This window comes from Bacillus sp. 7_6_55CFAA_CT2, from assembly GCF_000238655.1.
Classification (GTDB): Bacteria; Bacillota; Bacilli; order Bacillales; family Bacillaceae_G; genus Bacillus_A; species Bacillus_A cereus.
Genome location: NZ_JH414708.1, coordinates 898,000 through 1,009,642 on the forward strand (window position 1 = coordinate 898,000; position 111,643 = coordinate 1,009,642).

Here is a 111,643-nt window from a genome sequence, read left to right on the forward strand (position 1 = left end):
AGGATTCTATACATATGTATATGATCTACTAGGGTGGTACCGCGGGAGACTTTCTCGTCCCTTTTTGGGATGAGAAGGTCTCTTTTTTATTCCGTTTTTTAAGTATTTCTTTTATACATGTAAGGAGGAATTGAGCATGGAGTACAAAAATACATTACTGATGCCAAAAACAGAGTTCCCAATGCGTGGGAATTTACCAAAACGTGAGCCTGCAATGCAAGAAAAATGGGCTGAAATGAATATTTACGAAAAAGTACAAGAACATACAAAAGGTCGTCCTTTATTTGTATTGCATGATGGACCTCCATATGCGAATGGTGACATTCATATGGGACATGCATTAAATAAAGTATTAAAAGACTTTATTGTTCGTTATAAATCAATGACTGGTTTTAGTGCGCCATATGTTCCGGGATGGGATACGCACGGTTTACCAATTGAACAAGCTTTAACAAATAAAGGTGTAAAACGTAAAGAAATGACAGTTGCTGAGTTCCGTAAGTTATGTGCAGAGTATGCATATGAACAAGTAGAACGTCAACGTGAACAATTTAAGCGTCTAGGTGTACGTGCAGATTGGGATAATCCATATATTACTTTAGAGCCAGCTTATGAAGCACAACAAATTAAAGTGTTTGGTGACATGGCGAAAAAAGGTTATATCTATAAAGGGCAAAAACCAGTTTACTGGTCTCCAACGAGTGAATCTGCTTTAGCGGAAGCTGAAATTGAATATCAAGATAAAAAATCAGCATCTATTTACGTAGCATTTCCTGTAAAAGATGGAAAGAACGTATTAGAAGGTGATGAAAAGTACATCATTTGGACAACAACACCTTGGACATTACCTGCAAACTTAGGTATTTCTGTTCATCCAGAGCTTGAATATAGCATTGTAAAAGTAAATGATGAGAAATATATCATTGCTTCTGAGCTGTTTGAGACAGTTGCAAAAACGTTAGAGTGGGAAAATGCTGAAGTTATGAAAACAGTAAAAGGTAGCGAACTTGAGTATACAGTTGCAAAACATCCATTCTACGATCGTGATTCATTAGTTATGCTAGGAGATCACGTAACAACAGATGCAGGTACAGGTTGTGTTCATACAGCACCAGGACACGGGGAAGATGACTTCGTTGTTGGTAAAAAGTATGGATTAGAAGTACTTTGCCCAGTCGATGATAAAGGTGTATTAACAAATGAGGCACCTGGATTTGAAGGCTTATTCTATGATAAAGCTAACAAACCAATTACAGAAAAATTAGAAGAAGTAGGCGCGTTACTGAAACTAACATTCATTACACATTCATACCCACATGATTGGAGAACGAAAAAACCAATTATTTTCCGTGCGACAGCACAGTGGTTTGCATCTATTGAAGCATTCCGTAAAGAATTAATAGAAGCTGTAGCAGAAACAAAATGGGTACCAGCATGGGGAGAAACTCGTCTTCATAATATGGTTCGTGACCGTGGTGACTGGTGTATTTCTCGTCAGCGTGCATGGGGTGTGCCAATTCCGGTATTCTATGCTGAGAATGGTGATCCAATTATTACGGATGAAACAATTAACCATGTAGCAGATTTATTCCGTGAAAACGGTTCTAACGTATGGTTCGAGCGTGAAGCGAAAGATCTATTACCAGAAGGATTTACACATCCAGGTAGCCCAAATGGTGAATTCCGTAAAGAAACAGACATCATGGATGTATGGTTCGATTCAGGTTCTTCTCACCAAGCGGTATTAGAAGAGCGCGAAGATTTACAGCGTCCAGCTGATTTATATTTAGAAGGATCTGACCAGTATCGTGGTTGGTTTAACTCTTCATTATCAACAGCAGTTGCTGTAACAGGTAAAGCTCCATATAAAGGCGTACTAAGCCACGGTTTCGTACTAGATGGTGAAGGACGTAAAATGAGTAAGTCGATTGGAAACATCGTCGTACCGAAGAAAATCATGGATCAATTAGGCGGAGACATTTTACGCTTATGGGTATCTTCTGTTGACTATCAATCTGACGTACGTATTTCAGATGATATTTTAAAACAAGTAGCAGAAGTGTATCGTAAAATCCGTAACACATTCCGTTTCTTATTAGGAAACTTAGACGACTTTAAGCCAAGTGAAAATGCAGTAGCTGTAGCTGAACTTCGTGAAGTAGATCGTTACATGTTAGTAAAATTAAATGACTTGATTACAAAAGTTAAAGAAGCATATGAGACATACGACTTCGCTGCTGTGTATCATGCAATTCATAACTTCTGTACAATTGATTTAAGTTCATTCTACTTAGACTTTGCAAAAGACATTTTATACATTGAAGGTGCAAACCACGAAGATCGTCGTGCAATTCAAACTGTATTATATGATGTTCTTGTTGCGTTAACGAAACTTGTAACACCAATCTTACCGCACACAGCTGATGAAGTATGGCCATATATTCCAGGCGTAACAGAAGAAAGTGTACAATTAACTGATATGCCAGAAGCTGTACAATTAGATGACGCGGAAGCGTTAAAAACAAAATGGGATGCATTTATGACATTACGTGATGACGTGTTAAAAGCACTAGAAGTAGCTCGTAATGAAAAAGTAATCGGTAAGTCATTAAATGCAAGCATTACGCTATATCCAACTGCAGAAATGAAAGCTATGTTAGAGTCTATTAGCGAAGACTTAAAGCAATTATTCATCGTTTCTGAGTATAAACTTGGTGGTATGATGGATGAAGCGCCAGCAGATGCACCGAAGTATGAACATACAGCGGTTGTTGTTGTTCAAGCAACTGGTGAAACATGTGAACGTTGTTGGGTAGTTTCAGAAACAATTGGTAAAGATGCTGAACATGAAACATTATGTGAGCGTTGTGCAACAGTTGTTAAAGAAAACTATGTAAAATAATAAAAAACTGACTGCTATTGATGCGGTCAGTTTTTTTGTTGATGGCATATCAAGATCACTTTCAGACTCTTTCCTGTGAAGGAAAAATGTGTGTGAGGTAAGCAAATAAATTTCGGACACACTAACTGTACATTACAGCTAGGAGGAATGTACACGTGAATGAAATTTACATGGAAATAAAAGAAGAATTGCAATTGATGAGAAAAGAGTTGCAAGAGAGACTAGCTAAAGAAGTAATGCACAAATATGATGTCGAGTTCAGCCAAGAGCTTGGATATGAAATTAAGGAAGAGATAAAGAAAAAATTGCTATTACATGATATAAAAGAGGATTTAAAGGATGTAGAACGCGCATTATTTAAAATGGAAATAGACATGTATGGTATTTGTGAAGAGACGGGGAGATTAATTTCGACAAAGCAAATGAAGACAATGCCGACTGCCCGTACGATTCATGAATTCTTCTACGAAAAGGTAAATGTATGAATACGCACAACGATATTATATTACCTTTTTAAATTTATTTTATTCTTCTATAAAGGTTCATTGTGAAAAGGTAGCAGCTATGCTAAAATTTTGAGGTACACTGTCTTTGTGGGGGAAATGAAAATGATATATTATGTAATAGCGTTATTCGTCATTGCTATCGATCAAATATCGAAGTGGTTAATTGTAAAGAACATGGAATTGGGTACGAGTATTCCGATTATCGACAATGTATTATACATAACATCACATCGAAATAGAGGCGCTGCTTGGGGTATTTTAGAAAATAAAATGTGGTTCTTCTACATTATTACAGTTGTTTTTGTAGTGTTTATTGTATTTTATATGAAAAAGTATGCGAAAACAGACAAGCTTCTAGGTATTTCGTTAAGCCTAATTTTGGGCGGGGCAATTGGTAACTTTATTGATCGTGTATTTAGACAAGAAGTAGTGGATTTCATTCACGTGTATATTTTCTCGTACAACTATCCAGTATTCAATATAGCTGATTCAGCATTATGTATTGGTGTTGTATTAATTATTATTCAAACATTATTAGAAGGCAAGAAAGCGAAGGAGTAATTGAATGAGTGAAGTAGTACAAGTAACAGTTGCAGCAGAGCAAAAAAACGAGCGAATTGATAAATTCGTTGCAGGGATAAATAACGAATGGTCACGTACGCAAGTGCAGCAATGGATTAAAGATGACGTTGTGACAGTAAACGGAAAAGCGGTAAAAGGGAATTATAAAGTAAAAGAAGAAGATGAAATTACAGTAACAATTCCTGAACCAGAAGAGTTAGATATTCAACCAGAGGATTTAAATTTAGAAATTTATTATGAAGATGCAGATGTGCTTGTTGTAAATAAGCCACGTGGTATGGTTGTACATCCAGCACCAGGGCATACAAGTGGTACACTTGTAAACGGCCTTATGCACCATTGTACAGACTTATCAGGCATTAACGGTGTAATGCGTCCAGGTATCGTGCATCGTATCGATAAAGATACATCTGGACTATTAATGGTTGCTAAAAATGATATGGCACATGAATCGCTTGTAAATCAGCTTGTAGCAAAAACAGTAACGAGACGTTACAAAGCGATTGTACACGGTGTGATTCCGCATGATAAGGGAACGATTGATGCTCCGATTGCTCGTGATAAGAAAGAGCGTCAAAGTATGACAGTTGATGAAAATGGTAAGAACGCTGTTACGCACTTCCAAGTGTTAGAACGCTTTAAAGACTTTACGCTTGTAGAATGTCGCTTAGAAACGGGACGTACGCACCAAATTCGTGTTCATATGAAATATATTGGCTATCCACTTGCAGGAGATCCGAAGTATGGTCCGAAGAAAACGTTAGATATGAATGGACAAGCACTTCATGCGGGTATTTTAGGCTTTGATCATCCTCGTACTGGTGAATATATTCAGTTTGAGGCACCGATTCCAGAAGTGTTTGAAGACGTATTAAATATTTTACGAAAATAGTATTGACAAATCATAAGAAAACTGAGATACTGACAACAGTTAAATAATGATCCTTTAACACAGCCCCGTGAGGTTGAGAAGGTAACGGTTTGAAATACTTAGGGTATGTTGTACCCTTTTTTCAAAAGTCCTCTCGCACACGCTGAGAGGACTTTTTTTATACCATTACTCTCACGCAAGAAAAAAGCTTGGAGGTGTAGAGCATGCAAGAGAAAGCTGTCGTTTTAGATGACCAAATGATTCGCCGCGCTTTAACACGAATTAGTCATGAAATCGTGGAACGAAATAAAGGTGTCGATAATTGTGTTCTTGTCGGAATTAAAACTCGTGGAATTTTTATTGCACAACGTTTGGCAGAACGAATTGGTCAAATTGAAGGAAAAGAAATGGAAGTTGGAGAGTTAGACATTACGTTATATCGTGATGATTTAACACTACAATCGAAAAATAAAGAACCACTTGTAAAAGGTTCTGATATCCCTGTAGATATTACGAAGAAGAAAGTTATCCTTGTGGATGACGTATTATATACAGGAAGAACAGTTCGAGCAGCAATGGATGCTCTTATGGATTTAGGTAGACCATCTCAAATCCAATTGGCGGTTCTTGTTGATAGAGGTCATCGCGAATTACCAATTCGCGCTGATTATGTAGGGAAGAACATTCCAACATCAAGTGAAGAGCGTATCGAAGTTGATTTGCAAGAGACAGATCAACAAGATCGAGTAAGCATATACGATAAGTAAAGCCCTTTTAAATGTAGTCCTGTGAGGCTGCCAAAGGGTCTTGGCTTTCATATGTCAAATTTGGCATACGAAAGTGTAGGACTCTTTGTGCACAGGCACAAAGAGTTTTTTTATTGCAAAGATTTAAACTGAAGGAGGATGTAACAATGGAACAAAAGCCAGTGTTAGACGTTAATGAAGTACCGAAACCGGGAAAATGGTTATTTTTAAGTATACAACATTTGTTCGCAATGTTTGGATCAACAGTGCTTGTTCCGTTTTTAACAGGATTGAATCCATCAGTAGCATTAATATCAAGTGGATTAGGAACGTTAGCGTTCCTTCTTATAACGAAAGGTCAAGTACCTGCCTATCTAGGATCATCATTCGCCTTTATCGCACCGATTATAACAGCAAAAACGGCAGGTGGACCGGGAGCAGCAATGCTTGGTGGTTTGCTAGCAGGACTTGTGTACATCTTAATCTCACTAGGAATTAAGAAATCAGGATCAGAGTGGATTATGAAATTACTACCACCAATCGTAGTTGGTCCAGTAGTAATGGTAATCGGTCTAGCTTTAGCACATACAGCAGTTAATATGGCGATGAACGGTGCGGATGGCAAATATAGCTTTACACACTTTTCAGTAGCGTTAGTAACATTAGCAATTACAATTATATGCTCGATATTTGGAAGAGGATTTTTCAGTATCATACCAGTGTTACTTGGCATTATCGGCGGATATATCTTCGCTTACTTCCAAGGGCTAGTAGACTTAAAGCCGGTAGCTGAGGCAAAATGGTTTGTTGTACCAGATTTCACAGTACCATTTGTAACATATACACCAGAGTTTTCATGGAAGATTGTACTCTTGATGGTACCAGTTGCACTAGTAACAATATCAGAACATATCGGACATCAAATTGTTCTTGGAAATGTTATTAAAAGAGATTTAATTGAAAAACCAGGTTTACACCGTTCAATCTTCGGTGACGGAGTAGCAACATTAATTGCGTCACTAATCGGTGGGCCACCGAATACAACGTATGGTGAAAACATCGGTGTGCTAGCAATTACGAGAGCATACAGTGTATACTTATTCATCGGTTCAGCAGTATTCGCAATCATGTTCGGGTTTATCGGTAAGATTTCTGCACTGATTCATTCGATCCCAACACCAGTTATGGGTGGTGTATCAATCTTACTATTCGGTGTAATCGCATCAAGCGGATTACGCATGATGGTAGATGATAAAACAGATTTAAGTGACAAACGAAACTTAATGATTGCATCAGTAATATTAGTAATCGGTATTGGTGGAGCGGTACTTCACGTAGGAGAATCATTCCAAGTAGAAGGAATGGCACTAGCAGCAATTGTAGGTGTACTGTTAAATCTACTACTACCGGAAACGAAACAAATAAAACAATCTAAGCAGATTGCTTCATAATAATAACCTTTTAATTCAGTCCTGTGAGACCGGAAAGGGTGGCTTCTTTCTTGCACCCTAGTCTCACATGACTAGGGTATTTTTATGCAAAGGTTGTTATAAAAATTCAAAAGTGGTAACATAAAAATCAGAAAGATGAGGGATGACGATGAGCCATTTGTTAACGATGAGTGAATTATCGAAAGTAGAAATTTCAGAAATCCTAAAAGATGCAGAAGATTTTGCGAATGGAAAAGAGAGCAAAACGAAAGAGCAAACTTTTGTTGCGAACTTGTTTTTTGAGAATAGTACGAGAACGAGATTTAGCTTTGAAGTTGCTGAGAAGAGATTAGGACTTGATGTTTTAAACTTTTCAGTTGATGCATCTAGCGTACAAAAAGGAGAAACTTTATACGATACGATAAGAACACTAGAATCAATCGGAACAAAAGCAGTGGTCATCCGCCACGAGCAAGATCGCTACTTCGATGAACTAAAAGATCAGGTGAATATTCCAATCTTAAACGCTGGAGATGGATGCGGAAACCACCCAACGCAGTGCCTACTCGATCTTCTTACAATTAAACAAGAGTTTGGAAGATTTGAAGGTTTGAAGATTGCAATAGTAGGAGATGTTCGTCATAGCCGAGTAGCACGTTCTAATGCAGAAGCATTAACGAAGCTTGGTGCAACAATTTACTTTGCAAGTCCAGAAGAGTGGAAAGATGAAGACAACACATTTGGAACATACAAACCATTAGATGAACTTGTTCCAGAAGTTGATGTAATGATGTTACTCCGTGTACAACATGAGCGTCATGATCATTATGAAACAGACATTATGAAAGAATATCATGAGAAACACGGATTAACAGTAGAAAGAGAAAAGCGTATGAAAGAAGGAAGCATTATTATGCATCCAGCTCCTGTAAACCGTGATGTTGAAATTGCAAGTGAACTTGTTGAGTGTGAGCGTTCACGCATATTTAAACAAATGGAAAATGGAGTTTACGTAAGAATGGCTGTACTAAAACGCGCCTTACCAAATGTATTAGGAGGAATGAAACATGAATTATTTGTTTAAAAATGGTCGTTATATGAATGAAGAAGGAAAAATCGTAGCAACGGATCTTCTCGTACAAGACGGTAAAATCGCTAAGGTAGCAGAAAATATTACGGCAGATAATGCTGAAGTAATCGATGTGAACGGAAAGTTAATCGCACCTGGATTAGTAGATGTACACGTACATCTTCGTGAACCAGGTGGTGAACATAAAGAAACAATTGAAACAGGTACACTAGCAGCGGCAAAAGGTGGATTCACTACAATTTGCGCAATGCCAAATACACGTCCGGTACCAGATTGCAGAGAACATATGGAAGACTTGCAAAAACGTATTGAAGAAAAAGCTCATGTTAACGTACTACCATACGGAGCAATTACAGTACGTCAAGCTGGTTCTGAAATGACAGATTTCGAAACATTAAAAGAACTTGGAGCATTTGCTTTCACAGATGACGGCGTAGGCGTACAAGATGCGAGCATGATGTTAGCGGCTATGAAACGTGCAGCAAAATTAGATATGGCAGTAGTTGCGCACTGTGAAGAGAATACGCTTATTAATAAAGGTTGTGTACATGAAGGGAAGTTTTCTGAGAAACACGGATTAAACGGTATCCCATCAGTATGTGAATCTGTACATATTGCAAGGGATATACTGCTTGCTGAAGCAGCAGATTGCCACTATCACGTATGTCATGTAAGTACGAAAGGTTCGGTACGTGTAATCCGTGATGCGAAACGCGCTGGAATTAAAGTAACAGCAGAAGTAACACCGCATCACCTAGTGTTATGTGAAGATGATATCCCATCAGCTGATCCTAACTTTAAAATGAACCCACCGCTTCGTGGAAAAGAAGACCATGCAGCATTAATTGAAGGTTTATTAGATGGAACGATCGATATGATTGCAACTGACCATGCACCGCATACAGCGGAAGAGAAAGCACAAGGAATTGAAAGAGCACCGTTTGGAATTACTGGTTTTGAAACAGCATTCCCACTTCTATACACAAACCTTGTGAAAAAAGGAATTATTACATTAGAACAATTAATTCAATTCTTAACAGAAAAGCCAGCTGATACATTCGGCTTAGAAGCAGGTCGCCTGAAAGAAGGTAGAACAGCTGATATTACAATCATTGATTTAGAACAAGAAGAAGAGATTGACCCAACAACATTCTTATCAAAAGGAAAAAATACACCATTCGCAGGTTGGAAATGCCAAGGATGGCCGGTAATGACAATCGTTGGTGGTAAGATCGCATGGCAAAAGGAGAGTGCATTAGTATGAAAAGACAACTTATCTTAGAAGATGGAACAGTATTAATTGGAACAGGTTTCGGAGGCGAAATCGAAAAGTCAGGTGAGGTTGTATTTACAACAGGAATGACTGGATATCAAGAAACATTATCTGATCCATCATATTGCGGTCAAATCGTAACATTCACGTACCCATTAATCGGAAACTACGGCATTAACCGTGACGATTTTGAATCCATTCACCCATCTGTAAATGGTTTAATCGTAAACGAAATTTGTGATCATCCATCAAACTTCCGTAATGAAATTTCGTTAAATGATTACTTGAAAGAAAGAAATATCCCAGGATTAGCAGGGATTGATACGAGAAAATTAACGAGAAAAATTCGTCAATACGGTACATTACGCGGACGCCTTTGTAATATGGATGCAGATGTAGAGTACATTGTAAGTCAATTAAAAGCGACAGTATTTACAGATCATGTAAAACGCGTATCAACGAAAGATCCATACCCAAGTCCAGGTCGTGGTCACCGAGTTGTACTAGTAGACTTCGGTATGAAACATGGTATTTTACGAGAATTAAATAAGCGTGACTGTGATGTAATTGTAGTTCCTTACAACACAACAGCAGAAGAAATTTTACGCCTTAGCCCAGATGGAATTATGTTAAGTAATGGACCTGGAGATCCGAAAGATGTACCAGAAGCAATTGAAATGTTAAAAGACATTATCGGTAAAGTTCCTTTATTCGGAATTTGCCTAGGACATCAATTGTTCGCTCTAGCATCAGGTGCAAATACAAGTAAGTTGAAATTTGGTCACCGTGGTTTAAACCATCCAGTAAAAAATCTTGCAACTGGAAAAGTAGCAATTACATCTCAAAACCACGGATACGCAGTAGAAGAAGAATCAGTTGAAAATACAAATCTTGAAATTACACATGTTGCTTTAAACGATGGAACGGTAGAAGGTCTTCGTCATAAGAAGTTCCCAGCATTTACAGTACAATACCATCCAGAAGCTTCAGCGGGACCAGAAGATGCAAATGATTTATTCGAAGATTTCTTAACAATGATTGAAAACTTCAAGAAAGAAGGGGAAGAGTTATGCCAAAACGCCTAGACATTAACACAATTTTAGTAATCGGATCAGGACCAATTGTAATTGGGCAAGCAGCGGAGTTTGACTACTCTGGTACACAAGCTTGTCAATCTCTTAAAGAGGAAGGTTACAAAGTAATCCTTGTTAACTCTAACCCAGCAACAATTATGACGGATACTGCAACAGCAGATAAAGTATACATCGAGCCATTAACATTAGAATTCGTAAGCCGTATTATTCGTAAAGAACGTCCTGATGCAATCCTACCAACATTAGGTGGTCAAACAGGTTTAAACATGGCTGTTGAACTTGCAAAATCAGGCGTACTTGACGAGTGCGGAGTTGAAATTTTAGGAACAAAATTATCAGCAATCGAGCAAGCGGAAGATCGTGATTTATTCCGTACATTAATGCAAGATTTAAATGAACCAACACCACCAAGTGAAATTATTCATAACCTTGATGAAGCATATGGATTTGTAAATGAAATTGGTTACCCAGTAATCGTTCGACCAGCGTTCACATTAGGAGGAACGGGCGGCGGAATTTGCCATAACGAAGAAGAGCTAATTGAAATCGTAACAAGTGGTTTAAAACATAGTCCAGTAACACAATGTTTATTAGAGAAAAGTATTGCTGGCTGTAAGGAAATTGAATATGAAGTAATGCGTGATTCAAATGATAACGCGATTGTAGTATGTAACATGGAAAACATCGATCCAGTTGGTGTTCACACAGGTGATTCGATTGTAGTAGCACCGAGCCAAACGCTAAGCGACCGTGAATATCAAATGTTACGTAACACTTCATTACGAATTATTCGTGCACTAGGAATTGAAGGCGGATGTAACGTTCAGCTTGCGCTTGATCCATATAGCTTCCAATACTATGTAATCGAAGTAAATCCACGTGTAAGTCGTTCATCTGCACTAGCATCTAAAGCAACTGGATATCCAATTGCGAAATTAGCAGCAAAAATTGCAGTCGGCTTAACGTTAGATGAAATTGTAAACCCAGTAACACAAAAAACTTACGCTTGTTTCGAGCCAGCGTTAGACTATGTTGTTTCAAAAATTCCACGTTGGCCGTTTGATAAGTTTGAATCAGCGAACAGAACGCTTGGAACACAAATGAAAGCAACTGGTGAAGTTATGTCAATCGGACGTAACTTAGAAGAATCATTACTAAAAGCAGTTCGTTCTTTAGAGCTTGGCATTTATCACTTAGAATTAGACCACTTAAAAGAACTTGATAAAGAAACGATGAAAAAACGTATCATTAAAGCGGATGATGAACGACTGTTTATTGTAGCAGAAGCAATTCGCCAAGGTGTAACGAAAGAAGAAATCAATGAATGGTGTGAAATGGACTTCTTCTTCTTACAAAAAGTTGAAAACATCGTAAATATGGAACGTGAAGTAAAAGCGAACGTAGGAAATATGGAAGTACTACAAACTGCAAAAGAAATGGGCTTCAGCGATCACTACATTGCAGCAGCTTGGAACAAAACGGAGCGCGAAATTTACGATATGCGTAAAGAAAATAATATGATGCCAGTATTCAAAATGGTAGATACTTGTGCGGCAGAGTTTGAATCTGCAACGCCATATTACTACAGCACATATGCGGACGAAAATGAATCGATTGTAACAGATCGTAAGAGTGTAGTAGTTCTAGGATCTGGTCCGATCCGCATTGGTCAAGGTGTTGAGTTTGATTACGCAACAGTTCACTCAGTATGGGCAATTAAAGAAGCTGGATATGAAGCAATTATCATTAACAACAACCCAGAAACAGTTTCAACAGACTTCAGTATTTCTGACAAATTATACTTTGAACCATTAACGATTGAAGATGTAATGCACATTATCGATTTAGAAAAACCAGAAGGTGTTATCGTTCAGTTCGGTGGACAAACGGCAATTAACTTAGCAGCGAAACTAGAAGAACACGGTGTGAAAATTTTAGGAACATCACTTGAAGACTTAGACCGTGCAGAAGATCGTGATAAATTCGAAGCTGCTTTAACAAAACTTGGCATCCCGCAACCAGTTGGTAAAACAGCAACGACTGTAGAACAAGCGGTAGCAATCGCAGAAGAAATTGGTTACCCAGTATTAGTAAGACCATCTTACGTACTAGGTGGACGTGCAATGGAAATCGTATATCGTCAAGAAGAACTGCTGCACTACATGAAAAATGCAGTTAAAGTTCATGCAGATCACCCAGTATTAATCGACCGTTACATGGTTGGTAAAGAAATTGAAGTAGATGCAATTTCGGATGGTGAGAATGTATTCATTCCAGGTATTATGGAACATATTGAACGCGCTGGAGTTCACTCTGGTGACTCAATTGGAGTATATCCACCACAAAGTTTATCTGAAAAACTAAAAGAACAAATCATTGAACATACAATTGCACTTGGAAAAGGATTAAACATTGTTGGATTACTAAATATCCAGTTTGTAGTATTCAAAGATCAAGTGTACGTAATTGAAGTAAATCCACGTGCAAGCCGTACAGTACCGTTCTTAAGTAAAATTACAGGCGTACCGATGGCGAATGTTGCAACGAAAGTTATTTTAGGGCAAGACCTAGTAGAGCAAGGATACGGAACTGGCTATCACCCAGAAGAGAAAGAAGTATATGTAAAGGCTCCGGTATTCTCATTCGCGAAACTACGCTCAGTTGATACAACATTAGGACCTGAAATGAAATCAACAGGGGAAGTAATGGGTAAAGACTTAACGCTTGAAAAAGCATTATATAAAGGATTAGTTGCTTCTGGAATTAACATCCCAACGCACGGCTCAGTAATCATTACTGTAGCGGATAAAGATAAAGAAGAGGCAATGGAAATTGCAAAACGTTTCCACGAAATCGGCTATAACTTATTAGCAACAGCTGGAACAGCACAATCGTTAGCAGAGCAAAATATCCCAGTACAAGTTGTAAACAAAATTGATTCTGAAGACTACAACTTACTAGATATTATCCGTCAAGGAAAAGCACAGTTTGTAATTAACACATTAACAAAAGGTAAACAACCAGCGCGTGATGGTTTCCGCATTCGCCGTGAATCAGTAGAAAATGGTGTGGCTTGCTTAACATCACTTGATACAACGAGAGCAATCTTACGAGTATTAGAATCTATGACATTCTCAGCTCATTCAATGAAAGAAATTACGCAAACAAAGCGTCACGAGGTGGTACATGCATGATGCAAAAGCAAAATATGATCGTCGTTAATCAAAAAGAAATCGCAAAAAATATTTACGAATTAGTGCTTCAAGGAACGTTAGTACAGCAAATGAACGAACCAGGGCAGTTTGTACACATTAAGGTAGCAGAGGGCATTGCGCCCCTTCTGCGCCGCCCAATTAGTATTTGTAATGTAGATCAAGAGAAGAACGAATTTACAATGCTATATCGTGCAGAAGGACAAGGGACAAAAACATTAGCAACTAGAAAACAAGGTGAAATGGTAGACGTACTAGGACCGCTAGGACATGGTTTTCCTGTAGAAGAAGCAGAAGCTGGTCAAACAGCTTTACTAGTAGGCGGGGGAATTGGTGTACCACCACTTTATGAATTATCACAGCGCCTCGTTGCAAAAGGGGTACGCGTAATTCACATCTTAGGTTTTCAAACGAAAGATGTAGTTTTCTATGAAGAAAAATTTGCAGAACTTGGTGATACGTACGTTGCGACAGTAGACGGTACACACGGTACAAAAGGATTTGTCACAGATGTAATTGATAATTACGGAATTGACTTTGATATTCTTTATTCATGTGGTCCGTTAGCGATGCTTCGTGCATTAGAAGGACGTTACAAAGAGAAAAAAGCTTATATTTCTTTAGAAGAACGTATGGGCTGTGGTATTGGAGCTTGTTTCGCATGTGTATGCCACTTACAAGAAGATCCAAGTGGACATTCTTACAAGAAGGTGTGTAGCGACGGACCAGTATTTCCAATCGGGGAGGTTGTACTATGAACAGATTGCAAGTTGAATTACCAGGATTATCATTAAAAAATCCAATTATACCGGCATCTGGATGCTTTGGGTTTGGTCGTGAATATGCACAGTTTTACGATTTAAGTGTACTAGGATCAATCATGATTAAAGCGACGACAGAACAACCACGTTATGGAAATCCAACGCCTCGTGTTGCTGAAACACCGGGCGGTATGTTAAATGCAATCGGACTTCAAAACCCGGGATTAGACAAAGTAATGAATTCTGAATTACCATGGTTAGAACAATTTGACCTTCCAATTATTGCGAACGTTGCAGGCTCACAAGCTGAGGATTACGTAGCGGTTGCGAAGGAAATTTCTAAAGCGCCTAATGTCCATGCACTAGAATTAAATATTTCTTGTCCGAACGTAAAAACAGGTGGTATCGCCTTTGGTACAAATCCTGAAATTGCTGCTGATTTAACGAAGCGAGTAAAAGAGGTTTCTGAAGTACCTGTATACGTGAAGTTGTCACCGAATGTGGCAAACATTGTGGAAATTGCAAAAGCGATTGAAAATGCAGGTGCAGATGGTTTAACGATGATTAATACATTGCTTGGTATGCGTCTAGATTTAAAAACAGCTAAACCAATTTTAGCAAACCGTACAGGTGGATTATCAGGTCCTGCGATTAAGCCAGTAGCAATTCGTATGGTACATGAAGTAAGCCAAGCGGTAAACATTCCGATTATCGGAATGGGTGGTATTGAGACAGCGGAAGATGTAATTGAATTCTTCTATGCTGGCGCAAGCGCAGTTGCAGTAGGTACAGCGAACTTTATTGATCCGTTCGTATGTCCGACAATTATTGAAGAGTTACCAGCATTACTAAATGAATTAGGATTTGATCACATTTCGGAATGTCAAGGAAGGAGCTGGAAGCAAACATGTCACAGTCGTTAATCGTTGCATTAGATTTTCCAGGGAAACAAGATGTAGAACAATTCTTGCGCCACTTTGAAGGGGAAAGGTTATTTGTCAAAGTTGGTATGGAGTTATTTTACAAAGAAGGCCCTGCGATTATTACGTACTTAAAAGAAAAAGGACATAAGATTTTTCTAGATTTAAAACTTCATGATATTCCGAATACAGTAAAAAGCGCTATGCGTAGCCTAGCTAGTCTAGATGTTGATATGGTAAATGTTCATGCTGCTGGGGGAAGCAGTATGATGAAAGCTGCGATTGAGGGATTAGAGGAAGGTAAGCAAGAAGGAAAAGAGAGACCGATTTGTATTGCAGTTACACAACTAACAAGCACTTCGGAAGCTATGATGAAAAAAGAGATCGGCATTGAGAAAACGTTAGAAGAAGCGGTTGCTCATTATGCAAAACTAACGAAAGAAAGTGGACTTGATGGCGTTGTTTGTTCAACACTTGAAGTTCCAAAATTACGTGAAGTATGCGGAAATGAATTTGTAACAGTAACACCGGGGATTCGTCTTGCAAGTGATGATGTAAATGACCAGGTGCGCGTAGCAACACCGAAACGTGCGAGGGAACTTGGCTCAAGCTACATCGTAGTTGGACGTAGTATTACAAAAGCAGAAAATCCGCTTGAAGCGTATAAAACAGTAAAACAACAGTGGGAAGGTGTAACAGTATGAAAAAAGAAATCGCATCGCATTTATTAGAAATTGGAGCAGTATTTTTACAACCGAATGATCCATTCACATGGTCTTCAGGTATGAAATCACCAATTTATTGTGATAACCGTTTAACTTTATCTTATCCAAAAGTACGTCAAGCGATTGCAGCTGGATTAGAAGAGTTAATTAAAGAGCACTTCCCAACTGTAGAAGTTATTGCAGGAACAGCAACTGCTGGTATTGCGCACGCTGCATGGGTAAGCGATCGTATGGATTTACCAATGTGCTACGTACGTAGTAAAGCAAAAGGTCACGGTAAAGGGAACCAAATCGAAGGAAAAGCTGAAAAAGGTCAAAAAGTAGTAGTAGTAGAGGACCTAATTTCAACTGGCGGTAGTGCAATTACATGTGTAGAAGCACTTCGCGAAGCTGGCTGTGAAGTATTAGGGATCGTATCAATCTTCACATACGAGCTAGAAGCAGGAAAAGAAAAGTTAGAAGCAGCGAACGTAGCATCATATTCTTTAAGTGATTACAGTGCATTAACTGAAGTTGCAGCAGAAAAAGGTATGATTGGACAAGCTGAAACGAAGAAATTACAAGAGTGGCGTAAAAATCCAGCTAACGAAGCTTGGATCACAGCGTAACACGAAAAAAGACGACCGCGGGGGAACGCGGTCGTTTTTTTATATCATTGTTATAATTTCAAGTAAAGTTCCATTAATATCAAAGAAAATCATATTACAATCTCCTTAACTACTTAGCGCTTTCTGCAAGCTTATATCCTCTTACAAACAATAGAGTCACATAAGAAACAATAAATGAGAAAATGCTATACATGCCGACCCAAAAGAAAAATTTTGGAGTAAAGGCGATAACACCTATTATTAAAAAACTAGCAAACGTTACAATCGGCATTACGTAATACGTTTTCGTCTTGCGCGTTCCAATAACAGAAACGATAAAGATAAGTAACGGACAAATTAATAAGACGAAAATCAATTCATTCATAGTTATGTCCCCTTTTCTAATTGAAGTAATCTGTTTCTCGTAAACGTTTTGAAAAAATTACTCTCCTAATATAATTTCGCTAAGGGATAACGAATCCCTGTTGAAAACCAGTAATTCATGATGAATTTTACAAGAAAAAACGTAAGCAAGAGAACACTTGCTTACGTTATAAAATAAACATCGCAAAGATAGTGGTGACAATTAAACCGATAATAACAGGTAAAAAGTTTCGGCGTGCAAGTTCAAATGGATCTACCTTGCAAATTGCAGCAGCAGGAATAAGCGCCCAAGGAATTAACGTCCCGCCCCCGGTCCATATAGCTGCAATTTGCCCGAGTGCTGTTAATGTAGCTGTTCCATGGCCAAGTGCTGTTCCAAAAAGATTGGCAATGGAACCAGCAAGTGATATACCTGAAAAACCTGATCCATCTAAGCCGGTAATGACACCAACGATGGTTAATGTCCCTGCCGATACATATTGATTTAAAGGAACAGTTTGAGATAAAGCGATGCCTAAGTCGTTAATGATTCCGTGTGAACCTTTCGGTAAATAGTCACCGATAATTTTTACAAATCCACTATCTCCTAAATAAAAGAGTGCAGCGATAGGAATAACTGGTCCGAAAATTTTAAAGCCAAATTGGAGCCCTTCTATGAAATAATCGGTCGTTTTATTCAGTCCATTTCCTTTGTAGGCGATGAGGGAAATGATGATAATCATAATAACAGTCGTTCCGCCGATAAGTGCAGTTGCGTCGCTTCCTTGTAATTTAAATTGAATCATGCAAAGGATATCAATGATATATATGATAGGGATACAAATAGCGAGCCATTTTTTTATGCGAGGAGATAATGAAGTGAGCGTTTTAGAAAACTCAGTTGATGGAATAGCTTCTTGTATAGATAAGCCTGTATGAAACTCTTTTCGTAAGAAGAAAAAAGCGACAGAAGTTGTCACAATGCCCATAACGATAACGAGTGGAACACTTGCAGATACGACGCTGGAAACAGGGAGACCAGCCGCGTCTGCAGTTAATTTCGGTGCACCTTGAATAACGAAGTCTCCAGATAAGGCGATGCCGTGTCCAAATAAGTTCATAGCAATTGCAACCCCAATTGGAGGAAGGCCGACACGTACAGCAACCGGTAATAAAATAGCTCCCATTAAGGCGACAGCTGGAGAAGGCCAAAAGAAGAAAGAAATGGTCATCATTAAAAGGCCGATAATCCAGTAGGCGAGTGTAGGTGTACGAATCATTTTTGTAAATGGTGAAATCATCGTATCATTTATGCCAGTATGAACGAGTAAATTGCTCATTGATACGATAATGGAGATGATTAATATAGTTGGTAATAGCTCAGTAATGGCGTAAATGAAACTTTGAAAAATTCCGCTAATGGCAAGAGGGATAGAACTTGTTGCAGTTAATGCTAATAAAAAGATAAAAACAATACAGATGATAGTCGTATCTTTTCGGAGAATAAAAAAGGTAATAATAGTGAGTAAACAAATAATGTAGAGAGCGTGTAATAGCGTTAATTCAACTCCCATAACATTCACATCCTTTAGGCATTCGTGTAGTTTATTGTATGAAAGCAATGAAAGTATGTGAGTATAGGAAAAAGAAAAAAGTAAAATTTCATGTACTGTAATGGTAAGAACGATAAATGGATGTTACAATACAAATAATCCTAAAAATGGAATTCGAGGAGGGCTTATGCGCAAAAAAATTGGGTTTTGGGGATTTACTATATCTTGTAGTCTATTAATCACTTTAAATTTGTTTACAAACAATGAATGGATCAGTATCATACCTGTTTTCGGCTTTGTTTTTGTACTGTTATATAACTGGAATGATATGAAACAATATAGTAAGAAAAGTATCGGAATTATGATAGGTGTCATTGTTGTTTGCTCATTTTTTATAGGAGTTATTTTAATAGAAGGACAGAAACGAATGGAAAAAATCTCTATTTTTCAAGAATGGATGTCGTCTGCAAAAGGTCTTTATATTGTAATTGTCGTTGTTATTTTTCTGAAAATTGTTATAAGCATAGCAAGTTACATATTAAAGGAGAAGTAGAATGGGGAGTATGAATGAGAGAGAAAATAGGGTATTATGGTGTGCTCGTTTGTTTACTATTATCAGTTATTTCAGGGCAATTTCTTAAAAGTGAATGGATACCGATTATATTATGTATAGGAGCATTGATTTTTGCACCTATGTATCGCTGGAAGGAATGGAAAGTATATAGTCGAAAGAAGAAAATTGTTTTCAGCATTGAGTTTGTCATTATAATCAGCACAATTCCGTTTTTGCTATTGAAAGGAAATGAGATACTAGATGGAATTGTAATGTTTCAAGGGTGGTTATTTATTGTGAAAATGCTGTATTTAATATGTATATTAATGTCGGTAGTGGTAATCGTTAAAAAAGTAAACGAAAAGTTATTCGTTAATGAATAAAAGAAAATGCCACCTTATTCGGTGGCATTTTCTCATTTTACTGAATGAGATTTTTGCATTTTTTTAATTAAACGAATTTGTCCGCGATGATTGATTTCATCTTCAAAAACGTGAAACCATTTAAAGTAGTTGTTAGCTGGTTTGTCATACCAAAAGTCTGTTGTTTTAAACAGCCATTCATCAGGTAATGATTGAAATGTTGCAATCGTTTTGGAACGTACTTCTTGTAATGTATTGATGTAAAATTTTATAGATTTTCCTTTTATTTTCTCGCGTCCAAGGTTCCCTAACTCAATAGCAGGTAACCAATGTTCTAATTCAGCTTCCGTCGGTTCACGGTCTTCAAAGGTATGAATTTGGTAGTAAAATTCAATAGCAGCCATATGGTACAATAACATACCAATTGAATTTGCGTCCTTATCATATAAATAATCAAGTTCTTCAATTGTTAAACCTTCCACTGCTTGCATTGTTGTATAGCGAGCGTAATTCATCATGGAAACAAGATTTGAAAATTCTCCTTGTAAACCCTCTATTTTCTCAATTATAAAATTCAATTAAAATTCCCCCTCTTTAAATGAATACTCCAGAGAAGGAATTCTATGTGCAAAGAAAAAGTTTTGTTATTAACAAGGGATTACAATTAGTTCCCGATTTGATTTTGTAATAACTTCATAGCCTTCTTTTGTAATGACGATATCGTCTTCAATTCTACAACCGCCCCAGTTCGGTATGTAAATGCCCGGCTCAACTGTAACAACCATACCTTCTTGTAAAGTTACCTTACTTTCTTGGGATAGGCGAAGCGGTTCATGTATTTCTAACCCAAGACCGTGCCCAGTAGAGTGGCCAAAGTATTGACCGTATCCATGTTCTGTAATGTAATCCCTCGTTATATCATCGATACTTTTCGCAGTTTCTCCAGGCTTAATCGCTTCAGTCCCACGTTTTAACGCTTCTCGTACAACATTGTATATTTTTTTGAATTCTTCCGATGGTTCCCCTATTGCTACAGTACGTGTTATATCGGAACAATATCCGTCGTAAAGTGCACCGAAGTCTAATGTAACGATATCCCCTCGTTCGATTATTTTATTTGATGCAACTCCATGGGGAAGTGAAGAACGAACGCCTGAGGCTACAATGATTTGGAATGAAGAAGATGTAGCCCCTTTTTTTCGCATGAAAAATTCTAATTCATCTCGTACAGCATTTTCACTTATTCCTGGTTTTAGAAACGTAAGAATGTGGTGAAATGCTTCGTCCGCGATATTAGCTGCAATTTTCATTGTTTCTATTTCAGGCGTGTCTTTAATGATACGAATATTTTCGATAATTTCGCACACTTGAATCATTTCCGCCTGTACGTATTTTTGCAAGTTTTTATATTGTTGCAATGTCATGTTGTTTTCTTCAATTCCAAGTTTTTGAATGTTTAATTTCGATACTTGATGTGCAATTTCTTTTTCTAAATTTCCTTTATGCATAATAATTTCAGCATCTTTTATTTGTGATTTCGCTTGATCTACATAGCGGAAATCAGTGATAAAAACAGCTTGATCGGCAGAGATTAAGACGACGCCAGCGCTACCTGTAAAGCCTGTTGCATATTGACGGTTTTCTTTCTTTGTAATAAGTAACCCGTCGATTCCGTAATTATGTAGTTGTTTTTGGATGTTAGTTATTCTTATATTCATTTTAATTCCTCCTTTTTATATTAATAAAGCAAGAATTGTGCCAATATATTTATTTAGAATAAAAGAGAAGAGGGTAGCTGTGTGTCAAAAAAACTAGACGGATGTAAAATAAATATATATATAATTTTTACAGTAAGTTTTTATGTGAATGAACAATAATGTAAACTTGCAAACAAAATCTTTTTAATTTAAATATTATATTTTTTGTATAAACAAATTAAAAGATTGTTATAATAAGGGATTGTTACGTTTTTTTGTAGGTAAAGAGATGTAACGAAAAAATTGAGTTAAGGAATGTGAATGTATGAAGAAATTAAGTAAAGTAATGTCATTTTGTTTGGCCGCTAGTATGCTTGTTATAACGGGGTGTGAAACAAGTGAAAACAAAGTTCAAGTGAATAAAATGATTGACCAGCTTGATGAAGCGCCAGAAGTGACAGAAAAAGAAGCAAAAAAGATTGTAAGAAAGAGTGTAGATGGAATAGCAAACGCGTTTAGTGAGATGGAAAAAGAAAATGGATGGAGCCGAAATAATCCTGGGGATTTAGAGACAGTTAAAAAAGGAGTTAAGGGATTAGTTTCAAAAAAGTTTGTAGAGAATCAGCTTCCTGAATTGCTTAATAACTTTAATAGATCGAGAGAGACTGATATGTTACCATTCCCAAATTATTTTCAATCTGAAATAAGATTTTCTTCTTCACAAGATAAAGAAAATTTAACGGTACATACATTAAGTTTAGAAGATGAAATAGGTCATGCGGCCCAAGAATGGGAATTTCATTTGGTGTATAAAGAAGGGGAATGGTTAATGGATAAATGGTCATTCGTTTTTCCTGAAGATTTAAAACTTACAAAAGAAGAAGCAAATAGAATTTTACAAATGCCAGACGATAAGAATGTGTCATTTGTAAGTGAAGAAAATAGTGGCGATAAGAAATATATATTCAAAGATAGTAACGGATTAATTACTGTAAATGCGAAAACATCTCTTATTTCATACAATGTAGATGAAAATAGGTATGAAAAAGTAACGAAAGAAAGAAATATTCAAGAAACAGAACAAGTACAGAGAAAGGATTCCAGTGCGTATACAGGCTCAAAAGACGAGAAACAATCGCAAAAAGAATCTTCTTCAAAGATAGATAGAGCAAATGTTTTAAGCGAATTAGCTGCTATAGATAAACAAGAAAAACATACGAATGCTATGTCAACCAATGATATAGTAAATGAAATAGAAGGAAATTATGAACTGTGGGATAATAAACTAAATGAAATTTACAGTACATTAAAAAGTACGATGTCAGCTGATGCGTTCCAGTCGTTAAAAACGAAACAAATTGCGTGGGTTAAAGAAAAAGAAAGTAAAGTTAAAGCAATTGGTACTGATACAAATAACGGAACGATGAGGCGTATCGAAGCCTCAGAAGAGAAATATAAGATGACAAAAGCAAGGTGTTATGAATTAGTAAATGGGTATATGAATTAGTGTGAACGAATATAAAAAATGTCGTTGTACTTATAGCACGCATTTTTTATTTACGCTTTTAATTTCATTACAATATCAGCATCTGGTGTTACATATACGGTTTGCTGATTGTCGTACGTAACAAAACCAAGTTTTGCACCACTCGGTTTTTTGACATGGCGTATTTTGGTGAAATCAACAGGTACAGAGCTAGACTCTTTCGCTTTACTGTAATAGGCAGCAATTTTGGCAGCTTCTAGTAAAGTTTCTTCAGCAGGTTCTAAAGAACGAATGACAACGTGAGAGCCAGGTATGTCTTTCGTATGTAACCAAATTTCATCACGGCGGGCAAACTTCGTTGTTAAATAATCATTTTGTTTATTGTTTTTACCAACGAAAATCTCTGTGCCATCACTTGCTACATATTTATCTAATACTGGTTTAGTAGGCTTTTTCTTTGCGTTTTTCGTTTTACGATTGCGCACATAACCTTCTTCAGCTAATTCCTCACGAATTTCTTCAATATCTTTTGAAGAAGCAGCTTCCATTTGTTGAAGTAAGCTATCAAAATAAAGAATTTCTTCATTTGTTTTTTCGATTTGTTCTTCTACAACAACAACTGAATTTTTTGCTTTTTGATACTTTTGGAAATAGCGTTGTGCATTTTCAGATGGTGTTTTTAAAGGATCTAATGTAATTTTTACAGTTCCACCATTCTCATCGTAATAATTAACGACCTCAATATCTTTATCGCCCTTTTTTAAAGCGTACATATTGGCTGTAAGTAGCTCTCCAAATAGTTGATATTTATCTGCTTTTCCAGCATCTTGCAGTGTTTTTTGGAGTTTAATGAGTTTTTTCTCGTTTTTATTTTTTTCGTTTTGCATAAAGCGTTCTAAATCATGAGCTTGTTGTTTTACACGATCACGTTCTGCTTTGCCAAAGAAGAAACGATCTAACAATTCGCTTACTGATGAGAATGTTTTTTCTTCTCCTTGCAAGTGTGTAAGAGGGAAAAGATAAAAGAATTCTTTTCCATTTGCAGTAATCATTGTAGGTGTATATGCATGAGATAGTAATGGTGTTTGTATAGAGAAAAATGCTTCTGATAATGCTTTCTCGTTTACCATACCGGCTTTCTTTACTATTTCTTTTGCAAATAATGGGGATATTCCCATGAAAGCACCGACGAGTTGTTTATCCATATTTCCAGATAGAAAGTCTAGCGGTCTAATAAAATCATCTGCGGTTTCAATTTGCAGAGGATTGATTTTATGTTGGGCTGGTGGCGCGACGTACTCAGCACCAGCATATACAGTTCGGTGACGGTTTACGGCTAATGAAACGTGTTTTAAGCTATCTAAAATCACGTTTGTTTTCGTATCTAATAAGATAATGTTACTATGTCGTCCCATTATTTCAATTACTAATGTTTTTAATGATTCGTCTCCGATTTCATTACGACTGCGAACAGTAATTTGAATAATGCGTTCTAAGTCGATTTGTTCAATTTTTTCAATAAATCCACCTTCTAAATGTTTGCGAAGAAGCATACAGAACATCGGCGGTATTGCTGGCGAATCGTAGTTTTGATTCGTTAAGTGCATACGCGCATATGTAGGATGAGATGAAAGAATTAGTTTTTGGTTCTTTCCATTCGCTCGAATATGTAATAAAATCTCGTATTTTGAAGGTTGATATATTTTGGAAATTCTTCCTGTGTAAAGAGAATTTTCAATTTCATGTGTAATCGCTCTTGTAAATAATCCATCGAATGCCATAAATGAACACTCCTTTCTAACTAAATGTTAATTATAGCATTTTTTTGGACGAGGCTGAATAAGCTTTCAATAGAGTATGTCTGGAATCAGGAGGTCGATAGCAGGATGAACTGGTATGGAATGCGAGCACATGAAGTGGAAGAAAGAACGAATACGAATGTAAAGGTTGGACTTACAGAGAAAGAAGCAGAAGGGCGAGTAAAGAAATTTGGTACTAATGAATTAGAAGAAGCAAAAAGGCCTTCTGCACTAATGGTATTTTTAGCACAGTTTAAAGATTTCATGGTACTCGTTTTGTTTGGAGCAACAATTGTTTCTGCGTTTTTAGGTGAATACATTGATTCTATTGCTATTGTTGCCATTGTTATTATCAATGGTATTCTCGGCTTTTTTCAAGAAAGAAAAGCTGAAAAATCATTGGAAGCTTTAAAGGAACTAGCCGCTCCGCAAGTTACTGTAATGCGGAATGGAAAGTGGGTAAAAGCACCATCTAAAGCACTTGTTTTAGGTGATATTATTAAGTTTTCCAGTGGTGATCGTATTGGGGCTGATGTGCGTCTTGTTGAGGCATCAAGTTTATATATTGAAGAGTCTGCTTTGACAGGGGAGTCCGTACCTGTACAAAAGAAGGTAGAAGCATTGCAAGGGCAAGATGTTGCAATTGGGGATCAAAAAAATATGGCTTTTATGGGGACAATGATTACGCGAGGATCTGGTACAGGAGTCGTTGTAGCAACTGGTATGAATACAGCGATGGGGCAAATTGCAAATATGTTGCAAAATGCAGAGCAAATGGAAACGCCACTGCAAAGAAGGTTAGAACAGCTCGGAAAAATATTAATTATTGTAGCTCTTATTTTGACAGCGCTCGTTGTATTGGCTGGTGTGTATCAAGGGAATGAAGTATATCATATGTTTTTAGCTGGCGTATCGCTAGCTGTTGCGGCTATTCCAGAAGGATTGCCAGCAATTGTTACAGTAGCTTTATCACTTGGTGTACAGCGTATGATAAAAAAGAGAGCAATTGTAAGGAAGTTACCGGCCGTAGAAACGTTAGGCTGCGCTTCTGTTATATGCTCTGATAAAACGGGAACAATGACGCAAAACAAAATGATGGTAACACATATGTGGTCAGGCGGAGAATTGTGGAAAGTGACAGGGCAAGGATATGAACCTAATGGCTCTTTTATGAAAGGTGAAAAAGAAGTGAATCCAGCTAAGACAAAATCACTTTATCAGCTACTTACATTTGGTTCACTATGTAACAATGCAAATATTATTCAAAAGAAAAAGGCGTACGTATTAGATGGAGATCCGACAGAGGGAGCGCTTGTAGCTGCAGCAATGAAAGCTGGGATAACACGTGAGGCATTAAAAGGGAAATTTGAAATTATTCGTGAATTCCCCTTTGATTCAACTCGAAAAATGATGAGTGTTATTGTACGAGATCGAGAGGGGAAAAAGTTTATTGTTACGAAAGGAGCACCGGATGTTCTTTTGCAACTGAGTCAAACAATCTTGTGGGGGGATAAGCAGCAGCCGTTAAGTGAGCTATATAGAAAAGAAGTACAGGCGGCTATTCATAGCTTAGGTAGTCAAGCGCTTCGAACAATTGCAGTTGCGTTTAAACCTTTAAAAGTCACGGATTCTATTGAACATGAAAGAGACGTTGAAAAAGATTTTATGTTGGTTGGAATACAAGGTATGATTGACCCGCCAAGGCCAGAAGTGGCGCAGGCGGTAAAAGAGTGTAAAGAAGCTGGTATTCGAACAGTAATGATTACAGGTGATCATAAAGTGACAGCAATGGCGATTGCTGAACAATTAGGAGTTTTACCACCAGATGGACGCGTTGTTGAAGGAGTAGAACTCGCGAATATGGATGTGGAGGAATTAGAAAATGTTGTAGAAGATACGTATGTATTCGCTCGTGTATCACCTGAGCATAAATTGAAAATTGTTAAGGCACTGCAAAATCAAGGACATATAGTAGCGATGACAGGTGATGGAGTGAACGATGCTCCAGCGATAAAAACAGCGGATATTGGGATAGCGATGGGAATTACAGGGACAGATGTTGCGAAAGAAGCCTCTTCACTTGTTTTACTAGACGATAATTTTGCTACAATTAAATCAGCAATTAAAGAAGGAAGAAATATATATGAGAACATACGTAAGTTCATTCGCTACTTATTGGCGTCAAATGTTGGAGAAATTTTAGTTATGTTATTTGCGATGTTACTTGCATTACCACTGCCGATGGTTCCTATTCAAATTTTATGGGTGAACTTAGTTACTGATGGTTTACCAGCGATGGCATTAGGTTTGGATAAGGCTGAAGGAGATGTGATGAAGAGAACACCGCGTCACCCGAAAGAAGGGGTATTCGCTAGAGGGCTTGCGTGGAAAATAATAAGTCGAGGGTTTTTAATTGGAGCAGTGACGTTAGTGGCGTTTATTATTGCGTATAACCAACATCCAAATGAACTGAAATATGCACAAACTGTAGCGTTCGCGACGTTGGTACTTGCCCAGCTTATTCATGTATTTGATTGTCGTAGTGAGCATTCTGTCTTTCACCGTAATCCATTTGGGAACGTGTATTTAGTAGGGGCGGTTATTATTTCGTTACTACTCATGCTAGTGGTTATATATTATCCACCGTTACAACCAATCTTTAGCACAATGCCGATACAAGCAAGGGATTGGTTATTAATTGGAGGTTTATCATCAATTCCGACTTTCTTACTAGTAGGTTCTTTATTAACAGGGAAAAAGACTAAGAAGAAAAAGCCGATATTATATAAGAAGGGATTAAACTTGAAATAGTCAATGTTATGAAAATGTGATATAATTTACAGAAGGTAGTAGAGCCTTGTCTCTATTACCTTTTTCATTGAGTTATTTTATGGCTTGGATGTGATAAAAATGATTTCTAGTATGACAGGGTTTGGAAGATCGAAAGTAGAAAGTGATACTTTTCAAATTACAGTAGAAATGAAATCGGTGAACCACCGTTTTTTAGAGATGAGTATTCGACTTCCTAAGCAAATGATGGTATTTGAGGACAAAATTCGTAAAATAATTGCACAGCAAGTTCGACGTGGACGCATTGAAGTGTCTATTAGTATAGCGGGTGAAGGACTTGTTGAAAGAAAATTAAGTGTGAATTGGTCACTTCTTGAGCAGTACCAATCGATGATGGAAGATATAAAAGGGAAATTTCAATTACAAGATTCTATTACACTTCAGCAATTAATGGCAATGCCAGAAGTAACAGCAATTGAAGAAATAGAAAATGTAAATGAACATTTTGAGAACAGTTTATATGAGGCTGTTCGTCAAGCTGCTCATATGTTGAAAACGATGAGAGATGGCGAAGGAGAACGATTACATAAAGATATAGCGTATCGTTTACAAGAGATTAGCAATTGTGTAAATGCAATTATTCCACATGCACCAATTGTTACACAAAAATATCGTGAACGATTAGAAAATCGCTTAAAAGAATTACATAATCAAGATCTAGATGAACAAAGATTGCTAACAGAAGTCGCAATCTTTGCAGAGCGTTGTGATATTCATGAAGAGTTAGTTCGTTTGCAAAGTCATTTAGAGCAATTTCGTGAAACATTGCAGATTGAAGAGCCTGTTGGAAGGAAAATGGATTTCATCGTGCAAGAGATGCATAGAGAAATTAATACGATTGGTTCTAAGGCAAATGACTTAACAATTTCAAAATATGTTGTAGAAATGAAAAATAACCTTGAAAAAATTCGTGAACAAGTACAAAATATTGAGTAGCTTTCAAAAAATATATAAAGTTATACGTGGTGGAGAAATCGGATAGACTTACTAGGAGGCGCAAACTATGGCCATGCGGTTTTTAAATATTGGATACGGAAATATTGTATCTGCTCATCGAATTATTGCTATTGTAAGTCCGGAGTCAGCTCCTATTAAACGAACAGTACAGGAAGCACGCGAACATAATGCTTTGCTTGATGCTACGTATGGGAGAAAAACAAGGGCGGTTATTGTTATGGATGATGGGCATGTTGTATTAAGTCCAATTCAACCAGAGACGATTGCACATCGTTTGAATAATAAAGAAGATTTAAGTGAGGAAGGGTAGGTTTTACATATTTATGAGAAGTAGAAGAGGATTGCTCATCGTTCTTTCAGGGCCTTCTGGGGTTGGAAAAGGGACGGTTCGTAAAGAGCTGTTTAGCCATGAGGATACACGTTTTCAGTACTCTATTTCAGTAACGACACGTAAGCCGCGTGAAGGTGAAGTAGATGGTGTGGATTATTTCTTTAAAGAAAGAGAAGAATTCGAGGAAATGATTCGTAATGAAAAATTACTTGAGTGGGCTGAGTTCGTAGGTAATTATTACGGAACACCGATTGACTATGTTGAAAAAACATTACAAGAAGGAAAAGATGTATTCTTAGAAATTGAAGTGCAAGGAGCAATTCAAGTTAAGAAAGCTTTCCCAGAAGGTGTATTTATTTTCTTAGCACCTCCAAGTTTATCTGAACTAAAAAGCCGTATTGTCGGACGTGGTACAGAGACTGAAGATGTTATTGAAAATCGTTTAACTGTAGCGAAAGAAGAAATCGAGATGATGGACGCTTACGACTATGTAGTAGAAAACGATCAAGTTGAATTAGCTTGTGATAGAATTAAAGCAATTGTGGTTGGCGAACATTGCCGCCGCGAAAGGGTAGCAAAATATTATAAAGAAATGACGGAGGGTCTATAATTATGTTAAATCCATCAATTGACTCATTACTACAAAAAATCGATTCTAAGTACACATTAGTAACAGTAGCTGCAAAACGCGCGCGTGAAATGCAACTTGCTAATAACTGTGTTGTAGAAAAACCTGTTTCTCATAAATGTGTAGGTAAAGCATTAGAAGAAATCGATGCAGAAGCATTAAGCTACGTACCAAGTGAAGATAAAGTAGCTGAATAAGCCTTTGCCTTCGACAAAATAAAACATAGACTTTATAATTTTCTATGTAACGGTAACAACCTATTTACAAGTAGGTTGTTATTTTTTTACGAAAGGAATGAAATATTGGTACTGACGAGCTGAGAATTCTATTTCAGTATTATAAGTTTGAAAAAGAAAGAGGACGAGTCATATGCTAAAAGGGAAAAAGATACTTCTATGTGTAACAGGAGGCATTGCGGTTTTTAAAGCAGCTGCGTTAACGAGTAAATTGACACAATCTGGCGCGATTGTAAAAGTAATGATGAGTGAGTCGGCAATGAAGTTTGTTACGCCTCTTACATTCCAAGCGCTTTCTCGCCATGATGTATATACGGATACATTTGATGAGAAAGACTCAGCTGTTATTGCTCATATTGATTTAGCAGATTGGGCGGATGTTGTACTTGTCGCACCTGCTACTGCCAATTGTATTGGAAAGTTAGCTGGTGGTATTGCAGATGATATGATTACAACTACTTTGTTAGCTACTACAGCTCCGGTATGGATTGCGCCTGCTATGAATGTGCATATGTATGAAAATAAAATAGTTCAAAAAAATATGATGACATTGAAAACGCTAGGATATACATTTATTGAGCCTGGGGAAGGCTTTTTAGCATGTGGATATGTGGCGAAGGGACGACTAGAAGAACCTGAAGCAATTATTGCACGGTTAGAGGAAGCTTTCTCAGAACACAAACCATTGCAGGGAAAAAGAATATTAATAACTGCTGGCCCAACACGTGAAAAGGTTGATCCAGTTCGTTTTATGACAAATTTTTCTTCTGGAAAAATGGGGTATGCGATTGCGGAAGTGGCAGCGAATTTAGGCGCTGATGTTATACTCGTTTCAGGACCGACAGCATTAAATCCACCGTTACATGTAACGACAGTGCAAGTGGAATCTGCACAAGATATGTTAGAAGCGGTTCTTCAACATTATCAAAACGTAGACGTTGTCATTAAAACAGCAGCAGTTGCAGATTATCGTCCGAAATATGTTCATGAGAATAAAATGAAAAAGCAAAATGGTGATGCTGTCATTGAACTTGAAAGAACGGTGGATATTTTAAAAACGTTAGGTCAGAAAAAGGATAAACAGTTACTTATCGGTTTTGCTGCTGAAACGACAAATGTAGAGGAATATGCAACGAAAAAACTACGTGAGAAAAATGCAGATATGATTGTCGCGAATGATGTAAAAGCGCAAGGAGCTGGATTTGGCACGGATACGAATATTGTAACAATGTATAGAAAAGATGGAAAAGTTATTGAGTTGCCACTTTTAATGAAAAAAGAGGTAGCTCGTGAAATATTGAAGCAAATTGAAATGATGTTAGAAGATGATCGTTTATGAAATTTGCAAGTGTAATTGTTGATGTACCTGCCCGTCAGACAGATCGACCATTTGATTACATTATCCCTAAAAAATGGGAAGATATTGTACAGACAGGAATGCGTGTAGTAGTTCCGTTTGGCCCAAGAAAATTGCAAGGTTTTATTATTGGGATTAAAGATTCGGTGGATGTAGAAAGTAAGAAGTTAAAGACAATCCATGAAATATTAGATGTAACACCGGTTTTAAATGATGAATTATTAAAGCTTGGATATTGGCTTACAAGTGAAACGTTATGCTACATGATTTCAGCTTTTCAAGTGATGCTTCCAACTGCGATAAAAGCAACGTATAAAAAACGTCTACAACTTTGTAAACAGGAAGAAATAGCACCTGAGATACTATATTTATTTCAGGATAAAGAAGCAATTGATTTTGAAGTAATCGAGCAACAGCCACATTTATACCGAACTATTCAACAAGAAATTAAAAATGGTACGGTTGAAGTCGTTTATCAAGTGAAAGATAAAGTACAAAAGAAGAAGCAAAGAGTGGTTCAGCCGGAGTTGCCAGAAGATAAATTGGAATTAGCGGCATTTGAACTGAAAAGTAAAAAACAACAAGATGTACTTTATTATTTTGTGGAAAATTATAAAAGTGCACCGTTGAAAGTAATTACAGAAGAGTTACAAATAACAGATGCTCCAATAAAAGCACTTGTTAAAAAGGGATTCATTTCAGAAAAGTATGTGGAAGTATACCGAACTCCGTATGACGATGATGATTTTGAACAAACAAAACCATTTCCGCTTACGGAGGAACAAAAACAAGTTATTACACCGATTTTATCATCAATTACAAATGAAACTTATAATCCATTTTTACTATATGGTGTTACAGGAAGTGGAAAGACAGAAGTATATTTACAATCTATAGCAGCAGTGCTCAAGAAAGGAAAAGAAGCTATCGTTCTTGTTCCTGAAATTGCACTAACGCCCCAAATGGTGGATCGTTTTAAAGGTAGGTTTGGCTCACAAGTTGCAGTTCTTCATAGTGCGTTGTCTGTTGGAGAAAAGTATGACGAGTGGCGTAAGATTTTAAGAAAAGAAGTGAAAGTTGTAGTTGGTGCGCGTTCAGCTGTTTTTGCGCCTTTTGAGAATTTAGGGATTATTATTATTGATGAAGAGCATGAATCAAGTTACAAACAAGAAGATAATCCGAGGTATCATGCAAGAGATGTAGCTGTCTGGAGAGGACAATATCATAAATGTCCTATCGTTCTTGGTAGTGCGACACCAACACTTGAATCGTTTGCAAGGGCGAAAAAAGGTGTTTATGAACTATTAACAATGGAAAAACGTATGAATGAACAAGCTTTACCAACGGTAGAGATTGTTGACATGCGAGAAGAACTTCGTGACGGGAATCGATCAATGTTTTCTAAGGCGCTGCATGAAAAAATAGCAGATCGATTAGAAAAGAAAGAACAAATGGTACTCTTTTTAAATAGAAGAGGTCATTCTACATTTGTTATGTGCCGTGATTGTGGGTATGTTGTTCAATGTCCGCATTGTGATATTTCATTGACATATCATAAAATGAATCATCGTTTAAAATGTCATTATTGTAGTTACGAAGAGAATATGCCAACTGAGTGTCCAGCTTGTCAAAGTACATACATTCGTTTCTTTGGTACAGGTACACAAAAGGTAGAAGAAGAAATTACAAAACTATTTCCAGAGGCACGAGTCATTCGAATGGATGTAGATACGACAAGTCGAAAAGGAATGCATGAAAAATTATTAAAGGCGTTCGGGGAAGAAAAAGCAGATATATTACTCGGAACACAAATGATTGCTAAAGGATTAGATTTTCCGAAAGTAACGCTCGTTGGGGTTTTAACTGCAGATACGATGCTGCACTTACCTGATTTTCGGGCGAGTGAAAAGACATATCAGCTATTGAAGCAAGTAAGTGGACGAGCGGGTAGACATGAATTGCCAGGGGAAGTTGTGATTCAAACGTATACGCCAGAACATTACAGTATAGAGTTAGCGAAGAACCAACAATATGATGTGTTTTTTGACCAAGAAATGCAAATGAGACGAACAAGACAATATCCCCCATATTACTATGTTGTACTCGTAACGGTATCTCATCCTGAATTATTAAAAGCGGTACAAGTGACGGAAAAAATTGCCTCGTATTTACGAACGCATTGCTCACAGCAAACAATGGTGCTAGGACCAGTTGCTTCAGCGATTCCAAGGATAAAAGATAGATATCGTTATCAATGCATGATAAAATACAAACGGGAACCAAACTTAAAGAACGTGCTCAAAATGGTAAATGAACATTATCAAGCAGAAATGCAAAAAGAGCTACAAATCTCAATTGATTTTAATCCAACAATGTTAATGTAGCGGAGGGAAATATGGCAGTTTTAGAAATAATAAAGCATCCAAATGAAGTGTTAGAAACACCATGCGAAAGAGTAATTAACTTTGATAAAAAGTTAGTGAAATTGTTGAAAGATATGCATGAAACAATGTTAATTGCGGACGGAGTCGGTTTAGCTGCGCCTCAAGTAGGTGTAAGCTTGCAAGTAGCGGTTGTTGATGTCGATGATGATACTGGGAAAATCGAGTTAATCAATCCATCAATATTAGAAAAACGTGGTGAACAAGTAGGTCCCGAAGGCTGTTTAAGCTTCCCGGGACTTTATGGTGAAGTAGAACGTGCCGATTATATTAAAGTAAGAGCGCAAAATCGCCGTGGGAAAGTATTCTTATTAGAAGCGGAAGGATTTTTAGCGCGTGCAATTCAACATGAAATCGATCATTTACACGGTGTTTTATTTACATCGAAAGTGACAAGATATTATGAAGAAAACGAACTAGAATAGGTGTTAAAAGGAGCGGTTTTTAAATGATAAAAGTAGTGTTTATGGGAACACCGGACTTTTCAGTGCCGGTGCTTCGTCGTCTTATTGAAGATGGCTATGAGGTAGTAGGTGTTGTGACGCAACCGGATCGTCCAGTAGGTAGAAAAAAAGTATTAACACCTACACCTGTTAAAGTTGAAGCGGAAAAACATGGTATCCCTGTGTTACAGCCGTTAAAAATTCGTGAAAAAGATGAATATGAAAAAGTATTGGCATTAGAGCCAGATTTAATTGTAACAGCTGCATTTGGGCAGATTGTACCAAATGAAATTTTAGAAGCACCGAAGTATGGATGTATTAATGTTCACGCTTCTTTACTTCCTGAACTTCGTGGTGGTGCACCAATTCATTATGCAATTATGGAAGGTAAAGAAAAAACAGGTATTACAATTATGTATATGGTAGAAAAATTGGATGCTGGTGATATCTTAACGCAAGTGGAAGTTGAAATTGAAGAGCGTGAAACGACAGGCTCATTATTTGATAAATTAAGTGAAGCAGGAGCACACCTTCTATCTAAAACAGTACCTTTATTAATCCAAGGTAAGTTAGAACCGATTAAACAAAACGAAGAAGAAGTAACGTTTGCGTACAATATAAAACGTGAGCAAGAGAAAATTGATTGGACAAAAACAGGTGAAGAAGTATACAATCACATTCGCGGATTGAATCCATGGCCAGTTGCTTATACAACTTTAGCAGGACAAGTTGTTAAAGTATGGTGGGGAGAAAAAGTGCCTGTAACTGAACCGGCTGAAGCAGGTACGATTGTTGCAATCGAAGAAGATGGTTTTGTTGTAGCAACTAGTAATGAAACAGGTGTTAAAATTACTGAATTGCAACCTTCTGGTAAAAAGCGTATGAGTTGTTCACAATTTTTACGTGGAACAAAACCTGAAATTGGAACGAAGTTAGGAGAAAATGCATGAGACAAAATGTTCGTGAATTAGCTCTTGATGGTTTAATTCAAGTGGAAAAAAGTGGTGCATATAGCAACTTACTTTTAAATAATCTAATTGAAAAAAGTACAATTGATAGAAAAGATATTGGTTTATTAACTGAAATTGTATATGGAACGATTCAACGTCGTGACACATTAGATTATTATTTACAGCCTTTTTTAAAAAAGAAGGTTGAGGCGTGGGTAAGAGTATTGCTTCGCTTATCTTTATATCAAATGATTTATTTAGACCGAGTGCCAGAAAGAGCGGCTATTCATGAAGCGGTTGAGATTGCAAAGCGTCGCGGGCATAAAGGAATTGCTGGTATGGTGAACGGTGTATTACGTTCGATTCAGAGAGAAGGTGTACCTTCTGTAGATGAAATCAAGGATCCAGTAGAACGTCTTGCAATTACAACAAGTCATCCAGTTTGGCTTGTCCAAGAGTGGACTTCAGAATACGGTTTAGAAACTGCAGAAAAAATGTGCGAAGTAAACATGTTACCCCCTGTACCAACAGCGCGTGTGAATGTTGATAAGGTAACGGTAGAAGAAGCGATTGAGTTGTTGGCAAGTGAAGGTATAGAAGCAAAAAGTGGTGACTTATCAGATGATGCAATTCAGATTGAAAGAGGAAATGTAGCGCATACAGAAGCGTTTAAAAAAGGATTTCTTTCTATTCAAGATGAAAGTTCTATGCTTGTAGCACGCGCTTTAGAACCGAATACGGGAGATGCAGTTCTTGATAGTTGTGCTGCTCCAGGCGGAAAAACAACGCATATCGCGGAACGATTAAAGGGAACTGGTAAGGTCATGTCCCTTGATTTACATGCACACAAAGTACGTTTAATTAAACAGCAAGCAGAGCGACTTGGTCTAGAAAATGTCGAAACTAAAGCGCTAGATGCTAGAAAAGTGCAAGAGCACTTTGCAAATGAAACGTTTGATAAAATATTGGTAGATGCACCGTGTTCTGGATTTGGTGTAATTAGACGTAAGCCTGATATTAAGTTAGGAAAAGATAAAGGCGATAGTGAAAGATTATCGACGATTCAAATTGCAATACTAGAAAAAATAGCACCATTATTAAAACAAGGCGGTCGTCTTGTTTATAGTACGTGCACAATTGAGAAAATAGAAAATGAACAAGTAATAGAGAAATTTTTACAAGAACATCCTGAATTTGAATGGGATACTACGCTTAAAGAGCGTATGCCAGAAAAATTAATTCCGTATATTGATGAAGGTCAAGTACAAATTTTACCGCATTATTTTGCGACGGATGGCTTTTATATTGCTTGTTTAAGGAAGAAGGTGTAGCATCATGGAAACGACTGTAAGAAAACAAAAGAAAAATTTAGAAACGAAGAAACCATCAATTTACTCTTTACAACTTCATGAAATGCAAGATTGGTTAAAGGAACAAGGAGAACCGAAGTTCCGTGCTGGACAAATTTTTGATTGGTTATATAAAAAACGTGTAAAAAATTATGAGGATATGTCAAACCTTTCTAAAGGATTGCGTGATAAATTGTCGAATTCCTTTGATATTACTACTTTAAACACGTTAGTAAAACAAACGTCTTCGGATGGAACAATTAAATTCTTATTCCAATTATATGACGGATATTCTATTGAAACGGTATTAATGCGACACGAATATGGAAATTCCATTTGTGTAACAACGCAAGTGGGTTGTCGTATTGGGTGTACGTTCTGTGCTTCGACACTTGGTGGATTAAAGCGAAACCTAGAAGCTGGAGAAATCGTAGCGCAAGTAGTAGAAGTTCAGCGTGCGCTTGATGAAACGGAAGAACGTGTAAGTTCTCTTGTTGTTATGGGGATTGGAGAACCATTTGATAACTATGATAATTTAATGGGATTCTTACGCATCATTAACCATGAAAAAGGACTTCATATTGGTGCGAGACATATGACTGTTTCGACGAGTGGAATTATCCCGAAAATTTATAAGTTTGCTGAAGAAGATCTACAAATTAATTTTGCGATTTCATTGCATGCTCCAAACTCAGAATTACGTTCAAAATTAATGCCGATTAACCGTGCTTATAAATTACCAGATTTAATGGAAGCTATTAAATACTATGTAAATAGAACAGGGCGTCGTATTACTTTTGAATATGGATTATTTGGAGGAGAAAATGACCAAGTAGAGCATGCTGAAGAGCTTGCTGCGCTCTTAAAAGGTGTAAAATGTCATGTGAACTTGATTCCGGTAAATTACGTACCTGAACGTGATTATGTACGTACGCCACGTGAACAAATTTTCTTGTTCGAGAAAACGTTAAAAGATCGTGGAGTGAATGTAACGATTCGCCGTGAACAAGGTCATGATATTGATGCAGCCTGCGGTCAGTTGCGTGCGAAGGAGCGCAAAGAAGAGACGAGGTGACGAGATGAAAGCCGTATTTCTATCGGATAAAGGAAAAGTTCGTCAACATAATGAAGATAGTGCAGGAGTTTTTCACAATTTAGATGGAAATGTATTAGCGGTAGTAGCAGATGGAATGGGAGGTCATCGAGCTGGTGATGTAGCTAGCTCGATGGCCATTCAATTATTCCATGATTATTGGAAGCAAACACATAATATGAATGAGCCGAAAAAAGTAGAACAATGGTTACATACTAGTGTTGGGATTATTAATGAGCGTATATATGAATACGCTCAGCAAAATGCAGAATGTAATGGTATGGGAACAACGCTTATAATAGCTGTTTGTACACCAAGCTTTGTGACAATAGGGCATATAGGAGATAGTCGTTGCTATATGGTATCAGAAGGAGAAATGACGCTAGTAACGGAAGATCATTCACTTGTAAATGAGCTTGTGAAACATGGTGAAATTTCAAAGGAAGACGCAGAGTATCATCCGAAAAAGAATGTGTTATTAAGAGCATTAGGAACAGAAGAAAAAGTTGGGTTAGATGTTAAAACGTTGGTGATTGAGGAAGATGATCAATTACTTCTTTGCTCTGATGGATTATCAAACAAAGTTTCTATTGATGATATGCGACAAATTTTACAGTTAAATGAACAGCTTGAAGGTAAAGGGCAGTGTCTCATTCAATTGGCAAATGATCGCGGTGGAGAAGATAATATCACACTTGTTCTTATTGATTATGCGGGTTCGACAAACGAAAGTAGGTGAAGTGCAACGTGCTGATTGGAAAACGCTTAAATGACCGTTATAAGCTGCTGAAAATGATTGGTGGTGGCGGAATGGCCAATGTATATTTAGCTCATGATGATATACTTGGCCGAGATGTAGCGGTAAAAATATTAAGACTCGACTACTCAAATAACGAAGAGTTTATTAAACGTTTCCATCGAGAAGCGCAGTCTGTTACAACGTTGTCGCATCCAAATATTGTGAATATGTATGATGTCGGAGAAGAAGATGGTATATACTATCTTGTCATGGAATATGTACCAGGGCAAACATTGAAGCAATACATAATTGAGCGAGGGATGTTACCTATAGGAGAAGCTCTTGATATTATGGAGCAGTTAACATCCGCTATGGCACATGCCCATCATTTTGAAATTGTGCATCGTGATATAAAGCCGCACAATATTTTAATTCGAGCTGATGGAATAATAAAAGTAACAGATTTTGGAATTGCGACAGCTACAAGTGCAACAACAATTACACATACAAATTCAGTGCTCGGTTCAGTCCATTATTTATCACCAGAACAGGCACGTGGTGGGATAGCAAATAAACAATCAGATATCTATTCTCTTGGGATAGTTATGTTTGAATTGTTAACAGGAAGACAACCGTTTTCTGGCGAATCTGCTGTTGCCATAGCTTTAAAACATTTACAAAGTGAAATCCCATCACCAAAAAGATGGAATGAAAATATTCCGCAAAGTGTTGAAAATATTATATTAAAGGCAACTGCAAAAGATCCGTTTCACCGATATCAATCTGCTAATGCGATGAAGCGGGATATTGAAACTGCGCTATATCCAGAGAGGATAAATGAGCAACCATTTTACATACCGGAAGATATGGAAGCGACAAAAGCGATTCCGATTATTCAACAAGAACAATTATTTGAAAATGTAAGTGATGAAACGATTGTTTTAAAAGGGAGTAAGATGGAAGAACCGATAAGAGCAGAAGCAGCTGAGTTAGATAAGAAGAAAAAACGGAGTAGCAAGTGGCTTAAAGTTTTAATTTCAACATTTTTATTTTTAGCAATAGGAATAACATTAGCACTTACGGTTATTCCAGGATTATTTATTCCGAAAGATGTGAAAGTTCCTGATGTGTCTGGTATGAAATACACGACAGCTGTAAATACATTAGTAGAAAAGGGCTTTGAGGTGACGGAGCCTAATATTGTATATACAGATGATGTTGAAGTTGGGGATGTAATAAAAACGGACCCTGTAGCAGGAAGAGTCGTAAAAGAAAACGCTAAAATTACTATCTATCAATCAGGTGGAAAAAAGAAAAGTAAGATGGCAAATTTCACAGGTCAAAACTTTGAGAGTGTAAAAGCTGAGTTAGAAGAAAAATATAAACAAGTTACGGTAAATTATATTGAAAATGATAAGCCAAAAGGTGAAATTGTAGAACAAATTCCGACGCCTGATCAGATGGTTATAGAAGCGGAGCAAGAACTGAAAATCTGGGTAAGTAAAGGTCCTTATCAAATTAGACCAGGTGACTTTTCGGGGTGGACTGAAAATAGTGTAACTGGTTATTTGAATGAGAGAAAACTAACGTCAGATATAAAACGAGAGTATTCAGATACAGTCGAAAAAGGACTTGTAATTTCGCAATTTCCAAAACCAGGTACACCATTAAAAGAGGGAGATAAAGTAACTATTATTATCTCTGATGGTCAAAAGCCTAAAGTGACTAAAACGATAAAAGTGGACAATATCTCTATCCCATATGAGCCTGCTGTAACAGGTGAAAAAAAGCCGCAAACAATAGAAATTTATAAAGAAGACATGCAGCAAAAAATGGATAGACCGGTTGAAACGAGAACAATTACTGAATCAGCGACTATTTCTTTAGAATTTGTAATTCAAGAAGGTTCAAAGGGACACTATAAAATTGTACGGGATGGAGTAACGATTATTGATAAAGAAGTACCATATCCAACTCAATAATAGTGAAAGTCTACTTATTATTATTATTATTATTATTATTATTATTATTATTATTATTGCCTGTTATGCTGTCTACAAAGTGGACGGTATAGCAGGCAAAAATATATGATTCAAAAAGCTAGTAAAGTGATGCAGCTGTAAATATTTTTTTGCATTTAATGGGAAATTCAATGTATATTAGCGAAAGTATATATGGTAGGTTTTGAAATCGTTATTTGGAAAATTTAAATCCATTCATTTTTAAATTCAGCATCACCTTATACAAAAAAGGAGAATTCTATGCCAGAAGGAAAAATTATAAAAGCTTTAAGTGGGTTTTATTACGTGCAGCATGAAGAAGGGGTTACGCAATGTCGTGGGCGAGGTGTATTTAGAAAAAATAAAATTACACCACTTGTAGGAGACCAAGTTGTTTTTCAGGCAGATAATCCAACTGAAGGTTATGTGCTTGAAGTGTTTGATCGAAAAAATGAACTTGTTAGACCTCCTATTGCTAATGTCGATCAAGCGATCCTTGTGTTCTCTGCAGTAGAACCAGATTTTAATCCTGGACTGTTAGATCGATTTTTAGTGCTGATTGAATATCATAACATTAAGCCAATTATTTGTATTAGCAAGATGGATTTAGTAGATGAAAAGATGAAAGCAACTGTTGAAGCTTATGCGAATGATTATCGTGAGATGGGTTATGATGTTTTATTTACTTCTATTAATACGTCAGAAAGTATTGATATATTAAAACCATACTTAGAAAATTGTGTTTCTGTCGTTGCGGGTCAATCTGGTGTTGGGAAATCTTCAATGCTTAATGTGCTACGTCCAGAATTAGAGCTGAAAACAAATGATATTTCCTCCCATTTAGGACGCGGGAAGCATACGACAAGACACGTAGAATTAATTGCAATTGGGAGTGGACTTGTAGCAGATACACCGGGTTTTAGTTCACTAGATTTCATTGATATAGAAGTAGAAGATCTTACATATTGTTTTCCAGAGTTGAAAGAAGCGAGCCAATACTGTAAATTTAGAGGGTGTACACATCTTTCTGAACCGAAATGTGCGGTGAAAGCTGCGGTTGAAGAAGGGAAGATTACAGAATATCGCTATAAGAACTATAAACAATTCGTAGAAGAAATTAGAGAGAGAAAGCCGAGGTATTAGTTATGATTAAAATTGCACCATCGATTTTATCAGCAGATTTTTCAAAATTAGGGGAAGAGATTAAAGATGTAGAAAAGGGCGGAGCGGATTACATTCACGTTGACGTAATGGATGGACATTTCGTACCAAATATTACGATTGGACCGTTAATTGTAGAAGCAATCCGTCCGATTACATCATTACCATTAGATGTACATTTAATGATTGAAAATCCTGATAACTATATCCCGACTTTTGCACAAGCGGGAGCGGATATTATTACTGTTCACGTAGAGGCGTGTCCGCATCTACATCGTACAATTCAGTTAATTAAATCTCATGGTATTAAAGCGGGCGTTGTATTAAATCCACATACGCCAGTTTCAGTGATTGAGCATGTATTAGAAGATATAGATATGGTATTACTTATGACAGTAAACCCTGGATTTGGTGGACAGAAGTTTATCCATTCTGTATTACCGAAAATTAAACAAGTTGCAGACATGGTGAAAGAGCGCAATCTAGAAGTGGAAATTGAAGTTGATGGTGGTGTAAATGCTGAAACAGCAAGACTTTGTGTGGAAGCAGGAGCAAATGTACTTGTAGCTGGGTCAGCAGTATACAATCAAAAAGACCGCGGTGAAGCAATTCGCGTAATTCGTGGGTAGTGATGAACTTTTATCCTAGTAAGGCATTTATAGGATAGGATAAAAATATGTAAAAAGGCAATCTACCGAATGGCAGATTGCCTTTTTACAATGGAAGGAGAAGAAAAAATGATTATTCATATTTTGGCAGGAGGACCTTCGGAATATTGCGCAGATTTTGCTCGATACGAGAATGAGGAAGTAGTGTGGGCAGCGGTTGATAGGGGAGTATACCGTCTATTAAAGAAAGGGATTACCCCGGCTGTTGCGTTTGGAGATTACGATTCAGTTACTGAAGAAGAATTAGTATGGATGGGACAGCAAACGAACGAATTACATATTGTTCCGCGGGAAAAAGATCAAACGGATTTAGAAATTGCAATCAACTGGGCATTAGAACAGAAGCCGGCACTAATTCGTATTTTTGGTGCTACTGGTGGAAGGCTTGATCACGGTTTGGCAAATATACAGATGCTTTTAAAAGGGTTAGAAGTAGAGATAGAAATGTGTATTGTGGACAATAAAAATGAAATAACAGTTAAAAAAATGGGTACACATATAATTGAAGAAAATAAAAATTTTCCTTATGTATCTTTTGTACCAGTTACTGAAATAGTGGAAGGGATTACATTGTTTGGTTTTAAGTACCCTCTTACTAATAAAACAATAGAGTGGGGATCAACACTTTGTATTAGTAACGAACTCGTTGAGGAAAAAGGTACTTTTTCATTTACTTCTGGCATATTAATGTTGATAAGAAGCACTGATTGAAGAAACAATTTTGCTCCTTACATCATATAGTGACCAAGTGGAGTAATGGGGATTAGGAGGGAAACCATGAGATTTTATACAATTAAGTTACCTAAATTTCTTGGTGGAATAGTTCGTGCAATGTTAAATACCTTCAAAAAAGATTAAAAAAAGCACCTATCACCGGTGCTTTTTCCATTGTTATAGTAAAAAAAGAGCCTATCGGCTCTTTTTTTTATTATTAAACACGTTCGATTTTGCCAGATTTTAATGCTCTAGCAGAAACGTAAACACGTTGAACTTTTCCGTCGATGCGTACGCGAACTTTTTGAAGGTTAGCGCCCCATTTACGTTTTGTAGCGTTCATTGCGTGAGAACGAGAGTTACCAGAACGAGCTTTTCTTCCAGTAATAGCACAAACACGAGCCATTTATATTTCCCTCCCTTGATACCTTACCATACGTAATTTTTCAATGTTAGTCTTTTATGCGATGCTAAAAACACTACTATAATTTAACACAACTAAAAAGAGAATGCAACACCGTAGAAAAAAGAAATCAAGAAAATTTACTTGACACTATATGTCAATGAAGAAAAGTTGAAATCCATAAAAATTGCTTGACATATTATAGTGGTACATGTTGTATAATAACAATGGACTATTTTGCTCATCATAAAAAAGTGTAATTTAAAACATAAAATATGAGAGTGAAAAGAAAGAACGATGGAATTTTCTTTAAAAAGATTATATGATAGTAACTAAAGTAGTCTAGCTCACTTTCACCATTTATGAAGGGGGAAACGAGATGTCAATTGAAATTAAAACGAAGTACGGTCAAATTGATATTAGTACAGATGTAATTGCAACAATTGCTGGAGGTGCCGCGGTAGATTGCTACGGTATCGTAGGTATGGCATCAAAAAATCAGTTAAAAGATGGATTAACAGACATTTTACGAAAAGAAAACTTCACTAGAGGTGTTATTGTTCGTAAAGATGAAGATGAAGTACATATTGATATGTATATTATTGTGAGCTATGGTACGAAAATTTCAGAAGTGGCACATAATGTGCAGACGAAAGTGAAATATACATTAGATCAAACTGTAGGACTAGCAGTAGATTCTGTAAACATCTACGTACAAGGAGTTAAAGTAATAAACTTGTAATGTGCATTAAGGAGGAAAATCTGTGTCAATTCAAAAAATTGATGGAAAACGTTTATCACAAATGATCATGCAAGGAGCGAATAATTTAACAAATAATGTTCAGCTTGTTGATGCATTAAACGTATTTCCAGTTCCAGATGGCGATACCGGTACAAACATGAACTTATCTATGACTTCAGGTGCGCGTGAAGTGAAAGCAAATCCTTCACAGCATGCTGGTAAAGTCGGCGTAAGTTTAGCCAAAGGATTATTAATGGGAGCTCGTGGTAACTCTGGAGTTATTTTATCTCAGTTGTTCCGTGGTTTCTCTAAATCCATTGAACAAAAAGAAGAATTAACAACAGTTGATTTTGCTGCAGCACTAGAAGCTGGAGTAGAGGCGGCTTATAAAGCGGTTATGAAACCGATTGAAGGAACGATTTTAACGGTTGCAAGAGAAACGGGTAAATATGCAGTAACAGTTGCGAAAAAACAGCGCGACTTTGTTTTGTTTATGGAAGACGTTGTGAAAGAAGCAAACGCATCGTTAAATCGTACGCCAGATTTATTACCTGTATTAAAACAAGTTGGCGTTGTAGATAGCGGTGGTAAAGGTCTTGTAGTGGTATACGAAGGATTTTTAGCTGACTTAAAAGGAGAAACGATTTCTTCTGATGCACCGACGCAACCATCTATGAATGAAATGGTACGCGCAGAACATCACCGTAGTGTACAAAGCCAATTGAGTACAGAAGATATTAAGTATGGATATTGTACGGAATTCATGGTGAAATTAGAGGCTGAAAAGGTGAAAGAGCATAATTTCTCTGAACAAAAATTCCGTGAAGATATTAGTGTATATGGTGATTCTCTACTAGTTGTGTCTGATGATGAAATTGTAAAAGTTCATATCCATGCAGAACATCCTGGAGACGCTATGAACTACGGGCAAAAATACGGTAGTTTAATTAAGATTAAAGTAGAAAATATGCGTGAACAGCATACTGCTTTATTAGATGAACCTACTATGGTTCCTGAACAACCAGCTCAATCGAAAGAAAAACAACCATATGGTATCGTAACTGTAGCTATGGGGTCTGGTATTAAAACTTTATTTGAGAGCATCGGCGCAACGAAAGTTATCGAAGGTGGTCAAACGATGAATCCAAGTACGGAGGATATCGTGAAGGCAATTGAAGAAGCAAATGCTGAAAAAATCATTATTTTACCGAATAACGGAAATATTGTAATGGCAGCAGAACAAGCGGCATCAGTTGTAGATCAAGAAGTTATTGTTGTTCGTTCGAAAACAGTTCCTCAAGGTATGGCAGCAATGTTAGCATTTAACCCAGTTGGAACGTTAGAAGAGAATGAAGAAAACATGAAAGAAGCTTTATCTCATGTGAAAACAGGTCAAATTACGTATGCTGTACGTGATACGGAAATTGATGGTGTAGCAATTCAAAAAGATGATTTCATGTGTATTGCAGATGGGAAAATTGTATCTACAAATGCTGAAAAAGTAGGAGCTGCGAAGCAATTGCTAGAAGCGCTTATTGATGAAGATTCTGAAATCGTAACGATTCTACAAGGTGAAGATGCAACTGACGAAGAAGTAGCGGAGTTAGTTGAATTTGTAGAAGAGAAATTTGAAGATGCAGAAGTAGAAGTGCATGCTGGAAACCAACCAGTGTATTCTTTCATCTTCTCTGTAGAATAAGATAAGATTCGTTTTGAAAATAAATGGATTACTTACTTGCTAATGGATAAGAAGTAGTAATATGAAGTTTATTACTAGTTTTTATTCAAAAGGCTAGCATATTGAAGAGAGAAAAGAGCCTTGCTGCTAATAGTGAGGCTCTTTTTTACTTGTTTTATATAAGGGATTTGAGTAGTTTCTCTTAGAATGCCTATGATAGAATATATAAGGTGAAAGAGAGCGATTACAGATGCTAATTGGTACTCAAATAAAATGCAATAAAGAAAATAATGTGACGGGGTGTGAGAATCTTGAATGATGTTGTACAAGTTCCTGTTACGGATGTAAAGGGGATAGGAGGAGAAACATCTGAGTTACTACATGAGATGGGTATTTATACAGTTTCTCATCTATTAGAACATTTTCCGTACCGTTATGAAGATTATGCGATGAAAGATCTTGCTGAAGTAAAGCATGATGAACGTGTAACGGTTGAAGGGAAGATTCATAGTGCTCCTTTGCTGCAATATTATGGTAAGAAGAAATCGCGTTTAACAGTTCGTGTTCTCGTCGGTCGTTATTTAATTACGGCGGTATGTTTTAATAGGCCTTACTATAAGCAAAAATTAAAGTTAGATGAAACGGTAACGATTACTGGTAAATGGGATCAACATCGTCAAACAATTGCTGTATCAGAACTTCATTTTGGGCCGGTTGTACGTCAACAAGAAGTGGAACCTGTTTATTCAGTAAAGGGGAAACTTACAGTAAAACAGATGCGTCGTTTTATTGCTCAAGCGTTAAAGGAATATGGAGATTCTATAGTCGAAGTGTTACCGGATGGTTTGTTAGGGCGATATAAATTATTACCAAGATATGAAGCGCTTAGGGCATTGCATTTTCCGGTAGGACAGGAAGATTTGAAGCAAGCGCGTCGCCGTTTTGTATATGAAGAATTTTTCTTATTTCAGCTGAAAATGCAAACGCTCCGGAAAATGGAGAGGGAAAATTCAAAAGGGACGAAGAAAGAGATTCCCTCAGTAGAATTACAAGAATTTATCGATGCACTGCCGTTTCCATTAACGGGTGCGCAGCGCCGAGTTGTAGATGAAATTTTGAAAGATATGACATCTCCTTATCGGATGAACCGACTATTGCAAGGTGACGTTGGTTCTGGGAAAACAGTTGTTGCTGCGATTGGCCTTTATGCATCGAAATTAGCTCATTATCAAGGTGCTTTAATGGTTCCTACAGAAATTTTAGCTGAGCAACATTATCAGTCGCTTGCTGAAACGTTTTCGCATTTTGGTATGAAGGTGGAACTGTTAACAAGTTCTGTTAAAGGTGCGAGACGTCGAGAAATTTTAGCGAAGTTAGAACAAGGAGAAATAGATATTCTTGTTGGAACGCATGCCTTAATTCAAGATGAAGTTATATTTCATAGGTTGGGTCTCGTTATTACAGATGAACAGCATCGATTTGGTGTAGCGCAGCGCCGAGTTTTACGGGAGAAAGGTGAAAGTCCAGATGTATTATTTATGACAGCGACACCAATTCCGCGTACGCTTGCAATTACTGCATTTGGAGAGATGGATGTTTCGATAATCGATGAGATGCCAGCAGGTAGAAAGGTGATTGAAACATATTGGGCAAAACATGATATGTTAGATCGCGTTCTCGGTTTTGTTGAAAAGGAGATAAAAAAAGGAAGACAGGCATACGTTATTTGTCCTCTAATTGAAGAATCTGAGAAACTTGATGTGCAAAATGCTATCGACTTACATAGTATGCTGACGCATCATTACCAAGGGAAATGCCAAGTTGGATTGATGCATGGGAGATTATCGTCTCAGGAAAAAGAAGAGATAATGGGACAGTTTAGTGAAAATAAAGTGCAAATTCTTGTATCGACAACAGTTGTTGAAGTAGGTGTGAACGTACCGAATGCGACTGTAATGGTTATTTATGATGCAGAACGTTTCGGTTTATCGCAGCTTCATCAGCTTAGAGGGCGTGTCGGCCGTGGTAGTGAACAATCATATTGTTTATTAATAGCAGACCCTAAATCAGAAACAGGGAAAGAAAGAATGCGCATAATGACTGAAACAAATGATGGATTTGTATTGTCAGAAAAAGATTTAGAATTACGAGGTCCTGGAGATTTCTTTGGGAGTAAGCAAAGTGGCTTACCAGAATTTAAGGTTGCTGACATGGTACATGATTATCGAGCGTTAGAAACAGCAAGGCAAGATGCGGCGATACTAGTAGATTCAGAAGCGTTTTGGCACAATGATCAGTACGCTGCCTTGCGTACGTATCTTGATGGGACAGGTGTGTTCCAAGGAGAGAAGCTCGATTAAAGGGAGTCAACAAAAGTTTTTGTTGCATTCTACTTTTAATGATTATATACTACTGTTAGTACCTAGTCATAAAAATGGATGGTGCGGTATGAAAAAAAGAAGAAGTAAAAAAGAAAGACAAGAGTTATTACAACAAACAATCGAATCAAATCCTTTTATTACGGATGAAGATTTAGCGGAAAAATTTCAAGTGAGTATACAAACAGTACGACTTGATCGTATGGAATTGTCTATTCCTGAATTAAGAGAGAGAATTAAACATGTAGCTACAAAGCAACATGAAGAAGATGTGAAATCTTTACCGTTAGAAGAGGTTGTTGGAGAAATTATTGATATTGAATTAGATAGACATGCAATCTCTATCTTTGAAGTAAAGGTAGAACATGTATTTAAAAGAAATCAAATTGCCCGTGGGCATCATCTGTTTGCACAAGCAAACTCACTAGCTGTTGCGGTTATTGATGAAGAATTAGCTTTAACTGCAAAGTCTACCATTCGATACATTCGCCCTGTAAAATTAGGAGAGCGTGTTGTTGCAAAAGCGCGCGTTGAAGATGTAGAGAATGATAAGGGACGGACGGTTGTCAAAGTGCGTAGCTTCGTTGGAGAAGAACTTGTTTTTACAGGCACTTTTGAAATGTATCGATCTAGTAATTATAGTGAGGAAGGTAACAACTTATGAAAATCGCAATAGATGCAATGGGCGGAGATCACGCTCCAAAGGCTGTAGTATTAGGGGCAATGAAAGCTATTAAGGAATATTCTGATTTACATATTACGTTAGTAGGGAAAGAAGAGGAAATTCGTCAATACTTAACGAGTGATGAACGAATTACTATTCTTCATACAGACGAAAAAATAGAATCAACGGAGGAACCAGTAAGAGCGGTTCGTCGAAAAAAACAAGCTTCAATGGTGCTTGCGGCACAACAAGTAAAGGATGGAGAAGCAGACGCTTGTATATCCGCAGGTAGTACAGGAGCTTTAATGGCAGCTGGATTATTTGTTGTCGGTCGTATGGAAGGAATTGAGCGACCAGCTTTATCGCCTACAATGCCGACTGTAGATGGAAAAGGTTTTGTTATGTTAGATGTTGGAGCAAATGTTGATGCAAAACCAATTCATTTATATCAATATGCAGTAATGGGATCTGTTTATGCTGAGAAGGTAAGAGGAATTGAAAATCCTCGTGTTGGACTATTAAACGTTGGAACAGAGGATGGAAAAGGAAACGAGCTTTCAAAGCAAGTATTTGCAATGCTTAAAGATGCGCCAATTAATTTCGTTGGGAACGTTGAATCGAGAGATTTATTGCAAGGTGTAGCAGATGTTGTTGTATGTGATGGTTTTACAGGGAATGTAGCGTTGAAATCATTAGAAGGAACAGCACTTGCGCTATTCTCTATGTTGAAAGAACAACTAATGAGTTCGTTTACGAGCAAATTAGCAGCGGCGGTATTAAAGCCAAAACTTATGGTATTAAAAGATAAAATGGATTATTCGGAGTATGGGGGAGCTGCATTATTTGGATTGAAAGCACCTGTCATTAAGGCTCACGGTTCTTCTAATGACCAGTCGATATTTAGTGCGATTCGTCAAACGAGAGAAATGGTAGCGAAAGAAGTAATTCCTACAATTTCAAGCGTAATGGAGAAAGAGTCACTCCAATAAGAGGAGGATTTGAAATGGGAAAAATAGCATTTCTTTTTCCGGGCCAAGGTTCACAGGCAGTTGGAATGGGTAAACAATTAGCAGAGAATAATAAAGAGGTTGCAAAAGTGTTTGCAAAAGCAGATGAGGTGTTACAAGAGTCACTTTCAGAAGTGATTTTTGAAGGCCCGCAGGAAAAGCTTACATTAACAACAAATGCTCAGCCTGCATTATTAACAACGAGTTTTGCTATTTTGACAGCTTTGAAAGAGTATGACATTACACCTGACTTTGTCGCTGGTCATAGTTTAGGTGAATATAGCGCTCTTGTAGCAGCTGGTGCATTAACTTTTGAAGATGCGGTATATGCTGTAAGGAAACGCGGGGAATATATGGAAGAAGCTGTTCCGGGCGGGGAAGGTGCAATGGCAGCTATATTAGGTGCTGACCCACATATGCTGAAACAAGTTACAGAAGAAGTAACAAGTGAAGGATATGCAGTGCAAATCGCTAATATGAATAGTACGAAGCAAATTGTAATTTCTGGAACGAAGCAAGGCGTAGAGGTTGCTTCTCAAAGAGCGAAAGAAAATGGTGCAAAGAGAGCAATTCCACTAAAAGTAAGTGGGCCATTCCATTCTTCACTTATGAAGCCGGCAGCTGAGAAGTTCCAAAGTGTTTTAAATGAAATTACAATTCATGATACGAATATTCCTGTTATTGCAAATGTTACGGCGGATGTTATTACGCGTGGTGCCGACATTCAAGAAAAGTTAATCGAACAGCTTTATTCGCCTGTATTATGGTACCCGTCTATTGAATGTATGGTGAAGCAGGGAGTAGATACATTTATTGAAATTGGGCCTGGAAAAGTACTTGCTGGACTTATGAAGTCAATTGATTCATCAGTGAAAGCATATGCGATATATGATGAAGAGACATTAAAAGATACCATTTCAAATTTGAGAGGAGAAAACTGATGTTAAAAGGGAAGGTAGCATTAGTAACTGGCGCTTCACGTGGAATTGGTCGCGCGATTGCGATCGATTTAGCGAAACAAGGGGCAAATGTAGTAGTAAATTATGCAGGTAATGAACAAAAAGCAAATGAAGTAGTAGATGAAATTAAGAAATTAGGTTCTGATGCAATTGCGGTAAAAGCAGATGTTGCAAATGCTGATGATGTTACAAATATGGTGAAACAAACAGTAGATACATTTGGACAAGTTGATATTCTTGTAAATAATGCTGGTGTAACAAAAGATAATTTATTAATGCGTATGAAAGAAGAAGAATGGGATACAGTTATTAATACAAACTTAAAAGGTGTATTCTTATGTACAAAAGCAGTATCTCGTTATATGATGCGTCAACGTCACGGTAGAATTATAAATATCGCTTCTGTTGTGGGTGTTATAGGAAACCCAGGGCAAGCTAATTATGTTGCTGCTAAAGCGGGTGTTATTGGATTAACAAAAACATCTGCAAAAGAGTTAGCAAGTCGAAATATTACTGTGAATGCAATTGCGCCAGGCTTTATTGCGACTGATATGACTGATGTACTAGATGAGAATATTAAAGCCGAAATGTTAAAAGTTATTCCAGCTGCTCAATTTGGTGAAGCGAAAGATATCGCGAATGCTGTAACGTTTTTTGCTTCTGATCAAAGCAAATATGTTACAGGTCAAACGTTAAATGTTGATGGCGGTATGGTAATGTAATAAAAGAATCGATTTCACCTAGTTTTTTTGGTCAATATTTAATATAATATTTGAGGGGAGGTGAATGGAATGGCAGATGTTTTAGAGCGCGTAACAAAAATCATCGTTGATCGTTTAGGAGTAGAAGAGACTGAGGTAGTACCAGCTGCAAGCTTCAAGGAAGATTTAGGAGCAGACTCCCTAGATGTAGTAGAACTTGTAATGCAATTAGAAGATGAATTCGAAATGGAAATTTCTGATGAAGATGCTGAAAAGATTGCTACTGTTGGCGATGCTGTGACTTACATAGAGAGTCATCTATAATGCTTAAGTGAAGTCCCGTTTTTTAGCGGGGCTTTCTGGCTTATATCTGGAGGGACCTATGCCGTACCGAAAATATAGAGAAAAAAATACGAAACAAAATATCGTGAAGCATTTAAAGTGTTTCAAGAAAAGATAGGTATTACGTTTACAGATGAAAAATTATTGATTCAAGCATTTACGCATTCATCGTATGTGAATGAGCATCGAAAAAAACCGCATGAAGATAATGAGCGTCTTGAATTTCTTGGAGATGCAGTATTGGAACTGACTGTATCACAGTATCTGTTTCAAAAATATCCGACAATGAGCGAAGGAGAGTTAACAAAACTACGTGCAGCTATTGTATGTGAGCCATCTCTTGTTCGTTTTGCGAACGAATTGTCATTTGGCAGCCTTGTTTTATTAGGAAAAGGTGAAGAAATGACAGGTGGACGTGAACGACCAGCTTTATTAGCGGATGTCTTTGAAGCGTTTATTGGTGCCCTTTATCTTGATCAAGGGCTAGAAACAGTTTGGGAATTCTTAAAAGAAATTGTATATCCGAAAATTAATGAGGGTGCTTTTTCTCATGTGATGGATTATAAGAGTCAGTTGCAAGAATTGATTCAGCGTGATGGCAGTGGCAATGTTGAGTATCAAATTTTGCAAGAAAAAGGACCAGCTCACAATCGAGAATTTGTGTCACGTGTTACGTTAAATAACGTAGCTTTAGGTCTTGGTAGTGGTAAGTCGAAAAAAGAAGCAGAGCAACAAGCTGCTGCAGAAGCATTGAAAAAATTAAAAGAACAACTATAAGGAATCCCCCTTTGAATGAGGGGGATTCCTTATGCATAGAATGAAACTTTCTTTTTGTTTATAAAGAAAAAGAAGGTAAATCCGTATAATACTTGTTTTTGTATAGAGAACATTTATAACGACGGAGAATAGGAGGAAGGCCTTTCGTGTTTTTAAAAAGATTAGAAATAGCAGGGTTTAAGTCTTTTGCTGAGCGTGTATCTGTTGATTTTGTCCCAGGTGTAACTTCTGTAGTAGGACCTAATGGAAGCGGGAAAAGTAATATTACTGATGCAATTCGCTGGGTACTTGGTGAACAATCTGCAAAATCATTACGTGGTGCAAAGATGGAGGATATTATTTTTGCGGGCAGTGATACGAGGAGAGCGGTTAATGTTGCTGAAGTAACAATAACTTTAAATAATGAAGATCAACGTTTACCAATTGAATACAATGAGGTGTGTGTAACACGTCGTGTATCTCGTTCAGGTGATAGTGATTTTTATATTAATAAACAATCATGTAGATTGAAAGATATTATCGATTTATTTATGGACTCTGGTATGGGAAGAGAAGCTTTTTCAATTATTAGCCAGGGGAAAGTGGAAGAGATTTTAAGTAGTAAGTCAGAAGAGCGTCGAGGTGTATTTGAAGAAGCGGCAGGCGTACTAAAATACAAACTTCGCAAAAAGAAAGCTGAAGGGAAACTAGCAGAAACACAAGAAAACTTAAATCGTGTACAAGATATAATTCATGAATTAAGTAGTCAAGTAGAACCTTTAGAAAGACAAGCTTCTATTGCGAAAGATTATCTTGAGAATAAAGAAGAATTAGAGAAAGTAGAAGCTGCGCTTATTGTTCATGAAATTGAAGAATTGCATGAGAAATGGGAAGCGCTTCGAAATCAGTTTGGGCATAATAAAAACGAAGAAGCTAAAATGTCAACGAATTTACAAAAAAGTGAAGAAGAGCTTGAGGAATTACGAGGACAATTACAAGCGGTAGACGAGTCTGTAGACTCGTTGCAAGAAGTACTTCTTCTTTCTAGTAAAGAGCTAGAAAAACTAGAAGGGCAGCGTGAGTTGTTAAAAGAAAGAAAGCAAAATGCTACGACGCATTGTGTGCAACTTGAGCAGTTAATTGTTGAATTAACTGAGAAAGCTAAAAGTTACGATGGTGAGATTGAGTCAAGTACAGAATCTTTAATGCAATTTGTGAATGAAGTAAAAGAGTTGGAGCAAAAATTGCATGATAATGAGCAACTGCTTGCTACTTTTGCTGACAATTTAGAGGAACAGATTGAGAATTTAAAAGGTGACTATATTGAGCTTTTAAATCAACAAGCTAGTCATCGTAATGAATTATCTATGATTGAAGAACAATCGAAACAGCAAATGTCTAAAAACGAGCGTCTAGATGAAGAGAATGCGAAATATGTAGAAATGCGTATGGAAATTACAGCGAAAAAGACGAAACTTGTAGAAAGTTACGAACAAGCGAAAGAAAAAGTAGCTGGCATTCTCTCAAATATACAGAAGACAGAGGCGGCGCTTGGGAAATGTAAGACGCAGTATAGTGAAAATGAAACAAAACTGTATCAAGCATATCAATTTGTGCAACAGGCACGTTCTCGAAAAGAAATGCTTGAAGAGATGCAAGAAGATTATTCTGGATTCTATCAAGGTGTACGTGAAGTATTGAAAGCTAGAGAAAATAGGTTGCAAGGTATCGAGGGTGCTGTTGCGGAACTGTTAACGGTACCGAAAGAATACGAAGTTGCAATGGAAATTGCTCTAGGTGCAGCGATGCAGCATATTGTTGTACAAAAAGAGGAACATGCTCGTAATGCGATTGCATTTCTAAAGCAAAATAAACATGGACGTGCAACGTTTTTACCGCAAGCTGTTATTAAAAGCAGATCGTTATCATTTGAGCAATTACGCATTGCAAATCAACACCCATCGTTTGTAGGTGTGGCGGCAGAACTTGTGCAGTACAACAATAAATATGAAAATGTAGTTTCAAATTTATTAGGTACTGTTATTGTTGCGAAAGATTTACGTGGAGCAAATGAGTTGGCGAAACAACTGCAATACCGTTATCGCATTGTAACAATCGAAGGTGACGTCGTGAATCCTGGCGGTTCTATGACTGGTGGGGCGGTAAAGCAAGCGAAATCTTCTTTATTAGGACGCCAACGTGAACTGGAAGAGTGGACTCGCAAGTTAACTGATATGGAAGAAAAAACAACGAAGTTAGAAAACTTTGTTAAAGCAGTAAAACAAGAGATTCAAGAAAAAGAAGTGAAAATACGCGAACTAAGGCAAACTGTAGAAGCAGATCGTGTAGATGAGCAGAAATTAAGAGAAGAGATTAATCGTTTAGAATTAGAAGAACATCGTATTAATGATCGGTTGTCTATTTATGATTTAGAGATTGAAGGGTTTTTACAAGATCGAGTAAAAATGCAAGGGCGTAAAGAGGAGTTAGAAGGGGTTTTAACGAATCTTCAAGCTGAAATTACTAAGTTAGATAGTAAAATTGTAGCTTTAACAAAACAAAAAAGTGAGCAACATTCTTCGAAAGAAAAAGTTCAAAAAGAAATGACTGAGTTAAAAGTGCTGGCAGCTGAAAAGCAACAACGCTTATCTAATCAAAAAGAAAAAGTTGAACGATTGACGAAGGAAAAAGAAGAAACGGATGCGACACTTGTAAAAACGAAAGAGGATTTAGCGTTCTTAAAACAAGAAATGACATCTAATTCAAGTGGTGAAGAGCAAATTACGAATATGATTGAGAAGAAAGCATATGATCGTAATCAAACTTCAGAATTAATTCGCTCTCGTCGTGAACAACGTGTATCGTTGCAAGAGAGAGTAGAACATTTAGAGCGCAATTTGAAAGAAACGACAGGTAAACATAAATATGTTCTTGAAATGTTGAAAGATCAAGAAGTGAGAATAAATCGACTGGATGTAGAGTTGGAAAATAGATTACAACATTTACGTGAAACATATACGATTTCATTTGAAGCGGCAAAACTAAAATATACAATGACAATGCCTGCAGAAGATGCGCGTAAGAAAGTAAAATTAATCAAATTATCCATAGAAGAGTTAGGTACAGTGAACCTAGGGGCAATTGATGAATATGAACGTGTAGCGGAGCGTCATACATTCTTACTAGAGCAGAGAGACGACCTAGAAGAAGCAAAAGCGACATTGCACCAGCTTATTACCGAAATGGATGAAGAAATGAAAAAACGCTTTTCTACTACGTTTGAAGGCATTAGAATGGAGTTTCAATCGGTATTCTCTGAATTATTTGGAGGCGGTAGAGCGGATTTAGTAATGACTAATCCAGAGGATTTACTAAATACGGGTATTGATATTGTAGCACAACCGCCAGGGAAGAAACTGCAGAACTTAGGTTTACTTTCAGGTGGAGAGCGTGCTTTAACAGCAATTGCGCTTTTATTTGGTATTTTAAAAGTACGCCCAGTACCGTTCTGTGTACTAGATGAGGTAGAGGCAGCCCTTGATGAGGCGAATGTAGCTCGTTTTGCACAGTATTTAAAGAAATTCAGTGATGAGACGCAGTTTATTGTAATTACACATAGAAAAGGTACAATGGAAGAGTCTGATGTGTTGTACGGTGTAACAATGCAAGAATCGGGGGTATCTAAACTTGTTTCGGTTCGTTTAGACGCCGGAGAAGAACTTATTGCAAGTGAATAGGAAGGATGGGAAAGTATGAGTTTTTTTAAAAAACTAAAAGAAAAAATTTCAAAACAAACGGATACAGTTACAGAGAAATTTAAACAAGGATTAGAAAAAACGAGAAATTCATTTGCGGATAAAGTGAATGATTTAGTGTATCGTTACCGTAAAGTGGACGAAGATTTCTTCGAAGAGTTAGAAGAAATTTTAATCGGTGCAGACGTTGGCGTTGCGACGGTAATGGAATTAATTGACCAATTGAAAGAAGAAGTACAACGTCGTAACATTCAAGATCCAAAAGAAGTACAAGCTGTTATTTCAGAAAAACTAGTAGGAATTTACAAAGGTGACAGCAATTTTAGTAACGAAATTAATATGCAAGAGGACCAATTAACGGTCGTTTTATTTGTTGGTGTTAATGGTGTAGGAAAAACAACGACAATTGGTAAACTGGCGCATAAGTTTAAATCAGAAGGTAAGTCAGTCCTATTGGCGGCAGGAGATACATTCCGTGCTGGAGCGATTGAACAATTAGAAGTATGGGGCGATCGCGTTGGTGTAGAAGTGATTAAACAAGGATCTGGATCTGATCCAGCGGCGGTTATGTATGACGCTGTACAAGCAGCGAAAGCACGTAAGGTAGATGTATTACTATGTGACACAGCAGGACGCTTGCAAAATAAAGTGAACTTAATGAAAGAGTTAGAAAAGGTGAAGCGTGTAATTGAGCGTGAAGTACCAGGTGCTCCTCATGAAGTATTGCTTGTTATTGATGCAACAACAGGACAAAACGGTTTAAGCCAAGCGAAAACATTCCGTGAAGCAACGAATGTAACTGGTATTGTTTTAACGAAGTTAGATGGAACTGCTAAAGGTGGTATTGTATTAGCGATTCGTAACGAAATGGATGTACCGGTGAAGTTTGTTGGATTAGGAGAACAAATGGATGACTTGCAGCAGTTTGATCCAGAACAATATGTGTATGGTTTATTTGCGAACTTAGTAGAAACAGAAGAAGTATAAGCGAAAGAAGCGGTATTTCCGCTTCTTTTTCTATAAAAAATATATGATGTTAAGAAAAAAACTTGACACTCTTTTGGACTACATGTAAACTAATTCATGTAAAGGGAAATCACTTAACAAAGGATGATCCAACATGCTCGAAAAAACAACGAGAATGAACTATTTATTTGATTTTTATCAATCGTTGTTAACGCAAAAACAAAGAAGTTATATGTCGCTTTATTATCTAGATGATTTATCTCTTGGTGAAATTGCGGAAGAATTTGATGTAAGTCGCCAAGCCGTGTATGATAACATTAAACGGACTGAAGCGATGCTTGAAGAATATGAAGAAAAATTAGTATTACTTCAAAAGTTTCAAGAGCGACAGCGACTTGTTGCAAAGCTAAAACAGCTAATCAGCGAAGAAGAGCATGTGAATGAAGAAATGAAACAAGTTGTTGAAGCTATCGAAAAATTAGATTAGGAGGGCGGCAATATGGCATTTGAAGGATTAGCCGACCGACTTCAACAGACAATGCAAAAAATCCGCGGCAAAGGAAAAGTTTCTGAAGCCGATGTGAAAGAAATGATGAGAGAAGTTCGTCTAGCTCTTTTAGAAGCGGATGTTAACTTTAAAGTAGTAAAAGATTTTGTGAAGCGTGTGTCTGAACGTGCTGTCGGACAAGATGTAATGAAAAGTTTGACACCTGGACAACAAGTAATTAAAGTTGTACAGGAAGAACTTACAGAACTTATGGGCGGAGAGCAAAGCAAAATTGCTGTTGCTAATAAGCCACCGACTGTTATTATGATGGTTGGTCTGCAAGGTGCGGGTAAAACAACGACGACAGGTAAGCTTGCGAATTTGCTTCGTAAAAAGCATAATCGTAAACCGATGCTTGTTGCAGCGGATATTTACCGTCCAGCAGCGATTAAACAGCTTGAAACATTAGGGAAGCAATTGGACATGCCTGTATTTTCTTTAGGAGATCAAGTAAGTCCTGTTGAAATTGCGAAACAAGCGATTGCAAAAGCAAAAGAAGATCATCACGATTATGTTTTAATCGATACAGCGGGTCGCCTGCATATTGATGAAGAATTAATGGATGAATTAGCGAAAGTGAAAGAAGTTGCGAAACCGGATGAAATTTTCCTTGTTGTCGATGCGATGACGGGGCAAGACGCGGTAAATGTTGCACAAAGTTTTCATGAACAGTTAGGTTTAACAGGTGTTGTATTAACGAAATTAGATGGTGATACGCGCGGTGGTGCTGCATTATCTATTAAGGCTGTAACAAACACGCCGATTAAATTTGCTGGTATGGGTGAAAAACTAGATGCAATTGAAGCGTTCCATCCAGAGCGTATGGCATCCCGTATTTTAGGGATGGGCGATGTCTTAACATTGATTGAAAAAGCGCAAGCTACAGTTGATGAAGAGAAAGCAAAAGAACTTGAGCAAAAAATGCGTACGCTTTCGTTTACGCTTGACGATTTCCTAGAACAACTTGGACAAGTGCGCCAACTTGGGCCGCTTGATGAATTGTTAGGAATGCTTCCTGGTGCAAATAAAATTAAAGGGCTGAAAAATGCGCAAGTTGATGAAAAACAAATTGGGCATATTGAGGCAATTATTCGTTCTATGACTAAATTAGAACGAGAACAACCGGAAATAATCAATGCTAGTCGCAAAAAGCGCATTGCCAAAGGTAGCGGTACAACTGTACAAGAAATCAATCGTCTAATTAAGCAATTCGATGACATGAAAAAAATGATGAAGACGATGACGGGAATGCAAAAAGGTAAGAAAAAAGGACTAGGTGGATTGAAGTTTCCATTCATGTAAGGAAAAAAAGATGGCTCTGTTAAGAAAAAATACTTTACAAAGCAATAGTCTTTTTGCTAATATAATTATCTGTGTGAAATAAATTCGGAGGTGCTTTATAAATGGCAGTTAAAATTCGTTTAAAACGTATGGGAGCTAAAAAAACTCCTTTCTATCGTGTAGTTGTTGCAGATTCTCGTTCTCCTCGTGACGGACGTTTCATTGAGGAAATCGGAACTTACAATCCAGTTGCTCAACCAGCTGAAGTTAAGATCAACGAAGAAGCAGCATTAAAATGGTTAGGAAATGGTGCTAAACCATCTGATACAGTTCGTAACTTATTCTCTAACCAAGGTATCATGGAGAAATTCCACTTATCTAAACAAGGTAAGTAATTGAGGCAATGACTATGAAGAAGTTAGTCGAGACGATTGTCAAGCCTCTTGTCGATTATCCTGAAGATGTAAAAGTTACACAGGAACTTTGCAACGGAGAGATAAAGTATCGATTAACTGTACATCCTGAGGATGTTGGAAAAGTCATTGGAAAGCAAGGGAGAGTTGCGAAAGCGATTCGAATGCTCTTGTATTCAGTGGGACATCATAATGATGAAAAAGTAACACTGGAAATTCAATAAACGTAAAAAGGGCGAGGAGTTATTCCTCTCCCTTTTTTAACATTTAAATAGAGATTGCATGTTCCATCTGTGAAATGGAGATGCTTAATTTATATAGAAACCAGGGGTGACATACTATTTATGACAAAATGGTTTAACGTAGGGAAAATTGTAAATACTCATGGCGTAAGAGGAGAAATCCGTGTTATTTCTCGTACTGATTTTCCAGAAGAGCGATATAAAGTAGGAAACACGCTATACATATCGAATGAGAAAGGCACAGACTATCTTCCGGTAAAGGTAACTTCTCATCGCCAACATAAGACATTCGATTTATTAACATTTGAAGGATATAACAATGTAGATGAAGTAGAGAAGTTTAAAGGTTCTTTAATAAAAGTACCAGAAGACCAGTTAGGTGAACTTGCTGAAGGTGAATACTACTATCATGAAATTATTGGTTGCAGTGTTGTAACGGAAGAAGGAGAAGCGCTAGGGACAATCAAAGAGATTCTATCTCCTGGTGCAAATGATGTTTGGGTAATTAAACGCCCGAAGGGTCAAGATCTCTTAATTCCTTATATCGATGACGTTGTACTTCAAGTTAATATTGAAAATAAATTAGTAACCATTCATGTAATGGAAGGGCTGCTATAATGAAAATTGATATTTTAACGTTGTTCCCAGACATGTTTACCGGTGTATTTGGATCTTCTATATTAAAGAAGGCGCAAGAAAAAGAAGCGGTAAACCTTCGTGTTGTTAACTTTCGTGATTATACAACAAGTAAGCATAATAGCGTAGACGATTATCCTTACGGCGGAGGAGCTGGTATGGTGCTTACTCCTCAGCCTATTTTTGATGCTGTAGAAGATTTGACGAAAGAGACAGAGCGTAAGCCGAGAGTTGTCTTAATGTGTCCGCAGGGCGAAAGATTTACGCAGAAGAAAGCGGAAGAGCTTGCAGGGGAAGAACATTTAATCTTCGTATGTGGGCATTATGAAGGATATGACGAACGAATTCGTGAGCATCTCGTAACGGATGAGATTTCTATTGGTGACTATGTATTAACGGGCGGAGAATTAGCCTCTATGGTTATTACTGATAGTGTGGTACGTCTCTTGCCAGGTGTGCTAGGAAATCATGCTTCACAAGTAGAGGATTCGTTTAGTACAGGTTTATTAGAGCATCCTCATTATACACGTCCAGCTGATTTTCGTGGTATGAAGGTACCGGATGTATTAATGTCAGGGAATCATAAAAACATTGATGAATGGCGACATAAGGAATCTTTGCGCCGAACGTATACGCGTAGACCTGATTTATTAGATGAGAGAGAGTTATCTAAACAAGAGAAAAAATGGCTTGAGGAAATAAAGCGAGAGCAGTAATAACTTCATATATTTGCTATTGCAACAGGCCTAGTAATATGCTATTATAACATTTGTGCTACTGAAATCAGTAGCCGTATTAACGATGTTCCGCTGTAATTTATTAAGACTTTATAAGAGCATCTGTTTAAAGGAGAGAATTTAATATGCAACAATTAATCGCAGAAATTACAAAAGGCCAATTAAAAACTGACCTTCCTTCATTCCGTCCTGGGGACACTTTACGTGTACACGTAAAAGTTGTTGAGGGAACTCGTGAAAGAATTCAGCTTTTCGAAGGTGTTGTAATTAAACGTCGTGGTGGCGGAATCAGTGAAACATTCACAGTTCGTAAGATTTCTTACGGTGTAGGTGTTGAGCGTACATTCCCAGTTCACACGCCAAGAATCGCGAAAATCGAAGTACTTCGCCGTGGTAAAGTACGTCGTGCTAAGTTATACTACTTACGTAACCTTCGCGGTAAAAAAGCACGTATTAAAGAAATTCGATAAGACATGTATGGGAGCTTGTAAATGCACAAGCTCCCTTTTTCCAATCTATATGAAATTTTGGTATAATACGAGCAGTTTACATAACCGTGGAGGGGAAATGCATGAAAAAAGAGAAGAGTTCACTTTGGGAATGGATTAAAGCAATTTTGATTGCTGTTGTATTAGCTGGTGTTATTAGACAGTTTTTCTTTGCACCAATTCTCGTAGACGGGGTATCGATGGCACCTACTTTACATGATCGTGATCGAATGATTGTGAATAAAATTGGTTATCACATTGGAGATCCAAAACGCTTTGATATTATCGTATTTCGAGCAACAGAAGATAAAGATTACATTAAGCGCATTATAGGCCTGCCAGGCGATGAAATAGAGTATCGTAATGATAAACTGTATGTTAACGGAAAGGCTTATGAGGAGCCGTATTTAGACAAGCAGAAAAAGCAAATTGCTGACGGACCGCTTACATATGATTTTAATCTTGAAGAAATGACAGGCAAGAAAACCGTTCCAAAAGATCAATTATTTGTTTTAGGTGATAATCGTCGTTTTAGTAAAGATAGCCGTTCAATCGGTACGATTTCAATGGATCAAGTAATTGGTAAAGCTAATATGTTATATTGGCCGTTAGAAGACGCACGTATTGTGAAATAAATGAAAAAGAAGGTGGCAACATGGTAATTCAATGGTTTCCAGGGCATATGGCGAAGGCTAGACGCCAAGTAACGGAGAAATTAAAATTAATTGATGTTGTAATTGAACTTGTAGATGCTCGATTACCATTATCATCTCGAAACCCAATGATTGATGAAATCATTACACATAAGCCAAGGCTTGTTGTTTTAAATAAAGCGGATATGGCAGATGATCGTTTAACAAAACAATGGATCGCATATTTTAAAGAAAAAGGCCATATGGCAATTTCAATTAACGCGCAAGCTGGACAAGGTATGAAGGAAATTGCAGCAGCTTGTAAAGTGCTTGTTAAAGAAAAATTTGATAAAATGGTTGCAAAAGGTATTAGACCGAGAGCGATTCGTGCATTAATTGTAGGTATACCAAATGTTGGTAAATCTACATTGATTAATAAATTGGCAAAGAAAAATATTGCTAAAACAGGAGATCGTCCAGGTGTGACAACAGCTCAACAATGGATTAAAGTTGGGAAGGAAATGGAATTGTTAGATACACCAGGTATTCTGTGGCCTAAATTTGAAGATCAATTAGTGGGTCTTCGCTTAGCGACAACGGGTGCAATTAAAGATTCAATTTTAAATTTACAAGATGTAGCTGTTTACGCATTACGTTTTATGGAGAAACATTATCCAGAACGCTTGAAAGAACGCTATAATTTAAATGAGATTCCAGAAGATATTGTGGAATTATTCGATGCAATTGGAAAAAATAGAGGCTGCTTAATGGGCGGCGGAATGATTGATTATGATAAGACATCTGAGCTTGTGCTTCGTGAGCTTCGTGGTGGCAAACTTGGAAAAATGACGTTTGAAACACCGGAAGAGTTTGCAGAGCAAGTAGAAGGTGTGGAAAAAATAGAAGAAGTATAAGACGTGCGTTTGTGCGTCTTTTCTTTTTGGATATGTTTAAAAAGGAGCTTGTATAAATGCAAACTATAACGATAAAAGAAGCGGAAAATGTATTGAAAGAAATTATGAATGAAGAAGATGATCGCTTTCAACTGTTAATGAAAGATGATCGAAAAGGTGTTCAAAAGCTCGTTTTGAAGTGGTATAAACAAAAAGAGTTAGAACAGAAAGAAAAAGAGAAGTTTTTTGAAATGTCCAAGTATGAAAATGCTTTGCGTGAAAAAGGGGTCACATATATCGCGGGTATTGATGAAGTAGGGCGCGGGCCATTGGCTGGGCCTGTTGTGACGGCAGCTGTCGTTCTTCCTGAGGATTTTTATATTCCAGGGTTAAATGATTCGAAAAAGTTGAGTGAAGCGAAACGTGAGCGTTTTTATGATGAAATAAAAGTACAAGCAATTGCAATTGGAGTAGGAATTGTATCGCCGCAAGTTATTGATGACATTAATATTTACCAAGCAACGAAACAAGCGATGTTAGATGCAGTTGCGAATTTATCTTGTACACCCCAACATTTATTAATTGATGCGATGAAACTTCCTACACCAATTCCGCAAACATCAATTATTAAAGGTGATGCGAAAAGTGTTTCGATTTCAGCCGCATCCATTATCGCAAAAGTAACGAGAGATCGTATGATGAAAGAACTGGGAGAGAAGTATCCTCAATATGGATTTGAGCAACATATGGGATATGGCACAAAGCAACATTTAGAGGCAATTCAAGTGCATGGAGTATTAGATGAACACCGAAAGTCATTCGCGCCAATTAAAGATATGATTCAAAAATAAGCTGTAAATATACAGCTTATTTTTTTATTTTGGCATATAAACATTACTATTTCCGAAAAAGAATAAAGCGATTTCAGTTTTCTGACACTTTATTGTAGACAGCGTGCCAATCATCTTATACAATGGCAATGTAATGTTTTTTAAACATTAAAAAACTTTTCGAGTAAAACAGGAAAACAGGGGAGGATGGGACCATGAATATCCATGAGTACCAAGGTAAGGCAGTCCTTAGAAGCTATGGGGTTAGCGTTCCGAACGGGAAGGTTGCATTTACAGTAGAAGAAGCTGTAGAAGCGGCGAAAGAATTAGGAACAGATGTATGTGTAGTGAAAGCACAAATTCACGCTGGTGGACGCGGCAAAGCTGGCGGAGTAAAAGTTGCAAAAAATTTAGATGAAGTTCGTACATATGCAGAAAGCATTTTAGGAACTACACTTGTGACACATCAAACAGGTCCTGAAGGTAAGGAAGTAAAACGCTTACTTATCGAAGAAGGTTGCGATATTAAAAAAGAATATTATGTAGGTCTAGTTTTAGATCGTGCAACTTCTCAAGTTGTTTTAATGGCGTCTGAAGAAGGCGGAACAGAAATTGAAGAAGTAGCAGAAAAAACACCTGAAAAAATCTTTAAAGAATATATTGATCCAGCAGTAGGCTTACAAGGTTTCCAAGCGCGCCGAATCGCATTTAACATCAATATTCCAAAAGAGCTTGTAGGACAAGCTGTGAAGTTTATGATGGGCTTATACCGTGCGTTTATCGAAAAAGATTGCTCTATCGCTGAGATTAACCCACTTGTTACAACAGGTGAAGGTAAAGTTATGGCATTAGATGCAAAATTAAACTTTGATTCTAATGCATTATATCGCCATAAAGACATTTTAGAGCTTCGTGATCTTGATGAAGAGGATTCAAAAGAAATTGAAGCTTCAAAATACGACTTAAACTACATTCCTTTAGATGGAAATATCGGTTGTATGGTTAATGGTGCAGGTTTAGCGATGGCTACAATGGATATCATTAAACATTACCACGGTGACCCAGCTAACTTCTTAGATGTTGGTGGCGGTGCAACTGCAGAAAAAGTTACAGAAGCATTCAAAATTATCCTTTCTGACAAAAATGTAAAAGGTATCTTTGTTAACATTTTTGGTGGCATTATGAAGTGTGATGTTATTGCAGAAGGTGTTATTGAAGCAACGAAACAAGTAGGTCTTGAGTTACCTTTAGTTGTACGTCTTGAAGGTACAAACGTAGAACTAGGTAAGAAAATTTTAAATGAGTCTGGCTTAAATATTGTTGCAGCAGAATCTATGGCAGACGGTGCACAAAAAATTGTTTCACTAGTGGGCTAATAGAAAGCGGGGGAGAAAAATGAGCGTATTAGTTAATAAAGATACAAAAGTTATTGTTCAAGGTATTACAGGTTCTCAAGGTTTATTCCATACAAAACAAATGATTGAATACGGTACGAAAATTGTCGGTGGTGTAACACCAGGTAAGGGCGGCACTGATATTGAAGGTGTACCAGTATTTGATACAGTAGAAGATGCAGTGAAAGCAACAGGCGCAAACGCTTCAGTTGTATACGTTCCACCCGCTTTTGCGGCAGATGCAATTATGGAAGCTGTTGATGCAGAAATTGATTTAGTAGTATGTATTACTGAAGGGATTCCTGTATTAGATATGGTAAACGTAAAGAGATATATGGCGGGTAAACATACACGTTTACTTGGACCAAACTGCCCAGGTGTAATCACACCGGATGAATGTAAGATTGGTATTATGCCAGGATATATTCATAAAAAAGGTCATGTTGGTATCGTATCTCGCTCTGGTACATTAACGTATGAAGCTGTACATCAGTTAACACAAGAAGGTATTGGCCAATCTACTGCTGTAGGTATCGGCGGAGATCCTGTTAACGGTACAGACTTTATTGATGCTTTAAAAGCATTTAATGAAGATGAAGAAACACATGCTGTAATTATGATTGGTGAAATCGGCGGTACAGCAGAAGAAGAGGCAGCTGAATGGGTAAAAGCTAATATGACAAAACCTGTTGTAGGCTTCATTGGTGGTCAAACAGCGCCTGCTGGCAAACGTATGGGCCATGCTGGTGCAATCATTTCTGGCGGTAAAGGAACTGCTGCTGAAAAGATTAAAACAATGGAAGCTTGTGGCATTAAAGTAGCTGAAACTCCAGCAGTTATGGGAGAAACGCTAATCTCTGTTTTAAAAGAAAAAGGTTTATTTGAGACTTGTAAAAACTATTAATCTGTTGAAAGACACCTTCTTACTTGAGGGTGTCTTTTTACACTTTTTTCTGTTTACATAATAAAAATTATGGGTAAGGAGAATTGAGATGAAAAGAGAGAGATTATTACATGTTCATTACTTGCTAGCAGATTATTGGAAAGCGATGGAGAGGCTACTATATGTCGATCCAGAATTAAAGAACATATATAATTTTAACGAAAAACAAATGGAACACTACACTGGAATGTCCTCGGAAAAATCTTCAGAACTAGTAAAATTTCTTCAAAGTTCAAATCTTCCGCAATATATATCTTATTTAGAGAAAAATCGTATTTTTTATATAACGGTATGGGATGAAGATTATCCGCAATTATTACGTGAAATACAAGACCCTCCCTTCGTTTTATATGGAAAAGGAGAGAAAGATTTCCTGAATAAAGTAAATAAATTAGCAGTTGTTGGAACGAGAGAACCATCATTATATGGTCATGAGAGTTTGAAGTTTATTTTACACCCTTTATTAGAAAGAGAGTGGCTTATTGTCAGTGGGTTTGCAAAAGGGATAGATACAATGTCTCATGAGATTACAGTAAGGCATCATTGCCCGACTATTGCGATATTAGGGCATGGATTGTCTTTTATGTATCCGAAAGAAAATAGACATTTATATGAAATGTGGAAGGAATATATATTGTTATTGACAGAGTATCCGCCGCACTATGCACCGAAAAAATGGTATTTTCCAAAAAGAAACCGGATTATTAGTGGTATAAGTAAAGGTGTTTTAGTTGTAGAAGCGAAATCGAGAAGTGGAACACTTATTACTGCGGACCTTGCGTTAGAGCAAAATAGAGAGGTGTTTGCGCTTCCTGGACCTATATTTATAGAGGGGGCATCGGGAACGAATCATCTTATTCAGCAAGGAGCAAAACTAGTAAGAAATGCAGAAGATATCTTGGAAGAGATTTTAAATTAACCTTATATTTTTATGTTTTTATTAAACAATTATTGACAAATGGTAGATTGGCACTGTATGGTATATTCATTCTTGATTGACAAAAACAAGAGAAATCAATAAGATTAATGAAGACTTGAATCCACCTCTTAAGGAGGCACTAGCATGTCAGATTACCTCGTAATCGTGGAGTCGCCTTCTAAGGCGAAGACCATTGAGAAATATTTAGGGAAAAAATACAAAGTTGTCGCGTCTATGGGACATGTTCGCGATTTGCCAAAAAGTCAAATGGGGATAGAAGTAAAGAACAACTTCACCCCGAAGTATATTACCATTCGTGGTAAAGGTCCCGTCTTAAAAGATTTAAAATCAGCGGCCAAAAAAGCAAAGAAAGTCTATCTCGCGGCCGATCCAGACCGTGAAGGGGAAGCGATTGCTTGGCATTTAGCGAATACGTTAAATGTGGACGTTGAATCAGATTGTCGGGTTGTGTTTAATGAGATTACGAAAGATGCAATCAAAGAATCATTTAAACATCCTCGTGCAATTAATATGGATTTAGTGGATGCACAACAAGCAAGACGTATACTTGATCGTCTTGTTGGTTACAATATTAGTCCTTTATTATGGAAGAAAGTAAAAAAAGGATTAAGTGCAGGGCGTGTACAATCTGTAGCAGTTCGTTTAATCATCGAGCGTGAAAGGGAAATTCAAAACTTTGAACCTGAAGAATTCTGGACAATTAAAACAGAATTTGTAAAAGGAAAAGACACATTTGAAGCAAGCTTTTACGGTGTAGATGGTGAAAAAGTTCAATTAACAAATGAAACGCAAGTGAATGAAATAATTGAACAGATGAAAGAGAATGCGTTTTCAGTTGAAAATGTAACGCGCAAAGAGCGAAAACGTAATCCTGCATTACCGTTTACAACATCTTCCTTGCAACAAGAAGCAGCCCGTAAGTTAAACATGCGAGCAAAGAAAACAATGATGCTTGCACAGCAATTGTATGAAGGGATAGATCTTGGAAAACAAGGAACTGTAGGTCTTATTACGTATATGAGAACTGATTCAACACGTATCTCAGAAACAGCTCAAACAGAGGCTCGTACTTACATCACTGAAGCGTATGGTACGGAATACATAGGAACAGAAAAGAAGAAAGAAACGAAAAAGTCAAATGCACAAGATGCGCATGAGGCAATTCGTCCTACTTCGGTAATGAGAAAGCCAGAGGAACTAAAAAGTTTCTTAGGTCGTGATCAACTTCGATTATATAAATTGATTTGGGAGCGATTTGTTGCAAGTCAAATGGCGTCTGCTATAATGGATACTGTGACAGCGAGACTCATTAATAACAATGTTCAGTTCCGTGCAAGTGGATCGGTTGTAAAGTTCCCAGGATTTATGAAAGTGTATGTAGAGTCAAAAGATGATGGTGCTGAAGAAAAGGATAAGATGTTGCCGCCTTTAGAAGTAGGGGAAACTGTATTTTCAAAGGATTTAGAACCAAAGCAACATTTTACACAACCTCCTCCGCGCTATACAGAGGCTCGCCTAGTAAGAACACTTGAAGAACTTGGAATTGGAAGACCGTCGACATATGTACCTACACTTGAAACGATTCAAAAGCGTGGGTATGTAGGCTTGGATAATAAACGCTTCGTTCCGACTGAACTTGGTGAAATAGTAATTGAACTTATTTTAGAGTTTTTCCCAGAAATTATTAACATTGAATTTACTGCCAATATGGAGCAAAGCCTTGATGAAGTAGAAGAAGGAAATGCGAATTGGGTAAAAATTGTTGATGATTTCTACGTAGGTTTTGAACCGCGTTTAGAAAAAGCGGAAAAAGAAATGCGTGAAGTGGAAATTAAAGATGAACCAGCTGGGGAAGATTGTGAATTATGTAATCACCCAATGGTCTTTAAAATGGGTAAATACGGGAAATTTATGGCTTGCTCGAATTTCCCAGATTGTCGTAATACAAAGCCGATTGTGAAAGAAATCGGTGTTACTTGTCCAAAGTGTGATAAGGGTCAAATTATTGAACGCCGTAGTAATAAAAAGAAACGTCTTTTCTATGGGTGCGGTACGTATCCGGAATGCGACTTTGTATCTTGGGATAAGCCAATTGGTCGTAAGTGTCCGAAGTGCGAAGGCATGCTTGTAGAGAAAAAGTTGAAAAAAGGCGTGCAAGTACAATGTATTTCGTGCGATTATGAAGAAGAACAACAAATGTGAGCGTAACTGCTCACATTTTTTTCGGGAAGAAAAGGAAAGGTGATATAAATGACAACACAAGTAGTAAACGTCATTGGCGCAGGTCTTGCAGGAAGTGAAGCAGCTTACCAAATTGCAAAACGTGGTGTCCAAGTTAGATTATATGAAATGAGACCGGTAAGGCAAACGCCAGCTCATCACACAGATAAATTCGCTGAATTAGTATGTAGTAACTCACTTCGTGCAAACACTTTAACAAATGCAGTTGGAGTTATTAAAGAGGAAATGCGCTTAATGGATTCTGTAATTATTCGTGCGGCGGATGAGTGCTCTGTACCAGCTGGAGGCGCTTTAGCTGTAGACCGTCATGAGTTCGCAGCTAAAGTAACAGAATACGTAAAGAACCATCCAAATGTAACTGTAATGAATGAAGAAATTACAGATATTCCAGAGGGACCGACAATTATTGCTACAGGTCCATTAACATCTCCTGATCTTTCTGCAAAATTGAAAGAATTAACAGGAGAAGATTATTTCTACTTCTATGATGCTGCAGCCCCAATCGTAGAAAAAGACAGCATTGACATGAATAAAGTATATTTAAAATCGCGTTATGACAAAGGTGAAGCTGCATATTTAAATTGCCCAATGACAGAAGAAGAGTTTGATCGTTTTTATGAGGCTCTAATTGCTGCTGAGACAGTGCCTTTAAAAGAGTTTGAAAAAGAAATTTTCTTTGAAGGTTGTATGCCAGTAGAGGTTATGGCAAGTAGAGGGAGACAGACGTTAGTATTTGGACCTATGAAACCTGTTGGATTGGAAGATCCAAAAACAGGGAAAACGCCATATGCTGTTGTTCAGTTACGTCAAGATGATGCAGCGGGAACTTTATACAATATCGTAGGTTTTCAAACACATTTAAAGTGGGGACCGCAAAAAGAAGTGCTACAGTTAATCCCAGGATTGGAAAATGCAGAGATTGTACGTTATGGTGTAATGCATCGTAATACGTTTATTAATTCACCTAATTTGCTTCGTCCAACATATCAATATAAACAACGGGATGATTTATTCTTCGCTGGTCAAATGACTGGAGTAGAGGGATATGTTGAATCAGCAGCATCAGGATTATTAGCAGGAATTAATGCTGCGCGTCTTGTGCAAGGTGAAGAGCCAGTTGTATTACCGCCAGTAACTGCGATGGGTAGCATGGCAAATTACATTACGGCAACGAACGCTAAAAACTTCCAACCGATGAATGCGAACTTCGGTCTATTTGCACCGTTAGAGAAGAAGATTAAAAAGAAAGCAGAACGAAATGAAGCGTACGCAGCACGCGCTTTAGAAACGATTCGAAATTTTGTAAATATTTAGTTAAATTTCTTGCAAAGGCTACTAAGTTGTGATACGATTTAGTAGCCTTTATTGAGGTGAGTTGTGTGAATGTGAAGAAATTGTTACAATTATTCGTTGGATATTTACAAATTGAAAGAAATTATTCAAAATATACAATTGCAAGTTATCAAAATGATTTAGAACATTTTGTGCAATTTATGGAACGAGAAGGCATATCCTCTTTTTTAGACGTTACATACGCGGATGTTCGTTTGTACTTAACGACGTTGCACGATGAGAAGTTAGCCCGTAAATCTGTCGCAAGAAAAGTATCAAGCTTACGAAGTTTATATCGTTTTTTGATGCGTGAAGGTTATCGAAAGGATAATCCGTTTGCACTTGCGTCACTCCCCAAAAAAGAATTGTCAATCCCAAAGTTTTTATATGCTGAAGAGTTAGAGGAATTATTTGAAGTTTCTGACACGGAAACACCATTAGGTCAAAGGAATCAAGCTTTGTTAGAGTTGATGTATGCGACTGGGATCCGTGTGAGTGAATGTGTCAATTTACAACTTACCGATATTGACTTTGCGGTGGGAACAATTTTAGTAATGGGAAAAGGAAAAAAACAAAGGTATATTCCGTTCGGAAGCTATGCGCAAGATTCTTTAATTACTTATATAGAGAATGGGAGAAAACAGTTAGTTAATAAGACTGACGAAGACTCTCATATGGTATTTTTAAATGCGAAAGGTAAACCGCTAACAAGTCGTGGAGTTCGTTATGTTTTAAATGAACTCATTAAAAAGGCTTCGCTGACAATGCGGATAAGTCCCCATATGTTAAGGCATACATTTGCTACACATATGCTAGATGAAGGGGCGGATTTACGTACTGTACAGGAGTTATTAGGCCATGAAAATTTGTCGACGACACAAATTTATACGCATGTCTCTAAAGAAAGATTGCGTTCTGTTTACATGAAGCATCACCCGCGGGCATAAATTGCTTTAAAAGCTATAAAAACAAATAAAGGAGTTTTTTCTATGGGAAATTTCCACGCTACAACGATATTTGCAGTTCATCATAATGGAGAATGTGCAATGGCTGGAGATGGCCAAGTGACAATGGGAAATGCTGTTGTAATGAAACATACAGCTCGTAAAGTTCGTAAACTTTTCCAAGGTAAAGTTTTAGCTGGTTTCGCAGGATCAGTTGCTGACGCATTTACTCTTTTTGAAATGTTTGAAGGGAAATTAGAAGAGTATAATGGCAACTTGCAGCGTGCTGCTGTTGAAATGGCCAAACAATGGCGTGGCGATAAAATGTTACGTCAGCTAGAAGCAATGCTCATTGTCATGGATAAAACAACTATGCTCCTTGTTTCAGGTACAGGAGAAGTGATTGAACCGGATGATGGTATTTTAGCAATTGGATCTGGTGGAAATTATGCACTTTCTGCAGGTCGTGCTTTAAAGCAATATGCAAGTGAACACTTAACAGCGAAGCAAATTGCGAAAGCGAGTTTAGAGATTGCTGGCGATATTTGTGTTTATACGAATCACAACATAATTGTTGAAGAATTGTAGAATCGTAAGGGAGGCATTTTATATGCATTTACATTTTACTCCGCGCCAAATTGTGGAAAAATTAGATCAATACATCATCGGTCAAAAAGACGCAAAGAAAGCGGTTGCTGTAGCGTTGAGAAATCGATATCGTCGCAGTAAATTAGCTGAAAATTTACGTGACGAAATTGCACCTAAAAATATCTTAATGATTGGACCGACAGGTGTTGGGAAAACAGAGGTAGCACGACGAATGGCGAAACTCGTTGGAGCACCTTTTATTAAGGTTGAGGCTACAAAATTCACAGAAGTTGGATATGTGGGTAGAGATGTAGAGTCGATGGTACGTGACCTGGTGGAAACATCGGTTCGTATCGTAAAAGAAGAAATGGTAGTGAAAGTTCAAGATAAAGCCGAAGAGCAAGCGAATCAACGTCTTGTTGAAATTTTAGTGCCGAGTCCAGAGAAACAATCTGGATTCAAAAATCCATTAGAGATGCTTTTTGGAGGCACTCAAAATTCGAATCAAACGTCTGATACACAAGAAGATGTTGAAATCGAAAAGAAGCGTCAAGATGTGGAGAGAAAGCTTGCTGCAGGGCTTCTTGAAGACGAAATTGTATCGATTGAAGTGACTGAACAACAGTCTTCCATGTTTGATATGTTACAAGGAACTGGCATGGAGCAAATGGGGATGAATTTCCAAGATGCGCTAGGAAGTTTTATGCCGAAAAAAACGAAAAAACGTAAACTTTCTGTAAAAGAAGCAAGAAAACTCTTGACAAATGAAGAGGCACAGCGCTTAATTGATATGGATGAAGTTACACAAGAGGCTGTTTATCGTGCTGAACAGCTCGGGATTATTTTTATCGATGAAATTGACAAAATTGCTGGTAAGCAGTCGAATAGCGTAGATGTATCACGTGAAGGTGTGCAACGTGACATTTTGCCGATTGTAGAAGGGTCGAATGTTGCGACAAAATACGGATCAGTAAAAACGGATTATATTTTATTCGTTGCAGCTGGAGCGTTCCATATGTCTAAACCGTCGGATTTAATTCCGGAATTGCAAGGGAGATTTCCGATTCGAGTAGAATTAACAAAATTATCGACAGACGATTTTGTTAAAATACTAATCGAGCCTGACAATGCGTTAATTAAACAATATATGGCATTATTAGCGACTGAAGGTATAGAAATTGAATTTTCAGACGAAGCTATTCGTAAGATTGCTGAGATTGCTTATCAAGTTAATCAGGATACAGATAATATTGGAGCAAGAAGACTTCATACGATTATGGAGAAGCTCCTTGAAGATTTATCGTTTGAAGCATCTGAAATTACGTTAGAGAAAATAACGATAACACCTCAATACGTTGAGGAGAAATTAGCAACAATTGCTAAAAATAAAGATGTGAGCCAGTTTATTTTGTAATAGTGTCATCAGGTGACTCGCCCTAGTTTCCAAGTGATGAAAAAATATGTGAGTAACATGTAGGAGGAACTTTTGAAATGGAATTATTAGCAAAAACGAGAAAATTAAATGCGTTATTACAGAGCGCAGCAGGGAAGCCTGTAAACTTTAGAGAAATGTCTGACACAATGTGTGAAGTAATCGAAGCAAACGTATTCGTAGTTAGCCGTCGTGGTAAATTACTAGGTTATGCAATTCACCAACAAATCGAAAACGAACGCATGAAGCAAATGCTTGCAGAACGTCAATTCCCAGAAGAATATACACAAAGCTTATTCAACATTACAGAAACATCTTCAAACTTAGATGTGAACAGTGCTTACACAGCATTCCCAGTAGAAAACAGAGAATTATTTGGTCAAGGTTTAACTACAATCGTACCAATCGTTGGTGGCGGTGAGCGTCTAGGTACATTAGTATTAGCTCGTCTTGGTCAAGAGTTCTTAGATGATGATTTAATCCTTGCTGAGTACAGCTCAACTGTTGTAGGTATGGAAATCTTACGTGAAAAAGCAGAAGAAATCGAAGAGGAAGCACGTAGTAAAGCTGTTGTTCAAATGGCGATCAGCTCATTATCTTACAGTGAGTTAGAAGCGATTGAGCACATCTTCGAAGAATTAAATGGAACAGAAGGTTTACTTGTTGCAAGTAAAATTGCTGATCGCGTAGGAATTACTCGTTCTGTAATCGTAAATGCACTACGTAAATTAGAAAGTGCTGGTGTTATTGAGTCTCGTTCTTTAGGTATGAAAGGAACATACATTAAAGTGCTAAACGACAAGTTTCTACAGGAACTTGCTAAATTAAAAACAAACTAATTTGTAAAAAACTCTCCTCAATCGAGGAGAGTTTTTTATGTACAATGGATAGATGGTGCTTGTGAAAAGTGTCATAAGCGTGTTTTCTGAGAAAACTATTAATTGTATTTATTTTTTTGCTTAAAAGAAATGAAGGTTGGTAATACTAGAATTCGAGTATGCACAAAGAAAGTTTTACATTGTTCGCATTTTCGACTTGATTGTAATATTTCAGTATGATATAGTAAGCAGTGGTGTCAGTACAAAGTACACACGTTTACTGATTTAAGTGTTGGTGCTACGTTTGTAGTTTCGCTTAGAGATGAAGTAAACGGAGGATATCAAAAACCATTTAGGAGGAACTATATTATGTCAGTAATTTCTATGAAGCAATTGCTTGAAGCTGGTGTTCATTTCGGACATCAAACTCGTCGTTGGAACCCAAAAATGAAGCGTTACATTTTCACAGAGCGTAACGGTATCTACATCATCGACTTACAAAAAACTGTGAAAAAAGTTGAGGAAGCTTACAGAACGATGCGCGACATCGCTGCTGAAGGCGGAGACATCTTATTCGTAGGTACTAAAAAACAAGCACAAGAAGCTATTAAAGAAGAAGCAACTCGTGCTGGTATGTACTTCGTTAACCAACGTTGGTTAGGCGGAACTTTAACAAACTTCCAAACAATCCAAAAGCGTATCAAGCGTCTTAAAGACATCGAAAGAATGCAAGAAGATGGTACTTTTGAAGTACTTCCTAAGAAAGAAGTTGTTCAACTTAAAAAAGAGTTAGAGCGTCTTGAGAAATTCTTAGGCGGTATTAAAGATATGAAAGGTCTTCCAAGTGCATTATTCGTAGTAGACCCTCGTAAAGAGCGTATTGCAGTTGCTGAAGCACGCAAATTACACATTCCAATCATCGGTATCGTTGATACAAACTGTGATCCAGACGAAATCGATCACGTTATCCCAGCAAACGATGATGCAATTCGTGCTGTAAAACTTCTTACATCTAAAATGGCAGACGCGATCCTTGAAGCAAAACAAGGTGAAGAAACTGTTACTGCGTAACAAAGTTGGAAAGGTGATAAGGGGTTCGGCCTTTTATCACCTTTTTTAAGGTATAAACACCTTTATAAAAGGTATAAATACATATTTTAGGAGGATGAAAAGTATGGCAATCACTGCTCAAATGGTAAAAGAATTACGTGAAAAAACTGGCGCAGGTATGATGGACTGCAAAAAAGCTTTAACAGAAACTAACGGCGACATGGAGAAGGCAATTGACTTCTTACGTGAAAAAGGTATTGCGAAAGCTGCTAAAAAAGCTGACCGCATTGCTGCTGAAGGTTTAACTTTCATCGAAACAAACGGTAACGACGCTTTAATCTTAGAATTAAACTCTGAAACTGATTTCGTTGCGAAAAACGAAGGTTTCCAAACACTAATTAAAGAATTAGCTGCTCACTTATTAACTAACAAACCAGCTAACGTTGAAGAAGCTATGGCTCAAACAATGGAAAACGGTAAAAAAGTTGAAGAGCACATCAACGAAGCAATCGCTAAAATTGGTGAAAAACTTACACTTCGTCGTTTCGAAATCGTATCAAAAACTGATGCAGATGCATTCGGCGCTTACCTACACATGGGTGGACGCATTGGTGTATTAACAGTTCTTGAAGGTTCTACTGATGAAGCTGCTGCTAAAGATGTTGCAATGCACATCGCTGCAGTTAACCCTAAATACATCGACCGCGATGCTGTAACAGCTGAAGAAGTTGAGCATGAGCGTCAAGTATTAACACAACAAGCATTAAACGAAGGCAAGCCTGAGAAAATCGTTGCAAAAATGGTTGAAGGCCGTTTAGGCAAATTCTTCGAAGAGATTTGCTTACTTGACCAAGCATTCGTTAAAAACCCTGATATGAAAGTTCGTCAGTTCGTTGAGTCTAAAGGCGGAACATTAAAAGGATTCGTTCGCTACGCTGTTGGTGAAGGTATCGAAAAACGCGAAGACAACTTTGCTGAAGAAGTAATGAACCAAGTAAAAGGTAGCAACTAATACAGATTAGGGAACACATTGTGTTCCCTTTTTTAAAATAAAGATGTAAGCAATTGGAGGTTCATTATGAGTAAACCGAAATATAATCGTGTCGTTTTAAAGCTAAGTGGAGAAGCTTTAGCTGGAGAGCAAGGATTTGGAATTAACCCAACTGTTATTAAGTCAGTTGCGGAACAAGTAAAAGAAATTGCAGAACTTGATGTAGAGGTTGCTGTTGTTGTTGGTGGCGGTAACATTTGGCGTGGGAAAATTGGAAGTGAAATGGGCATGGATCGTGCAGGGGCAGATTACATGGGCATGTTAGCGACAGTTATGAATTCATTAGCTCTTCAAGATAGCTTGGAGAATATCGGAATTCAAACTCGTGTACAAACTTCAATTGAGATGCGTCAAGTTGCAGAACCTTACATTCGTCGTAAAGCAGTTCGTCACTTAGAGAAAAAACGTGTTGTTATCTTTGCAGCAGGTACAGGTAACCCATACTTCTCTACAGATACAACAGCAGCATTACGTGCGGCAGAAATTGAAGCAGATGTAATTTTAATGGCGAAAAACAATGTAGATGGTGTATATAATGCGGATCCATCTATTGATCCAACAGCTACGAAATATGAAACGCTTACTTACTTAGACGTATTAAAAGAAGGTTTAGGTGTAATGGATTCTACAGCTTCTTCTCTATGTATGGATAATGATATTCCATTAATTGTATTCTCAGTTATGGAAAAAGGTAATATTAAACGTGCCGTTTTAGGCGAAAATATCGGAACAGTGGTAAGGGGGAAATAAATATGGGACAACAAGTATTGAAGTCTTCAAATGAAAAAATGGAAAAAGCAGTTGCTGCTTATTCTCGTGAATTAGCAACAGTTCGTGCTGGCCGTGCAAACGCGTCTGTATTAGATAAGGTACAAGTTGATTACTATGGTGCACCAACACCAGTTGTGCAATTAGCGAACATTACAGTTCCAGAAGCGCGTTTACTAGTAATTCAACCTTATGATAAAACTTCTATCGGTGATATTGAAAAAGCAATTTTAAAAGCAGATTTAGGCTTAAATCCTTCTAATGATGGAACTGTAATTCGTATTGCATTCCCTGCATTAACAGAAGAACGTCGTCGTGATCTTGTAAAAGTTGTGAAAAAATATGCTGAAGAAGCTAAAGTTGCTGTTCGTAACGTACGTCGTGACGGAAATGATGATCTTAAGAAGCTTGAAAAAGCTGGCGAGATTACAGAAGATGATTTAAGAGGATATACTGAAGATATCCAAAAAGAAACAGATAAATATATTGCAAAAGTTGACGAAATCGCAAAAAACAAAGAAAAAGAAATCATGGAAGTGTAATAGCGATAACTTCGCAATTATGACCCTCTTCTTAAGGGGGTCTTTTTACACTTTTAGGCATACGTCTGCTTGCTGGAGGGTATGAATGATGTTTAAAAACTTTCCTTTTTTAAAGGTAAAAAGGACACATCGTTTGATCATCTCGTTGAAGAAGTGAAAAAAGGATATATCCCAGAACATATTGCCATCATTATGGATGGGAATGGAAGATGGGCAAAGAGGAGAGCAATGCCTCGTATTGCGGGACATCATGAAGGTATGCAAGTTGTAAAGAAAATTACAAAATTTGCAAGTAAACTTAATGTGAAAGTGTTAACTCTTTATGCTTTTTCAACTGAGAACTGGAAAAGACCGAAAAAGGAAGTTGATTATTTAATGAAGCTTCCAGAAGAATTTCTAGGTACATTTTTACCAGAATTGATTGAAGAAAACGTACAAGTCCGAGTAATAGGGCAAAAAGATCGTCTTCCTACGCATACACGCAGAGCGATGGAGAAAGCCATGGAAGATACGAAAGAGAATACGGGATTAATTCTTAATTTCGCGTTAAACTATGGAAGTCGAGATGAAATCGTTTCTGCTGTGCAACATATGATGAAAGATAATGAGGAAGGAAAAATTCGTTCTGAAGAGGTAAGTGAAGAAATGCTTTCCTCCTACTTAATGACGAGTTCTTTACCTGATCCAGAGTTGTTAATCCGAACAAGCGGAGAGCTACGTATTAGTAATTTCATGTTATGGCAAATTGCATATTCGGAGTTTTGGTTTACAGACGTGTATTGGCCAGACTTCAAAGAAGAACATTTGCTAAATGCGATTACTGACTTTCAACATAGAGGGCGCAGATTCGGAGGCGTGTAGAAAGAGAGGGTTTGGTAGTGAAACAGAGAATTATTACTGGAGTGGTTGCTGCCGCGCTATTCATTCCCATCGTAATATACGGTGGCGTGCCTTTTACGGTTTTAGTGTATGCACTTGCTTCTATAGGTTTATATGAATTAATTCGTATGAATAAGCTTACGCTTATTTCCATACCAACAGTTTTAGCTGCAGTATTATTGTGGATTCTTTTAATTCCAAGTAGTGCATCAGAACTGTTTACATGGATTGGATTAGGTAAATTGGAAATCACATTTGTGATTGTTTTATTACTTTTATCATATACAGTCCTTTCTAAGAATACATTTACTTTTGATAATGCTTCATTTTTACTGATGGCAACGACATATGTGGCAATGGGATTCTTATATTTAAATGAAACGAGAATATTAGGAATTAAATATGTATTTTGCGCATTATTTGTTATATGGGCTACTGATTCAGGCGCATATTTTGTAGGAAAAGCATTGGGCAAGAGAAAATTGTGGCCAGAAATCAGTCCAAATAAAACGATTGAAGGTTCATTAGGGGGAATCGTTTGTGGAATTATTGTGGCACTTGTTTACAACGTGTTCTTCCCAGTCGAATCGAATGTAGTAATTTTAATTGTGCTGACAATTATCATTTCTATTTTTGGACAAATTGGTGATTTAGTACAATCTGCTTTTAAACGTCATTATGGCGTAAAGGATTCAGGTACAATTTTACCTGGGCATGGTGGTATATTAGACCGAACAGATAGTTGGTTATTCGTTTTACCAATTCTTTATTTCTTATTACAATACAATTAATAAATGAACGAGGGGTTGGAGTCATGAAAAACATTAGTTTATTAGGTGCAAGCGGATCAATTGGTACACAAACTTTAGATGTATTACGCTCGCACCCAGACCAATTCCGTCTCGTTGCTTTTTCTGTAGGGAAAAATATTGACTACGCAGTAAAGGTAATTCAAGAATTTTCTCCGCAAATCGTCTCTGTGCAAAGAGAGGAAGATGTTTTAAAATTACAATCTGTTTCTGGTAATACAAAAATTGTATATGGTAGTGAAGGACTTTTAGAAGTAGCATTACATCCAGATGCGGAGATTGTAGTAAATGCTGTTGTAGGTAGCGTAGGGTTGTTACCAACACTTCGTGCAATTGAGGCGAAAAAAACAATTGGAATTGCAAATAAAGAAACGTTAGTAACTGCAGGACATCTTGTAATGGAAGCAGCACGAAAACATAATGTTTCGTTACTTCCAGTTGATAGTGAACATTCGGCTATTTTTCAATGCTTGAATGGTGAAAATGAAAAAAGAATTTCTCGTCTTATTATAACGGCTTCTGGTGGAAGTTTCCGCGATAAAACGAGGGATGAATTGCATCGTGTGACCGTAGAAGATGCGCTTCGACATCCAAACTGGTCAATGGGTTCGAAAATTACAATTGATTCTGCTACAATGATGAATAAGGGACTAGAAGTAATTGAAGCACATTGGCTTTTTGGTATCCCTTATGAGCAAATCGATGTTGTTTTACATAAAGAAAGTATTATCCATTCTATGGTTGAATTTGAAGATCGTAGTGTAATGGCGCAGCTTGGTTCACCTGATATGCGAGTACCAATTCAATACGCACTTACATATCCTGATAGATTGCCTCTTTCAGACACAAAACAGTTAAACTTATGGGAAATAGGGACGTTGCATTTTGAGAAAATGGACCAAGAACGATTCCGTTGTTTACGTTTTGCGTATGAAGCTGGAAAAGCAGGTGGAAGTATGCCAGCTGTAATGAACGCAGCGAATGAAGTAGCTGTTGAAGCCTTTTTACAAAAGAGAATTAATTTCTTAACAGTGGAAGACCTCATTGAAAAAGCAATGAACCATCACAATGTCATTGCACGACCGAGCTTAGAGGAAATTTTGGAAATTGATGCGGCCACAAGACGGTTTGTGATGGAACAAATTTAGCAAAGGTGGTTATGGAATTGAATACAGCGATTGCCTTTATATTAATTTTCGGTGCACTCGTATTTTTCCATGAGCTAGGGCATCTATATTTCGCAAAAAGAGCAGGTATTTTATGCCGCGAGTTTGCGATTGGTTTTGGTCCGAAAATATTCTCATTTGAAAAGAATGAAACGGTGTATACGATTCGATTACTGCCCCTTGGTGGCTATGTAAGAATGGCTGGCGAGGATGCGGACACAGTTGAGTTAAAGCCTGGGAAAAAGGTTGGCCTTGTATTAAATGAAAAAGACGAAGTTGTGAAATTAGTTTTTGATGGATATGAAAAGTATCCAAATGTTCGTGTTATTGAAGTCGAACAAGCTGATTTGGAGCATAATTTAACAATTTCGGGCTATGAAGAGTACGAGGAAGAGCTTCAAACATTCCGAGTGAATGAAAAGGCTCGTATTATTACTGCGGGGGAAGAAATTCAAATTGCCCCGTATAATAGACAATTTGGCTCGAAAAAACTAGGGCAACGCGCTTTAACAATCTTTGCGGGTCCTGCAATGAACTTCATTTTAGCATTTGTTATTTTTGTGATTCTTGGATTTGTACAAGGGGTCCCTATTGACAAACCAATGGTCGGAAAAGTGATGGATAACAGTGCAGCACAGCAAGCTGGATTGAAAGAGAATGATACAATTCAAGCTATTGATGGGAAAAACACAAGTACATGGAAAGATGTTGTTACTATTGTACGTGAAAACCCAAATAAAGAAATTACGTTACAAGTAAAGCGTGATAATGAACAGTTTAATGTGAAAGTAACGCCAACACTTGATAAAGAAGGAAAAGACGAAGTTGGTAGAATCGGTGTTTATTCTCCTGTAGAGAAAACAGTAATGGGTTCTATTAAATCAGGATTTGAACAAACGTACCAATGGACGAAACTAATTTTTGAATCTCTTGTTAAATTAGTAACTGGTCAATTTTCTATTAATGAGTTATCAGGTCCAGTAGGAATTTATAATCTAACAGATCAAGTTGTAGATTATGGGTTTACGCGTGTACTAAGTTTAGCTGCAGTTCTAAGCATTAATCTTGGTTTATTTAATTTATTACCAGTTCCTGCTTTAGATGGTGGCCGTTTATTCTTCTTCTTAATTGAAGCGTTACGAGGAAAACCAATTGATCGCCAAAAAGAAGGAATGGTTCACTTTATTGGTTTTGCATTATTAATGTTACTTATGTTAGTTGTAACTTGGAATGACATTCGTAAGTTTTTCTTGTAAAATAAAGTGAAACTTATAATGAAATAGAGCTCGTAGAATAAAATCCCTCACCTAACTCGAGGTGAGGGGTTTTACTGCGTGTAAGAGTAAAATGAAGAGGTGCAAATAAATGAAACAAAGTATGGTATTCAGTCCTACATTACGTGAAGTTCCAGCTGATGCTGAAATTAAGAGTCATCAGCTATTACTTCGTGCAGGTTTTATGCGTCAAAATGCTTCTGGTATTTATAGCTTTCTACCATTTGGATTAAAAGTATTACACAAAGTAGAACGTATCGTTCGAGAAGAAATGGAGCGCGCAGGAGCTGTAGAATTATTAATGCCAGCTATGCAAGCTGCGGAATTATGGCAAGAATCAGGTCGTTGGTATTCTTACGGATCTGAATTAATGCGTATGAAAGATCGTAATGCTCGTGAATTCGCATTAGGAGCGACACATGAGGAAGTAATTACGGATCTTGTGCGTGATGAAGTGAAATCATATAAAAAATTACCGTTAACATTATACCAAATTCAAACAAAATTCCGTGATGAGCAAAGACCTCGTTTCGGCTTATTACGTGGAAGAGAGTTTCTAATGAAAGATGCATACTCTTTCCATGCTACACAAGAGAGCTTAGATGAAGTATACGATCGCTTATATAAAGCATACTCTAACATTTTTGCTCGCTGTGGTTTGAATTTCCGTGCAGTTATTGCCGATTCTGGAGCAATGGGCGGAAAAGATACACATGAATTTATGGTATTATCTGATGTTGGTGAAGATACAATTGCATACTCTGACACATCTGATTATGCAGCAAACATCGAAATGGCTCCTGTTGTAGCTACGTATAAGAAGAGTGACGAAGCAGAAAAAGCACTTGAAAAAGTAGCAACACCAGACCAAAAAGCAATTGAAGAAGTATCTGCATTCTTAAACATTGCAGCTGACAAGTGCATTAAGTCTATGGTGTTTAAAGTAGATGAGAAATTAGTAGTTGTACTTGTTCGTGGTGATCACGAAGTAAACGATGTGAAAGTGAAAAATGTATACGGCGCTTCAGTTGTTGAGCTTGCTTCTCATGAAGAAGTAAAAGCATTATTAAATTGTGAAGTGGGTTCATTAGGACCGATTAATGTAACAGGTGATATCGAAATTATTGCTGATCATGCTGTAGCATCAATTGTTAACGGATGTTCAGGAGCGAATGAAGAAGGATTCCATTATGTAAATGTAAATCCAGAACGTGACTTTAAAGTAAGTCAATATACAGATTTACGCTTCATTCAAGAAGGAGACCAATCTCCAGATGGAAACGGAACAATTCTTTTCGCACGCGGAATTGAAGTTGGTCATGTATTCAAATTAGGAACTCGTTATAGTGAAGCAATGAACGCAACATTCCTAGATGAAAACGGAAAAACACAACCACTTATTATGGGTTGTTACGGTATCGGTGTATCTCGTACAGTAGCAGCAATTGCAGAGCAATTTAACGATGAGAACGGCTTAGTTTGGCCAAAAGCGGTAGCACCGTTCCATGTGCATGTAATTCCAGTAAATATGAAATCTGATGCACAACGTGAAATGGGTGAAAATATTTACAACTCATTACAAGAACAAGGCTATGAAGTGTTATTAGACGATCGTGCAGAACGTGCAGGTGTTAAATTTGCAGATGCAGATTTATTCGGTCTTCCAGTTCGTGTTACAGTTGGTAAAAAAGCAGACGAAGGTATTGTAGAAGTGAAAGTACGTGCTACAGGTGAGTCTGAAGAAGTAAAAGTAGAAGAACTTCAAACATATATTGCAAATATTTTAAAATAAGAAGAGGTACCTCGTAATGGGGTACCTTCTCTTTCTTTGTAAACGTATTTTGTAAAAGAAGAGGTGAGAAATCTTTCTTTGTGGTACGTTTCAATTTATAATAGCAAATGGAAGGAGAGTGCTTATGTCTTTAACAAATGAACAACAAGAGCGATTTCAAATTTTGCTCCAGCAGTTGCAAATACCAGACGACCTTATAAATCAATATTTACAAGGCGGTGGTATTGAAAGGCTCGTTATTGATAAAGCGAATAAAAGTTGGCATTTTGATTTACAAGTGCCACGTATTTTGCCTACAGAATTATATGAATTGCTAGAAACAAAGCTTAAGCAATCATTTTCTCATATTGCAAGAACAACATTTGCATTAGAAACAGAGAATAAACAATTTACAGAAGAAGAAGTGAGGGCGTATTGGCCGCTTTGTACGGAACGAATTACATTTTCACCTATGTTCGCATACTTAAAGAAGCAGCTTCCACAGGTGAATGGAGTTAAGTTGTTAATAAATGTAAATAACGAGCTGGAGTCTACGGCTTTAAAGAAAAACGTTGCGAAACCAGTAGGGGATCAATACGAAGTTTTTGGATTCCCGCGTTTTCAGTTAGACACACATATACAGCAAAATACAGAAGAAATGCAAAAGTTTCGTGAACAAACGCAGCAAGAAGACCGTGAGCGTGTTATACAAGCTATGGAAGAAATGGCGAAGAAGCAAGCTGAAGAAAGCAGCGTTGTGTATGAAGGACCGATTACACTCGGGTATCTTATTAAGCCAGATGAAGAGATTACACCGATGCGAGAAATTCAAGATGAAGAAAGAAGAAAAACGGTTCAAGGATATGTCTTCCATGTAGAAACAAAAGAGCTTCGTAGTGGGCGTACGTTATTAACTTTAAAAATAACGGATTATACGGATTCTATTATGATCAAAATGTTCTCACGTGACAAAGAAGATATTCCGATGCTGCAATCCTTGAAAAAAGGAATGTGGGTGAAAGCACGTGGTTCTGTTCAAAACGATACATTCGTTCGAGATTTAGTAATGATTGCAAATGATATTAATGAAATAACAGGACCGTCTCGTAAAGATAAAGCACCAGAAGGCGAAAAACGAGTAGAGCTGCATCTCCATACTCCGATGAGTCAAATGGACGCTGTCACTCCAGTTTCTAAGCTTGTTGCTCAAGCTGGTAAATGGGGACATGAGGCTATTGCGGTTACAGATCATGCCGTGGCTCAGTCTTTCCCAGAGGCGTATTCTGCAGGGAAGAAGGCTGGAGTTAAAGTTATATATGGTGTAGAAGCAAATCTAGTTAATGATGGTGTACCGATAGCGTATAATGAAGCGCATCGTTTACTTGCAGAGGAAACGTATGTTGTTTTCGACGTTGAGACGACAGGTTTATCAGCTGTATACGATACAGTCATTGAGTTGGCTGCCGTAAAAGTAAAGGGTGGCGAAATTATTGATCGCTTTGAATCTTTCGCAAATCCACATCAACCATTATCAGCGACGATTATTGAATTGACAGGTATTACGGATGATATGTTAACTGATGCACCTGAAGTGGACGAAGTGTTTAAAAAGTTTGAGGAATGGATGGGCGACCATACACTTGTTGCCCATAACGCGAGCTTTGATATGGGCTTTATTAACGTAGGTTTTAAAAAGGCTGGACTAGAAAAAACGAATAATCCAGTTATTGATACGTTAGAACTTGCACGATTCTTATTCCCAGAAATGAAAAATCATCGATTAAATACGATGTGTAAAAAACTTGATATTGAATTAACACAACATCACCGTGCGATTTATGATACAGAAGCGACGGGATATTTACTTGTGAAAATGTTGAAAGACGTAATTGAAAAGGGATTTGAATATCACGATCAATTAAATGATAGCATGGGACAAGGGGATGCGTATAAGCGTGGCCGTCCAAGTCATATGACGTTACTTGCCACATCGGATGTTGGATTGAAAAATTTATATAAACTTGTTTCATATTCTCACCTTAATTACTTTTACCGTGTACCACGTGTGCCGAGGTCACTATTAAAAAAATATCGTGAAGGACTTTTAGTAGGAACGGCTTGTGATAAAGGTGAAGTGTTCGAGGCGATGATGCAAAAGGCACCTGAAGAGGTAGAAGAAATTGCCCAGTTCTATGATTACATTGAAGTAATGCCTCCAGAGGTGTTGCGTCATTTAGTAGAACGTGAGCTTGTTCGAGACGAAGGTCAATTAAAAACAATTATTTCTAACTTAGTAAAACTAGGTGAGACGTTAGATAAACCAGTTGTTGCTACAGGAAACGTGCATTATTTAGACCCTGAGGATGCGATGTATCGTAAAATTTTAGTCAGTTCGCAGGGCGGAGCCAATCCGTTAAATCGACATTCATTACCGCCAGTACATTTCCGTACAACTGATGAGATGTTAGAATGTTTTTCATTCTTAGGTGAAGACAAAGCGAAAGAAGTTGTTGTAACAAATACACAAAAGATTGCGTCATTAATTGGTGATGTGCATCCAGTAAAAGACGATCTATACACACCGAAAATTGAAGGTGCTGATGATGAAACGCGTGATATGAGTTATAAAATGGCGCGTAGCATTTATGGTGAAGAGCTACCGGAAATTGTAGAAGCACGTTTAGAAAAAGAATTAAAAAGTATTATTGGGCATGGATTCGCCGTAATTTATTTAATTTCACATAAGCTTGTGAAAAAATCGTTAGTAGACGGATATCTAGTAGGTTCGCGTGGATCGGTAGGGTCATCATTTGTTGCAACGATGATGGAAATTACAGAAGTAAACCCATTACCACCACACTATGTATGTCCGAAGTGTAAGCAATCAGAATTCTTTAATGATGGTTCTGTAGGTTCTGGTTTTGACTTACCAGATAAAGAATGTCCTGCTTGTAATATTCCATATGTAAAAGATGGACATGACATTCCTTTCGAAACGTTCCTTGGATTTAAAGGAGATAAGGTGCCCGATATCGATTTGAACTTCTCCGGGGAATACCAACCACGTGCCCATAACTATACGAAAGTACTGTTCGGTGAAGACTATGTATATCGTGCAGGAACGATTGGTACAGTTGCGGAAAAAACTGCTTACGGATATGTAAAAGGTTATGCAAATGATCATAACTTAACGATTCGAAATGCAGAGATTGATCGCTTAGTAGCAGGGTGTACCGGTGTAAAACGTACAACAGGACAGCATCCAGGCGGTATTATCGTTGTGCCAGATTACATGGATATCTTTGATTTCTCACCAATACAGTACCCAGCTGATTCAATTGGTGCTGAATGGAGAACAACGCATTTTGATTTCCACTCGATTCATGATAATTTATTAAAACTTGATATACTAGGACACGATGATCCGACCGTTATTCGTATGTTACAAGATTTAAGTGGTATTGATCCGAAAACAATCCCAACGGATGATCCAGAAGTAATGAAAATTTTCTCTGGTCCAGAATCGTTAGGGGTAACGGAAGAGCAAATTAACTGTAAAACAGGTACACTTGGTATACCAGAGTTTGGTACAAAATTCGTAAGACAGATGTTAGAAGAGACGAAACCGACGACATTCTCAGAGTTAGTCCAAATTTCTGGACTATCACATGGTACTGACGTATGGCTTGGTAATGCAAACGAGTTAATTTATAACGGTACATGTACGCTGAGCGAAGTTATCGGTTGTCGTGATGACATCATGGTATATTTAATCTATCAAGGTCTAGATCCATCATTAGCCTTCAAAATCATGGAGTCGGTTCGTAAAGGTAAAGGTGTACCGGAAGAATGGGAAGAAGACATGAAAAATAATAATGTACCAGGTTGGTATATTGATTCATGTAAGAAGATTAAATACATGTTCCCTAAAGCCCATGCGGCTGCTTACGTACTTATGGCTGTACGTATCGCATACTTTAAAGTACATTTTGCACTGTTATTCTATGCCGCATATTTTACAGTTCGTGCAGATGATTTTGATGTAGAGGCAATGGCGAAAGGTTCAGCATCTATACGTGCAAGAATTGATGAAATTGCTCAAAAGGGACTAGATGCTGCGCCGAAAGAGAAAAGTTTATTAACAGTACTAGAAATGACACTTGAAATGTGTGAGCGTGGATACTCATTCCAAAAGGTGGATTTATACCGCTCACATGCAACAGAATTTATTATTGATGGAGACACATTAATTCCTCCATTTAATGCGGTACCTGGTCTTGGTACAAACGCAGCTTTAAGTATTGTGGAAGCACGTAAAAATGGAGACTTCTTATCAAAAGAGGACTTGCAGCAGCGTAGTAAGGTTTCGAAAACAATTATTGAGTATTTAGATAGTCAAGGTTGTTTAGGAGATTTACCGGATCAAAACCAGTTATCACTGTTCTAGTAGGTAGGAAAAGTCTTTGCAAATCAACATTTCCTATGATATACTATTAACCGAGATAACCATGTCATGTATATTGTGTAAAGAAAAGAGTGGGGAAACCCACTCTTTCGTGTTACTATCTATGTTTTCTCTACGTAGATAGGTAAAAGATTTCTGTCGTATATACATATTTTGTTACAAGTTTTACTTCTTAAATTTGGTAATACTAAGACAGATAATCCCTGCTGAACAGCAGGGGCTTTTGTTAGCTAACGAGAAAGAATAAGATAGACCGTTTTTAAAGTGGCGGGGTCTTCTTCTTTTAAATGGTACATGACGGCAGGAAGGAGGCTGTTTATGGATAAGAAAGTCACAGAAGTTGTAGAAGCATTTGCGCAGCCGATCGTTGAAGAGTTAAATCTTGAACTTGTAGATGTAGAGTATGTGAAAGAAGGACAAGACTGGTTCTTACGCGTATTCATCGATTCTGAAAAGGGAGTCGACATTGAAGAATGCGGTGCGGTAAGTGAACGTTTAAGCGAAGCTTTAGATAAAGAGGATCCAATTCCTCATCTTTACTTTTTGGATGTATCATCTCCTGGAGCGGAACGCCCATTAAAGAAAGAAAAAGACTTCCAGCAAGCGGTAGGAAAACAAGTGGCAATTAAAACATATGAGCCGATTGATGGTGAAAAGATGTTTGAAGGAAAACTACTTTCTTACGATGGTACAACAATAACATTATTATTAACAATTAAAACACGTAAAAAAGAAATCCAAATTTCGATGGATAAAGTCGCAAATGCGCGACTTGCTGTTACGTTTTAGTTAGAAGGGGGATCTTCATGAGCACTGAGTTATTAGATGCTTTGCTCGTATTAGAATCTGAAAAAGGCATTAGCAAAGACATTATTATTGATGCGATTGAAGCAGCTTTAATCTCTGCTTATAAGCGCAATTTTAATCAAGCACAAAACGTTCGTGTGAGCTTTAACCCAGAAGTGGGAACAATTCAAGTTTTAGCACGTAAAGACGTAGTAGACAATGTGTTTGATCCACGTCTTGAAATTTCTGTAGAGGAAGCAAGACAAATTAATCCAAACTACCAAGATGGTGACGTACTAGAAATTGAAGTAACACCAAAAGACTTTGGTCGTATTGCAGCACAAACTGCAAAACAAGTTGTCACACAACGAGTGCGTGAAGCAGAGCGCGGTGTTATTTACTCTGAGTTTAGTGACCGTGAAGAAGATATTATGGTAGGTATTGTACAACGTCAAGATGCTCGTTTCATCTATGTAAGCTTAGGAAAAGTAGAAGCTTTATTACCTGTAAGTGAGCAAATGCCTAATGAGCAATACAAACCACATGATCGTATTCGCGTATTCATTACGAAAGTAGAAAAAACGACAAAAGGACCACAAATTTACGTATCACGTACACATCCTGGTCTTTTAAAACGTTTATTCGAAATGGAAGTTCCTGAAATCTATGATGGAACTGTAGAAATTCGTTCTGTAGCACGTGAAGCTGGCGATCGCTCTAAGATCTCTGTATATGCAGAGAACACTGATGTTGATCCAGTTGGTTCTTGTGTAGGACCAAAAGGGCAACGTGTACAACGCATTGTAGACGAATTAAAAGGTGAAAAAATTGACATCGTCCGCTGGTCAAATGATCCAGTTGAATATGTTGCAAATGCATTAAGCCCATCACAAGTTGTTAAAGTACTTGTAGATGAAGAAGAAAAAGCGACAACAGTAGTTGTTCCAGACCACCAGTTATCATTAGCTATCGGTAAGCGTGGACAAAATGCACGTCTTGCAGCTAAATTAACAGGCTGGAAAATTGATATTAAGAGTGAGTCTGATGCGAAACAACTTGGTATTGTAACAGAAGAAGATAGCGTAATCGCATTTGGATTCGATTCAGTGGAAGACGAAATCGAATAGAGGTGATGAGTATGAGCAATCGAAAAGTTCCGTTACGAAAATGTGTTGCAACGCAAGAAATGAAATCAAAACGAGAGCTCGTTCGCATTGTTCGTTCCAAAGAGGGAGAAGTGTCCATTGATTTAACTAGGGAAAAAATCAGGACGAGGTGCTTACTTGTCGAAGGACAAGGAGAGCATTCTTCAAGCTCAAAAGAAAAATGTTTTGGAACATCATCTAAAAGCGAAAATCGACGGTTCTTTATATGAAGAGCTTCTTGAGCTTGTTGAGAAGGAGTCGAAATAAGTGTCCGATTGGAAATCGTTTTTAGGACTAGCAAACCGGGCTCGGAAAATTATTTCGGGTGAAGAACTCGTTTTAAAAGAAGTACGAAGTGGCAAAGCAAAACTTGTATTGCTATCTGAAGATGCGTCAGTAAATACTACAAAACGCATCACAGATAAAACTACGTACTACAACGTACCAATGAGAAAGGTCGAAAATCGACAACAATTAGGGCATGCGATTGGGAGAGATGAGCGAGTCGTTGTAGCTGTGTTAGATGTAGGCTTTGCGAAAAAGCTGCGTAGCATGCTCGATACAAATTACCGGGGGTGAAGGTATGAGTAAAATTCGAGTGCATGAATATGCAAAAAAACATAATATCTCAAGTAAAGATCTTATGACAAAACTAAAAGAAATGAATATCGAGGTTTCGAATCATATGACAATGTTAGACGATGAAGTAGTAAATAAATTAGATAATGAATATCAAACTGAAAAACCTTCTGTTGCAGATGAGTTTGAAGTAGAAGAAAAAGTTGTTCGCAGTAAAAAGAACAGCAATAAGAAAAAGAAAAAAGGCAAAGGAAACGAAGACAAACGTCAAGAGAACTTTGCTGGTAGACAACAAACTCAAATTGTAGAAACACCAGATAAAATTACTTTCTCTGGAAGCCTTACAGTAGGAGATCTTGCTAAAAAATTAAGCAAAGAGCCATCTGAAATTATTAAGAAGCTCTTCATGCTTGGAATTATGGCAACAATTAACCAAGACTTGGATAAAGATACAATTGAGTTAATTGCTAACGACTACGGTATTGAAGTAGAAGAAGAAGTAATTGTAAGCGAGACTGAGTTTGAAACATTCATTGATGAGCAAGATGATGAAGAGAACTTAAAAGAACGTCCAGCTGTAGTTACAATCATGGGACACGTTGACCATGGTAAAACAACATTACTGGATTCTATTCGTAACTCAAAAGTAACTGCAGGCGAAGCGGGTGGAATTACTCAGCATATCGGTGCATATCAAGTTGAAGTAAACGATAAGAAGATTACATTCTTAGATACACCTGGTCACGCAGCATTTACAACGATGCGTGCTCGTGGGGCACAAGTAACGGATATTACAATCCTTGTTGTTGCAGCGGATGACGGTGTTATGCCACAAACGGTTGAAGCAATTAACCATGCGAAGGCAGCAGGAGTACCAATTATTGTTGCTGTGAATAAAATGGATAAACCAGCTGCAAACCCTGATCGCGTAATGCAAGAACTAACTGAATATGAATTAGTTCCAGAAGCTTGGGGCGGAGATACTATTTTCGTACCAATTTCTGCAATTCAAGGCGAAGGCATTGACAACTTACTAGAAATGATCCTTCTTGTAAGTGAAGTAGAAGAATATAAAGCAAATCCAAACCGCTATGCAACTGGTACAGTAATCGAAGCACAGCTTGATAAAGGTAAAGGAACTATCGCGACATTACTTGTTCAAAATGGTACGCTTCGAGTTGGAGATCCAATCGTTGTTGGAACTTCATTCGGACGTGTTCGTGCAATGGTAAGTGATATTGGTCGTCGTGTAAAAGTTGCTGGTCCATCAACTCCTGTTGAAATTACTGGTTTAAACGAAGTACCACAGGCTGGAGATCGTTTCATGGCATTTGCTGATGAGAAGAAAGCTCGTCAAATTGGTGAATCACGTGCACAAGAAGCGTTAGTTGCACAACGTGGTGAGAAATCTAAATTAAGCCTTGAAGATTTATTCCAACAAATCCAAGAGGGCGATGTAAAAGAAATTAACTTAATCGTAAAAGCAGACGTACAAGGTTCTGTTGAAGCAATGGCAGCATCACTTCGTAAAATTGATGTTGAAGGCGTAAAAGTTAAAATCATTCACACTGGTGTAGGTGCGATTACAGAATCTGATATCATTTTAGCTTCTGCATCTAATGCAATTGTAATTGGATTTAACGTACGTCCAGATGTGAACGCGAAGCGTACAGCTGAATTAGAGAACGTTGATATTCGTTTACACCGTATTATTTATAAAGTAATCGAAGAGATTGAAGCAGCTATGCAAGGTATGCTTGATCCAGAATTCGAAGAAAAAGTAATCGGTCAAGCAGAAGTTCGTCAAACGTTTAAAGTAACAAAAGTTGGAACAATCGCAGGTTGTTACGTAACAGACGGTAAAATTACGCGTGATAGTGGCGTACGTATTATCCGTGACGGCGTAGTAATTTTCGAAGGACAACTTGATACGTTAAAACGTTTCAAAGACGATGTAAAAGAAGTTGCACAAAACTATGAGTGTGGTATTACAATTGAGAGATATAATGATCTTAAAGAAGGGGACATCATTGAAGCGTACATTATGGAAGAAGTGAAGCGATGATTATCGCTTCACTCTCATTCGAGTGTATGATTTACGATGTGCATTCTTTAAAAGAGAAACGTGCAATTTTACAACGTGTGTTAACTCGTGTAAAACAGCGCTATAATGTAGCTGTTTCTGAAGTTGGGCACCAAGATGTATGGCAACGTACAGAAATTGCAGTTGTTTCCGTATCCTCAAATCGTGTTATCTGTGAGAAAGAAATGAATCGTGTACTTGAGTACATCGATTCATTTCCTGAAATTGAACGTACAATAACACATTTGGAATGGTATTGAATGAGGTGAAGAGTTATGAAATTACGTGCGAACCGTGTGGGCGAGCAAATGAAAAAAGAATTAGGCGACATTATCAGTCGTAAAATTAAAGACCCACGTATTGGATTTGTTACAGTAACTGATGTACAAGTGAGTGGTGATTTACAAATTGCTAAAGTATATATTTCTGTTTTAGGTGATGAAGAACAGAAAGAAAATACTTTAAAAGGTTTAGCGAAGGCAAAAGGCTTTATTCGTTCAGAAATTGGCCAACGTATTCGTCTTCGTAAAACACCAGAAATTACCTTTGAGTTTGATGAGTCTATCGGATATGGTCATCGAATTGATACACTTTTACATGAAATTAATAAAGACGGTAAACGTGAAGAATAATGGATAGACATTTGTCTATCCATTTTTTCAATGCAAAATAAGTTTTGGATATTTACTACGAGAGAATTATGATGAGGTGAACATATATGGAAGGTGTAGTATTATTACATAAGCCAAAAGGCATGACATCACATGATTGTGTATTTAAATTAAGAAAGATATTGCGAGAAAAGAGAATTGGTCATACGGGAACATTAGACCCTGATGTAACAGGAGTATTACCAATTTGCGTTGGAAGAGCAACGAAAATTGCACAATTTTTAACAAGTGAAACGAAAACATATGAAGGTGAAGTAACATTAGGGTTTTCAACGACAACTGAAGATGCTTCTGGTGAGGTTGTTGAAACGAAAAATGTAGATCGTACTATTACTCGTAAGGAAGTAGAGAAAGTCCTTGCGGAATTAACAGGCACGATTGAACAAATGCCACCAATGTTCTCGGCTGTAAAAGTAAACGGGAAAAAATTATACGAATATGCAAGAGCAGGGCAAGAGGTGGAACGTCCAGTTCGTACAATTACAATTCATGAATTCATATTACTTGATGATCGTGAAGTTTTTGAAGGAGAAAATATTTCATTCCGTTTCCGTGTAACGTGTAGTAAAGGAACATATGTAAGAACGTTAGCTGTAATGATCGGGGAAAAACTTGGTTTCCCATCACATATGTCGCACCTTATAAGAACGGCATCTGGTGAATTTTTATTAGAAGATTGCATATCATTTGAAGAAATTGAAGAAAACGTGCAAAATGGAACAGTAGAGTCTATCTTCATTTCAATTGATGAAGCATTAAGTAAGTTTCCAAAAATGGTTGTAGATGAAAAGCAAGCAGAGAAAATAAAGAATGGTATGTTCTTAAAAAATGAATTAGAAATAACAGCACCATTTATTACAGTGTTTGATAAAAATGATCGTTGCTTAGCAATTTATGAACATCATCCGAAACATCCTGGTATGCTAAAGCCGATGAAAGTACTTGTGAATAATCAAGAACTAAAGCTATAATGAATTATTGGAAGGATTATTACAGAAAAAGGTGAATTCAAGCGTGAAACTTATTCATTTAACTCATCCACATGAACAAAATAAATTAGAATTACCACCTACTGTAATGGCATTAGGATTTTTTGATGGCATTCATTTAGGACATCAATGTGTAATTCGAACTGCGAAAAAAATAGCGGACGACCGAGGATATAAAAGTGCAGTTATGACATTTCATCCTCATCCATCTGTTGTTTTAGGAAAAAAGGATGCGCATGTGGAGTATATTACACCGATGCGCGATAAAGAAAAAATAGTCGAAAGCTTAGGAATCGATATATTATATGTAATTAAATTTGATGAATCATTTGCAGGGTTATTACCGCAACAATTTGTAGATGATTATATTATTGGTTTAAATGTAAAGCATGTAGTAGCAGGGTTTGATTATTCATATGGACGTTTAGGAAAAGGAAAGATGGAGACTTTACCATTTCATGCAAGAGGGGAGTTTACACAGACTGTGATTGAAAAAGTTGAATTTCAAGAAGAGAAAGTAAGTTCTACAGCATTACGAAAGTTAATTCGAAATGGCGAAATGGAGCAAATTCCATCTATTTTAGGTAGAGCCTATACTGTAGCGGGAACAGTTATACACGGCGACAAACGTGGACGTCAAATTGGTTTTCCAACAGCTAATGTAGGTTTAAGTGATGAGTATTTATTGCCACCTGTAGGTGTTTATGCAGTGAGATTAAAAGTTCACGGTGAATGGTACGATGGTGTATGTAATATTGGATATAAACCGACTTTTAAAGAAGATGAGCGTCAATTATCAATTGAAGTGCATTTATTTGAATTTAACAAAGATATATACGATCAAAATGTTACAGTAGAGTGGCATATGCGTATAAGAGCAGAAAAGAAATTCAACGGTATTGATGAGTTAGTTGAACAAATCGCAAAAGATAAGAAAACAGCCCAAGAATATTTTGTGAGCGAAAAGAATATACTTGCTTTTTCAAATGAAAAGTAGTATTCTATGTTATGTACTTTATGACAACCATTGCTTGGCATTGCGACTCACCGACGCTTGCTAGGTAATTGGGGGTTTAATTAATAGGAGGTGAAATAGGATGGCTTTAACACAAGAGCGTAAAAATGAAATCATTGCACAATTTAGAACTCATGAGACTGATACTGGTTCTCCAGAGGTTCAAATTGCTGTCCTAACGGAGCAAATTAACACTCTAAACGAGCACTTACGTACTCACAAGAAAGATCATCATTCACGTCGTGGTCTATTAAAGATGGTTGGTAAACGTCGTAACTTACTAACTTACCTTCGTAATAGCGATATCACACGTTACCGTGAATTAATCACAAAGCTTGGCTTACGTCGATAGTCAAAGAAGCGGGAATATTCCCGCTTTTTTGTTAGGTAAAAATATATCTTCTACGCTTTATAGCTTACTTAATTTTAGGCAATACTAGAGGTAGAATATTGTGATATACTATCCATTTACATAGAAGAATTGAATACTTTAAATTGAGAGGGGTACTTAAATGAGTCAAGAAAAGCAAGTCTTCTCGATAGATTTAGCTGGTCGCCAGCTAACAGTTGAAACTGGTCAGCTTGCAAAACAAGCGAACGGAGCAGTATTAGTAAGATATGGCGATACAGCGGTTCTATCTACAGCAACTGCATCAAAAGAAGCAAAAAATGTAGATTTCTTCCCACTTACAGTAAACTATGAAGAGCGTTTATATGCAGTCGGAAAAATTCCTGGCGGTTTCATTAAACGTGAAGGTCGTCCAAGTGAAAAAGCAATTTTGGCAAGTCGTTTAATCGACCGTCCAATCCGTCCACTTTTCGCAGATGGTTTCCGTAACGAAGTACAAGTTGTCAGCATCGTAATGAGTGTTGATCAAGATTGTTCTTCTGAAATGGCAGCTATGCTTGGTTCTTCATTAGCGTTATCGATTTCAGATATTCCATTTGAAGGTCCAATCGCGGGTGCAACAGTTGGTCGTATTAACGGCGAATTCGTTATCAACCCAACAGTAGAACAGCAAGAACAAAGTGATATTCACCTTGTTGTAGCTGGTACGAAAGATGCAATTAACATGGTTGAAGCAGGAGCAGATCAAGTGCCTGAGGAAACAATGTTAGAAGCAATTATGTTTGGTCATGACGAAATTAAACGTCTAATTGCATTCCAAGAAGAGATTGTACAAGCTGTAGGTAAAGAGAAATCAGAAGTGAAACTTTATGAAGTTGACGCTGATCTTAACCAAGCTGTACGTGAAATGGCTGAAGAAGATATGCATTCAGCAATTCAAGTACATGAGAAGCATGCACGTGAAGATGCAATTAACGAAGTGAAAAAGCGTGTTATTGAGCATTACGAAGCGCAGGAAGCTGACGCTGATACATTAGGACAAGTAAATGAGATTTTATATAAAATTGTAAAAGAAGAAGTACGTCGTCTTATTACAGTTGAAAAAATCCGCCCAGATGGCCGTAAAGGTGACGAAATCCGTCCATTAGCATCAGAGGTTGGCATTTTATCTCGTACACACGGTTCTGGTTTGTTCACTCGTGGACAAACACAAGCATTAAGTATTTGTACATTAGGTGCATTAGGCGATGTGCAAATTTTAGATGGTCTTGGTGTAGAAGAATCAAAACGCTTTATGCACCATTACAATTTCCCATCATTTAGTGTTGGTGAAACTAGACCAATGCGTGGACCAGGTCGTCGTGAAATCGGTCACGGTGCACTAGGAGAACGCGCACTTGAGCCTGTAATTCCATCTGAAAAAGATTTCCCATACACAGTACGTCTTGTATCTGAAGTTTTAGAATCAAATGGTTCTACTTCACAAGCAAGTATTTGTGGTAGTACTTTAGCAATGATGGATGCTGGTGTTCCACTTAAAGCTCCAGTTGCAGGTATTGCAATGGGTCTAGTTAAAACTGGTGAGCATTACACAATTTTATCTGATATTCAAGGTATGGAAGATCATTTAGGTGATATGGACTTTAAAGTAGCAGGTACAGCACAAGGTGTAACTGCACTACAAATGGACATTAAAATCGATGGTCTATCTCGTGAGATTTTAGAAGAGGCATTACAACAAGCGAAAGTTGGTCGTGTGCACATTCTAAATCATATGTTATCTGTTATTCCAGAGCCACGCACTGAATTATCAGCGTACGCTCCAAAGATTATTACAATGACAATTAATCCAGATAAAATCCGTGACGTTATCGGACCGAGCGGTAAACAAATCAATAAAATTATTGAAGAAACTGGCGTTAAAATTGACATCGAGCAAGATGGCACAGTATTCATTTCTTCAATAAACCAAGAAATGAACGACAAAGCTAAGAAAATTATCGAAGATATCGTTCGCGAAGTACAAGTAGGTGAAATCTACGAAGGAAAAGTGAAACGTGTTGAGAAATTCGGTGCTTTCGTTGAATTATTCAGCGGTAAAGATGGATTAGTTCACATTTCTGAACTTGCACTTGAGCGTGTAGGTAAAGTAGAAGACGTTGTAAAAATCGGTGACGTAATTACGGTTAAAGTTATCGAGATTGACAAGCAAGGTCGTGTTAATCTATCTAGAAAAGTATTGCTAAAAGAAGAGCAAGAAAAAGAAGCTGCTAAAGAAGAAAACAAACAAGAGCAGCAATAAGCGAAAGCCAGTTTAACTGGCTTTTTTTGTTATGTAAAAATATGATTTATATATATTTTTATGTCAGTATAGGTATAGTTTTCATTATAACGCTCAAATTAACAAAGATAAGAAGAAAAATGTTTTTTTATATAGTTAATTTGGGAGGGTTTATATGAAAGTTCGTATATTGGCATACATATGTATATTTTCTTTATATGTCAGTTTAGGCTCTTATTCTGTTTTTGCACAGGATAACTTATATGAAGAAATTCAAAAGCATGCAAAACAATATGAGATTGCACCTCAAAATGCGATGATTGATAAGATATGGAAAGCAACACCAGGATATAATGGAAGACAAGTTGATATGGAAGCATCCTATAACAATATGAAGAAACTAAAGGAATTTGATCAAAAACACCTTGAATTTAAGGAAGTATCACCGAGTGTCCACTTAGAAGATTTATCACCTGCTCCAATTTATAGGGGGCATCCGAATAAAAAGATGGTGGGATTAACAATAAATGTGGCATGGGGAAACGAGTATTTGCCTCGTATATTAGAAATATTGAAAAAGCATGATGTGAAGGCGACTTTCTTTTTAGAAGGACGTTGGGTGAAAGAAAATTTACGATTTGCAAAAATGATTGTCGATGCAAATCAAGAAGTCGGAAATCATTCTTATACGCACCCTAATATGAAAACGCTATCGTCTGATGAAATACGAGAGCAGTTACAAAAAACAAATCGAATGATTGAAGCTGCTACGAATCAAAAGGTGAGATGGTTTGCCCCGCCGAGTGGAAGTTTTCGGGATGAAGTCGTGAAAATCGCTGATGATTTCCAAATGGGAACGATTATGTGGACTGTCGATACAATCGATTGGAAGCGACCTGAGCCAGATGTACTATTGCAGAGAGTAATGAGAAAAATACACCCAGGTGCTATCGTATTAATGCATCCTACTTCGTCAACGGCAGAAGCATTAGATACAATGATTAAAAAATTGAAGGAACAAGGATATAAAGTAGGGAATATAACAGAATTACTGGATGAAAAACGTGTGGATTAAATACATTTGCATGACATTCATCCTTAAACTTGTTATCATTAAATAATAGCACTTATTTAGAGAAACTGGCAGTAGGAGGAAAGTTTTTGATTAAAAAATATACTTGTAAAAATGGTGTAAGAATAGTTATGGAGAATATACCAACTGTAAGATCGGTTGCGATTGGTATTTGGATCCATGCGGGATCAAGAAATGAAAATGAAAAAAATAACGGGATTTCTCACTTTTTAGAGCATATGTTCTTTAAAGGGACAGAAACACGTAGTGCACGCGAAATTGCAGAATCATTTGATAGTATTGGTGGGCAAGTGAATGCTTTTACTTCAAAAGAGTACACTTGTTACTATGCAAAAGTGCTAGATGAACATGCTAAATATGCTTTAGATGTATTAGCTGACATGTTCTTTAATTCAACATTTGATGAAGAAGAATTGAAAAAAGAGAAGAATGTCGTATGTGAAGAAATTAAAATGTACGAAGATGCTCCAGACGATATTGTGCATGATATGTTAACGAAAGCAACATATGAAACGCATCCGCTTGGATATCCTATTTTAGGAACAGAAGAAACACTTGATACGTTTACAGGTGATACGCTACGCCAATATATTAAGGATCATTATACACCTGAAAATGTAGTTGTTTCAGTTGCAGGAAATATTGATGAAGCCTTCTTACAAACGGTAGAGCAATATTTCGGTAGTTATGAAGGAACAACAAACCGTGAACAAGTACATAGTCCAATTTTCCATTTTAACAAAGTAGCACGTAAAAAGGAAACAGAACAAGCTCATTTATGTTTAGGATATAAAGGCTTACAAATGGGACACGAAGATATTTATAACTTAATTGTATTAAATAACGTTTTAGGCGGTAGTATGAGTAGCCGTTTATTCCAAGAAGTACGTGAGCAACGTGGGTTAGCTTACTCAGTATTTTCTTACCATTCTTCTTATGAAGATACAGGTATGTTAACACTGTATGGTGGAACAGGTAGTCAACAATTAGATACACTGTATGAAACAATGCAAGAAACATTAGAAACATTGAAAAATACAGGTATTACAGAAAAAGAGCTTATTAATAGTAAAGAGCAATTAAAAGGAAACTTAATGTTAAGTTTAGAAAGTACGAATAGTCGTATGAGCCGTAATGGTAAAAATGAATTGCTACTTCGTAAGCATCGTTCACTTGATGAGATTATCGAAAGTGTAAACACTGTAACAAAAGAAAATGTAGATGGGTTAATTCGTAACATGTTTACAGATGAATTCTCTGCAGCATTAATTAGTCCAGATGGAAAACTTCCAAAAGGAATAAAACTATAATCAACTTTTACGATGTATCTGAAAATAACCTTCTCTCATTTTAAATGAGAGAAGGTTATTTTTTTTATACATATAGAATAGGTACTAATTATAGACAATGCAAATGAAAAATTTAGTAGGGGAGTGGAGTGAGTATGCGATTAAGTGAATTAAGCGGTAAAGAGGTTGTAGATATAGAAAAAGCGGAAAAAATGGGAGCCTTAGGTTATATGGATTTAGAGATTAATGAGAAAGACGGACAAATACAAACACTTATAATACCTGTAGGGAAGTGGGGAGGTTTTAAAAAGGAACCACAAGAAGTAAGAGTAGCATGGAGTCAAATAAAGAAAGTCGGACACGATATGCTTCTTTGTGATAGTATAGATCGTTCAAATTCGGAGTGAAGGATGGCCATTTTGGTCATCTTTTTTTGTATCTACATAGAAACCTGATAAATCATATGTGCATTTGGATTTTCAATCACCATAAACTCGTACATTACATATGATGTGGAGGAAAAAGAAAAAGTAGGCACTTTTCTTATAAATGACAGAAAAAGAAGGTGAATTAGGGAATGTTGACTGAGATGCATATTGCTGTCATAGGAGGAGATGCAAGGCAGCTAGAAGTAATTCGTAAGCTAGTTGAATTGGATGCGAAACTTTCTTTGATAGGTTTTGATCAGTTAGATCATGGTTTCACAGGGGCAGCAAAAGAAAGTATACAAAATTTAGATTTCACTTCTGTAGACGCAATTATTTTGCCGGTTGCCGGTACAAATGCCAAAGGAGAAGTAGATACTATTTTTTCAAATGAAAAAGTTTCAATAACGAAAGAACAAATTGAAAATACACCAGAACACTTTACTATATATTCAGGTATTGGTACATCTTACTTGGAAAATCTCGTATCTACTACGAATCGAAAACTTGTTAAATTATTTGATCGTGATGATGTAGCAATATACAATTCTATTCCAACGGTAGAAGGTACATTAATGATGGTAATTCAACATACCGACTATACAATTCATGGGTCCAATGTAATGGTTCTAGGATTTGGGAGAACAGGAATGAGTGTTGCGAGAGCATTTCAATCATTAGGAGCCCATGTCAAAGTTGGAGCAAGACGATCTGAACATATTGCACGTATTACAGAAATGATGTTTTCTCCTTTTCATATGCAAGACATAGAGAAAGAAGTAGGAAATATCGATATTGTAATTAATACGATTCCGCATCTCGTTGTAACAGCGAATGTTATTGCAAAAATGCCAGCTCATACGTTAGTGATTGATTTAGCTTCTAAACCAGGCGGTACTGACTTTAGATATGCGGAAAAAAGAGGAGTCAAAGCATTGCTAGCACCTGGATTACCAGGTATTGTTGCCCCAAAAACGGCTGGGCAAATTTTAGCAAATGTTCTTTCTCAGTTATTAGCAGCAGATGCAATTGCAAAGGAGGAGGAAAAGAAATGAGTTTGAAGGGGAAACGAATTGGTTTCGGATTTACAGGTTCACATTGTACGTACGAAGAAGTAATGCCTCATTTAGAAAAATTAATTGCTGAGGGAGCAGAAGTACGTCCTGTTGTTTCTTACACTGTTCAATCAACAAATACTAGATTTGGAGAAGGAGCAGAGTGGATTAAGAAGATTGAAGAAATAACAGGTTTTAAAGCAATTAATTCAATCGTTGGTGCAGAACCACTAGGACCTAAAATTCCACTAGATTGTATGGTAATTGCACCACTAACAGGCAATTCTATGAGTAAATTTGCAAATGCAATGACAGACTCTCCAGTATTAATGGCAGCGAAAGCGACGTTAAGAAATGGCAAGCCTGTCGTATTGGCTGTTTCGACGAATGATGCTCTAGGGCTTAATGGAGTAAATCTCATGCGCCTAATGGCAACAAAAAACATCTACTTCGTCCCATTCGGCCAAGATGCACCAGAGAAAAAACCGAACTCAATGGTAGCTCGCATGGAGCTGCTGGAAGATACAGTGTTAGAAGCGCTGCAAGGGAAGCAATTGCAACCGGTGGTCGTAGAAAAATTCAGATATATGAATTAAAAAACGAAAAAAACGGACAATTTTTGATGAAACCATCATTCTTACTGTAGAATATGATAAAATTAACGTTATTAAGATCAGAAGGGGTATTGTATACTCCTTCTGATTCTAAGTTATAGAAGGATTGGTATCTAGAAAGGGGCATAGTGATGGAAAAGCAAAAAACTTTTCATGTCGCTGTAGTTGGAGCAACCGGCGCAGTTGGTGAACAAATGTTAAATACTTTAGAGAAACGAGAATTTCCAATCGGGAAATTAACGTTACTTTCATCTAAACGATCTGCAGGTAAGAAACTTGTATTTAAAGGCGAAGAATTTACAGTTCAAGAGGCAACTCCTGAAAGCTTTGAAGGAGTAGATATCGCACTATTTAGTGCTGGTGGATCTGTATCGAAACAATTAGCGCCAGAAGCAGCAAAACGCGGTGCGATTGTTGTTGATAATACAAGTGCATTCCGTATGACAGAAAACGTGCCACTTGTTGTACCTGAAGTAAATGAAAACGACTTAAAAGAACATAATGGTATTATTGCAAATCCAAACTGTTCTACAATTCAAATGGTAGTAGCTCTTGAGCCAGTTCGTCAGCAATATGGTTTAAAACGAGTAATCGTTTCCACATATCAAGCTGTATCAGGTGCTGGTGCGGCAGCTATTGAAGAACTGCATGAACAATCACAAGCAATCTTAAATGGCGAAGAAGTTAAGGCAAATGTTCTTCCTGTATCAGGTGATAAGAAGCATTTCCCAATTGCTTTTAATGCGATTCCACAGATTGATAAATTCCAAGATAATGGATTTACGTTTGAAGAAATGAAAATGATTAACGAAACGAAAAAAATTATGCATATGCCTGAATTAGAAGTAGCGGCAACATGTGTACGTTTACCAGTTGTATCAGGACACTCTGAGTCTGTTTACATCGAAGTAGAAAAAGAAGGCGTAACAGTAGCAGAATTAAAGAGCTTACTTGCAAATGCGGAAGGTATTGTTCTGCAAGATAATCCAGAAGAGCAGTTATATCCAATGCCAGCTACTGCAGTAGGTAAAAACGAAGTATTCGTTGGAAGAATCCGTAAAGATTTAAATAACGATAAAGGATTCCATCTTTGGGTCGTATCTGATAACTTATTAAAAGGCGCTGCATGGAATTCTGTTCAAATTGCAGAGCGCTTAGTAAAATTACAATTAGTGTAAACGGCTAAGAGAAGGTGCAAAATATGAAAATAATTGTTCAAAAATTTGGTGGCACATCAGTACGTGATGACAATGGACGTAAGCATGCGCTTCATCATATAAAAAAATCATTAGCTGCTGGTTATAAAGTAGTTACTGTCGTATCTGCTATGGGCCGTAAAGGTGAACCATATGCAACGGATACGTTATTAAGTCTTGTAAATCAAGAGGAATCTACTATTTCTAAACGTGAGCAAGATTTATTATTATCATGCGGAGAGTTAATCTCTGCAATTGTTTTCTCTAATATGTTGAATGAGAACGGTATAAAAGCAGCAGCATTAAATGGTGCACAAGCTGGTTTTGTAACGAATGATGACTTTACGAATGCAAAGATTATTGAAATGAATTGCGATCGTATACATGAAGAGTTAGAAAATGTAGATGTAATCGTCGTTACAGGATTTCAAGGGCAAACGAAAAAAGGTGATACGACAACACTTGGACGCGGAGGTAGTGATACTTCAGCTTCAGCATTAGGTGTTGCACTTCATGCTGAATATATCGATATATTCACTGATGTAGAAGGTGTTATGACTGCGGATCCTCGTATTGTAAAAGATGCACGTCATCTTCAAACTGTAACGTATAACGAAATTTGTAACATGGCTTATCAAGGTGCGAAAGTCGTTCATCCACGTGCAGTTGAAATTGCGATGCATGCAAAAGTGCCACTTCGTGTACGTTCTACGTATTCTGAAAGTGAAGGTACTCTTATTGCAGCATACGATGGTGCTACAAAAGGGCAGGATGTAGAAGAACGTCCTGTTACAGGTATTGCCCACGTATCGAACGTAACGCAAATTAAAGTACTTGCAAAAGAAACGGCATACGACATACAGCAGCATGTATTTAAAGAAATGGCAAACGAAGGCATTAGTGTTGATTTAATTAACATTTCTCCTACTGGTGTAGCTTACACAGTAAATGATAATGTATCAGCTCGTGCTGTCGAAGTGCTAAAACAACTTGGATATGAGCCAATTGTGACAGAACATTGTGCGAAAGTATCTATCGTTGGAGCTGGAATGGCAGGCATCCCAGGGGTTACTGCAAAAATCGTTACAGCTTTAGCAGAAAAAGGTATTCAAATCCTGCAATCGGCAGATAGTCATACAACAATTTGGGTTCTTGTAAAAGAAATTGATTTGGTGGAGGCTGTAAATGCATTACATAGTGCGTTTGAGCTTTCAAAAGAAAAGCAACTGGAACAATAAGGAGTGAGACCATGATAGATTTTGGGACAATTGCAACCGCGATGGTAACACCGTTTGATATAAACGGGAATATCGATTTTGCAAAGACAACGAAATTGGTAAATTATTTAATTGATAACGGTACAACAGCAATCGTGGTAGGAGGAACGACAGGAGAATCTCCTACATTAACTTCAGAAGAGAAAGTAGCGTTATATCGCCATGTGGTATCTGTTGTCGATAAAAGAGTGCCCGTAATCGCTGGAACAGGTAGCAATAATACGCATGCTTCTATTGACTTAACTAAAAAGGCAACAGAAGTTGGTGTGGATGCAGTAATGCTAGTAGCACCGTATTATAACAAACCGAGTCAAGAAGGAATGTATCAGCATTTTAAAGCAATTGCTGAAAGTACGCCGCTTCCGGTTATGCTATATAACGTTCCGGGACGATCTATTGTACAAATCTCCGTTGATACAGTTGTTCGTTTATCAGAAATAGAAAACATTGTTGCTATTAAAGATGCGGGCGGCGATGTGTTAACAATGACAGAAATCATTGAAAAAACAGCGGACGACTTTGCGGTATACAGCGGTGATGATGGTTTAACGTTACCAGCTATGGCAGTTGGAGCGAAAGGTATCGTTTCGGTAGCATCTCATGTTATCGGAAACGAAATGCAAGAAATGATTACAGCATTTCAAGCAGGAGAATTTAAGAAGGCACAAAAATTACATCAATTACTTGTAAGAGTAACTGATTCATTATTTATGGCGCCAAGTCCAACTCCAGTAAAAACAGCGTTACAAATGGTTGGATTAGATGTAGGTTCTGTACGTTTACCACTTCTTCCATTAACAGAAGAAGAAAGAGTAACGTTACAATCTGTAATGCAATCTATCCCTCGTTAATAAAAAATGACCTAGTGTAGAACTAGGTCATTTTTTATTATATGAAAATCTTTTCCTCGTTTTCTCACCTATATGTGTTCTTATAAGAATATTAATCGCTTCTTCATTATGTGTATAAGAAAATAATCGTACCCCTTTAATCGAGTCAAAAAATGATAGATATTATGGAATAAACGTAATAAACTACGGTGTTTGTTTTTAGAGAAATCCCCTCAAATTTGACGTAATTCATAAAAAAATTCCATTTTGTAAGTGTTTTTGTTGGATTCTAAAAAAATAAATCTTGAAAATCCCTATTATGAAATGAATTTAGCGTATGTATGGCTAGTTCTTCAAAATAATATGGAGTATAAAATCGAAGTAAATATAAAGGAAATACGTTCGATACTTTTGTTGTCATTCCGTTCTTTTACTTTTTCTTTCGCACGATTTAACTTGTGTTCTATTTCTTGTATCAGGTATAATATGGCTAAGTAGCTTAGTACGGGTATGCTTAGCAAAATTGGGAAAAATTATAATTTAATTAAATTTTCATATCATATCGAATAAGATATTTGATTTATATAATGAAAGAGAGGTGAAACCTGGTTTAAAAAATAAACAAGGACATGATATCGCATAACGGTAAGGACATTCGTCTTGGACGGTGAAAATATGGTGGTTGTAGAGTTTCCCCTGGTGTCTCTGCAATTTTAGTGAAATCAGTGTTTGCAAGATTTTTAAACCAGGCAACAACATGAAGAGAAAAGAGAATGAGTCTGTTAAAGTATTTGCTCTTGGTGGAGTAGGTGAAATCGGGAAAAACATGTACTGTGTTGAAATTGATTCTGAAATCTTTATCGTAGATGCAGGGTTAATGTTCCCGGGAGATGAAATGTTTGGAATTGATATCGTTATTCCTGATATTACATATTTAGTGGAAAATCAAGAGCGAGTAAAAGGGTTATTTATTACTCACGGTCATGAAGATCATATTGGTGGAATTGTGTATGTACTTCGTAAATTATCTATTCCAGTCTATGCAACGAAATTAACAGTAGGACTTATACAAGAAAAACTTGGTGAAGCGGGCATGTTAGGCCGTGTAGACCTAAAAACAATCGATTCAAATTCAACAGTAGAATTTAACACTACAACGGTGTCATTCTTCGGAACGACACATAGTATTCCGGATTCTGTTGGCGTTTGTTTCCATACATCAAAAGGTGCAGTCGTATATACGGGAGACTTTAAATTCGATCAAACTCCAATTGGAAATAGTGGAGCAGACCTTGGGAAAATGGCGCAAATCGGAAATGAAGGCGTACTTTGCTTATTATCTGATAGTACAAACGCAGAGCGCCCAGGTTATACAGGTTCAGAAAAAGAAGTTGGTGTAGAAATCTCTAAAGTGTTCTACGGCGCAGAAGGTCGTATTATCGTTGCTTCATTTGCATCGAATGTACATCGTATTCAACAAGTATTTGATGCAGCTGCTGAAACAGGGCGAAAAGTAGCGGTAGTAGGACGTAGTATGGTGAAAGTAGTAGACATTGCAAGACGTCTTGGTTATTTAGATGTTCCAGAAGGTATGGTTATTTCATTACAAGAAGTAGACAACTTCCCAGAGAAAAAGGTAGCTATTTTAACGACAGGTAGTCAAGGTGAACCGATGGCTGCTCTATCTAGAATGGCAAAACAAGCACATAAACAAATTTCAATTCGTAAAGGTGATACTGTTATCATTGCTGCTTCGCCAATTCCGGGTAATGAAATATCTGTATCAAAAATTATTGATTTGTTATTTAGAGCTGGAGCTGAAGTTGTTTATTACGGCGAACGAAAAGTTCACGTGTCAGGTCACGGTAGCCAAGAAGAATTAAAATTAATGTTAAATTTAATGAAACCAAAGTACTTTGTACCCGTACATGGTGAGTTCCGTATGCAAAAAGCACATGCATATTTAGCTGAAGATGTAGGTATTACAAGAGAAAATATCTTTATCGTAGAAAAAGGCGATGTAATTGCTTTTGGTGACGATGAAGCGAACTTAGTCGGTAAAGTACAAGCTGGTAATGTTTTAATTGATGGATTAGGTGTAGGTGACGTTGGTAATATCGTTCTTCGAGATAGAAAGATGTTATCTCAAGATGGAATACTAGTAGTTGTTGTAACGCTTGGTAAAGATGAAAAGAAAATTATCTCTGGTCCAGAAATCATTTCACGTGGTTTCGTATATGTTCGTGAATCAGAAGCGTTAATTGAACGATCTACAGAGATTGTACGTATGATTGTTGAGCAGTCAATTAAAGAATATTCAATTGAATGGTCAATGTTAAAACAAAATATTCGTGAATTATTAGGACAGTTCTTGTACGAAGAGACAAAGAGAAAACCTATGATTTTACCGATTATTATGGAAGTATAAAAAGATCACCCTTATGGGTGATCTTTTTTCTTTTTAACCCTATCGAATGAAATTTATAACTTAAGAAATAATAGTTATATACGAGTGAAAGGGGATGCGAAATGACAGAACGTGATCGATATACAAATGAAGAAAAAGAAGCTGAGCCAAAAGAAGCTGGAAAAGAGGCTTCAATAGTTGAAAAAATTCAACAGCTTGGACAGACAAATGTACCACAGATGAATGAATCACGTATTCATTGTTTAACGATTATCGGACAAGTGGAAGGTCATGTTCAATTACCACCGCAAAATAAAACAACAAAATATGAGCATATCATTCCGCAAATTGTTGCGATTGAACAAAATCCGAAAATTGAAGGTTTGCTTTTAATATTAAATACGGTTGGAGGTGACGTTGAAGCTGGGCTAGCAATTTCTGAAATGGTAGCTTCGCTTTCAAAACCAACAGTATCTCTAGTTTTAGGTGGGGGACATTCCATCGGTGTACCGATTGCTGTTTCTACTGACTATTCGTTTATTGCGGAAACTGCGACGATGACAATTCATCCAATTCGTTTAACAGGTCTTGTCATAGGTGTGCCACAAACATTTGAGTATTTGGATAAGATGCAAGAAAGAGTCATTCGTTTTGTGACGAAGCACTCAAAAGTAACAGAAGATCGTTTTAAAGAGCTTATGTTTGCGAAAGGGAATTTAACGCGAGATATTGGGACGAATGTAATTGGTGGGGATGCAGTAAAGTACGGTCTTATAGATGATGTTGGCGGTATTGGAAATGCGATTCGAAAATTAAACGAATTAATAGATGTTCGCGCGGAAGATAGTACAGAAGGGACAATGCTACAATGATTTTATATACAATTATGCCAGAGCAACTTGTGTATCCGGCCGATTATTCACAATGTGAAAGTCAAAAAGTTGTAAATATAAATGGTGTGGAATTAATGGTTTCTGAAGAGGAACATGGATGTTATTCTATTGTACGTGTGCTAAGTACGGACCCACTTCACTATTTAGAGTTTGAGCCCGGTCAGAAAATAACCTTTTAGCAAAAAGAAGGATTTTGTTTAGAAGCTATGGTATAATATAAAAAACAAGACGGTTGAGCAGCCATGAGTAGGCTGCTTTCTTCTGTTTATTTAGCATTTTACAAGAAGTGTAAAAATAGAAGATATAAAGACCTGAAAAATAGAGAAAACAGACATATAAATAGAGCGTTTTGAGGGGAGCTTTATTTATATGTAGAACGCGAGGTGAAGAAATGGCAAAACAAAAGCAAAGAGGGACGAAGGCAAAGACAAGACGTACGATAAAGCCAACTTTGTATTATGAAATCGTCGGTTTAACTCTTTTTGCACTTTCAATCATTACGATTTTACAGCTAGGCGTTGTAGGAAAATCGTTTGTGTTATTTTTTCGCTTCTTCTTTGGAGAGTGGTACATAATTGGTGTGTTAGGTGTAATAGCTTTATCGGTTTCCTTTGTTATAAAACGCGGATGGCCGAACCTTTTAAATAAACGATTAATTGGATTTTATTTAATTGTATTGGCGATATTAATGTTTAGTCATATTACATTATTTAACCTTCTTACAAAAGATGGAGCAGTGCAAAATACTTCTGTTATTGTGAGTACAAAAGATAACTTCTTTCTTGAAATGAAAAAGGGGCCAGATAGCGTTCATTTAGGTGGTGGTATGTTTGGTGCGCTTATGTTCGCAACATGTTACTTCTTATTTGACGAAGTAGGAGCTTATATCATTGGTATTATTCTAGTTATTCTCGGTATACTTTGTATAACAAATAAGCATATTGGAGAAGTGTTAGCGCCAGTTGGTAGAATTCTTAGAAGTCAATTTCAAGTGATGCAAGGGGATTATAAAGATTGGAGAGCTAAAAGAACGGCTGAACAAACAGAAAAGAAAAAAACAACAAGAAGCGCAAGAAGCAAACGTGCTGCAGAACAAGAAGAAATTATTGAGCCGATGGAAGAAATTTCAATTGATCCTCCGATTATTTCGAATTTCACTGAGAATTATCCTGTAAATGAAGAAGAGGATAAACGAATCGAAGTAGAGGAAGAAGATTTGATCACTTCACCGTTTATTGAAGAGACTCCGCCAATTGAAGAACCAAAGAAAAAGCGTGGAGAAAAAATTGTTGAATCGTTAGAGAGTGAAGCGCAAGCACCTCCTATGCAATTTTCAAATGTAGAAAATAAAGATTACAAGCTTCCTTCACTTGATATATTAAAATTTCCAAAGAATAAGCAAGTTACAAATGAAAATGCGGAAATTTATGAGAATGCTCGTAAATTAGAACGTACATTCCAAAGTTTCGGAGTGAAAGCGAAAGTAACAAAAGTACATAGAGGTCCTGCAGTTACAAAATATGAAGTGTATCCTGATATGGGGGTAAAAGTAAGCAAAATTGTCAGTTTAAGTGATGATTTAGCCCTTGCTTTAGCTGCAAAGGACATTCGTATTGAAGCGCCAATTCCCGGGAAATCAGCTGTAGGGATCGAAGTTCCGAACTCAGAAGTTTCGATGGTAACACTGAGGGAAGTGCTTGATTCTAAGGCTAATAACCATCCGGAAGAGAAGTTGTTAATTGGTCTTGGCCGAGATATTACAGGTGAAGCTGTATTAGCCCGTCTAAATAAAATGCCCCATTTACTCGTAGCTGGTGCGACAGGTAGCGGGAAAAGTGTATGTATTAACGGTATTATTGTTAGTATTTTAATGCGTGCAAAACCACATGAAGTAAAATTAATGATGATTGACCCGAAAATGGTAGAGTTAAATGTATATAACGGTGTGCCTCATTTGTTAACGCCAGTTGTAACTGATCCGAAAAAAGCATCGCAAGCATTGAAAAAAGTTGTGAGTGAAATGGAACGTCGTTATGAATTGTTTGCTCATAGTGGTACACGTAACATTGAAGGATACAACGATTATATAAAAGAGCATAATAGTCAATCAGAAGCGAAACAACCCGAATTACCTTATATTGTAGTAATTGTGGACGAGTTAGCAGATTTAATGATGGTTGCTTCGTCTGATGTAGAGGATGCGATTATGCGTCTAGCGCAAATGGCTCGTGCTGCTGGTATTCATTTAATTATTGCAACGCAACGTCCGTCAGTTGACGTTATTACGGGTGTTATTAAAGCAAATATTCCATCACGTATTGCATTCGCTGTATCTTCTCAAACAGATTCTCGTACAATTCTTGACGGTGGTGGTGCAGAGAAGCTACTAGGTCGTGGAGACATGCTGTTTATACCAATTGGTGCATCGAAACCTGTACGTGTACAAGGCGCATTTTTATCAGATGATGAAGTTGAGAGAGTTGTAGAATATGTTATTGGACAGCAAAAAGCACAATATCAAGAAGATATGATTCCGCAAGATGTTCCTGATACGAAGCAGGAAGTAGAAGATGAATTATATGATGAAGCGGTTCAACTTGTAGTGGAAATGCAAACAGCATCTGTTTCTATGTTACAACGTAGGTTTAGAGTAGGTTATACGCGAGCTGCTCGCCTAATTGATGCAATGGAAATGAATGGTGTAGTAGGTCCATATGAAGGTAGTAAACCGAGAGAAGTGCTCATTAATGATGTACAAGAAAAAGTTCTTAAAAAAGCAT

At 37.2% G+C, this 111,643-nt stretch carries 101 protein-coding genes, 2 pseudogenes and 1 other annotated feature (1 of these 104 cut by a window edge); of the genes and pseudogenes, 97 read left to right on the forward strand and 6 right to left on the reverse strand.

What is annotated here, in order from left to right:
- Window positions 1–65, forward strand: a binding site (T-box leader); it begins 159 nt to the left of the window's first position.
- Between the two features lie 71 nt (window positions 66–136).
- The 14 genes from ileS2 (at window position 137) to pyrE (ending at window position 16,720) form a co-directional block, all read left to right on the forward strand.
- Window positions 137–2,902, forward strand: a complete 2,766-nt coding sequence (gene ileS2 / locus HMPREF1014_RS04985) for an isoleucine--tRNA ligase (RefSeq protein WP_000455949.1) — start codon at window positions 137–139, stop codon at window positions 2,900–2,902.
- A 155-nt stretch (window positions 2,903–3,057) separates the two neighbouring features.
- Entirely contained in the window at window positions 3,058–3,387 is a 330-nt protein-coding gene (locus tag HMPREF1014_RS04990; protein WP_001002956.1) for a TraR/DksA C4-type zinc finger protein, read from the forward strand.
- A gap of 123 nt (window positions 3,388–3,510) precedes the next feature.
- A complete protein-coding gene (gene lspA, locus HMPREF1014_RS04995; protein ID WP_000642184.1) occupies window positions 3,511–3,969 on the forward strand; it encodes a lipoprotein signal peptidase LspA in 459 nt (152 codons plus the stop codon).
- 4 nt (window positions 3,970–3,973) lie between these two features.
- Window positions 3,974–4,882 carry an RluA family pseudouridine synthase gene (locus HMPREF1014_RS05000; protein ID WP_000005830.1) on the forward strand — a complete coding sequence of 303 codons (909 nt, stop codon included), beginning with the start codon at window positions 3,974–3,976 and terminating at the stop codon, window positions 4,880–4,882.
- A gap of 203 nt (window positions 4,883–5,085) precedes the next feature.
- Window positions 5,086–5,628: a bifunctional pyrimidine operon transcriptional regulator/uracil phosphoribosyltransferase gene (gene pyrR / locus HMPREF1014_RS05005; protein ID WP_001156491.1), complete on the forward strand. Its 543-nt coding sequence runs from the start codon at window positions 5,086–5,088 to the stop codon at window positions 5,626–5,628.
- Window positions 5,629–5,774: 146 nt separating this feature from the next.
- Window positions 5,775–7,058 carry a uracil permease gene (uraA, locus tag HMPREF1014_RS05010; RefSeq protein WP_000435928.1) on the forward strand — a complete coding sequence of 428 codons (1,284 nt, stop codon included), beginning with the start codon at window positions 5,775–5,777 and terminating at the stop codon, window positions 7,056–7,058.
- Window positions 7,059–7,206: 148 nt separating this feature from the next.
- The gene (gene pyrB / locus HMPREF1014_RS05015) at window positions 7,207–8,121 is read left to right on the forward strand and encodes an aspartate carbamoyltransferase (RefSeq protein WP_000018869.1); all 915 of its coding nucleotides are present in this window, start codon (window positions 7,207–7,209) and stop codon (window positions 8,119–8,121) included.
- Entirely contained in the window at window positions 8,105–9,391 is a 1,287-nt protein-coding gene (pyrC, locus tag HMPREF1014_RS05020) for a dihydroorotase (protein ID WP_001108366.1), read from the forward strand. The genes pyrB and pyrC overlap by 17 nt, the downstream gene beginning before the upstream one ends.
- On the forward strand, window positions 9,388–10,485 hold the full coding sequence (locus HMPREF1014_RS05025; RefSeq protein WP_000828683.1) for a carbamoyl phosphate synthase small subunit: 1,098 nt from the start codon (window positions 9,388–9,390) through the stop codon (window positions 10,483–10,485). Before pyrC ends, HMPREF1014_RS05025 begins: the two co-directional genes overlap by 4 nt.
- On the forward strand, window positions 10,470–13,688 hold the full coding sequence (carB, locus tag HMPREF1014_RS05030; protein ID WP_001126100.1) for a carbamoyl-phosphate synthase large subunit: 3,219 nt from the start codon (window positions 10,470–10,472) through the stop codon (window positions 13,686–13,688). The genes HMPREF1014_RS05025 and carB overlap by 16 nt, the downstream gene beginning before the upstream one ends.
- Window positions 13,685–14,464: a dihydroorotate oxidase B electron transfer subunit gene (pyrK, locus tag HMPREF1014_RS05035; protein ID WP_000983359.1), complete on the forward strand. Its 780-nt coding sequence runs from the start codon at window positions 13,685–13,687 to the stop codon at window positions 14,462–14,464. Before carB ends, pyrK begins: the two co-directional genes overlap by 4 nt.
- Entirely contained in the window at window positions 14,461–15,390 is a 930-nt protein-coding gene (pyrD, locus tag HMPREF1014_RS05040; protein ID WP_001081050.1) for a dihydroorotate oxidase B catalytic subunit, read from the forward strand. The genes pyrK and pyrD overlap by 4 nt, the downstream gene beginning before the upstream one ends.
- On the forward strand, window positions 15,375–16,091 hold the full coding sequence (gene pyrF, locus HMPREF1014_RS05045; protein ID WP_000083506.1) for an orotidine-5'-phosphate decarboxylase: 717 nt from the start codon (window positions 15,375–15,377) through the stop codon (window positions 16,089–16,091). The genes pyrD and pyrF overlap by 16 nt, the downstream gene beginning before the upstream one ends.
- Window positions 16,088–16,720: an orotate phosphoribosyltransferase gene (pyrE, locus tag HMPREF1014_RS05050; protein WP_000711449.1), complete on the forward strand. Its 633-nt coding sequence runs from the start codon at window positions 16,088–16,090 to the stop codon at window positions 16,718–16,720. The genes pyrF and pyrE overlap by 4 nt, the downstream gene beginning before the upstream one ends.
- Window positions 16,721–16,829: 109 nt before the next feature.
- Here the strand turns inward: pyrE and HMPREF1014_RS05055 are convergent, their stop codons facing one another.
- Window positions 16,830–17,084 carry a YbeF family protein gene (locus HMPREF1014_RS05055; RefSeq protein WP_001003936.1) on the reverse strand — a complete coding sequence of 85 codons (255 nt, stop codon included), beginning with the start codon at window positions 17,082–17,084 and terminating at the stop codon, window positions 16,830–16,832.
- Window positions 17,085–17,250: 166 nt separating this feature from the next.
- The gene (locus tag HMPREF1014_RS05060; RefSeq protein WP_000537868.1) at window positions 17,251–18,636 is read right to left on the reverse strand and encodes a hypothetical protein; all 1,386 of its coding nucleotides are present in this window, start codon (window positions 18,634–18,636) and stop codon (window positions 17,251–17,253) included.
- Window positions 18,637–18,802: 166 nt separating this feature from the next.
- Between HMPREF1014_RS05060 and HMPREF1014_RS05065 the strand changes: the two genes are divergently transcribed.
- Window positions 18,803–19,168, forward strand: a complete 366-nt coding sequence (locus HMPREF1014_RS05065) for a YoqO family protein (protein ID WP_001227566.1) — start codon at window positions 18,803–18,805, stop codon at window positions 19,166–19,168.
- A gap of 14 nt (window positions 19,169–19,182) precedes the next feature.
- On the forward strand, window positions 19,183–19,551 hold the full coding sequence (locus HMPREF1014_RS05070) for a YoqO family protein (RefSeq protein WP_001208257.1): 369 nt from the start codon (window positions 19,183–19,185) through the stop codon (window positions 19,549–19,551).
- A gap of 32 nt (window positions 19,552–19,583) precedes the next feature.
- Here HMPREF1014_RS05070 and HMPREF1014_RS05075 read toward each other — a convergent pair whose 3' ends face one another.
- Both HMPREF1014_RS05075 and HMPREF1014_RS05080 read right to left on the reverse strand, forming a co-directional pair.
- Complete coding sequence (locus HMPREF1014_RS05075) at window positions 19,584–20,108, reverse strand: DinB family protein (protein WP_001009251.1); 525 nt, start codon at window positions 20,106–20,108, stop codon at window positions 19,584–19,586.
- A gap of 69 nt (window positions 20,109–20,177) precedes the next feature.
- Window positions 20,178–21,248 (reverse strand): M24 family metallopeptidase, encoded by a 1,071-nt coding sequence (locus HMPREF1014_RS05080; protein WP_001026208.1) that lies wholly within the window; start codon window positions 21,246–21,248, stop codon window positions 20,178–20,180.
- Window positions 21,249–21,552: 304 nt separating this feature from the next.
- Here HMPREF1014_RS05080 and HMPREF1014_RS05085 point away from each other — a divergent pair, with 304 nt between their 5' ends.
- Window positions 21,553–22,734 carry a lysozyme inhibitor LprI family protein gene (locus tag HMPREF1014_RS05085; RefSeq protein ID WP_000736527.1) on the forward strand — a complete coding sequence of 394 codons (1,182 nt, stop codon included), beginning with the start codon at window positions 21,553–21,555 and terminating at the stop codon, window positions 22,732–22,734.
- Window positions 22,735–22,784: 50 nt separating this feature from the next.
- Here the strand turns inward: HMPREF1014_RS05085 and HMPREF1014_RS05090 are convergent, their stop codons facing one another.
- Window positions 22,785–24,494 carry an Rqc2 family fibronectin-binding protein gene (locus tag HMPREF1014_RS05090; RefSeq protein ID WP_000863278.1) on the reverse strand — a complete coding sequence of 570 codons (1,710 nt, stop codon included), beginning with the start codon at window positions 24,492–24,494 and terminating at the stop codon, window positions 22,785–22,787.
- Window positions 24,495–24,599: 105 nt separating this feature from the next.
- Between HMPREF1014_RS05090 and HMPREF1014_RS05095 the strand changes: the two genes are divergently transcribed.
- From HMPREF1014_RS05095 to spoVM, 17 genes are all read left to right on the forward strand, one after another.
- Complete coding sequence (locus tag HMPREF1014_RS05095; RefSeq protein ID WP_001104777.1) at window positions 24,600–27,323, forward strand: calcium-translocating P-type ATPase, SERCA-type; 2,724 nt, start codon at window positions 24,600–24,602, stop codon at window positions 27,321–27,323.
- A 99-nt stretch (window positions 27,324–27,422) separates the two neighbouring features.
- Complete coding sequence (locus tag HMPREF1014_RS05100; protein ID WP_000625869.1) at window positions 27,423–28,298, forward strand: YicC/YloC family endoribonuclease; 876 nt, start codon at window positions 27,423–27,425, stop codon at window positions 28,296–28,298.
- 67 nt (window positions 28,299–28,365) lie between these two features.
- Complete coding sequence (remA, locus tag HMPREF1014_RS05105) at window positions 28,366–28,629, forward strand: extracellular matrix/biofilm regulator RemA (RefSeq protein WP_001251456.1); 264 nt, start codon at window positions 28,366–28,368, stop codon at window positions 28,627–28,629.
- Window positions 28,630–28,642: 13 nt separating this feature from the next.
- Window positions 28,643–29,260, forward strand: a complete 618-nt coding sequence (gene gmk, locus HMPREF1014_RS05110) for a guanylate kinase (protein WP_001257741.1) — start codon at window positions 28,643–28,645, stop codon at window positions 29,258–29,260.
- A 2-nt stretch (window positions 29,261–29,262) separates the two neighbouring features.
- Window positions 29,263–29,475 carry a DNA-directed RNA polymerase subunit omega gene (gene rpoZ, locus HMPREF1014_RS05115; RefSeq protein ID WP_000933960.1) on the forward strand — a complete coding sequence of 71 codons (213 nt, stop codon included), beginning with the start codon at window positions 29,263–29,265 and terminating at the stop codon, window positions 29,473–29,475.
- A 172-nt stretch (window positions 29,476–29,647) separates the two neighbouring features.
- Complete coding sequence (gene coaBC / locus HMPREF1014_RS05120) at window positions 29,648–30,853, forward strand: bifunctional phosphopantothenoylcysteine decarboxylase/phosphopantothenate--cysteine ligase CoaBC (RefSeq protein WP_000911750.1); 1,206 nt, start codon at window positions 29,648–29,650, stop codon at window positions 30,851–30,853.
- On the forward strand, window positions 30,850–33,255 hold the full coding sequence (priA, locus tag HMPREF1014_RS05125; RefSeq protein WP_000666717.1) for a primosomal protein N': 2,406 nt from the start codon (window positions 30,850–30,852) through the stop codon (window positions 33,253–33,255). The genes coaBC and priA overlap by 4 nt, the downstream gene beginning before the upstream one ends.
- A gap of 11 nt (window positions 33,256–33,266) precedes the next feature.
- A complete protein-coding gene (gene def, locus HMPREF1014_RS05130) occupies window positions 33,267–33,737 on the forward strand; it encodes a peptide deformylase (RefSeq protein WP_000279455.1) in 471 nt (156 codons plus the stop codon).
- A 23-nt stretch (window positions 33,738–33,760) separates the two neighbouring features.
- Window positions 33,761–34,705 carry a methionyl-tRNA formyltransferase gene (fmt, locus tag HMPREF1014_RS05135; RefSeq protein ID WP_000598805.1) on the forward strand — a complete coding sequence of 315 codons (945 nt, stop codon included), beginning with the start codon at window positions 33,761–33,763 and terminating at the stop codon, window positions 34,703–34,705.
- Complete coding sequence (gene rsmB, locus HMPREF1014_RS05140) at window positions 34,702–36,036, forward strand: 16S rRNA (cytosine(967)-C(5))-methyltransferase RsmB (protein WP_001249685.1); 1,335 nt, start codon at window positions 34,702–34,704, stop codon at window positions 36,034–36,036. The genes fmt and rsmB overlap by 4 nt, the downstream gene beginning before the upstream one ends.
- Window positions 36,037–36,040: 4 nt before the next feature.
- Entirely contained in the window at window positions 36,041–37,129 is a 1,089-nt protein-coding gene (rlmN, locus tag HMPREF1014_RS05145; protein ID WP_000450541.1) for a dual-specificity RNA methyltransferase RlmN, read from the forward strand.
- A 4-nt stretch (window positions 37,130–37,133) separates the two neighbouring features.
- Window positions 37,134–37,886, forward strand: a complete 753-nt coding sequence (locus HMPREF1014_RS05150) for a Stp1/IreP family PP2C-type Ser/Thr phosphatase (protein ID WP_000648703.1) — start codon at window positions 37,134–37,136, stop codon at window positions 37,884–37,886.
- An 8-nt stretch (window positions 37,887–37,894) separates the two neighbouring features.
- On the forward strand, window positions 37,895–39,868 hold the full coding sequence (pknB, locus tag HMPREF1014_RS05155) for a Stk1 family PASTA domain-containing Ser/Thr kinase (protein WP_000904743.1): 1,974 nt from the start codon (window positions 37,895–37,897) through the stop codon (window positions 39,866–39,868).
- Window positions 39,869–40,147: 279 nt separating this feature from the next.
- Window positions 40,148–41,029: a ribosome small subunit-dependent GTPase A gene (rsgA, locus tag HMPREF1014_RS05160; RefSeq protein WP_001113932.1), complete on the forward strand. Its 882-nt coding sequence runs from the start codon at window positions 40,148–40,150 to the stop codon at window positions 41,027–41,029.
- 2 nt (window positions 41,030–41,031) lie between these two features.
- Window positions 41,032–41,676: a ribulose-phosphate 3-epimerase gene (gene rpe / locus HMPREF1014_RS05165; RefSeq protein WP_000589974.1), complete on the forward strand. Its 645-nt coding sequence runs from the start codon at window positions 41,032–41,034 to the stop codon at window positions 41,674–41,676.
- A 69-nt stretch (window positions 41,677–41,745) separates the two neighbouring features.
- Window positions 41,746–42,426, forward strand: a complete 681-nt coding sequence (locus HMPREF1014_RS05170) for a thiamine diphosphokinase (protein ID WP_000752663.1) — start codon at window positions 41,746–41,748, stop codon at window positions 42,424–42,426.
- A gap of 66 nt (window positions 42,427–42,492) precedes the next feature.
- The gene (spoVM, locus tag HMPREF1014_RS05175) at window positions 42,493–42,573 is read left to right on the forward strand and encodes a stage V sporulation protein SpoVM (RefSeq protein WP_001213599.1); all 81 of its coding nucleotides are present in this window, start codon (window positions 42,493–42,495) and stop codon (window positions 42,571–42,573) included.
- A 73-nt stretch (window positions 42,574–42,646) separates the two neighbouring features.
- Here the strand turns inward: spoVM and rpmB are convergent, their stop codons facing one another.
- Window positions 42,647–42,835, reverse strand: coding sequence for a 50S ribosomal protein L28 (gene rpmB / locus HMPREF1014_RS05180; protein WP_000124776.1), 189 nt, complete (start codon window positions 42,833–42,835; stop codon window positions 42,647–42,649).
- Between the two features lie 376 nt (window positions 42,836–43,211).
- On the opposite strand from rpmB, the gene HMPREF1014_RS05185 reads away from it, so the two are divergent.
- The 63 genes and pseudogenes from HMPREF1014_RS05185 to HMPREF1014_RS05500 form a co-directional block, all read left to right on the forward strand.
- Window positions 43,212–43,574 carry an Asp23/Gls24 family envelope stress response protein gene (locus tag HMPREF1014_RS05185; protein WP_000021109.1) on the forward strand — a complete coding sequence of 121 codons (363 nt, stop codon included), beginning with the start codon at window positions 43,212–43,214 and terminating at the stop codon, window positions 43,572–43,574.
- 22 nt (window positions 43,575–43,596) lie between these two features.
- Window positions 43,597–45,273 (forward strand): DAK2 domain-containing protein, encoded by a 1,677-nt coding sequence (locus tag HMPREF1014_RS05190; RefSeq protein ID WP_000027128.1) that lies wholly within the window; start codon window positions 43,597–43,599, stop codon window positions 45,271–45,273.
- Between the two features lie 290 nt (window positions 45,274–45,563).
- Window positions 45,564–47,612, forward strand: a complete 2,049-nt coding sequence (gene recG, locus HMPREF1014_RS05195) for an ATP-dependent DNA helicase RecG (protein ID WP_001000813.1) — start codon at window positions 45,564–45,566, stop codon at window positions 47,610–47,612.
- Between the two features lie 88 nt (window positions 47,613–47,700).
- On the forward strand, window positions 47,701–48,294 hold the full coding sequence (fapR, locus tag HMPREF1014_RS05200) for a transcription factor FapR (RefSeq protein ID WP_000747349.1): 594 nt from the start codon (window positions 47,701–47,703) through the stop codon (window positions 48,292–48,294).
- Window positions 48,291–49,283, forward strand: a complete 993-nt coding sequence (gene plsX / locus HMPREF1014_RS05205; protein ID WP_000684100.1) for a phosphate acyltransferase PlsX — start codon at window positions 48,291–48,293, stop codon at window positions 49,281–49,283. The genes fapR and plsX overlap by 4 nt, the downstream gene beginning before the upstream one ends.
- A gap of 14 nt (window positions 49,284–49,297) precedes the next feature.
- Window positions 49,298–50,242 carry an ACP S-malonyltransferase gene (fabD, locus tag HMPREF1014_RS05210; protein ID WP_000515910.1) on the forward strand — a complete coding sequence of 315 codons (945 nt, stop codon included), beginning with the start codon at window positions 49,298–49,300 and terminating at the stop codon, window positions 50,240–50,242.
- A complete protein-coding gene (gene fabG, locus HMPREF1014_RS05215) occupies window positions 50,242–50,982 on the forward strand; it encodes a 3-oxoacyl-[acyl-carrier-protein] reductase (RefSeq protein ID WP_000911768.1) in 741 nt (246 codons plus the stop codon). Before fabD ends, fabG begins: the two co-directional genes overlap by 1 nt.
- Window positions 50,983–51,051: 69 nt before the next feature.
- The gene (gene acpP, locus HMPREF1014_RS05220; RefSeq protein ID WP_000786062.1) at window positions 51,052–51,285 is read left to right on the forward strand and encodes an acyl carrier protein; all 234 of its coding nucleotides are present in this window, start codon (window positions 51,052–51,054) and stop codon (window positions 51,283–51,285) included.
- A 58-nt stretch (window positions 51,286–51,343) separates the two neighbouring features.
- Window positions 51,344–52,080 (forward strand): annotated as a pseudogene (rncS, locus tag HMPREF1014_RS05225) (ribonuclease III).
- Window positions 52,081–52,226: 146 nt separating this feature from the next.
- Complete coding sequence (gene smc, locus HMPREF1014_RS05230) at window positions 52,227–55,796, forward strand: chromosome segregation protein SMC (protein WP_000478980.1); 3,570 nt, start codon at window positions 52,227–52,229, stop codon at window positions 55,794–55,796.
- 15 nt (window positions 55,797–55,811) lie between these two features.
- Entirely contained in the window at window positions 55,812–56,801 is a 990-nt protein-coding gene (gene ftsY, locus HMPREF1014_RS05235; RefSeq protein WP_000007658.1) for a signal recognition particle-docking protein FtsY, read from the forward strand.
- Window positions 56,802–56,934: 133 nt separating this feature from the next.
- Window positions 56,935–57,267, forward strand: a complete 333-nt coding sequence (locus HMPREF1014_RS05240; protein WP_000891062.1) for a putative DNA-binding protein — start codon at window positions 56,935–56,937, stop codon at window positions 57,265–57,267.
- A 12-nt stretch (window positions 57,268–57,279) separates the two neighbouring features.
- On the forward strand, window positions 57,280–58,629 hold the full coding sequence (ffh, locus tag HMPREF1014_RS05245; protein WP_000863460.1) for a signal recognition particle protein: 1,350 nt from the start codon (window positions 57,280–57,282) through the stop codon (window positions 58,627–58,629).
- Between the two features lie 101 nt (window positions 58,630–58,730).
- The gene (gene rpsP / locus HMPREF1014_RS05250; protein ID WP_000268750.1) at window positions 58,731–59,003 is read left to right on the forward strand and encodes a 30S ribosomal protein S16; all 273 of its coding nucleotides are present in this window, start codon (window positions 58,731–58,733) and stop codon (window positions 59,001–59,003) included.
- Window positions 59,004–59,017: 14 nt separating this feature from the next.
- Entirely contained in the window at window positions 59,018–59,245 is a 228-nt protein-coding gene (locus tag HMPREF1014_RS05255; RefSeq protein WP_000737401.1) for a KH domain-containing protein, read from the forward strand.
- Between the two features lie 120 nt (window positions 59,246–59,365).
- Window positions 59,366–59,881 carry a ribosome maturation factor RimM gene (gene rimM, locus HMPREF1014_RS05260; protein WP_000170277.1) on the forward strand — a complete coding sequence of 172 codons (516 nt, stop codon included), beginning with the start codon at window positions 59,366–59,368 and terminating at the stop codon, window positions 59,879–59,881.
- Window positions 59,881–60,615: a tRNA (guanosine(37)-N1)-methyltransferase TrmD gene (trmD, locus tag HMPREF1014_RS05265; protein WP_000686903.1), complete on the forward strand. Its 735-nt coding sequence runs from the start codon at window positions 59,881–59,883 to the stop codon at window positions 60,613–60,615. The genes rimM and trmD overlap by 1 nt, the downstream gene beginning before the upstream one ends.
- 146 nt (window positions 60,616–60,761) lie before the next feature.
- Entirely contained in the window at window positions 60,762–61,106 is a 345-nt protein-coding gene (gene rplS, locus HMPREF1014_RS05270; RefSeq protein ID WP_001186516.1) for a 50S ribosomal protein L19, read from the forward strand.
- Between the two features lie 101 nt (window positions 61,107–61,207).
- Window positions 61,208–61,759 (forward strand): signal peptidase I, encoded by a 552-nt coding sequence (gene lepB, locus HMPREF1014_RS05275; RefSeq protein ID WP_000711853.1) that lies wholly within the window; start codon window positions 61,208–61,210, stop codon window positions 61,757–61,759.
- A gap of 20 nt (window positions 61,760–61,779) precedes the next feature.
- Entirely contained in the window at window positions 61,780–62,670 is an 891-nt protein-coding gene (gene ylqF, locus HMPREF1014_RS05280; protein WP_000236703.1) for a ribosome biogenesis GTPase YlqF, read from the forward strand.
- Window positions 62,671–62,726: 56 nt separating this feature from the next.
- Window positions 62,727–63,500 (forward strand): ribonuclease HII, encoded by a 774-nt coding sequence (gene rnhB, locus HMPREF1014_RS05285; RefSeq protein WP_001193513.1) that lies wholly within the window; start codon window positions 62,727–62,729, stop codon window positions 63,498–63,500.
- A 194-nt stretch (window positions 63,501–63,694) separates the two neighbouring features.
- Window positions 63,695–64,855, forward strand: coding sequence for an ADP-forming succinate--CoA ligase subunit beta (gene sucC, locus HMPREF1014_RS05290; protein ID WP_001020791.1), 1,161 nt, complete (start codon window positions 63,695–63,697; stop codon window positions 64,853–64,855).
- 19 nt (window positions 64,856–64,874) lie between these two features.
- Complete coding sequence (gene sucD / locus HMPREF1014_RS05295) at window positions 64,875–65,777, forward strand: succinate--CoA ligase subunit alpha (RefSeq protein ID WP_000115178.1); 903 nt, start codon at window positions 64,875–64,877, stop codon at window positions 65,775–65,777.
- Between the two features lie 88 nt (window positions 65,778–65,865).
- On the forward strand, window positions 65,866–66,735 hold the full coding sequence (dprA, locus tag HMPREF1014_RS05300; protein WP_000818062.1) for a DNA-processing protein DprA: 870 nt from the start codon (window positions 65,866–65,868) through the stop codon (window positions 66,733–66,735).
- A gap of 144 nt (window positions 66,736–66,879) precedes the next feature.
- Window positions 66,880–68,958, forward strand: coding sequence for a type I DNA topoisomerase (topA, locus tag HMPREF1014_RS05305; RefSeq protein WP_001286964.1), 2,079 nt, complete (start codon window positions 66,880–66,882; stop codon window positions 68,956–68,958).
- 48 nt (window positions 68,959–69,006) lie between these two features.
- A complete protein-coding gene (trmFO, locus tag HMPREF1014_RS05310) occupies window positions 69,007–70,311 on the forward strand; it encodes an FADH(2)-oxidizing methylenetetrahydrofolate--tRNA-(uracil(54)-C(5))-methyltransferase TrmFO (RefSeq protein WP_000213002.1) in 1,305 nt (434 codons plus the stop codon).
- Between the two features lie 65 nt (window positions 70,312–70,376).
- Window positions 70,377–71,276, forward strand: a complete 900-nt coding sequence (xerC, locus tag HMPREF1014_RS05315) for a tyrosine recombinase XerC (RefSeq protein ID WP_001101241.1) — start codon at window positions 70,377–70,379, stop codon at window positions 71,274–71,276.
- A gap of 42 nt (window positions 71,277–71,318) precedes the next feature.
- Window positions 71,319–71,861, forward strand: a complete 543-nt coding sequence (gene hslV, locus HMPREF1014_RS05320) for an ATP-dependent protease proteolytic subunit HslV (RefSeq protein WP_000526272.1) — start codon at window positions 71,319–71,321, stop codon at window positions 71,859–71,861.
- A 22-nt stretch (window positions 71,862–71,883) separates the two neighbouring features.
- Entirely contained in the window at window positions 71,884–73,275 is a 1,392-nt protein-coding gene (hslU, locus tag HMPREF1014_RS05325; protein WP_000550087.1) for an ATP-dependent protease ATPase subunit HslU, read from the forward strand.
- 77 nt (window positions 73,276–73,352) lie between these two features.
- A complete protein-coding gene (codY, locus tag HMPREF1014_RS05330) occupies window positions 73,353–74,132 on the forward strand; it encodes a GTP-sensing pleiotropic transcriptional regulator CodY (RefSeq protein WP_000421290.1) in 780 nt (259 codons plus the stop codon).
- Window positions 74,133–74,480: 348 nt separating this feature from the next.
- Window positions 74,481–75,182 (forward strand): 30S ribosomal protein S2, encoded by a 702-nt coding sequence (gene rpsB, locus HMPREF1014_RS05335; RefSeq protein ID WP_000111485.1) that lies wholly within the window; start codon window positions 74,481–74,483, stop codon window positions 75,180–75,182.
- A gap of 103 nt (window positions 75,183–75,285) precedes the next feature.
- Window positions 75,286–76,173: a translation elongation factor Ts gene (tsf, locus tag HMPREF1014_RS05340; protein WP_001018578.1), complete on the forward strand. Its 888-nt coding sequence runs from the start codon at window positions 75,286–75,288 to the stop codon at window positions 76,171–76,173.
- A 66-nt stretch (window positions 76,174–76,239) separates the two neighbouring features.
- Window positions 76,240–76,962: a UMP kinase gene (gene pyrH, locus HMPREF1014_RS05345; RefSeq protein WP_000042668.1), complete on the forward strand. Its 723-nt coding sequence runs from the start codon at window positions 76,240–76,242 to the stop codon at window positions 76,960–76,962.
- A 2-nt stretch (window positions 76,963–76,964) separates the two neighbouring features.
- Window positions 76,965–77,522, forward strand: a complete 558-nt coding sequence (gene frr, locus HMPREF1014_RS05350; RefSeq protein WP_000531501.1) for a ribosome recycling factor — start codon at window positions 76,965–76,967, stop codon at window positions 77,520–77,522.
- Window positions 77,523–77,675: 153 nt separating this feature from the next.
- Window positions 77,676–78,383, forward strand: a complete 708-nt coding sequence (gene uppS, locus HMPREF1014_RS05355; RefSeq protein WP_043306252.1) for an undecaprenyl pyrophosphate synthase — start codon at window positions 77,676–77,678, stop codon at window positions 78,381–78,383.
- A 17-nt stretch (window positions 78,384–78,400) separates the two neighbouring features.
- The gene (gene cdsA / locus HMPREF1014_RS05360) at window positions 78,401–79,192 is read left to right on the forward strand and encodes a phosphatidate cytidylyltransferase (protein WP_000813580.1); all 792 of its coding nucleotides are present in this window, start codon (window positions 78,401–78,403) and stop codon (window positions 79,190–79,192) included.
- Between the two features lie 23 nt (window positions 79,193–79,215).
- On the forward strand, window positions 79,216–80,358 hold the full coding sequence (gene dxr / locus HMPREF1014_RS05365; protein WP_000790376.1) for a 1-deoxy-D-xylulose-5-phosphate reductoisomerase: 1,143 nt from the start codon (window positions 79,216–79,218) through the stop codon (window positions 80,356–80,358).
- A 17-nt stretch (window positions 80,359–80,375) separates the two neighbouring features.
- Complete coding sequence (gene rseP / locus HMPREF1014_RS05370; RefSeq protein ID WP_001090243.1) at window positions 80,376–81,632, forward strand: RIP metalloprotease RseP; 1,257 nt, start codon at window positions 80,376–80,378, stop codon at window positions 81,630–81,632.
- Between the two features lie 109 nt (window positions 81,633–81,741).
- Window positions 81,742–83,442, forward strand: a complete 1,701-nt coding sequence (locus HMPREF1014_RS05375) for a proline--tRNA ligase (protein ID WP_000814297.1) — start codon at window positions 81,742–81,744, stop codon at window positions 83,440–83,442.
- A 124-nt stretch (window positions 83,443–83,566) separates the two neighbouring features.
- Window positions 83,567–87,868 (forward strand): PolC-type DNA polymerase III, encoded by a 4,302-nt coding sequence (locus HMPREF1014_RS05380; RefSeq protein ID WP_000060006.1) that lies wholly within the window; start codon window positions 83,567–83,569, stop codon window positions 87,866–87,868.
- A 336-nt stretch (window positions 87,869–88,204) separates the two neighbouring features.
- Entirely contained in the window at window positions 88,205–88,675 is a 471-nt protein-coding gene (rimP, locus tag HMPREF1014_RS05385) for a ribosome maturation factor RimP (protein ID WP_000359096.1), read from the forward strand.
- A gap of 17 nt (window positions 88,676–88,692) precedes the next feature.
- Entirely contained in the window at window positions 88,693–89,799 is a 1,107-nt protein-coding gene (nusA, locus tag HMPREF1014_RS05390) for a transcription termination factor NusA (protein WP_000102604.1), read from the forward strand.
- 11 nt (window positions 89,800–89,810) lie between these two features.
- Window positions 89,811–90,084, forward strand: a pseudogene (gene rnpM, locus HMPREF1014_RS05395) (RNase P modulator RnpM).
- A complete protein-coding gene (locus HMPREF1014_RS05400) occupies window positions 90,085–90,396 on the forward strand; it encodes a YlxQ family RNA-binding protein (protein ID WP_001286524.1) in 312 nt (103 codons plus the stop codon).
- Between the two features lie 4 nt (window positions 90,397–90,400).
- On the forward strand, window positions 90,401–92,461 hold the full coding sequence (gene infB / locus HMPREF1014_RS05405; protein ID WP_000036343.1) for a translation initiation factor IF-2: 2,061 nt from the start codon (window positions 90,401–90,403) through the stop codon (window positions 92,459–92,461).
- A complete protein-coding gene (locus tag HMPREF1014_RS05410) occupies window positions 92,458–92,739 on the forward strand; it encodes a DUF503 domain-containing protein (RefSeq protein ID WP_000582367.1) in 282 nt (93 codons plus the stop codon). Before infB ends, HMPREF1014_RS05410 begins: the two co-directional genes overlap by 4 nt.
- A 15-nt stretch (window positions 92,740–92,754) precedes the next feature.
- A complete protein-coding gene (gene rbfA, locus HMPREF1014_RS05415; RefSeq protein WP_000776437.1) occupies window positions 92,755–93,111 on the forward strand; it encodes a 30S ribosome-binding factor RbfA in 357 nt (118 codons plus the stop codon).
- Window positions 93,112–93,197: 86 nt separating this feature from the next.
- Window positions 93,198–94,121: a tRNA pseudouridine(55) synthase TruB gene (truB, locus tag HMPREF1014_RS05420; RefSeq protein ID WP_000399348.1), complete on the forward strand. Its 924-nt coding sequence runs from the start codon at window positions 93,198–93,200 to the stop codon at window positions 94,119–94,121.
- A 43-nt stretch (window positions 94,122–94,164) separates the two neighbouring features.
- The gene (ribF, locus tag HMPREF1014_RS05425) at window positions 94,165–95,136 is read left to right on the forward strand and encodes a bifunctional riboflavin kinase/FAD synthetase (RefSeq protein ID WP_000766704.1); all 972 of its coding nucleotides are present in this window, start codon (window positions 94,165–94,167) and stop codon (window positions 95,134–95,136) included.
- Window positions 95,137–95,236: 100 nt separating this feature from the next.
- Window positions 95,237–95,506 carry a 30S ribosomal protein S15 gene (gene rpsO / locus HMPREF1014_RS05430; RefSeq protein WP_001229392.1) on the forward strand — a complete coding sequence of 90 codons (270 nt, stop codon included), beginning with the start codon at window positions 95,237–95,239 and terminating at the stop codon, window positions 95,504–95,506.
- A gap of 160 nt (window positions 95,507–95,666) precedes the next feature.
- The gene (gene pnp, locus HMPREF1014_RS05435; RefSeq protein WP_000076737.1) at window positions 95,667–97,805 is read left to right on the forward strand and encodes a polyribonucleotide nucleotidyltransferase; all 2,139 of its coding nucleotides are present in this window, start codon (window positions 95,667–95,669) and stop codon (window positions 97,803–97,805) included.
- Between the two features lie 154 nt (window positions 97,806–97,959).
- Window positions 97,960–98,859: a polysaccharide deacetylase family protein gene (locus tag HMPREF1014_RS05440; protein ID WP_000868232.1), complete on the forward strand. Its 900-nt coding sequence runs from the start codon at window positions 97,960–97,962 to the stop codon at window positions 98,857–98,859.
- Between the two features lie 86 nt (window positions 98,860–98,945).
- Window positions 98,946–100,187 carry a M16 family metallopeptidase gene (locus HMPREF1014_RS05445; protein WP_000592989.1) on the forward strand — a complete coding sequence of 414 codons (1,242 nt, stop codon included), beginning with the start codon at window positions 98,946–98,948 and terminating at the stop codon, window positions 100,185–100,187.
- A 134-nt stretch (window positions 100,188–100,321) separates the two neighbouring features.
- Window positions 100,322–100,573, forward strand: a complete 252-nt coding sequence (locus HMPREF1014_RS05450; protein WP_001239756.1) for a YlmC/YmxH family sporulation protein — start codon at window positions 100,322–100,324, stop codon at window positions 100,571–100,573.
- A 170-nt stretch (window positions 100,574–100,743) separates the two neighbouring features.
- Window positions 100,744–101,646 carry a dipicolinic acid synthetase subunit A gene (dpaA, locus tag HMPREF1014_RS05455; RefSeq protein WP_000954742.1) on the forward strand — a complete coding sequence of 301 codons (903 nt, stop codon included), beginning with the start codon at window positions 100,744–100,746 and terminating at the stop codon, window positions 101,644–101,646.
- Entirely contained in the window at window positions 101,643–102,242 is a 600-nt protein-coding gene (dpaB, locus tag HMPREF1014_RS05460; RefSeq protein ID WP_000053596.1) for a dipicolinate synthase subunit B, read from the forward strand. The genes dpaA and dpaB overlap by 4 nt, the downstream gene beginning before the upstream one ends.
- Window positions 102,243–102,391: 149 nt before the next feature.
- A complete protein-coding gene (gene asd, locus HMPREF1014_RS05465) occupies window positions 102,392–103,438 on the forward strand; it encodes an aspartate-semialdehyde dehydrogenase (protein ID WP_000414846.1) in 1,047 nt (348 codons plus the stop codon).
- Between the two features lie 23 nt (window positions 103,439–103,461).
- Window positions 103,462–104,694: an aspartate kinase gene (gene dapG, locus HMPREF1014_RS05470; RefSeq protein ID WP_000692453.1), complete on the forward strand. Its 1,233-nt coding sequence runs from the start codon at window positions 103,462–103,464 to the stop codon at window positions 104,692–104,694.
- 11 nt (window positions 104,695–104,705) lie between these two features.
- On the forward strand, window positions 104,706–105,584 hold the full coding sequence (gene dapA / locus HMPREF1014_RS05475) for a 4-hydroxy-tetrahydrodipicolinate synthase (protein WP_000564763.1): 879 nt from the start codon (window positions 104,706–104,708) through the stop codon (window positions 105,582–105,584).
- 736 nt (window positions 105,585–106,320) lie between these two features.
- On the forward strand, window positions 106,321–107,991 hold the full coding sequence (locus HMPREF1014_RS05485; RefSeq protein WP_000823096.1) for a ribonuclease J: 1,671 nt from the start codon (window positions 106,321–106,323) through the stop codon (window positions 107,989–107,991).
- Window positions 107,992–108,092: 101 nt separating this feature from the next.
- The gene (gene tepA / locus HMPREF1014_RS05490) at window positions 108,093–108,842 is read left to right on the forward strand and encodes a translocation-enhancing protein TepA (protein WP_000139806.1); all 750 of its coding nucleotides are present in this window, start codon (window positions 108,093–108,095) and stop codon (window positions 108,840–108,842) included.
- Window positions 108,839–109,042: a YlzJ-like family protein gene (locus HMPREF1014_RS05495; protein ID WP_000605020.1), complete on the forward strand. Its 204-nt coding sequence runs from the start codon at window positions 108,839–108,841 to the stop codon at window positions 109,040–109,042. Before tepA ends, HMPREF1014_RS05495 begins: the two co-directional genes overlap by 4 nt.
- A 212-nt stretch (window positions 109,043–109,254) precedes the next feature.
- Window positions 109,255–111,643 (forward strand): DNA translocase FtsK (locus HMPREF1014_RS05500; protein ID WP_001118799.1); only part of this gene is annotated, 2,389 nt, incomplete at its 3' end.

Coding starts and splice junctions, on each gene's coding strand:
- ileS2 (WP_000455949.1), top strand. CDS start 137: ATGGAGTACAAAAATACATTACTGATGCCAAAAACAGAGTTCCCAATG.
- lspA (WP_000642184.1), top strand. CDS start 3,511: ATGATATATTATGTAATAGCGTTATTCGTCATTGCTATCGATCAAATA.
- HMPREF1014_RS05000 (WP_000005830.1), top strand. CDS start 3,974: ATGAGTGAAGTAGTACAAGTAACAGTTGCAGCAGAGCAAAAAAACGAG.
- pyrR (WP_001156491.1), top strand. CDS start 5,086: ATGCAAGAGAAAGCTGTCGTTTTAGATGACCAAATGATTCGCCGCGCT.
- uraA (WP_000435928.1), top strand. CDS start 5,775: ATGGAACAAAAGCCAGTGTTAGACGTTAATGAAGTACCGAAACCGGGA.
- pyrB (WP_000018869.1), top strand. CDS start 7,207: ATGAGCCATTTGTTAACGATGAGTGAATTATCGAAAGTAGAAATTTCA.
- pyrC (WP_001108366.1), top strand. CDS start 8,105: ATGAATTATTTGTTTAAAAATGGTCGTTATATGAATGAAGAAGGAAAA.
- HMPREF1014_RS05025 (WP_000828683.1), top strand. CDS start 9,388: ATGAAAAGACAACTTATCTTAGAAGATGGAACAGTATTAATTGGAACA.
- carB (WP_001126100.1), top strand. CDS start 10,470: ATGCCAAAACGCCTAGACATTAACACAATTTTAGTAATCGGATCAGGA.
- pyrK (WP_000983359.1), top strand. CDS start 13,685: ATGATGCAAAAGCAAAATATGATCGTCGTTAATCAAAAAGAAATCGCA.
- pyrD (WP_001081050.1), top strand. CDS start 14,461: ATGAACAGATTGCAAGTTGAATTACCAGGATTATCATTAAAAAATCCA.
- pyrF (WP_000083506.1), top strand. CDS start 15,375: ATGTCACAGTCGTTAATCGTTGCATTAGATTTTCCAGGGAAACAAGAT.
- pyrE (WP_000711449.1), top strand. CDS start 16,088: ATGAAAAAAGAAATCGCATCGCATTTATTAGAAATTGGAGCAGTATTT.
- HMPREF1014_RS05055 (WP_001003936.1), bottom strand. CDS start 17,084: ATGAATGAATTGATTTTCGTCTTATTAATTTGTCCGTTACTTATCTTT.
- HMPREF1014_RS05060 (WP_000537868.1), bottom strand. CDS start 18,636: ATGGGAGTTGAATTAACGCTATTACACGCTCTCTACATTATTTGTTTA.
- HMPREF1014_RS05065 (WP_001227566.1), top strand. CDS start 18,803: ATGCGCAAAAAAATTGGGTTTTGGGGATTTACTATATCTTGTAGTCTA.
- HMPREF1014_RS05070 (WP_001208257.1), top strand. CDS start 19,183: ATGAGAGAGAAAATAGGGTATTATGGTGTGCTCGTTTGTTTACTATTA.
- HMPREF1014_RS05080 (WP_001026208.1), bottom strand. CDS start 21,248: ATGAATATAAGAATAACTAACATCCAAAAACAACTACATAATTACGGA.
- HMPREF1014_RS05085 (WP_000736527.1), top strand. CDS start 21,553: ATGAAGAAATTAAGTAAAGTAATGTCATTTTGTTTGGCCGCTAGTATG.
- HMPREF1014_RS05090 (WP_000863278.1), bottom strand. CDS start 24,494: ATGGCATTCGATGGATTATTTACAAGAGCGATTACACATGAAATTGAA.
- HMPREF1014_RS05095 (WP_001104777.1), top strand. CDS start 24,600: ATGAACTGGTATGGAATGCGAGCACATGAAGTGGAAGAAAGAACGAAT.
- HMPREF1014_RS05100 (WP_000625869.1), top strand. CDS start 27,423: ATGATTTCTAGTATGACAGGGTTTGGAAGATCGAAAGTAGAAAGTGAT.
- remA (WP_001251456.1), top strand. CDS start 28,366: ATGGCCATGCGGTTTTTAAATATTGGATACGGAAATATTGTATCTGCT.
- gmk (WP_001257741.1), top strand. CDS start 28,643: ATGAGAAGTAGAAGAGGATTGCTCATCGTTCTTTCAGGGCCTTCTGGG.
- rpoZ (WP_000933960.1), top strand. CDS start 29,263: ATGTTAAATCCATCAATTGACTCATTACTACAAAAAATCGATTCTAAG.
- coaBC (WP_000911750.1), top strand. CDS start 29,648: ATGCTAAAAGGGAAAAAGATACTTCTATGTGTAACAGGAGGCATTGCG.
- priA (WP_000666717.1), top strand. CDS start 30,850: ATGAAATTTGCAAGTGTAATTGTTGATGTACCTGCCCGTCAGACAGAT.
- def (WP_000279455.1), top strand. CDS start 33,267: ATGGCAGTTTTAGAAATAATAAAGCATCCAAATGAAGTGTTAGAAACA.
- fmt (WP_000598805.1), top strand. CDS start 33,761: ATGATAAAAGTAGTGTTTATGGGAACACCGGACTTTTCAGTGCCGGTG.
- rsmB (WP_001249685.1), top strand. CDS start 34,702: ATGAGACAAAATGTTCGTGAATTAGCTCTTGATGGTTTAATTCAAGTG.
- rlmN (WP_000450541.1), top strand. CDS start 36,041: ATGGAAACGACTGTAAGAAAACAAAAGAAAAATTTAGAAACGAAGAAA.
- HMPREF1014_RS05150 (WP_000648703.1), top strand. CDS start 37,134: ATGAAAGCCGTATTTCTATCGGATAAAGGAAAAGTTCGTCAACATAAT.
- rsgA (WP_001113932.1), top strand. CDS start 40,148: ATGCCAGAAGGAAAAATTATAAAAGCTTTAAGTGGGTTTTATTACGTG.
- rpe (WP_000589974.1), top strand. CDS start 41,032: ATGATTAAAATTGCACCATCGATTTTATCAGCAGATTTTTCAAAATTA.
- HMPREF1014_RS05170 (WP_000752663.1), top strand. CDS start 41,746: ATGGCAGATTGCCTTTTTACAATGGAAGGAGAAGAAAAAATGATTATT.
- spoVM (WP_001213599.1), top strand. CDS start 42,493: ATGAGATTTTATACAATTAAGTTACCTAAATTTCTTGGTGGAATAGTT.
- rpmB (WP_000124776.1), bottom strand. CDS start 42,835: ATGGCTCGTGTTTGTGCTATTACTGGAAGAAAAGCTCGTTCTGGTAAC.
- HMPREF1014_RS05185 (WP_000021109.1), top strand. CDS start 43,212: ATGTCAATTGAAATTAAAACGAAGTACGGTCAAATTGATATTAGTACA.
- fapR (WP_000747349.1), top strand. CDS start 47,701: ATGAAAAAAAGAAGAAGTAAAAAAGAAAGACAAGAGTTATTACAACAA.
- plsX (WP_000684100.1), top strand. CDS start 48,291: ATGAAAATCGCAATAGATGCAATGGGCGGAGATCACGCTCCAAAGGCT.
- fabD (WP_000515910.1), top strand. CDS start 49,298: ATGGGAAAAATAGCATTTCTTTTTCCGGGCCAAGGTTCACAGGCAGTT.
- fabG (WP_000911768.1), top strand. CDS start 50,242: ATGTTAAAAGGGAAGGTAGCATTAGTAACTGGCGCTTCACGTGGAATT.
- acpP (WP_000786062.1), top strand. CDS start 51,052: ATGGCAGATGTTTTAGAGCGCGTAACAAAAATCATCGTTGATCGTTTA.
- ftsY (WP_000007658.1), top strand. CDS start 55,812: ATGAGTTTTTTTAAAAAACTAAAAGAAAAAATTTCAAAACAAACGGAT.
- HMPREF1014_RS05240 (WP_000891062.1), top strand. CDS start 56,935: ATGCTCGAAAAAACAACGAGAATGAACTATTTATTTGATTTTTATCAA.
- ffh (WP_000863460.1), top strand. CDS start 57,280: ATGGCATTTGAAGGATTAGCCGACCGACTTCAACAGACAATGCAAAAA.
- rpsP (WP_000268750.1), top strand. CDS start 58,731: ATGGCAGTTAAAATTCGTTTAAAACGTATGGGAGCTAAAAAAACTCCT.
- HMPREF1014_RS05255 (WP_000737401.1), top strand. CDS start 59,018: ATGAAGAAGTTAGTCGAGACGATTGTCAAGCCTCTTGTCGATTATCCT.
- rimM (WP_000170277.1), top strand. CDS start 59,366: ATGACAAAATGGTTTAACGTAGGGAAAATTGTAAATACTCATGGCGTA.
- trmD (WP_000686903.1), top strand. CDS start 59,881: ATGAAAATTGATATTTTAACGTTGTTCCCAGACATGTTTACCGGTGTA.
- rplS (WP_001186516.1), top strand. CDS start 60,762: ATGCAACAATTAATCGCAGAAATTACAAAAGGCCAATTAAAAACTGAC.
- lepB (WP_000711853.1), top strand. CDS start 61,208: ATGAAAAAAGAGAAGAGTTCACTTTGGGAATGGATTAAAGCAATTTTG.
- ylqF (WP_000236703.1), top strand. CDS start 61,780: ATGGTAATTCAATGGTTTCCAGGGCATATGGCGAAGGCTAGACGCCAA.
- rnhB (WP_001193513.1), top strand. CDS start 62,727: ATGCAAACTATAACGATAAAAGAAGCGGAAAATGTATTGAAAGAAATT.
- sucC (WP_001020791.1), top strand. CDS start 63,695: ATGAATATCCATGAGTACCAAGGTAAGGCAGTCCTTAGAAGCTATGGG.
- sucD (WP_000115178.1), top strand. CDS start 64,875: ATGAGCGTATTAGTTAATAAAGATACAAAAGTTATTGTTCAAGGTATT.
- dprA (WP_000818062.1), top strand. CDS start 65,866: ATGAAAAGAGAGAGATTATTACATGTTCATTACTTGCTAGCAGATTAT.
- topA (WP_001286964.1), top strand. CDS start 66,880: ATGTCAGATTACCTCGTAATCGTGGAGTCGCCTTCTAAGGCGAAGACC.
- trmFO (WP_000213002.1), top strand. CDS start 69,007: ATGACAACACAAGTAGTAAACGTCATTGGCGCAGGTCTTGCAGGAAGT.
- hslV (WP_000526272.1), top strand. CDS start 71,319: ATGGGAAATTTCCACGCTACAACGATATTTGCAGTTCATCATAATGGA.
- hslU (WP_000550087.1), top strand. CDS start 71,884: ATGCATTTACATTTTACTCCGCGCCAAATTGTGGAAAAATTAGATCAA.
- codY (WP_000421290.1), top strand. CDS start 73,353: ATGGAATTATTAGCAAAAACGAGAAAATTAAATGCGTTATTACAGAGC.
- rpsB (WP_000111485.1), top strand. CDS start 74,481: ATGTCAGTAATTTCTATGAAGCAATTGCTTGAAGCTGGTGTTCATTTC.
- tsf (WP_001018578.1), top strand. CDS start 75,286: ATGGCAATCACTGCTCAAATGGTAAAAGAATTACGTGAAAAAACTGGC.
- pyrH (WP_000042668.1), top strand. CDS start 76,240: ATGAGTAAACCGAAATATAATCGTGTCGTTTTAAAGCTAAGTGGAGAA.
- frr (WP_000531501.1), top strand. CDS start 76,965: ATGGGACAACAAGTATTGAAGTCTTCAAATGAAAAAATGGAAAAAGCA.
- dxr (WP_000790376.1), top strand. CDS start 79,216: ATGAAAAACATTAGTTTATTAGGTGCAAGCGGATCAATTGGTACACAA.
- HMPREF1014_RS05375 (WP_000814297.1), top strand. CDS start 81,742: ATGAAACAAAGTATGGTATTCAGTCCTACATTACGTGAAGTTCCAGCT.
- HMPREF1014_RS05380 (WP_000060006.1), top strand. CDS start 83,567: ATGTCTTTAACAAATGAACAACAAGAGCGATTTCAAATTTTGCTCCAG.
- rimP (WP_000359096.1), top strand. CDS start 88,205: ATGGATAAGAAAGTCACAGAAGTTGTAGAAGCATTTGCGCAGCCGATC.
- nusA (WP_000102604.1), top strand. CDS start 88,693: ATGAGCACTGAGTTATTAGATGCTTTGCTCGTATTAGAATCTGAAAAA.
- infB (WP_000036343.1), top strand. CDS start 90,401: ATGAGTAAAATTCGAGTGCATGAATATGCAAAAAAACATAATATCTCA.
- HMPREF1014_RS05410 (WP_000582367.1), top strand. CDS start 92,458: ATGATTATCGCTTCACTCTCATTCGAGTGTATGATTTACGATGTGCAT.
- rbfA (WP_000776437.1), top strand. CDS start 92,755: ATGAAATTACGTGCGAACCGTGTGGGCGAGCAAATGAAAAAAGAATTA.
- truB (WP_000399348.1), top strand. CDS start 93,198: ATGGAAGGTGTAGTATTATTACATAAGCCAAAAGGCATGACATCACAT.
- rpsO (WP_001229392.1), top strand. CDS start 95,237: ATGGCTTTAACACAAGAGCGTAAAAATGAAATCATTGCACAATTTAGA.
- pnp (WP_000076737.1), top strand. CDS start 95,667: ATGAGTCAAGAAAAGCAAGTCTTCTCGATAGATTTAGCTGGTCGCCAG.
- HMPREF1014_RS05440 (WP_000868232.1), top strand. CDS start 97,960: ATGAAAGTTCGTATATTGGCATACATATGTATATTTTCTTTATATGTC.
- HMPREF1014_RS05450 (WP_001239756.1), top strand. CDS start 100,322: ATGCGATTAAGTGAATTAAGCGGTAAAGAGGTTGTAGATATAGAAAAA.
- dpaA (WP_000954742.1), top strand. CDS start 100,744: ATGTTGACTGAGATGCATATTGCTGTCATAGGAGGAGATGCAAGGCAG.
- dpaB (WP_000053596.1), top strand. CDS start 101,643: ATGAGTTTGAAGGGGAAACGAATTGGTTTCGGATTTACAGGTTCACAT.
- asd (WP_000414846.1), top strand. CDS start 102,392: ATGGAAAAGCAAAAAACTTTTCATGTCGCTGTAGTTGGAGCAACCGGC.
- dapG (WP_000692453.1), top strand. CDS start 103,462: ATGAAAATAATTGTTCAAAAATTTGGTGGCACATCAGTACGTGATGAC.
- dapA (WP_000564763.1), top strand. CDS start 104,706: ATGATAGATTTTGGGACAATTGCAACCGCGATGGTAACACCGTTTGAT.
- HMPREF1014_RS05485 (WP_000823096.1), top strand. CDS start 106,321: ATGAAGAGAAAAGAGAATGAGTCTGTTAAAGTATTTGCTCTTGGTGGA.
- tepA (WP_000139806.1), top strand. CDS start 108,093: ATGACAGAACGTGATCGATATACAAATGAAGAAAAAGAAGCTGAGCCA.
- HMPREF1014_RS05495 (WP_000605020.1), top strand. CDS start 108,839: ATGATTTTATATACAATTATGCCAGAGCAACTTGTGTATCCGGCCGAT.